Annotated in this window: 107 protein-coding genes (2 of these 107 only partly in view); 101 read left to right on the top strand and 6 right to left on the bottom strand. The window is 41.2% G+C overall.

Annotated features, from left to right (window positions below; genetic code table 11):
- The 86 genes from flgG to mutL all read left to right on the top strand — a co-directional run.
- Positions 1–749 carry the 3' portion of a flagellar basal body rod protein FlgG gene (flgG, locus tag V6Z54_RS18390; protein WP_075611392.1) on the top strand. It extends 43 nt beyond the left edge of the window, so only the last 749 of its 792 coding nucleotides appear in the window; the start codon falls outside the window, past its left edge; its stop codon occupies positions 747–749.
- A 37-nt stretch (positions 750–786) separates the two neighbouring features.
- Positions 787–1002: a flagellar FlbD family protein gene (locus V6Z54_RS18385; protein ID WP_008344794.1), complete on the top strand. Its 216-nt coding sequence runs from the start codon at positions 787–789 to the stop codon at positions 1000–1002.
- Positions 999–1427 carry a flagellar basal body-associated protein FliL gene (gene fliL, locus V6Z54_RS18380; RefSeq protein ID WP_041084856.1) on the top strand — a complete coding sequence of 143 codons (429 nt, stop codon included), beginning with the start codon at positions 999–1001 and terminating at the stop codon, positions 1425–1427. Before V6Z54_RS18385 ends, fliL begins: the two co-directional genes overlap by 4 nt.
- A 32-nt stretch (positions 1428–1459) precedes the next feature.
- Positions 1460–2458 (top strand): flagellar motor switch protein FliM, encoded by a 999-nt coding sequence (gene fliM / locus V6Z54_RS18375; protein ID WP_024424167.1) that lies wholly within the window; start codon positions 1460–1462, stop codon positions 2456–2458.
- A complete protein-coding gene (gene fliY / locus V6Z54_RS18370) occupies positions 2448–3572 on the top strand; it encodes a flagellar motor switch phosphatase FliY (RefSeq protein WP_041084855.1) in 1125 nt (374 codons plus the stop codon). Before fliM ends, fliY begins: the two co-directional genes overlap by 11 nt.
- Positions 3573–3599: 27 nt before the next feature.
- Positions 3600–3962: a response regulator gene (locus V6Z54_RS18365; protein WP_007499584.1), complete on the top strand. Its 363-nt coding sequence runs from the start codon at positions 3600–3602 to the stop codon at positions 3960–3962.
- Between the two features lie 18 nt (positions 3963–3980).
- Positions 3981–4640 (top strand): flagella biosynthesis regulatory protein FliZ, encoded by a 660-nt coding sequence (fliZ, locus tag V6Z54_RS18360; protein WP_041084854.1) that lies wholly within the window; start codon positions 3981–3983, stop codon positions 4638–4640.
- Positions 4633–5298, top strand: coding sequence for a flagellar type III secretion system pore protein FliP (gene fliP, locus V6Z54_RS18355; protein WP_008354479.1), 666 nt, complete (start codon positions 4633–4635; stop codon positions 5296–5298). Before fliZ ends, fliP begins: the two co-directional genes overlap by 8 nt.
- A 16-nt stretch (positions 5299–5314) precedes the next feature.
- Positions 5315–5584 (top strand): flagellar biosynthesis protein FliQ, encoded by a 270-nt coding sequence (gene fliQ, locus V6Z54_RS18350; RefSeq protein WP_003211206.1) that lies wholly within the window; start codon positions 5315–5317, stop codon positions 5582–5584.
- Between the two features lie 6 nt (positions 5585–5590).
- On the top strand, positions 5591–6370 hold the full coding sequence (gene fliR, locus V6Z54_RS18345) for a flagellar biosynthetic protein FliR (RefSeq protein WP_024426982.1): 780 nt from the start codon (positions 5591–5593) through the stop codon (positions 6368–6370).
- The gene (gene flhB, locus V6Z54_RS18340; RefSeq protein WP_073979491.1) at positions 6367–7455 is read left to right on the top strand and encodes a flagellar biosynthesis protein FlhB; all 1089 of its coding nucleotides are present in this window, start codon (positions 6367–6369) and stop codon (positions 7453–7455) included. The genes fliR and flhB overlap by 4 nt, the downstream gene beginning before the upstream one ends.
- 29 nt (positions 7456–7484) lie before the next feature.
- Entirely contained in the window at positions 7485–9518 is a 2034-nt protein-coding gene (gene flhA, locus V6Z54_RS18335) for a flagellar biosynthesis protein FlhA (protein WP_073979492.1), read from the top strand.
- Positions 9518–10636 carry a flagellar biosynthesis protein FlhF gene (flhF, locus tag V6Z54_RS18330; RefSeq protein ID WP_338527564.1) on the top strand — a complete coding sequence of 373 codons (1119 nt, stop codon included), beginning with the start codon at positions 9518–9520 and terminating at the stop codon, positions 10634–10636. Before flhA ends, flhF begins: the two co-directional genes overlap by 1 nt.
- A complete protein-coding gene (locus V6Z54_RS18325; RefSeq protein ID WP_305960448.1) occupies positions 10633–11535 on the top strand; it encodes a MinD/ParA family protein in 903 nt (300 codons plus the stop codon). Before flhF ends, V6Z54_RS18325 begins: the two co-directional genes overlap by 4 nt.
- Entirely contained in the window at positions 11532–12605 is a 1074-nt protein-coding gene (locus tag V6Z54_RS18320; RefSeq protein WP_041084850.1) for a chemotaxis response regulator protein-glutamate methylesterase, read from the top strand. The genes V6Z54_RS18325 and V6Z54_RS18320 overlap by 4 nt, the downstream gene beginning before the upstream one ends.
- Positions 12606–12610: 5 nt before the next feature.
- A complete protein-coding gene (locus V6Z54_RS18315; RefSeq protein ID WP_075611397.1) occupies positions 12611–14638 on the top strand; it encodes a chemotaxis protein CheA in 2028 nt (675 codons plus the stop codon).
- Between the two features lie 24 nt (positions 14639–14662).
- Entirely contained in the window at positions 14663–15124 is a 462-nt protein-coding gene (locus tag V6Z54_RS18310; RefSeq protein ID WP_041084847.1) for a chemotaxis protein CheW, read from the top strand.
- 12 nt (positions 15125–15136) lie between these two features.
- Positions 15137–15763 (top strand): chemotaxis protein CheC, encoded by a 627-nt coding sequence (locus V6Z54_RS18305; protein ID WP_041084846.1) that lies wholly within the window; start codon positions 15137–15139, stop codon positions 15761–15763.
- On the top strand, positions 15763–16263 hold the full coding sequence (locus V6Z54_RS18300; protein ID WP_024424155.1) for a chemotaxis protein CheD: 501 nt from the start codon (positions 15763–15765) through the stop codon (positions 16261–16263). The genes V6Z54_RS18305 and V6Z54_RS18300 overlap by 1 nt, the downstream gene beginning before the upstream one ends.
- 24 nt (positions 16264–16287) lie before the next feature.
- Entirely contained in the window at positions 16288–17055 is a 768-nt protein-coding gene (locus V6Z54_RS18295; protein ID WP_024424154.1) for a FliA/WhiG family RNA polymerase sigma factor, read from the top strand.
- Between the two features lie 21 nt (positions 17056–17076).
- Positions 17077–17616, top strand: a complete 540-nt coding sequence (locus tag V6Z54_RS18290) for a hypothetical protein (RefSeq protein WP_041084845.1) — start codon at positions 17077–17079, stop codon at positions 17614–17616.
- Positions 17617–17771: 155 nt separating this feature from the next.
- The gene (rpsB, locus tag V6Z54_RS18285; RefSeq protein ID WP_024426991.1) at positions 17772–18506 is read left to right on the top strand and encodes a 30S ribosomal protein S2; all 735 of its coding nucleotides are present in this window, start codon (positions 17772–17774) and stop codon (positions 18504–18506) included.
- A 91-nt stretch (positions 18507–18597) separates the two neighbouring features.
- The gene (gene tsf / locus V6Z54_RS18280; RefSeq protein WP_034281801.1) at positions 18598–19479 is read left to right on the top strand and encodes a translation elongation factor Ts; all 882 of its coding nucleotides are present in this window, start codon (positions 18598–18600) and stop codon (positions 19477–19479) included.
- A 134-nt stretch (positions 19480–19613) separates the two neighbouring features.
- Positions 19614–20336: a UMP kinase gene (gene pyrH, locus V6Z54_RS18275; protein ID WP_008344767.1), complete on the top strand. Its 723-nt coding sequence runs from the start codon at positions 19614–19616 to the stop codon at positions 20334–20336.
- Between the two features lies 1 nt (position 20337).
- The gene (gene frr / locus V6Z54_RS18270) at positions 20338–20895 is read left to right on the top strand and encodes a ribosome recycling factor (RefSeq protein ID WP_041084844.1); all 558 of its coding nucleotides are present in this window, start codon (positions 20338–20340) and stop codon (positions 20893–20895) included.
- Positions 20896–21024: 129 nt separating this feature from the next.
- Complete coding sequence (locus V6Z54_RS18265) at positions 21025–21807, top strand: isoprenyl transferase (RefSeq protein ID WP_039178577.1); 783 nt, start codon at positions 21025–21027, stop codon at positions 21805–21807.
- A gap of 12 nt (positions 21808–21819) precedes the next feature.
- The gene (locus V6Z54_RS18260) at positions 21820–22614 is read left to right on the top strand and encodes a phosphatidate cytidylyltransferase (protein WP_024424148.1); all 795 of its coding nucleotides are present in this window, start codon (positions 21820–21822) and stop codon (positions 22612–22614) included.
- Between the two features lie 39 nt (positions 22615–22653).
- A complete protein-coding gene (dxr, locus tag V6Z54_RS18255; protein ID WP_073979495.1) occupies positions 22654–23805 on the top strand; it encodes a 1-deoxy-D-xylulose-5-phosphate reductoisomerase in 1152 nt (383 codons plus the stop codon).
- 6 nt (positions 23806–23811) lie between these two features.
- Positions 23812–25077, top strand: coding sequence for an RIP metalloprotease RseP (gene rseP / locus V6Z54_RS18250; protein WP_155761591.1), 1266 nt, complete (start codon positions 23812–23814; stop codon positions 25075–25077).
- Between the two features lie 80 nt (positions 25078–25157).
- A complete protein-coding gene (locus V6Z54_RS18245; protein ID WP_041084842.1) occupies positions 25158–26855 on the top strand; it encodes a proline--tRNA ligase in 1698 nt (565 codons plus the stop codon).
- Positions 26856–26988: 133 nt separating this feature from the next.
- Positions 26989–31242 (top strand): PolC-type DNA polymerase III, encoded by a 4254-nt coding sequence (locus tag V6Z54_RS18240; RefSeq protein ID WP_235354813.1) that lies wholly within the window; start codon positions 26989–26991, stop codon positions 31240–31242.
- A gap of 418 nt (positions 31243–31660) precedes the next feature.
- Positions 31661–33511, top strand: a complete 1851-nt coding sequence (locus tag V6Z54_RS18235) for a glycoside hydrolase family 9 protein (protein ID WP_041084840.1) — start codon at positions 31661–31663, stop codon at positions 33509–33511.
- A 32-nt stretch (positions 33512–33543) separates the two neighbouring features.
- Positions 33544–35649, top strand: coding sequence for a glycoside hydrolase family 48 protein (locus V6Z54_RS18230; protein ID WP_047202176.1), 2106 nt, complete (start codon positions 33544–33546; stop codon positions 35647–35649).
- Between the two features lie 91 nt (positions 35650–35740).
- A complete protein-coding gene (locus V6Z54_RS18225) occupies positions 35741–36967 on the top strand; it encodes an endo-1,4-beta-xylanase (protein ID WP_075611402.1) in 1227 nt (408 codons plus the stop codon).
- A gap of 27 nt (positions 36968–36994) precedes the next feature.
- Complete coding sequence (locus V6Z54_RS18220; protein ID WP_338527563.1) at positions 36995–38128, top strand: cellulase family glycosylhydrolase; 1134 nt, start codon at positions 36995–36997, stop codon at positions 38126–38128.
- A 238-nt stretch (positions 38129–38366) separates the two neighbouring features.
- Entirely contained in the window at positions 38367–38840 is a 474-nt protein-coding gene (gene rimP, locus V6Z54_RS18215) for a ribosome maturation factor RimP (RefSeq protein ID WP_003211398.1), read from the top strand.
- A 32-nt stretch (positions 38841–38872) separates the two neighbouring features.
- Positions 38873–39988 (top strand): transcription termination factor NusA, encoded by a 1116-nt coding sequence (gene nusA / locus V6Z54_RS18210; protein ID WP_024424140.1) that lies wholly within the window; start codon positions 38873–38875, stop codon positions 39986–39988.
- Positions 39989–40003: 15 nt separating this feature from the next.
- Positions 40004–40288, top strand: coding sequence for a YlxR family protein (locus V6Z54_RS18205; protein WP_024424139.1), 285 nt, complete (start codon positions 40004–40006; stop codon positions 40286–40288).
- On the top strand, positions 40281–40583 hold the full coding sequence (locus V6Z54_RS18200; RefSeq protein WP_039178647.1) for a YlxQ family RNA-binding protein: 303 nt from the start codon (positions 40281–40283) through the stop codon (positions 40581–40583). The genes V6Z54_RS18205 and V6Z54_RS18200 overlap by 8 nt, the downstream gene beginning before the upstream one ends.
- Positions 40584–40602: 19 nt before the next feature.
- A complete protein-coding gene (infB, locus tag V6Z54_RS18195; protein ID WP_041084836.1) occupies positions 40603–42723 on the top strand; it encodes a translation initiation factor IF-2 in 2121 nt (706 codons plus the stop codon).
- The gene (locus tag V6Z54_RS18190; RefSeq protein WP_024424137.1) at positions 42720–42998 is read left to right on the top strand and encodes a DUF503 domain-containing protein; all 279 of its coding nucleotides are present in this window, start codon (positions 42720–42722) and stop codon (positions 42996–42998) included. The genes infB and V6Z54_RS18190 overlap by 4 nt, the downstream gene beginning before the upstream one ends.
- Before the next feature lie 17 nt (positions 42999–43015).
- Positions 43016–43366 carry a 30S ribosome-binding factor RbfA gene (rbfA, locus tag V6Z54_RS18185; protein ID WP_007499525.1) on the top strand — a complete coding sequence of 117 codons (351 nt, stop codon included), beginning with the start codon at positions 43016–43018 and terminating at the stop codon, positions 43364–43366.
- A 68-nt stretch (positions 43367–43434) separates the two neighbouring features.
- Positions 43435–44364, top strand: a complete 930-nt coding sequence (gene truB / locus V6Z54_RS18180; RefSeq protein ID WP_269103559.1) for a tRNA pseudouridine(55) synthase TruB — start codon at positions 43435–43437, stop codon at positions 44362–44364.
- Between the two features lie 17 nt (positions 44365–44381).
- Positions 44382–45347 (top strand): bifunctional riboflavin kinase/FAD synthetase, encoded by a 966-nt coding sequence (ribF, locus tag V6Z54_RS18175; RefSeq protein WP_269103558.1) that lies wholly within the window; start codon positions 44382–44384, stop codon positions 45345–45347.
- A gap of 140 nt (positions 45348–45487) precedes the next feature.
- Positions 45488–45757, top strand: coding sequence for a 30S ribosomal protein S15 (rpsO, locus tag V6Z54_RS18170; protein ID WP_008354438.1), 270 nt, complete (start codon positions 45488–45490; stop codon positions 45755–45757).
- A 181-nt stretch (positions 45758–45938) separates the two neighbouring features.
- Positions 45939–48056 carry a polyribonucleotide nucleotidyltransferase gene (gene pnp / locus V6Z54_RS18165; protein ID WP_041084833.1) on the top strand — a complete coding sequence of 706 codons (2118 nt, stop codon included), beginning with the start codon at positions 45939–45941 and terminating at the stop codon, positions 48054–48056.
- Between the two features lie 124 nt (positions 48057–48180).
- Positions 48181–49134, top strand: a complete 954-nt coding sequence (locus tag V6Z54_RS18160; RefSeq protein ID WP_039178663.1) for a polysaccharide deacetylase family protein — start codon at positions 48181–48183, stop codon at positions 49132–49134.
- A gap of 33 nt (positions 49135–49167) precedes the next feature.
- Complete coding sequence (locus V6Z54_RS18155) at positions 49168–50397, top strand: pitrilysin family protein (RefSeq protein ID WP_039178666.1); 1230 nt, start codon at positions 49168–49170, stop codon at positions 50395–50397.
- A 73-nt stretch (positions 50398–50470) separates the two neighbouring features.
- Positions 50471–51397 (top strand): aminoglycoside phosphotransferase family protein, encoded by a 927-nt coding sequence (locus tag V6Z54_RS18150; protein WP_269103542.1) that lies wholly within the window; start codon positions 50471–50473, stop codon positions 51395–51397.
- Positions 51398–51463: 66 nt separating this feature from the next.
- Positions 51464–51736 carry a YlmC/YmxH family sporulation protein gene (locus tag V6Z54_RS18145; protein ID WP_024424130.1) on the top strand — a complete coding sequence of 91 codons (273 nt, stop codon included), beginning with the start codon at positions 51464–51466 and terminating at the stop codon, positions 51734–51736.
- 286 nt (positions 51737–52022) lie between these two features.
- The gene (dpaA, locus tag V6Z54_RS18140; protein ID WP_047202196.1) at positions 52023–52925 is read left to right on the top strand and encodes a dipicolinic acid synthetase subunit A; all 903 of its coding nucleotides are present in this window, start codon (positions 52023–52025) and stop codon (positions 52923–52925) included.
- Positions 52922–53515: a dipicolinate synthase subunit B gene (gene dpaB, locus V6Z54_RS18135; protein ID WP_024427009.1), complete on the top strand. Its 594-nt coding sequence runs from the start codon at positions 52922–52924 to the stop codon at positions 53513–53515. Before dpaA ends, dpaB begins: the two co-directional genes overlap by 4 nt.
- Before the next feature lie 139 nt (positions 53516–53654).
- On the top strand, positions 53655–54674 hold the full coding sequence (asd, locus tag V6Z54_RS18130) for an aspartate-semialdehyde dehydrogenase (RefSeq protein ID WP_269103536.1): 1020 nt from the start codon (positions 53655–53657) through the stop codon (positions 54672–54674).
- A 92-nt stretch (positions 54675–54766) separates the two neighbouring features.
- Complete coding sequence (dapG, locus tag V6Z54_RS18125; RefSeq protein ID WP_073979502.1) at positions 54767–55981, top strand: aspartate kinase; 1215 nt, start codon at positions 54767–54769, stop codon at positions 55979–55981.
- Positions 55982–56011: 30 nt separating this feature from the next.
- On the top strand, positions 56012–56878 hold the full coding sequence (gene dapA, locus V6Z54_RS18120; protein ID WP_041084805.1) for a 4-hydroxy-tetrahydrodipicolinate synthase: 867 nt from the start codon (positions 56012–56014) through the stop codon (positions 56876–56878).
- A 171-nt stretch (positions 56879–57049) separates the two neighbouring features.
- The gene (gene rnjB / locus V6Z54_RS18115) at positions 57050–58717 is read left to right on the top strand and encodes a ribonuclease J2 (protein ID WP_012010007.1); all 1668 of its coding nucleotides are present in this window, start codon (positions 57050–57052) and stop codon (positions 58715–58717) included.
- A 118-nt stretch (positions 58718–58835) separates the two neighbouring features.
- A complete protein-coding gene (locus V6Z54_RS18110) occupies positions 58836–59564 on the top strand; it encodes a ClpP family protease (protein ID WP_024424124.1) in 729 nt (242 codons plus the stop codon).
- The gene (locus tag V6Z54_RS18105) at positions 59561–59797 is read left to right on the top strand and encodes a YlzJ-like family protein (protein WP_017359060.1); all 237 of its coding nucleotides are present in this window, start codon (positions 59561–59563) and stop codon (positions 59795–59797) included. Before V6Z54_RS18110 ends, V6Z54_RS18105 begins: the two co-directional genes overlap by 4 nt.
- A 110-nt stretch (positions 59798–59907) precedes the next feature.
- Complete coding sequence (locus V6Z54_RS18100; RefSeq protein WP_269103524.1) at positions 59908–62280, top strand: DNA translocase FtsK; 2373 nt, start codon at positions 59908–59910, stop codon at positions 62278–62280.
- A gap of 164 nt (positions 62281–62444) precedes the next feature.
- Positions 62445–63170: a GntR family transcriptional regulator gene (locus tag V6Z54_RS18095; RefSeq protein WP_039178693.1), complete on the top strand. Its 726-nt coding sequence runs from the start codon at positions 62445–62447 to the stop codon at positions 63168–63170.
- Between the two features lie 98 nt (positions 63171–63268).
- A complete protein-coding gene (locus tag V6Z54_RS18090; RefSeq protein ID WP_175297140.1) occupies positions 63269–64501 on the top strand; it encodes an MFS transporter in 1233 nt (410 codons plus the stop codon).
- A 306-nt stretch (positions 64502–64807) separates the two neighbouring features.
- On the top strand, positions 64808–67924 hold the full coding sequence (locus V6Z54_RS18085) for an MMPL family transporter (protein WP_269103522.1): 3117 nt from the start codon (positions 64808–64810) through the stop codon (positions 67922–67924).
- Between the two features lie 145 nt (positions 67925–68069).
- Positions 68070–69350: a pitrilysin family protein gene (locus V6Z54_RS18080; RefSeq protein ID WP_338527562.1), complete on the top strand. Its 1281-nt coding sequence runs from the start codon at positions 68070–68072 to the stop codon at positions 69348–69350.
- On the top strand, positions 69347–70639 hold the full coding sequence (locus V6Z54_RS18075; RefSeq protein WP_039178701.1) for a pitrilysin family protein: 1293 nt from the start codon (positions 69347–69349) through the stop codon (positions 70637–70639). The genes V6Z54_RS18080 and V6Z54_RS18075 overlap by 4 nt, the downstream gene beginning before the upstream one ends.
- Before the next feature lie 152 nt (positions 70640–70791).
- Positions 70792–71268 carry a MarR family transcriptional regulator gene (locus V6Z54_RS18070; protein WP_041084797.1) on the top strand — a complete coding sequence of 159 codons (477 nt, stop codon included), beginning with the start codon at positions 70792–70794 and terminating at the stop codon, positions 71266–71268.
- Complete coding sequence (locus V6Z54_RS18065; protein WP_338527561.1) at positions 71246–74365, top strand: MMPL family transporter; 3120 nt, start codon at positions 71246–71248, stop codon at positions 74363–74365. Before V6Z54_RS18070 ends, V6Z54_RS18065 begins: the two co-directional genes overlap by 23 nt.
- A gap of 31 nt (positions 74366–74396) precedes the next feature.
- The gene (locus V6Z54_RS18060) at positions 74397–75125 is read left to right on the top strand and encodes an SDR family oxidoreductase (protein ID WP_041084795.1); all 729 of its coding nucleotides are present in this window, start codon (positions 74397–74399) and stop codon (positions 75123–75125) included.
- A 73-nt stretch (positions 75126–75198) separates the two neighbouring features.
- Positions 75199–75456 (top strand): DUF3243 domain-containing protein, encoded by a 258-nt coding sequence (locus tag V6Z54_RS18055; protein ID WP_024424114.1) that lies wholly within the window; start codon positions 75199–75201, stop codon positions 75454–75456.
- 131 nt (positions 75457–75587) lie between these two features.
- Positions 75588–76379, top strand: coding sequence for a DUF3388 domain-containing protein (locus tag V6Z54_RS18050; RefSeq protein ID WP_003211480.1), 792 nt, complete (start codon positions 75588–75590; stop codon positions 76377–76379).
- Positions 76380–76402: 23 nt separating this feature from the next.
- Complete coding sequence (locus V6Z54_RS18045) at positions 76403–77302, top strand: helix-turn-helix domain-containing protein (protein ID WP_075611412.1); 900 nt, start codon at positions 76403–76405, stop codon at positions 77300–77302.
- Positions 77303–77375: 73 nt separating this feature from the next.
- Positions 77376–77957: a CDP-diacylglycerol--glycerol-3-phosphate 3-phosphatidyltransferase gene (pgsA, locus tag V6Z54_RS18040; RefSeq protein WP_008358030.1), complete on the top strand. Its 582-nt coding sequence runs from the start codon at positions 77376–77378 to the stop codon at positions 77955–77957.
- Positions 77958–77973: 16 nt separating this feature from the next.
- Positions 77974–79224: a competence/damage-inducible protein A gene (locus V6Z54_RS18035; protein WP_041084792.1), complete on the top strand. Its 1251-nt coding sequence runs from the start codon at positions 77974–77976 to the stop codon at positions 79222–79224.
- A 178-nt stretch (positions 79225–79402) separates the two neighbouring features.
- Positions 79403–80446 carry a recombinase RecA gene (gene recA / locus V6Z54_RS18030; protein WP_041084791.1) on the top strand — a complete coding sequence of 348 codons (1044 nt, stop codon included), beginning with the start codon at positions 79403–79405 and terminating at the stop codon, positions 80444–80446.
- Between the two features lie 144 nt (positions 80447–80590).
- On the top strand, positions 80591–81766 hold the full coding sequence (locus V6Z54_RS18025; RefSeq protein ID WP_041084790.1) for a serine hydrolase domain-containing protein: 1176 nt from the start codon (positions 80591–80593) through the stop codon (positions 81764–81766).
- A 233-nt stretch (positions 81767–81999) separates the two neighbouring features.
- Complete coding sequence (gene rny / locus V6Z54_RS18020; RefSeq protein WP_003211958.1) at positions 82000–83562, top strand: ribonuclease Y; 1563 nt, start codon at positions 82000–82002, stop codon at positions 83560–83562.
- 90 nt (positions 83563–83652) lie between these two features.
- Positions 83653–84447 carry a TIGR00282 family metallophosphoesterase gene (locus V6Z54_RS18015; RefSeq protein ID WP_041084789.1) on the top strand — a complete coding sequence of 265 codons (795 nt, stop codon included), beginning with the start codon at positions 83653–83655 and terminating at the stop codon, positions 84445–84447.
- A 202-nt stretch (positions 84448–84649) separates the two neighbouring features.
- Positions 84650–84910, top strand: coding sequence for a stage V sporulation protein SpoVS (spoVS, locus tag V6Z54_RS18010; protein ID WP_003211281.1), 261 nt, complete (start codon positions 84650–84652; stop codon positions 84908–84910).
- A 202-nt stretch (positions 84911–85112) separates the two neighbouring features.
- Positions 85113–88157 carry an efflux RND transporter permease subunit gene (locus tag V6Z54_RS18005; protein WP_338527560.1) on the top strand — a complete coding sequence of 1015 codons (3045 nt, stop codon included), beginning with the start codon at positions 85113–85115 and terminating at the stop codon, positions 88155–88157.
- Positions 88158–88331: 174 nt separating this feature from the next.
- On the top strand, positions 88332–89396 hold the full coding sequence (gene tdh / locus V6Z54_RS18000; protein ID WP_338527559.1) for an L-threonine 3-dehydrogenase: 1065 nt from the start codon (positions 88332–88334) through the stop codon (positions 89394–89396).
- Positions 89393–90574, top strand: a complete 1182-nt coding sequence (locus tag V6Z54_RS17995) for a glycine C-acetyltransferase (RefSeq protein ID WP_126681849.1) — start codon at positions 89393–89395, stop codon at positions 90572–90574. Before tdh ends, V6Z54_RS17995 begins: the two co-directional genes overlap by 4 nt.
- Positions 90575–90675: 101 nt before the next feature.
- Positions 90676–91791 carry a DUF3578 domain-containing protein gene (locus V6Z54_RS17990; RefSeq protein ID WP_231120129.1) on the top strand — a complete coding sequence of 372 codons (1116 nt, stop codon included), beginning with the start codon at positions 90676–90678 and terminating at the stop codon, positions 91789–91791.
- 89 nt (positions 91792–91880) lie between these two features.
- On the top strand, positions 91881–93407 hold the full coding sequence (gene miaB, locus V6Z54_RS17985; protein WP_034281907.1) for a tRNA (N6-isopentenyl adenosine(37)-C2)-methylthiotransferase MiaB: 1527 nt from the start codon (positions 91881–91883) through the stop codon (positions 93405–93407).
- A 1-nt stretch (position 93408) separates the two neighbouring features.
- Positions 93409–93843 carry a RicAFT regulatory complex protein RicA family protein gene (locus V6Z54_RS17980; RefSeq protein ID WP_008358013.1) on the top strand — a complete coding sequence of 145 codons (435 nt, stop codon included), beginning with the start codon at positions 93409–93411 and terminating at the stop codon, positions 93841–93843.
- Between the two features lie 467 nt (positions 93844–94310).
- Complete coding sequence (gene cotE / locus V6Z54_RS17975) at positions 94311–94856, top strand: outer spore coat protein CotE (RefSeq protein WP_041084785.1); 546 nt, start codon at positions 94311–94313, stop codon at positions 94854–94856.
- A 124-nt stretch (positions 94857–94980) separates the two neighbouring features.
- The gene (gene mutS, locus V6Z54_RS17970) at positions 94981–97557 is read left to right on the top strand and encodes a DNA mismatch repair protein MutS (protein ID WP_269103502.1); all 2577 of its coding nucleotides are present in this window, start codon (positions 94981–94983) and stop codon (positions 97555–97557) included.
- A 21-nt stretch (positions 97558–97578) separates the two neighbouring features.
- Positions 97579–99480, top strand: coding sequence for a DNA mismatch repair endonuclease MutL (gene mutL / locus V6Z54_RS17965; protein ID WP_305960459.1), 1902 nt, complete (start codon positions 97579–97581; stop codon positions 99478–99480).
- Positions 99481–99711: 231 nt separating this feature from the next.
- Here the strand turns inward: mutL and bslA are convergent, their stop codons facing one another.
- A complete protein-coding gene (gene bslA, locus V6Z54_RS17960; RefSeq protein WP_041084782.1) occupies positions 99712–100236 on the bottom strand; it encodes a biofilm surface layer hydrophobin BslA in 525 nt (174 codons plus the stop codon).
- A gap of 123 nt (positions 100237–100359) precedes the next feature.
- Positions 100360–100764, bottom strand: a complete 405-nt coding sequence (locus V6Z54_RS17955; RefSeq protein ID WP_073979729.1) for a hypothetical protein — start codon at positions 100762–100764, stop codon at positions 100360–100362.
- Positions 100765–100832: 68 nt separating this feature from the next.
- Between V6Z54_RS17955 and V6Z54_RS17950 the strand changes: the two genes are divergently transcribed.
- The 4 genes from V6Z54_RS17950 (at position 100833) to V6Z54_RS17935 (ending at position 104173) form a co-directional block, all read left to right on the top strand.
- Positions 100833–101084 (top strand): hypothetical protein, encoded by a 252-nt coding sequence (locus V6Z54_RS17950; RefSeq protein ID WP_155761592.1) that lies wholly within the window; start codon positions 100833–100835, stop codon positions 101082–101084.
- Between the two features lie 246 nt (positions 101085–101330).
- Positions 101331–101804 (top strand): CarD family transcriptional regulator, encoded by a 474-nt coding sequence (locus V6Z54_RS17945; RefSeq protein ID WP_039178750.1) that lies wholly within the window; start codon positions 101331–101333, stop codon positions 101802–101804.
- A gap of 308 nt (positions 101805–102112) precedes the next feature.
- Positions 102113–102862 (top strand): poly-gamma-glutamate hydrolase family protein, encoded by a 750-nt coding sequence (locus tag V6Z54_RS17940; protein ID WP_041084779.1) that lies wholly within the window; start codon positions 102113–102115, stop codon positions 102860–102862.
- 162 nt (positions 102863–103024) lie between these two features.
- Positions 103025–104173, top strand: a complete 1149-nt coding sequence (locus tag V6Z54_RS17935) for a Rap family tetratricopeptide repeat protein (RefSeq protein WP_041084778.1) — start codon at positions 103025–103027, stop codon at positions 104171–104173.
- A gap of 90 nt (positions 104174–104263) precedes the next feature.
- Here the strand turns inward: V6Z54_RS17935 and V6Z54_RS17930 are convergent, their stop codons facing one another.
- On the bottom strand, positions 104264–105589 hold the full coding sequence (locus V6Z54_RS17930) for a S8 family peptidase (protein WP_269103500.1): 1326 nt from the start codon (positions 105587–105589) through the stop codon (positions 104264–104266).
- Between the two features lie 584 nt (positions 105590–106173).
- Here V6Z54_RS17930 and V6Z54_RS17925 point away from each other — a divergent pair.
- Positions 106174–106908, top strand: coding sequence for a poly-gamma-glutamate hydrolase family protein (locus V6Z54_RS17925; RefSeq protein ID WP_025093280.1), 735 nt, complete (start codon positions 106174–106176; stop codon positions 106906–106908).
- A 76-nt stretch (positions 106909–106984) separates the two neighbouring features.
- Positions 106985–107434 carry an OsmC family protein gene (locus tag V6Z54_RS17920; RefSeq protein ID WP_073979726.1) on the top strand — a complete coding sequence of 150 codons (450 nt, stop codon included), beginning with the start codon at positions 106985–106987 and terminating at the stop codon, positions 107432–107434.
- A 46-nt stretch (positions 107435–107480) separates the two neighbouring features.
- Here the strand turns inward: V6Z54_RS17920 and V6Z54_RS17915 are convergent, their stop codons facing one another.
- The 3 genes from V6Z54_RS17915 to V6Z54_RS17905 all read right to left on the bottom strand — a co-directional run bounded on the left by V6Z54_RS17915 (position 107481) and on the right by V6Z54_RS17905 (position 108738).
- The gene (locus V6Z54_RS17915) at positions 107481–107849 is read right to left on the bottom strand and encodes a multidrug efflux SMR transporter (protein ID WP_073979732.1); all 369 of its coding nucleotides are present in this window, start codon (positions 107847–107849) and stop codon (positions 107481–107483) included.
- Positions 107850–107864: 15 nt separating this feature from the next.
- A complete protein-coding gene (locus V6Z54_RS17910) occupies positions 107865–108182 on the bottom strand; it encodes a multidrug efflux SMR transporter (RefSeq protein WP_039178769.1) in 318 nt (105 codons plus the stop codon).
- Positions 108183–108486: 304 nt separating this feature from the next.
- Positions 108487–108738 carry a hypothetical protein gene (locus V6Z54_RS17905; protein ID WP_041084775.1) on the bottom strand — a complete coding sequence of 84 codons (252 nt, stop codon included), beginning with the start codon at positions 108736–108738 and terminating at the stop codon, positions 108487–108489.
- A 104-nt stretch (positions 108739–108842) separates the two neighbouring features.
- Between V6Z54_RS17905 and V6Z54_RS17900 the strand changes: the two genes are divergently transcribed.
- From V6Z54_RS17900 to V6Z54_RS17860, 9 genes are all read left to right on the top strand, one after another.
- Entirely contained in the window at positions 108843–109244 is a 402-nt protein-coding gene (locus V6Z54_RS17900) for a YmaF family protein (RefSeq protein ID WP_041084774.1), read from the top strand.
- A gap of 70 nt (positions 109245–109314) precedes the next feature.
- Entirely contained in the window at positions 109315–110271 is a 957-nt protein-coding gene (miaA, locus tag V6Z54_RS17895) for a tRNA (adenosine(37)-N6)-dimethylallyltransferase MiaA (RefSeq protein ID WP_041084772.1), read from the top strand.
- Between the two features lie 25 nt (positions 110272–110296).
- Positions 110297–110518: an RNA chaperone Hfq gene (gene hfq / locus V6Z54_RS17890; RefSeq protein WP_024424088.1), complete on the top strand. Its 222-nt coding sequence runs from the start codon at positions 110297–110299 to the stop codon at positions 110516–110518.
- Positions 110519–110676: 158 nt separating this feature from the next.
- Positions 110677–110994 carry a YmzC family protein gene (locus V6Z54_RS17885; RefSeq protein WP_041084770.1) on the top strand — a complete coding sequence of 106 codons (318 nt, stop codon included), beginning with the start codon at positions 110677–110679 and terminating at the stop codon, positions 110992–110994.
- Positions 110995–111072: 78 nt separating this feature from the next.
- On the top strand, positions 111073–111285 hold the full coding sequence (locus V6Z54_RS17880; protein WP_003212415.1) for a hypothetical protein: 213 nt from the start codon (positions 111073–111075) through the stop codon (positions 111283–111285).
- A gap of 265 nt (positions 111286–111550) precedes the next feature.
- Entirely contained in the window at positions 111551–111943 is a 393-nt protein-coding gene (nrdI, locus tag V6Z54_RS17875; RefSeq protein ID WP_008360380.1) for a class Ib ribonucleoside-diphosphate reductase assembly flavoprotein NrdI, read from the top strand.
- Positions 111903–114005 (top strand): class 1b ribonucleoside-diphosphate reductase subunit alpha, encoded by a 2103-nt coding sequence (gene nrdE, locus V6Z54_RS17870; protein WP_034281935.1) that lies wholly within the window; start codon positions 111903–111905, stop codon positions 114003–114005. The genes nrdI and nrdE overlap by 41 nt, the downstream gene beginning before the upstream one ends.
- A 17-nt stretch (positions 114006–114022) precedes the next feature.
- On the top strand, positions 114023–115003 hold the full coding sequence (nrdF, locus tag V6Z54_RS17865; RefSeq protein ID WP_024424085.1) for a class 1b ribonucleoside-diphosphate reductase subunit beta: 981 nt from the start codon (positions 114023–114025) through the stop codon (positions 115001–115003).
- Between the two features lie 84 nt (positions 115004–115087).
- Positions 115088–115343, top strand: partial view of a hypothetical protein gene (locus V6Z54_RS17860; protein ID WP_269103494.1) — the start only. 362 nt of this gene lie beyond the right edge of the window; 256 of the gene's 618 nt are visible here — the first part of the coding sequence; the start codon lies at positions 115088–115090; its stop codon lies beyond the right edge, outside the window.

Here is a 115343-nt window from a genome sequence, read left to right as displayed (position 1 = left end):
TCCAAACAAAATTAGATGTGGTAGCCAATAACGTAGCCAACGTCAATACACACGGATACAAAAAAAGCCGTATCACGTTTAAAGATATGGTCAGTCAGACAATTGCAAGTTCTGGTGGACCAACGAACAACTCTGGTTCAATCAACTCAAAACAAGTTGGTTTAGGCTCAGCTTTATCTTCTATTGATAAAGTTATGTCAGCGGGATCTTCTCAAAATACAGATGAACCTTACGACTTCTATATCAATGGAGATGGATTTTTCCGTATTGAAAGTCAAGGAGAAATTCTTTATACAAGAACAGGGAACTTTAGACGTGATTCAGAGGGGAATTTAACCACTACTGACGGAAATTACCTCCTTGGAATGGATGGACAAAAGATAACGATTCCAGATGGCATTTCAAGTGTCAGTGTTGGTTCAGATGGAACGATTTCGGTTGTTGAAAACAACGTATCTAGAAATGTTGGGCAGGTTTCACTCGTATCTTTCAGTAACGCAGGAGGGTTAGACAAAGTTGGCGACAACCTTTACCGCCAAACGTTAAGCTCAGGTGCACCAAGTAACCCTATCGTACCTGGTGAACAAGGAACTGGTGTGATCCAACCAGGGAAACTTGAAATGTCAAACGTTGATTTAACAGACGAGTTTACCGAAATGATTATCGCGCAACGCGGATTCCAATCGAATGCAAAGACGATCACAACTTCTGATGAAATTCTGCAAGAGCTTGTGAATCTGAAACGATAGGAGGTAGGAGGAGCGGATGATCGCTTCTCTGCTCAATATGATTGAAGTGACAAGATTAAATGGCAAAGGATTTATGCTGAACGCTCTCCATATCGAGCAAATTGAAAGCTTTCCAGACACGACCATTACTTTGGCCAATGGAAAGAAATTCGTTGTGAAAGAAGATGAAGAGCAGCTTCAAGAGAAAATCATTTCTTTCTACAGAAAAATCCAAGTCATTTCATTGAATCAAGGAATAGAGGAGTTTGAATGAAGAAGAAATTAGTCGTAGTAATGCTAATCATGATTATTGCCATCGCCGGAATTGGAGCAGGCATCGTTTTTCTGCTGAATGGGTCAGACGAAGCAAAAGCTGAAAAAGAGCCAACAGCAGATGAAGTCGTAAAAGCTTCTGTTGAAATTCCTGAGATTATCACCAATTTAAAATCTGAAGGAAATGCTGTCAAACTTGTCCTGAATATTGAAACTGACTCTGAAAAAGCAAAAGAAGAGCTTGAGAAAAGAAGTTTCCAAGTAAAAGATGCTGTAATCGACATTTTATCAGACACGAATGCAGATGAACTTGATGGTAAGAAAGGCAGAGAACATTTTAAAACACAAGTCAAAAACAAAGTGAATAACTATTTGCAAGATGGCAAGGTGAAAGAAGTATATATAACCTCCTTTAATCTGCAATAGAGGCGATTAATTAACGCGATGGAGGTGAAGAAATGTCAGGAGAAGTGCTTTCCCAGAATGAGATCGACGCATTATTATCCGCCATCTCAACAGGCGAAATGGATGCAGAAGAGCTGAAAAAAGAAGAAACGACGAAAAAAGTGAAGGTGTATGACTTTAAACGTGCACTGCGCTTTTCAAAAGACCAGATTCGAAGTTTAACAAGGATTCATGATAACTTCGCTAGACTGCTCACCACGCATTTTTCAGCGCAGCTAAGATCATATATTCAAATTACTGTCAGCTCGGTTGACCAAGTACCATACGAAGAATTTATTCGTTCGATTCCTAATATGACATTATTAAACTTATTTTATGTCAGCCCGCTTGAAGGAAGAATCATGCTTGAAGTAAACCCAACAATCGGCTATGCGATGATGGACAGGCTGATGGGCGGGATTGGCATTAGTCATAATAAGACAGAATCACTTACAGAAATCGAAACAAAGATTATCTCAAACATGTTTGAGGGAGCTTTGGAAAATTACAGAGAAGCGTGGCAGTCCATAACCGACATCGAGCCTGAAATGGCAGATTTCGAGGTAAATCCCCAGTTTGTTCAAATGGTGTCACCAAACGAAACAGTTGTCGTCATTTCGCTTAATACACAAATTGGCGAGGTAAGCGGGGTTATTAACCTTTGTATCCCTCACGTTGTATTAGAGCCTATTATTCCGAAGCTGTCTGTACACTACTGGATGCAGTCTGAACGAAATGAACCAAAACAGCAAGAAACAAAGGCCATTGAAAAACGGATTATGAAGGCAAAAATACCGGTAGTCGCAGAGCTGGGACAATCGGAAATGACGGTGGAAGAGTTTTTGAATTTGGAAATTGGTGATTGTATTGCCTTGGACAAACCAGTAAATGCGCCTCTTACTGTTATGGTCGGAAATAAACCGAAATTCTTGGGACAGGCCGGCCGCGTGAATCGGAAACAGGCGATTCAAATTCTAGATCACGACATAAGAGGTGAAGAAGATGGAGAATAACGGAAGTAAATTATCACAAGATGAAATCGATGCGCTCCTTAAAGGAGGCAGCAATGACGATATAGAGCCTGATACAATCCTTTCTGCAATGGAGCAAGATGCCATTGGAGAAATCGGAAATATTTCATTTGGCAGCTCTGCAACAGCACTTTCAACCCTATTAAATCAAAAAGTGGAGATTACAACTCCAACTGTTACAGTAATTCAAAAAAGTAAGCTGAATGAGGAATTTCCTCATCCGTATGTCGCTATTGAAGTGAATTATACAGAAGGCTTCAGCGCAAGTAACCTGCTTGTTATCCAGCAAACAGATGCAGCAGTCATTGCGGACTTAATGATGGGCGGAGACGGGACAAATGCTGACCCTTCTTTAAGCGAAATTCATTTAAGTGCAGTGCAAGAAGCGATGAACCAAATGATGGGTTCTGCTGCGACGTCTATGTCGACTGTCTTTAATAAAAAGATTGATATTTCTCCGCCGCGCGTCGAATTACTTGATGTGAAAGAAGGAGAAGGGACAGACCGTATTCCAGCTGAAGAAATGCTTGTCAAAGTATCCTTCAGATTAACAATAGGTGAACTGATCGATTCAAATATTATGCAGCTTTATCCTATTACATTTGCGAAGGATTTAATCGCAGAATTAACAGTCCCTGCACAAGAAGAAGAGCCTGTTCAAGAAGCTCAAGTGAGCACACCTGAACCTCAGCAGTCAGCCCCGCAAACGCAGTCTGCTCCAGCGCAGCAAGCAGCACCGCCGAAAAGACAGGCGAAACCAAAGCCGGCAGCACCTGTAAATGTGGCGCCAGTTGAATTTGAAGCGTTCAGTGAGCCTCAGCATACAACAAGCCAGCTTGGAAACCTTGATATGCTGATGGACATTCCGCTTTCCATTACGGTGGAACTTGGAAGAACTCAGCGCAGTGTGAAAGAAGTTCTTGAGCTTTCAGCTGGAAGTATCATTGAACTGGACAAGCTTGCTGGTGAGCCAGTCGACATTCTAGTTAACAAACGTATCGTCGCCAAAGGGGAAGTCGTTGTCATTGATGAGAACTTTGGTGTTCGTGTGACTGACATTTTAAGTCAGTCAGAAAGACTTTCTAATTTAAAATAAACAAACATACAGGGAGAGAATAAGTAAATGGCTACTAAGGTATTAATCGTAGATGATGCAGCATTCATGAGAATGATGATCAAGGATATTCTTGTAAAAAACGGATTTGATGTAGTAGGAGAAGCAGAAAACGGCGCACAAGCAGTTGAAAAATACAAAGAAACATCTCCTGATCTTGTCACAATGGATATCACAATGCCAGAAATGGACGGAATTACTGCACTAAAAGAAATTAAACAAATCGATGCTTCTGCAAAAATCATCATGTGTTCTGCAATGGGACAGCAATCAATGGTTATTGATGCGATCCAAGCAGGTGCAAAAGACTTTATCGTGAAGCCATTCCAGGCAGACCGTGTACTTGAAGCAATTAATAAAACGTTAGGCTAAAAAAGGGTGTAAGATTTGTTGAAAAAACGTTTGATATGTATAGCAATGATCAGTTTTATGCTTTTCTTGACGATGCAGCCTGCCTCACTGTTTGCTGAAACGAAAGATCCTGAGAATGGTACAGTGAATGACTGGCTCAAAGATGGGAAAGAAAGCAAAAAGGATACAGAGAAGAAAACCACTGACAATCAAACGAATCCGGCAGAAGAAGTTCCCTCTTCTTCTGTCTCCATTATGGATTTTGTCAAAATGATTGGTGCCTTACTATTTGTCATCCTGCTTATTTATGGATTGGTAAGATTTGTTGGTAAGCAAAACCGCTTACTCAAACCATTTCGCTATGTTGAAAATATTGGCGGAACGACAGTCGGACAAAACCGTTCAGTCCAGCTGATCAAGGTGGGCAAACGAGTATTAGTTGTCGGCGTAGCAGATTCAATCCAGCTGCTAAAAGAAATTGATGATGAACAAGAATGTGAAGCAATCGTAAAACAATATGAAGAAGCGATGGAGAGTAAGACCGATTTACCAAAAATGGTTCAAAAATTCACATCGCAGGTAAAGAAACATGATCAGCCGACCACTTCTTCTTTTTCAGCCAATTTAAAGGCGCAGCTAGCCGAATTGAAAAAGACCCAATCAGAAGTCAGAAAGAAAGGCCCGAAACAAAATGAATGAGTTTATCGATTTATTTAATTCCAGCGGTGCAGGAAATATCAGCACATCTGTCCGTCTTCTATTACTTTTAACTGTATTTTCGGTTGCACCGGGCATTCTCATTTTAATGACGTGTTTTACACGGATTGTGATTGTTCTTTCATTTGTCAGAACATCACTTGCAACCAACTCAATGCCGCCAAACCAAGTGCTTGTTGGACTTGCTTTGTTTCTCACATTTTTTATCATGGCACCCACGTTCTCACAGATTAATAAAGAGGCGCTGACGCCGCTTTTAAATGATGACATCACGTTAAATCAGGCGTATGAAAAAGCCGAAGTGCCCATTAAAGAGTTTATGAGTAAACATACAAGACAGAAAGATTTGGCTTTATTTCTTAGCTACGCAAAAATGGATACACCTGAATCGATTAAAGATATTCCTTTAACGGCGATGGTTCCCGCTTTTGCCATTTCAGAATTAAAGACGGCATTTCAAATTGGTTTTATGATCTTTATTCCATTTTTAATTATTGACATGGTGGTCGCAAGTGTTCTGATGTCAATGGGGATGATGATGCTTCCGCCGGTTATGATATCACTCCCTTTCAAAATATTGTTATTTGTTTTAGTCGATGGATGGTATTTGATAGTTAAATCTTTGCTGCAAAGCTTTTAGAGTAGGTGCTTAAAACATGAGTTCAGAATTTGTCATTACGATGGCTGAAAGATCAGTGTATGTAGTATTGCTTGTGAGTGGGCCGCTTCTAGCGCTCGCACTCATTGTGGGACTGATTGTCAGTGTGTTTCAGGCGACAACCCAAATTCAAGAACAAACGCTTGCGTTTATTCCTAAGATTGTTGCTGTACTCATTGGGCTTGTTGTGTTTGGTCCATGGATGCTTTCAACAATCGTGTCCTTTACGACAGAGCTGTTCTCGAATTTAGATCGATTTGCAGGTTAACCAGCGATGTCAATCATAGAATTATTTCCTGCTTTTCTATTAGTTTTTATTCGGATCACCGCTTTTTTTGTGACAGTACCACTTTTAGCGCATAGAACGATCCCAGCTGTACACAGAGTTGGATTCTCACTGTTTTTAGCCGTCATTAGTTTTAGCACCATAAAAGAACCGCCAGCACTCGACATCGACGGTCTTTATATGATGCTTGCGGTGAAAGAAGCAATGGTCGGTCTGCTGCTTGGGCTGATTGCATACATCATGGTGTCCGCTGTTCAAATTGCCGGCTCATTCATTGATTTTCAAATGGGTTTTGCGATTGCCAATATTATTGATCCGCAAACAGGGGCGCAGACGCCGCTGATGGGACAGTTTTTTTATACGGTCACATTGCTGTTGATGCTGGCAACAAACGCGCATCACCTGCTGCTTGATGGAATCTATTACAGCTTTCAATACATTGCAGTTGATCAATACGCGCTGAATTTTGGCAGTGAATCCTTTGCTTACTTTATCGCAAAGAGCTTCAACCAAATGTTTATCATCGCCTTTCAAATCTCGGCACCTGTAGTGGCAAGTCTGTTTTTAGTCGATTTGGCACTGGGGATTGTGGCACGTACAGTTCCGCAAATGAACGTTTTTGTGGTTGGACTTCCTATTAAAATGGGTGTGAGTTTTATCATGATCATCATCTGTATGGGCGTCATTTTCGGTGTTGTCCAAAATACATTTGAAACGATCGTACTCACCATGAGGAATTTCTTAGCATTGGTCGGTGGTTCGTCATGATGACAAGGCTTAGACTAGACTTGCAATTTTTCGCAGGTGAAAAAACAGAAAAAGCAACGCCGAAAAAAAGGCGGGATTCACGTAAAAAAGGACAGGTTGCCAAAAGTACCGACGTCAATACAGCCATCTCATTTCTATTAATCTTTTTATCATTCTTTTTTATTGGGCCTTTTATGAAAGAGCGGATTATCGCGCTCATTGAACGTTTTTATTCAACAACCATGCTAATGAAGGTTAGCACATCTAATATTCATCAATTATTCTTGGAATTGCTTCAGGAAACAGGGCTCCTCCTCATGCCAATCCTTGGTGTTGGTATGCTGGCAGGCGTTATCAGTAACTATTTACAAGTCGGCTTTCTCTTTTCGACAGAAGTGATTCAACCGAAATTAGAAAAGCTTGACCCAATCAAAGGGTTTAAACGGATATACAGTATTCGAGCCCTCGTAGAGCTATTAAAATCGATTTTGAAAATAGGCTTTGTTGGCTTTGCGACATTTATTGCTCTTTGGATGCACTTTGACGAAATTCTGCGGCTTCCTTTATTAACTGCAGAGGAAACCCTTCATTTCGTCGCAAATATGACCTTGATTATGGGGCTGTATGCTGCTGGTGCTCTTCTCATCTTGGCAGGGCTTGATTATATGTATCAGAAATTTGATTATGAAAAAAACTTGCGGATGTCCAAACAAGACATCAAAGATGAGTATAAAAAATCAGAGGGTGACCCGCTCATCAAGTCAAAGATTAAACAGCGTCAGCGGGAAATGGCCATGAGACGGATGATGCAAGAAGTCCCAAAAGCGGACGTCATCATTACAAACCCAACCCACTATGCCATTGCTTTAAAGTATGACGAAGAAAAAATGGACGCGCCCTATGTTGTGGCAAAGGGAACGGATATTTTGGCTTTGAAAATTAGAACAATTGCGAAAGAACACGATGTCATGACTGTAGAAAACAGGCCGCTCGCCCGCGCGCTATATGATCAAGTCGACATCAACCAAGCGGTGCCAGAAGATTACTTTAAGGCCATCGCAGAAATTTTAGCTTACGTCTATAAAACGAAACAAAAGATTTTATGAATTTTTGGTTTTAAAAGGAGAGAACAGGCATGTCAGCAAGAGATTTATCTGTTTTATTCAGTGTTATTTTAATTGTGGCGATGCTGGTCATACCGTTTCCGCCCGTTTTATTAAGTATTTTAATTATTATTAATATTTCTCTTGCGCTTATCGTGCTTCTCACCACAATGAACATGCAAGAACCATTGCAATTTTCAATTTTTCCATCGTTGCTTTTGCTCTTAACGCTGTTTCGTTTAGGGCTTAACATCTCTACAACACGTTCTATTCTTTCAACAGGAGATGCTGGAAAGGTTGTCGAAACGTTCGGTTCATTTGTTGTTGGAGGAAATGTCCTCGTTGGTCTTGTTGTTTTCCTTATCCTGATCATCATTCAGTTTATTGTTATCACAAAAGGGGCAGAGCGTGTATCAGAGGTTGCGGCAAGATTTACACTCGATGCGATGCCAGGTAAACAAATGAGTATTGACGCAGATTTAAATGCAGGAATGCTGACAGAAAGTGAAGCAAGAAATCGCCGTGAAAAAGTAGCGAGAGAAGCAGACTTTTATGGAGCGATGGATGGTGCCAGTAAGTTCGTTAAAGGGGACGCCATCGCAGGTATTATCATCGTCATCATCAATATTATATTTGGAATCATTATCGGGATGCTTCAGCAAGGCATGTCGATTCAAGAATCAGCTTCCCACTTTACGCTATTAACGGTAGGGGACGGAATTGTTTCGCAAATTCCAGCACTCCTCATCTCAACGGCAACAGGGATTGTTGTTACTAGAGCCGCTTCTAACGGAAACCTAGGGTCAGACATTACAGGGCAGCTCTTTGCATTCCCAGCCATGCTTTATGTGACAGCGGGCACGATCTTCCTTCTTGGGCTGTTTACACCAATCGGCATACTTTTGACAGGACCGATCGCAGGTTTACTTGCACTTGGCGCATACATGATGTCGAAAAACAAACAAGACCAAGAAGAAATTGAAGAGGTGCTGGAGGAACAGGCAGAGGTAGAAGAGATGAAAAGTCCAGAAAGCGTCATTCATCTCCTGCAAATGGATGCCATTGAATTTGAATTTGGCTACGGTCTCATCCCGCTCGCTGATGCAAATCAGGGCGGTGATCTGTTAGACCGAATTGTGATGATACGAAGGCAGCTTGCCCTTGAACTAGGTCTTGTCATTCCAGTTGTCCGGATCCGTGACAATATTGCACTGAACCCAAATGAATACCGATTGAAAATTAAAGGGAACGAAGTAGCAAAAGGGGAGCTGCTGCTTGATCACTACTTAGCGATGTCCCCAACGCCTGATGATGATCCAATTGAGGGAATTGAAACAATCGAACCATCCTTTGGACTCCCGGCTAAATGGATATCCGAAGCAGAAAAAGATCAGGCTGAGATGCTAGGCTATACGGTTGTAGACCCAGCATCTGTCGTGTCTACTCATATCACAGAGAAGATTAGACAAAACACACACGAACTGCTCGGACGCCAAGAAACGAAGCAATTAATCGATCATTTGAAAGAAAGTTATCCTGTCTTAGTGGATGAGGTAACGCCAAATCCGCTGGCAGTCGGTGATATTCAAAAAGTACTGGCGAAGCTGCTGAAAGAAAAGGTCTCTATCCGAAACCTTGTCACCATTTTTGAGACGCTTGCAGACTACGGAAAATTAACGACTGATACAGATTTATTAACAGAGTATGTCAGACAGGCGCTGGCAAGACAGATTACCGCACAGTATGCAAGAGAAGATGAATCACTCAAAGTCGTGACATGCTCAGGCCGAGTAGAAAAGGTGATTGCAGACAGCGTTCAGCAGACAGAGCATGGCAACTACTTATCGTTAGATCCAGAATCCTCTGAAAGTGTGATTCAATCAGTGGCGAGAGAAATTGAACAGCTTTCGCTTCGTCAGGAAACGCCGGTTCTATTATGCTCACCTCCTATAAGAATGTACGTTAAGCAGTTGTTAGAAAGATATTTCCCAGATTTACCGGTACTATCTTATAACGAACTAGAAGCGAATGTGGAAGTACAGAGCATCGGAGTGGTGGATATCTAATGAAAATGAAAAAAATCACAGCAAATTCTATGCAGGAGGCAACGATTCAAATCAGGCAGCAGCTTGGGAAAGATGCCGTCATTTTAAATTCCAAAACCGTTGTCAAACGCAAACTGTTCGGTTTAAAGAAACAGCAAATGGTCGAAGTGATTGCAGTGCTGGATCAAGATTTCGAGGAAAGAGCTGGCAAAGGGTTAAACCCTGCGCCGCCTCTTCCAGTGTTACCAAAAAAGGAACAAGTTCAAAAGCAGCCCGAAGAGCCATCCTTTGCTCCCAAGGCGGCTAAACCAGCGCCTTCTCATACTCATCCTTTAGAATATGTGAGGAATGAACGGCATGCTGGTATTCTGCCTGAACCTCTCATAGCAATCGATCAAAAGCTAAAGGATCAAGGTCTTGATGATGCCATTCGAGACGAATGCCTGAAAGGTCTTTTAACAAAGGGCGCGGTTAAAGAAGATCACATAGAAAAAGAACTTGAACAACTGCTGACAGATATGCTGCCAGCTAAAACCTCTGATGAGCCGATGATTTCTTCAAAATATATTGTACTGTTCGGTTCAACCGGAGCTGGTAAAACGACAACGATTGCAAAGCTGGCCGCTAAAACGGCCATCCAGCAGCAAAAGAAGATTGCTTTTATTACAACCGATACGTACCGGATTGCAGCGATCGAACAGCTGAAAACATATGCTGAACTGCTGAATGCACCGCTTGAGGTTTGTTATTCGAGAGAGGATTTTGTAAAAGCACAAGAAACTTTTAAAGAATATGATCATATTTTTATCGATACAGCAGGTCGTAACTTTAAAGAAGAAGCGTATATCAAAGAGCTGACCGACATTATTCCATTTGATGAGAGCATTCAAAGTTTCCTTGTGATGAGTGCTACATCGAAGTATCAAGACATGAAAGCCATGGTCAAACGCTTTGAACACGTTCCAATCGATCAATTCATTTTTACAAAAGTAGATGAAACGGATACGATGGGAACCATTTTTCAAATCATTGCAGACTCTCAAATCAAACTTGGTTTTTTAACAAATGGCCAAAATGTGCCTGAGGATATTCTTGAAGGTTCTCCTCTTGAACTTACAAGGATGGTTTTACAATCATGAAGCCCGACCAAGCAGAAGGGTTAAGAAAACTAGTTCAGCAGAGTCAAATGATCACATCGGCTCCTCTTAACGTCAGCGGACAGGCAAAAACCATTGCCGTCATGAGCGGTAAAGGCGGGGTAGGTAAATCGAATTTGACATTGAATATGGCACTGTCAATCGCAAGCACAGGTAAAAGAGTGTTAGTGATCGATCTTGATTTTGGGATGGGGAATATTGATATTTTACTAGGGAAAACATCGACTAGCTCTATATTAGATGTTCTCGTTAGAAAAAAATCCTTCCAAGCAGCTATGACAAAAGGAACGGATAACCTATATTACATTTCTGGCGGAAGTGGACTTGAACAGCTCTTTTCTTTAGATAAAGATCAATGGTCGTTCTTTTTGGAAGAGATGGAAAAAATGATGCAGGGCTTCGATTGTATTTTCTTTGATATGGGTGCCGGCCTGTCAAAAGATCAGCTGCCATTTGTCTTATCAGCGGGAGAAGTGGTCGTTGTGACTACGCCAGAGCCAACATCCATCATGGATGCCTACAGCGCGATTAAGCACTTAGCCATTCATCAGTTTGAACGGTCTGTGCAAATCATTGTCAACCGGTGCAAAACACCATCTGAAGGATCTGAAACCTACCGGAAATTAGCAGGAGTGGTTACATCTTTTCTTCACAGAAAACTTGTGTTTGCTGGCGCTGTGCCTGATGATCCTGCGGTTCCTAAAGCAGTATCAGAACAAATTCCATTTTATATGAAGCAGCCTCATTCAAGGCTGAGTAAAACCATTAAGATGCTGGCAGAAACACTATATCATCAGCAGATAAGAGAGGCACAGAGAGAACAGCATACGTTTATAGATAAGTTGTCCTCTTTTTTTAAAAGGAGGAAGGTGGACTCATGATTAGAGTGCTAGTAGTAGATGACTCGGCCTTTATGAGAAAGCTCATTAGTGATTTTCTAAGTGCTGAGCAAGAAATTGAAGTCGTCGGAACGGCGCGAAATGGGGAAGATGCTTTAAAACGGATCAAGGAACTGAATCCAGATGTTGTCACATTAGATGTGGAAATGCCTGTTTTAAATGGAACAGAAGCATTAAAACAAATTCTGGCTGAACACGACCTTGCCGTGATTATGGTGTCAAGCCAGACAAAGCAAGGGAAAGATTTAACCATCCATTGCTTAGAACTCGGTGCTTTCGACTTTGTGACAAAACCTTCGGGAAGTATTTCGCTCGATTTGCACAAAGTGAGGGGGCAAATTGTAGAGCGGGTACTTGCTGCAGGGCTGTCAAGGAAACGCACTGAAGAGAAGGTTTCTCCTAAGCCAGTGATAAAGCCGCCAAGTCCAGTCGCTGCACCCCGTCTGCAAACAGTAAAAGGAGCTTCACTCCGAAAGATTATTTCTATCGGAACATCTACTGGAGGGCCAAGGGCACTTCAACGAGTCGTAACGAAGCTGCCTAAGGACATAGAGGCACCTATATTGATTGTGCAGCATATGCCGGCAGGATTCACGGCATCACTTGCTGCTAGGTTAGACCATTTATCACAAATTACGATTAAAGAAGCACAAGATGGAGACATCGCGAAAAATGGAGTGGCTTACATAGCTCCTGGTGGAATGAATATGTCACTTCATGACCAAGGGGGGTCACTCGTTATCAGGCTGTCCCCTGAAGATACTGAAAGCCGGCACAAACCATCTGTTAACTATTTATTTGAATCCATCAGCAACATAAAGGGTTACGAGAAAATCGCTGTCATTATGACAGGTATGGGCAGTGACGGTACTGAAGGTGTCAAAAAAATGGTCGCAAGCGGTCATACGAAAGTCATTGCAGAAAAAGAAGAATCATGTGTTGTTTTCGGAATGCCTAAATCAGTCATTAAAGCAGGCCTTGTACATGAAACAAGGCATGTGGATGACATCGCACATGCAATTATAAGCTCCATGAAAAAAGAGAGGGCGTGAACACGTTGGATGTAAACCAATACTTAGATATCTTTTTAGATGAAAGCAGAGAACACTTACAAACTTGTAATGAAAAACTTCTTGATTTAGAAAAGAACCCAACCGACTTGCAGCTAGTGAATGATATATTCAGAGCAGCTCATACATTGAAAGGCATGAGTGCAACGATGGGCTTTGATGATATGGCTCACTTAACGCATCATTTAGAAAACATGTTTGATGCTATCCGCAATGAACAAATGATTGTCACTCCTGAGTCAATGGATACGATGTTCGAAGCACTCGATCATCTTGAAGCAATGGTTCAATCGATTGCAGAAGGAGGAGACGGGAAACGTGATGTCACAGAGATTAGTAAAAAGCTAGATGTGACAGGAAGCCATGCTGAGGCAGCTTCTAGCGTTGAAACAGTGGATGCATCAGCTGTTGCTAATGACTTAGATTATAATGAATTTGAACGAACGGTTCTTGATGAAGCGAGAGAGCAAGGCTTCAAATGCTATGAACTCAACGTGACATTAAGCGAAGCGTGCCTACTAAAAGCCGTTCGTGTCTATATGATTTTTGAAAGACTAAATGAAGCAGGCGAGGTTGTCAAAACCGTTCCAAATGCAGAGCTGTTAGAATCAGAAGATTTCGAATCAGAATTCAGCATTTCTTATCTTTCTAAACTGCCGATGGACGAAGTGCAGAAAATCGTCACGGCGATCTCAGAGGTTGAGAAGGTTGAGATATCTGAAGTCTCTGCATTTGAAGATGCAGCTCCTGCTGAAAAACAAGAGGCGCAGATTGAACAGAAAAAAGAAGAAGTATCCGTTCCTGCTGCGAAAGCGCCAGCAAACGATGCGCCAAAAGCAAATGGTAATAACGGTGCAGCTGCCGGCGGCACAAAAACAATTCGTGTCAACATCGACCGTCTTGATTCCCTTATGAATCTATTTGAAGAACTTGTGATTGATAGAGGCCGATTAGAACAGATTGCCAAAGAACTAGAAAATAACGAACTCACAGATACAGTGGAAAGAATGACACGTATTTCTGGAGACCTGCAATCAATCATTCTGAACATGAGAATGGTACCTGTGGAAACTGTCTTTAACAGATTCCCGCGTATGATTCGTCAGTTGACGAAAGAGCTTAATAAGAAAATCGAACTTATTATTGAGGGTGCTGAGACAGAGCTTGATCGAACAGTGATCGACGAGATTGGGGATCCACTTTTGCACTTACTTAGAAACAGTCTAGATCACGGGATTGAATCACCAGAAGAACGTGTGAAAAAAGGCAAGCCGGAAAAAGGTACGGTTCTATTAAAAGCGTATCATAGCGGAAACCATGTCTTCATTGAAGTAGAAGATGATGGCGGCGGGATTAACCGTAAAAAGGTGCTTGAAAAAGCATTAGAGCGCGGGGTTATTACAGAAAGAGAAGCAGAAACGCTTGAAGATCATCAAATTGATTCATTGATCTTTGCAGCAGGATTCTCTACAGCTGATACGATTTCTGACATCTCAGGCCGCGGTGTAGGTCTTGACGTTGTGAAAAACAAGCTGGAATCACTTGGCGGATCTGTGAGCATTAACTCAACAGAGGGACAGGGCTCACTATTCTCGATCCAGCTTCCGCTGACACTATCGATTATTTCCGTTCTTCTTGTAAAACTGGAAGAGGAAACATTTGCGATTCCGATTTCTTCTATTATTGAAACGGCTGTCATTAAGAAAAGTGACATCTTGCAAACGCATGATCGTGAAGTGATTGATTTCCGCGGATTTATCGTACCGGTCGTGTACTTGAAGAAACAATTCCACGTACCAAATGCGAATGAATTAGAGGAAGAACTGCACATCATTGTTGTTCGTAAAGGAGACAAGTTGACAGCGTTTGTGGTCGATTCATTTATTGGTCAGCAAGAGGTTGTATTGAAATCACTAGGAGATTATCTGCCAAACGTATTTGCGATATCCGGCGCAACGATCCTAGGTGACGGTCAAGTTGCACTCATCGTTGACTGTAATGCACTGATCAAGTAAAAAACAATAGAGGAGCGGTCTGAAATGAGTACAGATATCAAAACTGGCGAAAAGATGATTGTGTTTATCGTAAACAAAAAAGAATACGCCATTTCAGTATCAGAAGTAAAGTCCATTGAAAAATGGCAGCAGCCGACAAGAGTTCCTGGCGTTGCCCCTTATATATGCGGTGTTATTAATTTACGCGGTGTCGTAACTCCTGTCATTGACCTGAGAGTCAGACTTGGTTCTACTGACAACGAGATTACAGATGAAACAAGAATGATCATTGTACAAGTTGGTGACATTGAAGTCGGCTGGATTGTTGATGAAGCAAATGATGTCATAACCGTCCATCAGGAAGAAGTAGAATCTTCTCCTGAATCAGCTGAAAAAGAAGGACAGTCATGGGTGACAGGGATCATTAAGCATGATCAGCGTCTTTTCAACATCATTCATGCCGGTGCTGTCCTCGACAAGAGCGTTCAAGATGCACCTGTTCATTAAGGGGGATGTGAAATGAGCATTTTCAACCAAATTAAAGATGAACAGCTAGATATTTTAGGAGAGGTTGGGAATATCGGGGCAGGCCACGCAGCGTCTGCTCTTGCCAACCTATTGGATCGCAAAATCGATATGGCTGTTCCTTTTGTCAAGGTTCTCTCGTTTGAAGATCTAATGGATTTCTTTGGCGGTGCGGACCTTCCTGTTGCAAGCATTTTCCTGCGAATGGAAGGGGATTTAACCGGCTCAATCTTTTTCATTATGCCATTTGAGCAAGCGGAGCAATTTGTAAGAGAGCTTGTCCAGGACCCGGCATTTGATATAGATACGATTCATGAACATGAGATGGGGACGTCAGCACTACATGAACTAGGAAATATTTTAGCGGGCTCTTATTTATCAGCCCTTGCCGATTTAACAAAATTGCAGCTTTACCCAAGTGTTCCAGATGTCACGCTCGATATGTTCGGGGCTGTCATTAGTGAAGGGTTAATGCAATTCAGTCCTCTTGGTGATCAGGCGATTGTGATTGATACATCTATTTTTGATGATCAAAACAAGCAAGAGCTGAAAGGAAATATGTTTCTATTACCAGACTTTGAATCGTTTGAAAAACTATTCAAAGCATTAGGTAACCTATAATGAACGTGCAAATTCCGGCAGTTGTAAAGGTTGGTATTGCGGATGTTCAGCTAGTCAAATCACCGGATCGCATTCGGACATCCGGTCTTGGTTCTTGCGTAGGGCTTGTCTTGTTTGATCAAGACAAAAAGCTGGCAGGCCTTGTCCATGTTATGCTTCCAGATTCCTCTCTTTCAAAAGGGGCGGTGGAGAACTTGGCTAAATATGCAGATACAGGTGTCAAGCATACAATTGATCTGCTCCTGAAAGCAGGCGCACGCAAACATGCGCTAAAGGCAAAACTTGCTGGCGGGGCGGAAATGTTTAAGTTTAAGTCAACCAATGATCTTATGAGAATTGGACCTAGAAACGTTTCAGCTGTGAAAGAACATCTGTCTCTTCATCATATCCCGATTATTAGTGAGGATACAGGCGGAAATAGTGGCCGTACGATTGAATTCGATCCGCTTACGGCAGAGCTGGAGATCCGTACTGTGAAGCAAGGCATTATGAAGATATAACTAAGGAAGTATAGGGGGATAAAGATGCAATCCTTAAATTACGAAGATCAGGCGCTATGGGCTAGATGGAAAGAGTGGAAAGACCCAGCTGCTGGAGATGATCTTATGCGCCGCTATATGCCGCTCGTCACATATCATGTTGGAAGAATTTCCATCGGTCTCCCGAAGTCAGTGCATAAAGAAGACTTGATCAGTCTAGGGATGCTCGGTTTATATGATGCCCTTGAAAAATTTGATCCCGGAAGAGATCTGAAGTTTGATACATATGCATCCTTCAGAATCCGCGGGGCCATCATCGACGGTCTTCGTAAAGAGGACTGGCTGCCTCGTACATCAAGAGAAAAAACAAAAAAAGTAGAAGCGGCTATAGAAAAGCTTGAACAGCGTTATTTGCGTAATGTGACGCCGACAGAGGTGGCTGAGGAACTCGGCATGAGTGAACAGGATGTCGTCACAACGATGAATGAAGGATTCTTTGCAAATCTGCTCTCAATCGATGAGAAGCTGCATGATCAAGAAGACGGAGAAAACGTCCAAGTCATGATTCGCGACGAGAAGTCTGTGACTCCAGAAGAGAAAATGCTGAAAGATGAATTAATTGAACAGCTTTCTGAAAAAATCACTGAGCTTTCTGAAAAAGAAAAGCTCGTGATCAGTCTTTTCTATAAAGAAGAATTGACATTAACGGAAATCGGTCAAGTGCTCAATTTATCTACCTCGCGCATTTCGCAAATTCATTCAAAGGCCTTATTCAAGCTTAAGCATCTGCTTGATAAAGCCATTCAATCTTAAAGAGTTAGTGAGTGAAAAAATATGTTATGGCTGATTAGCTTCATGCTTCATGCTGCACTTATTTATTTTGTGATTATTTTATATACGAGAATGAATTCGCTGAAGGCAACAGAACAAAAGCAGCGAGAACTTCTAGAAGAAACGGAAAATACCCTGGCTGCATTTTTGATGGAAGTCAAAGAAGAGAATGACAAACTGTCAAAAGTGGCAGCCGCTTCCCCTGATTTTTCTGCTGAAGAGCTGAAATCGGATCTTCAGACACCAAAGCAGCCACAACCACCAATTGAATCCCAGCAATCGGTCGAAAGTGAAGATCCCGTACCAGAGCACCTGTCGGCTCTCCTTAGCGAAGTTGAGGTGCAGGAAGAGAAGGTAAACGAACCCGTTCCACAACTTGAAACAGAGACTTCTCTGCCTTCTGAAAGTGAAATAGAAGAAACATTCGAGAACCAAGTGAAGACCCTATATGATGAAGGGCGATCACTAGAAGAAATAGCGAAAGAAATGAAAACTGGTAAGACAGAAATCGAGCTTTTATTAAAATTTAGCGGAAAGCTGTAAAGGATTCTTGATTGTCAGTCCATCATGTGTTATATTATTTCTTGGTGTTAAATACACACGCTTAATGATTCGTATGAAGGTGCTGCCGTGGCGCAGTTTTATGTGAACATGATTTAAGCGGAGGAAAAAAAACCATTATATTAGGAGGCAACAAAATGTCAGTTATTTCTATGAAACAATTGCTAGAAGCTGGTGTTCACTTCGGTCACCAAACTCGCCGTTGGAACCCAAAAATGAAGCGTTACATCTTTACAGAGCGTAACGGTATCTACATCATCGACCTTCAAAAAACGGTGAAAAAAGTAGAGGAAGCTTACAACTTCACGAAAAACCTTGCTGCTGACGGAGGAAAAATCCTTTTCGTTGGTACGAAAAAGCAAGCACAAGATTCAGTGAAAGAAGAAGCAATCCGTTCTGGTATGTTCTATGTGAACCAACGCTGGCTTGGTGGAACTTTAACAAACTTTGAAACAATCCAAAAACGTATCAAACGTTTAAAAGATATTGAAAAAATGCAAGAAAACGGTACATTCGAAGTTCTTCCTAAGAAAGAAGTCGTTCAACTGAAAAAAGAATTAGAGCGTCTTGAAAAATTCCTAGGCGGAATCAAAGATATGAAGAGTCTTCCGGATGCACTTTTCATTATCGACCCTCGTAAAGAGCGTATTGCAGTTGCAGAAGCTCGTAAATTGAATATCCCAATCATCGGTATCGTTGACACAAACTGTGATCCAGACGAAATTGATGTTGTGATCCCTGCAAACGATGATGCAATCCGTGCTGTAAAACTTCTAACTGCTAAAATGGCAGATGCGATTCTTGAGTCTAAACAAGGCGAAGAAGAAGCTGTTGTAGAAGAAACGACAGAAACTGAAACAACAACTGCGTAACCTATTCAAAAGGTGATAAGAGGGAAATGCCTTTTATCACCTTTTTTTCACCTAGTAATCCGTGTTTTAACATAGAAGGAGGAAATGTAAAATGGCAATTACTGCTCAATTAGTTAAAGAACTGCGTCAAAAAACTGGTGCAGGTATGATGGACTGTAAAAAAGCGTTAACAGAAACTGATGGTGACATCGAGAAAGCAATCGACCTTCTAAGAGAAAAAGGAATCGCAAAAGCTGCGAAAAAAGCAGATCGTATTGCAGCAGAAGGATTAACTCTTATCAAAACTGACGGCAACACAGGCGTCATCCTAGAAGTGAATTCTGAGACTGATTTCGTTGCAAAAAACGAAGGATTCCAAGCACTTCTTAACGAACTTGCTGATCATTTGCTTGCTGCTAAACCTGCAACAATTGAAGAAGCTCATGCTTCTAAAATGGAAAACGGTTCAACAGTTGAAGAGCATATCACATCTGCAATTGCGAAAATCGGAGAAAAAATCACTCTACGCCGTTTCTCAGTCATCACAAAAGAAGATAATGCTGCATTCGGTTCTTACCTGCACATGGGCGGACGTATCGGTGTGTTAGCTGTTCTTAACGGAACAACTGACGAAGAGCTTGCAAGAGACATCGCAATGCACGTTGCAGCTGTAAACCCTAAATACATTTCTCGTGACCAAGTGTCAGAAGAAGAAGCAAACCGTGAGCGTGAAGTATTGACTCAGCAAGCGCTTCAAGAAGGAAAGCCTGAAAACATCGTAGCTAAAATGGTAGAAGGCCGTCTAAACAAATTCTTCGAAGAAATTTGCTTGCTTGACCAAGCGTTCGTTAAAAACCCAGATGAAAAAGTGAAACAAGTTGTAGCTGCGAAAAACGCAACTGTTCAAACTTATGTTCGCTATGAAGTGGGCGAAGGTATCGAAAAACGTCAAGACAACTTTGCTGAAGAAGTTATGAGCCAAGTGAAAAAATAATGTTTGAAAAGCTCTCTGGGGCTTTTTTAGGGAGCACAAGCACTGTGTTCCCTATTTTTTAGAGGATATTGATTTACAAAAGGCAGTTTCTTACGCATAATAAGAGACGGTATAGTATACACTTGGAGGTTATCATGAGCAAACCGAAATATAATCGCATTGTACTGAAGCTAAGTGGCGAAGCACTAGCGGGTGATGCTGGAAATGGAATTAACCCAACTGTCATTCAATCAATTGCAAAGCAAGTAAAGGAAATTGCAGAGCTTGATGTTGAAGTTGCAGTCGTTGTAGGCGGAGGAAACCTTTGGCGCGGAAAGACAGGCAGTGATCTAGGAATGGACCGTGCAACAGCAGACTACATGGGGATGCTGGCAACAGTGATGAACTCACTGGCGTTACAGGACAGCCTAGAAACGCTTGGCATTCAGTCTAGAGTGCAAACCTCTATCGAAATGAGACAGGTTGCAGAACCATACATAAGAAGAAAAGCGATCCGTCATCTTGAGAAGAAACGTGTTGTCATTTTTGCTGCTGGAACAGGTAACCCTTATTTCTCTACAGATACTACGGCAGCACTTCGTGCAGCAGAAATTGAAGCAGATGTCATTTTAATGGCGAAAAATAATGTAGATGGTGTCTACAGTGCTGATCCTCGTACAGATGCGGATGCAGTAAAATATGATAAGCTTTCATATCTTGATGTACTTAAAGAAGGGCTTGCTGTAATGGATTCTACTGCGTCCTCATTATGTATGGACAATGACATTCCATTAATTGTCTTCTCGATTATGGAAGAAGGAAATATTAAACGTGCCGTAAATGGCGAATCAATCGGAACGATCGTGAGGGGGAAATAACGTGTCAAAAGAAGTGTTGAACCAAACGAAAGAAAAAATGGAAAAAGCCGTACAAGCATACGGACGTGAGCTTGCAACTGTTCGTGCAGGCCGTGCAAATGCTTCACTGCTTGATAAAGTGACAGTTGATTATTACGGTGCACAAACACCTCTTAACCAAATTGCGTCAATCACAGTGCCAGAAGCACGTATGCTGATTATCACACCTTACGATAAAACAGCAATCGGTGATATCGAAAAAGCGATCCAAAAGTCTGATCTTGGCATCACGCCAACAAGTGACGGAAATGTGATCCGCATTGCGATTCCTGCGCTGACAGAAGAAAGACGTAAAGAGCTTGTGAAAGTAGTGAAAAAATACTCAGAAGAAGCAAAAGTAGCTGTTCGTAACGTTCGTCGTGATGCAAACGATGATTTGAAAAAGCTTGAGAAAAATGGGGAGATCACTGAAGATGAATTAAGATCATCGACAGAGGATGTTCAAAAATTGACAGATGAATATGTCGCTAAAATTGATGAAGTGACGAAAGATAAAGAAAAAGAAATCATGGAAGTTTAAGAAAAAACTATGTACAATAGATAATAGTGAAAAGACCCTCTTCATGTTTACAGGGGGTTTTTTTGTTAATACTGTTGATGACTATATTATTAGCGGGAACGCAACCTTTTTGGGTGATGGAGGAATCTCATGCTCAATATACTCAAAAATTGGAAGAATCAGCAAACAGCAGCTTCCAACTTAGAAAGCCTGACAAAAGAAGACATATTAAATGGAGAAATTCCTGAACATATCGCCATTATCATGGATGGGAACGGAAGATGGGCGAAAAAACGTGCTCTTCCACGGGTAGCAGGTCATCATGAAGGAATGAAAGTCGTCAAGCGCATGACAAAGCTTGCAAATGAGCTGAATGTCAAAGTGCTGACTTTGTATGCTTTCTCTACGGAAAATTGGAAACGTCCAAAACTAGAAGTAGACTTTTTAATGAAACTTCCTGAAGAATTTTTAAACATCTACCTGCCTGAACTCATCGAGGAAAATGTCCGTGTGCGTTTAACAGGTGATCCAGACGGCCTCCCGCAGCATACGAAAAAAGCGGTAGAGAATGCAGTAAAGAGTACGGCAAATAACGACGGACTCGTTTTGAACTTTGCGCTCAACTATGGGGGGCGCACAGAAATCGTCTCCGCATGCAGACAAATTTCTGAAATGGTCAAAGAAGGTAAGCTTCAAGCAGAAGACATCACAGAAGAGATGTTTTCAGCTTATTTAATGACAGAATCTCTTCAAGATCCGGATTTGCTCATTCGCACGAGTGGAGAAATTAGATTAAGCAACTTTATGCTTTGGCAAATTGCTTACAGCGAGTTTGTCTTTACGGATGTGCTTTGGCCTGACTTTTCTGATGAGCACCTTATAGGCGCTATTGGAGAGTACCAGCGCCGCGGCCGGAGGTTCGGTGGAATTTAGAGGGTGGTGCAGATGAAACAAAGAATTTTGACGGGTGTTTTGGCAGCTGCAGTCTTTTTACTTGCTGTTATATATGGACAGATGCCATTTACCCTGCTGATTTATTTAATGGGAAGTGTCGCTCTCTTTGAGCTTTTAAGAATGAAAAAGATCTCGATTTTCAGCTTTCCTGGTATTGTCAGCTTAATATTGCTTTGGCTTTTAATGGGCGGAGACAACAGCTTCTTCCCAAACGTGGACGCATCAAAAATGCAGATTGCTTTATTCGCAGTCTTAATACTTTTAACTTATACAGTTTTGAGCAAAAACTCTTTCACATTCGATGAGGTTGCTTTTGTTGTATTAGCCACATTATATATTGGCGTTAGTTTCTATTATTTTATCCAAATTAGAGGCTTATATGGCATGAGTGCGATCTTCTTCGCAGCAGTGATAATTTGGTCTACTGACTCAGGAGCCTACTTTATTGGGAAATCTATGGGGAAACGAAAGCTTTGGCCAGAAATCAGCCCAAACAAAACAGTAGAAGGATTTATCGGCGGAATCGTCACAGCGGTCGTGTTGTCACTTGTGTTTCAGGCGGTTACAGGATTTTTGCCATCATATCTGCTTGTGATGTTTATTACTCTTTTACTCAGTATCTTTGGACAGCTTGGCGACCTAGTGGAATCTGCTTTAAAGCGTCATTATCACGTGAAGGATTCAGGGACAATTCTCCCTGGCCATGGCGGGATTTTGGACAGGTTTGACAGCTTTTTATTCGTTCTGCCGTTTTTATACTTACTGCTCGCAACGTTTGCCAGCTAACCTCATAGAAACTTATTGAACGAGAGAAGGAGTGGCAATTTGAAATATATTTCGCTATTAGGCGCAACAGGATCAATTGGAGAACAAACGTTAGATGTGATCAGGCAGCACCCGGACAATTTTAAGCTGAAAGCCATGACCTTTGGCAGAAATATAGCAAAGGCGATTCCGATCATTGAGCGCTTTCAGCCTGAATTCGTCGGCTGTGTAGACGAGGAAACCTATCACATGCTAAAAAATCATTCATTTGCATACGGTGTGAAGCTGGCTGCTGGTCATGAAGCCAACATCGAGGCAGCGACCTATGATGCAGTGGACGTAGTGGTCAATGCACTTGTAGGAAGTGTTGGACTTGTTCCAACATTAAAGGCCATTGAACAAAAAAAGACAATTGCACTCGCAAATAAGGAAACACTTGTAACAGCTGGTCATATAGTAAAAGAGTACGCTAAAACATATGATGTACCTTTACTTCCTGTCGATAGTGAGCATTCCGCTATTTTTCAATGCCTGCAAGGTGAACAAGCTAAAAACATTGAACGCTTAATCGTGACAGCTTCAGGTGGTAGTTTCCGAGATAAAAAACGAACTGAACTTGAAGGTGTTACGGTTGAAGAAGCGCTGAACCACCCGAACTGGTCGATGGGAGCGAAAATCACCATTGATTCAGCGACGATGATGAATAAAGGGCTCGAGGTGATCGAGGCACATTGGCTGTTTGATATCCCTTATGAACAAATTGATGTGCTGCTACATAAAGAGAGCATTATCCATTCGATGGTGGAATTTCACGACAAAAGCGTCATGGCTCAGTTAGGGACACCTGACATGAGAGTGCCTATTCAATATGCACTCACATACCCTGACAGGGCGCCGTTACAAGAAGCGAAATCATTGAACCTTTGGGAGATTGGACAATTGAATTTCCAAAAAGCGGATTTTGACAGGTATCGCTGCTTACATTTTGCTTATGAATCAGGTAAAATAGGAGGGACAATGCCTGCTGTACTGAATGCAGCTAATGAAATGGCAGTCGATGCATTTCTAAAAGGCAAAGTAACGTTCCTGCAAATTGAAGAATTGATTGAAAAGGCACTAATTAGACATCATGTGATTTCAACGCCTAGTTTGCAAGATATCCATGAAGTGGACAAAGATACACGAGACTTTGTTCAATCAATCCTCACATAAGGTGGTATGTTCGTGAATACAGTGATTGCGTTTATTATTATTTTTGGAACGCTCGTTTTTTTCCACGAGCTTGGCCATTTAATTATGGCGCAGCGCGCGGGGATTTTATGCCGCGAGTTCGCAATTGGTTTTGGGCCGAAGATTTTCTCCTTTAAACGAAAAGAAACCGTTTATACCATTAGACTCCTCCCTATTGGCGGATTTGTGAAAATGGCTGGAGAAGACCCTGAAGTCATCGAAATTAAACCAGGTCATACAGTGGGGCTCTTATTCAATGAGCAAAATGAAGTAGAAAAGATCATTTTAAATGATAAAGAAAAATATCCTGATGCACTTGTCATCGAAGTTGAGCAGATCGATTTAGATCATGCCATGAGAATTTCGGGATACGAAGCTGGAAATGAAGATATTCTGACTGGCTACAATGTCAGTCAAACAAGCTTCTATATTGCAGATGGTGAAGAAATTCAAATCGCACCATACAATCGTCAATTTGGTTCAAAAACAGTTTGGCAGCGAATTAAAGCCATCGCAGCTGGGCCGATTATGAACTTTATTCTGGCGTATGTGATTTTGGTTGCTTTAGGTTTTATTCAAGGGGTAACCGTTGATGATCCTGTACTCGGTAAGCTGACGAAAGACGGCCGAGCGGCTGAAGCTGGACTGATGCAGGGAGATCACATCGTGTCCATTAACGGCGAGAAAATGAATTCTTGGACAGACGTCGTTCAAACAGTTCAAAAGAACCCTGAGAAAAAAATGAATGTCGTCATTGACCGAGACGGCAAAGAAAGCACTGTGCAGGTTGTACCAGAAGCTGTGAAAGCAGATGGAAAAAGCATTGGCCGTTTCGGATCATATCCGCCAACGGAAAATGGGTTTTTGAAAGTCATTTCATCTTCAGGAGCAACTGTCATTTCAACGGCAGGACTGATTTTAACGAACTTGCAAAAAATTGTCACAGGACAATTTTCACTAGATATGTTAGCAGGTCCTGTTGGAATTTATGACATGACAGGAGAAGTAGCCAAACAAGGTGTGTTAACATTAATGCAGTTTGCGGCGTTCCTCAGTATCAACCTAGGCATCGTGAATTTATTACCGATTCCTGCATTAGACGGAGGACGTTTACTATTCTTATTTGTTGAAGCCATTCGCGGTAAACCAATTAATCGTGAGAAAGAAGCACTTGTTGTCTTTATTGGTGTTGCTTTCCTCATGCTGTTAATGTTAGTGGTAACGTGGAATGACATCCAGCGGTTATTTTTATAAAAACCATTCTCTCTTGTTTCTCATTCCGGGAAACAAGAGTTTTTGTGAGAAGTCCTATTTCATAAATGAGGTGTAACGACATGAGACAATCCCTGACTTTCATTCCAACTCTTCGAGAGGTGCCGGCAGATGCTGAGGCAAAAAGCCATCAACTCTTAGTAAGAGCTGGGTTTATTAGACAAAATACAAGTGGAATCTATCATTATCTGCCGCTTGCACATAAAGTCATTCAGCATATTCAATCCATCGTCCGCAAGGAAATGGAAAAAGCAGGCGCAGCTGAGCTGTTAATGCCAGTGCTTCAGCAGGCAGAAATGTGGCAGGAGTCAGGCAGATGGTATACATACGGTCCAGAACTGATGCGTATGAAGGACCGCCATGGCCGCGAATTTGCGCTTGGTCCAACCCACGAAGAAGTGATTACATCACTCGTACGCAGTGAAGTAAAATCGTATAAGAAGCTTCCATTAACTCTTTATCAAATTCAATCAAAATTCCGTGATGAACAGAGACCACGTTTTGGGCTGCTGCGCGGACGTGAATTTATTATGAAGGATGCATACTCATTCCATTCTTCATCAGAAAGCCTTGACGAGACATATAACAAAATGTTTACAGCTTACTCTAATGTGTTCACAAAAGTAGGTCTCAATTTTAGACCAGTCATTGCAGATTCTGGGGCAATGGGCGGAAAAGATACACATGAATTCATGGCACTCTCAGAGGTCGGAGAGGATACCATCGCTTATTCTGATACTTCCTCATATGCTGCGAACATTGAAATGGCTGAGGCTGTATATCACGGAGAAGAAGCAAATCCTGCGGACTTCAAAGAGCTTGAAAAAGTCCACACACCGCAAGCGAAAACAATCCAAGATGTGGCTGGATTTTTAGAAGTTGATCCTTCTGCATGCATGAAATCTGTTTTGTTTAAAGCAGATGATGCGTATGTTCTCATCCTTACTAGAGGCGATCATGAAGTAAATGATGTGAAAGTGAAAAACTTAGTAGGAGCACAGCTTGTCGAACTAGCATCACGCGAAGAAGTGCTAGAAGTCATTGGAACTGAGCCTGGATTTGTTGGACCTGTTAAACTGGAAGCAGAAGTCGATATTTATGCGGACCTTGCTGTGAAGGGAATGACAAATGCAGTCGCTGGTGCAAACGAAGCGGATTATCACTATGTCAATGTCAACCCTGCACGTGATGTGTCAGTGAAAGAATTCACAGATCTTCGCTTGATTCAAGAAGGAGATGTTTCTCCAGACGGGGAAGGCACCATCCAGTTTGCAAAAGGGATTGAAGTAGGACAAGTCTTTAAACTCGGCACTCGTTATTCTGAGTCAATGGATGCAACGTACCTTGATGAGAATGGACGGGCGCAGCCAATGATTATGGGCTGCTATGGCATCGGCATCTCTAGAACTCTTTCAGCGATTGTTGAACAGCATCATGATGAGAAAGGAATCATTTGGCCGGAAACAGTGGCACCATATGACCTTCACCTCCTTGCATTAAATATGAAAAACGATGCGCAAAAAGAACTGGCTGAAACGTTGTACGAGCGCTTAGAAGATGAAGGCTTTGACGTACTTTTCGATGACCGCCAGGAGCGTGCAGGAGTGAAATTTGCAGACAGTGATTTAATTGGACTGCCAATTCGCATTAGCTGCGGTAAACGTTCAGAAGAAGGTATTGTTGAAGTGAAGTTTAGAAAATCAGGTGAATCACATGAAGTATCTGTTGATGATCTGATTTCATTTATACGCCAAGCATAAAACGAACAAAAAAATGAAGGTACCTCCTGTAGAAAAGAGGTACCTTTCTGATTGACAAAAGGAGGGTCCTGTCTTGGATGAACAATTACCGATCACACGGCGGCAATTTCATATATTACTCAATCAGATTCAAATGACAGATGATGACCTCAGTCGTTACTTTGAAGAAGGGGAAATCGTCAAATTGACGGTGCACAAAGCGACGAAAACATGGCATTTCCTTTTTAAATTTAAGGCTCTTTTGCCTTACAAAGTATACGCCATGTTTCTCAGCAGATTGACTAATGCATTTTCTCATATTGCACAAATTACTTGTACGATTGAAGTAAGTGATCCGCACATCTCTGAAGAACTCGTGCAATCGTACTGGTCACATTGTGTGGAAGAACTTCAAGGAATTTCTCCCCCAATCATCAGTTTGCTTCAGCAGCAAAAGCCATCGCTGTCTGGTCATAAAATCATCATTAAAACGAAAAGCGAAACAGAGGCACTCGCTATTAAGAAGAAGTACAGCCCGATGCTCCAGGCCGCATTTAAACAAGTAGGTTTTCCAGAGCTGCAATTCGATACAGAAATTTTTGTATCAGATCAAGAGATTCAGAAGTTCAGAGAACAAAAGCTTGCTGAAGATCAAGAAAGAGCCATGCAAGCCCTCACTGAGATGGAGAAGAAAGAAAGTGAGGAGCAGGATGAAGCTCCATCAGGCCCTCTGATGATTGGCTATCAAATCAAAGACAATGAAGAAATTCGTACGCTTGACAGTATCATGGACGAGGAAAGAAGAATCACCGTTCAAGGCTACGTATTCGATGCAGAAACGCGTGAGCTGAAAAGCGGGAGAACGCTTTGTATCTTTAAGATCACTGATTATACAAATAGTATATTGATCAAAATGTTTGCAAGAGAAAAAGAAGATGCTCAGCTGATGAAATCATTGAAAAAAGGCATGTGGGTGAAAGCAAGAGGAAGCATTCAAAATGATACGTTTGTCAGAGATCTTGTCATGATCGCTAATGATGTCAATGAAATGAAACCGCAGCTGAAAGAAGATACAGCACCTGAGGGTGAAAAGCGTGTGGAGCTTCATTTACATTCACCTATGAGCCAAATGGATGCTGTCACTGGCATCGGCAGGCTTGTTGAACAAGCAAAAAAATGGGGACATGAAGCCATTGCTCTGACAGATCATGCCGTTGTACAATCCTTCCCGGATGCGTATGCAGCAAGTAAAAAGCATGGCATCAAAATGATGTACGGTGTGGAAATCAATTTAGTGGACGACGGGGTACCGATTGCGTATAACCCAGAGCACCGCTTGTTAGAGGATGCGACATATGTCGTATTTGACGTAGAGACAACTGGACTTTCAGCCGTTTATGACACGATCATTGAGCTGGCAGCAGTGAAAATCAAAGGCGGGGAAATCATTGACCGCTTTGAGGCGTTTGCAAATCCCCATCACCCGTTATCAGCGACAACCATCGAATTAACAGGTATCACCGATGATATGGTGAGAGATGCACCAGATGTCGTCGACGTCGTACGGGATTTCAAAGAATGGATTGGACAAGATATTCTTGTTGCGCACAATGCGAGTTTTGATATGGGCTTTTTAAATGCAGCGTATAAACGCCTCTTAAAAACAGATAAAGCGTCAAACCCTGTCATTGATACACTTGAACTTGGCCGTTTCCTTTACCCAGAATTTAAAAATCACCGGCTGAACACCCTCTGTAAAAAGTTTGATATTGAACTAACGCAGCATCACCGAGCGATTTATGATGCAGAGGCGACAGGCTATCTCATGCTGAAGATGCTAAAAGATGCGGCTGAAAAAGAGATTGCCTATCACGATCAATTGAATGAAAACATGGGGCAGTCGAATGCTTACCAGCGCTCACGTCCTTACCATGCAACTTTGATTGCTCAAAATGAGACAGGTCTTAAGAATTTATTTAAGCTTGTTTCACTTTCTCATATTCATTATTTCTACCGGGTTCCGCGTATTCCGCGCTCACAGCTTGAGAAATATCGAGAAGGTTTAATTGTTGGGTCTGCTTGTGATAAGGGTGAGGTATTTGAAGGAATGATGCAAAAGTCACCTGATGAGGTGGAAGACATTGCAGCATTTTATGACTATTTAGAGGTACATCCGCCAGAAGTGTATCAGCACCTGCTACAGCTTGAGCTAGTTCGAGATGAACGTGCGTTAAAAGAAATCATCACAAACATTGTCAAACTTGGCGAAAAGCTGAATAAACCAGTTGTGGCGACTGGGAATGTACATTACCTGCATCCAGAAGACAAAATTTATCGTAAAATCTTAATTTCATCACAGGGTGGAGCGAATCCGCTGAACCGACATGAACTGCCAAAAGTTCATTTTAGAACGACAGATGAAATGCTCGAAGCGTTCTCCTTCCTAGGAGACGAAAAAGCGAAAGAGATCGTCGTAACAAATACGCAAAAAGTATCTGAGATGGTCGAAAGCATTAAACCTATCAAAGATGATCTTTACACACCAAAAATTGAAGGTGCAGATGAAGAAATACGGGAAATGAGCTATCAAATGGCGCGCAGTATCTACGGAGATGACCTGCCGAAAATCGTAGAAGACCGCATTGAGAAAGAATTAAAAAGTATTATCGGTCATGGTTTCGCCGTTATATACTTAATCTCTCATAAGCTCGTAAAAAAATCACTTGATGATGGATATCTTGTTGGTTCAAGGGGATCTGTCGGCTCATCTCTTGTTGCGACATTAACAGAGATTACTGAAGTAAATCCACTTGCACCTCATTATGTATGCCCAAGCTGTAAGCACTCTGAGTTCTTTAATGACGGATCTGTTGGTTCAGGCTTTGACCTTCCAGATAAAGACTGTCCTGAATGTGGTACGCCGTATAAAAAAGACGGACATGATATTCCGTTTGAAACGTTCTTAGGTTTTAAAGGAGACAAAGTACCTGATATTGACTTGAACTTCTCAGGTGAATATCAGCCGATAGCGCATAACTATACGAAAGAATTGTTCGGTGAAGAGTATGTATACCGAGCAGGTACGATTGGAACCGTTGCAGAAAAAACAGCATATGGTTACGTAAAAGGCTATGCAGGAGATCATAACCTTCATATGAGAGGCGCTGAAATCGACCGACTTGTACAAGGTTGTACAGGGGTAAAACGGACAACAGGCCAGCATCCAGGCGGGATTATCGTTGTGCCGGATTATATGGATATTTACGATTTCTCACCTATTCAATACCCAGCAGATGCGACAGGTTCTGATTGGAAGACGACACATTTTGATTTCCATTCGATTCACGATAACTTGCTCAAGCTGGATATTCTTGGGCACGATGATCCAACGGTCATTCGTATGCTTCAAGATTTGAGCGGAATCGATCCAAAAACGATTCCAACAGATGACCCTGAAGTCATGAAGATTTTCCAAGGAACAGAGCCTCTAGGTGTAACAGAAGAGCAAATTGGCTGTAAAACAGGTACACTCGGTATCCCGGAATTTGGGACAAGATTTGTTCGGCAAATGCTAGAGGATACAAAACCAACGACCTTCTCAGAGCTTGTTCAGATTTCTGGACTATCACATGGTACGGATGTATGGCTCGGAAACGCGCAAGAGCTCATTCACAATAAAACGTGTGAACTAAGTGAAGTCATTGGGTGTCGTGATGATATTATGGTCTATCTCATCTATCAAGGCTTAGAGCCGTCACTTGCCTTTAAAATCATGGAATCTGTTCGTAAAGGAAAGGGACTTCCTCCTGAATGGGAAGAAGAAATGAAGAATAATAATGTACCAAACTGGTATATTGATTCTTGTAAAAAAATCAAATACATGTTCCCTAAAGCCCACGCGGCTGCTTATGTATTGATGGCTGTTCGTATTGCTTATTTCAAGGTGCATCATGCACTCCTGTACTATGCGGCTTACTTTACCGTTCGTGCGGATGACTTTGATATTGAAACGATGACAAAAGGATCGAATGCGATTCGAGCCGTTATGGACGATATTAATTCAAAAGGTTTAGATGCATCACCGAAAGAAAAGAACCTATTAACTGTACTAGAGCTTGCCCTTGAAATGTGCGAAAGAGGCTACCATTTCAAAAAAGTTGACCTCTATCGCTCAAGTGCAACAGAGTTTATCATTGATGGAGACGGACTAATTCCACCATTCAACTCGATCCCTGGACTCGGAACAAACGTTGCGTTAAATATTGTTCGCGCGCGGCAAGATGGGGAATTCCTCTCAAAAGAAGATTTACAAAAACGCGGAAAAGTGTCGAAAACCATCCTTGAGTATTTAGATCGTCAAGGCTGTTTAGAAGCACTTCCTGATCAAAACCAGCTTTCTTTATTTTAATTTGAAGAGCGCCCTAAAAGGGCGTTCTTTTTTATATCTACAATAATTTTATTATGTTAACTAATAAAGATTTCTCATCAACTGGAATTATTTTCTTATTCGTTCATATATCTTGATTTAGCGTGATGTTTTAAGAGAAGAGATTGTATGTCATTCTTTCTACCCAAATAGAGCTCAAAAGAGAATTTCGCCGTCTGAAATGTTCTCAAGCGACATATGATCATTCTGGGTACAGTCAGAAGGAGAATCAAGAGAAAACCTTCGATGAGCGTAAGGCTGATTGCTGTTTACTATGCTTATTTTTGAAACATATTTGATTCTTTTCAAAACTGTACAGATCACGAAACGAAGTATCAAAAGGAGGCGGTGCGTCTATTGATCAATGTTTCACTAAAAAGAAGGGGTGAGCAATAAAGAAATGGCATCTTACAACTATGTAGAGGTTTTACAAAAATCCATGCTTTTTTATGAAGCGCAGCGGTCAGGCCGGCTTCCGGAAAACAATCGTCTTAACTGGCGGGGAGATTCTGGACTAGAGGACGGGAAGGATGTTGGGCATGACTTAACTGGCGGCTGGTATGATGCAGGAGATCATGTGAAATTTGGACTTCCGATGGCTTATTCAGCAGCCGTGCTTGCATGGACAGTATATGAATACCGAGAAGCTTATGAAGAGGCGGAACTGCTTGATGAGATACTAGATCAAATCAAGTGGGCAACGGATTATTTCTTGAAAGCACATACAGGGCCGAATGAATTTTGGGCGCAAGTAGGTGATGGAAACGCCGATCATGCTTGGTGGGGGCCAGCAGAAGTGATGCCGATGAACCGGCCAGCTTTTAAAATTGATGAACATTGTCCTGGAACAGAAGTAGCTGCACAAACTGCGGCGGCTTTAGCAGCAGGTTCTATCATTTTTAAAGAAACAGATGCGCCTTATGCGGCAAAGCTTTTGACGCACGCCAAACAGCTATATGCATTTGCTGACAGGTATCGCGGCAAATATACAGATTGTGTTACCAATGCGCAGCCATTTTACAACTCCTGGAGCGGCTATGTTGACGAACTTATTTGGGGCGGAATCTGGCTGTACTTGGCGACAAATGAAGAAACTTATTTAAACCAAGCATTAAAAGCGGTAGAGGAATGGCCGAAGGATTGGGATTATACGTTTACCATGTCATGGGACAATACTTTTTTTGCTTCACAAATCTTACTTGCAAGAATCACGAAAGAGAACAGATTTATAGAATCGACTGAGCGGAATCTTGATTACTGGACCACAGGTCTTGTTGAAAATGGAAAAGTAGAAAGAATCACCTATACGCCTGGCGGTTTGGCATGGCTTGATCAATGGGGTTCACTTCGTTATGCCGCAAATGCAGCATTTTTAGCCTTTGTTTATGCTGATTGGGTATCTGATCAAGAAAAGAAGAATCGATACCAATCGTTTGCGATCAAGCAAACTCACTATATGTTAGGTGATAATCCGCTGAATAGAAGCTACGTTGTTGGGTTTGGCCAGAATCCGCCGAAGCACCCGCATCATCGTACTGCACATGGCTCATGGTCTAACCAACTGACAAACCCTCCAAATCACCGGCACACACTTTATGGAGCGCTTGTTGGAGGTCCTAATGCACAGGATCAATATGACGATGACATCTCTGATTATATATCAAACGAAGTGGCGACTGATTATAATGCCGCCTTTACTGGAAATATCGCAAAAATGGTGCAGCTCTTTGGTCAAGGCCAATCAAAGCTGCCAAATTTCCCGCCTAAAGAACAGGTGGAGGATGAGTTTTTTGTAGAGGCAGCTGTGATGCATAACGATACAACATCTACTCAAGTGAAAGCAGTGCTGTACAACAGGTCCGGCTGGCCGGCAAGAACCAGTCAAACACTCTCCTTCAGATATTACGTTAATCTGAGCGAGGTCTTTGCAAATGGATTGACTGAAAAGGATATTCAAGTGACAGCAGCCTACAATGAAGGCGCTTCCTTATCGCCTTTAAAGGTATATGACGCATCAGCTCGCGTCTATTTTGCAGAAATCGATTTTACCGGCGTAGCTATTTCTCCTAGAGGTGAATCTGAGCATAAGAAGGAAATACAATTTCGATTATCTGCTCCAAATGGATCGAATATATGGGATGCCTCAAATGATTATTCCTATCAAGGATTAACATCCACTATGCAAAAAACAACGAAGATTCCTGTCTTTGACGATGGTGCTTTAGTATTTGGCACACTTCCAGACAAATAAAAATCAACGATTTTATTGAAAGGGTGAAGGACTTGTCAAATAAAGAACGGTTTTTAACGCTTTATCATCAAATCAAAAGCGATGCGAATGGATATTTTTCACCAGAAGGAATTCCGTATCATTCAATCGAGACGCTCATTTGTGAAGCGCCTGATTACGGACATATGACAACTTCGGAAGCGTATAGCTATTGGCTATGGCTTGAGGTGCTGTACGGACATTACACAGGGGATTGGAGCAAATTAGAGGCAGCTTGGGACAATATGGAGAAGTACATCATCCCAGTCAATGAAGATGGGCATGATGAGCAGCCGCATATGAATGCTTATAATCCGTCCAGTCCAGCCACATATGCAGCAGAGAAACCATTTCCGGATCAATACCCAAGCCAATTAACCGGTGCCCGTCCTGCTGGTCAAGATCCAATTGATGGTGAATTAAAATCAACCTATGGATCGAATGAAACGTATTTAATGCACTGGCTCCTTGACGTAGATAACTGGTATGGCTATGGGAACTTGCTCAACCCATCACATACAGCCGCATATGTGAACACATTCCAGCGTGGTCCACAGGAATCTGTATGGGAGTCCATCCCTCATCCATCACAAGACGATAAATCTTTTGGTAAGCCGAATGAAGGCTTTATGAGCTTGTTCACAAAAGAAAATCAAGCTCCAGCTGCTCAGTGGCGTTATACGAATGCAACAGATGCTGATGCACGTGCGATACAAGCGATGTATTGGGCGAAGGAGCTCGGCTATAATCAGTCAGCTTATCTTGATAAAGCGAAAAAAATGGGGGATTTCCTTCGTTACGGCATGTACGATAAATATTTTCAAACGATTGGAAGCGGGAAGCAGGGGAATCCGTATCCTGGAAACGGAAAGGGTGCCTGTCATTACTTAATGGCTTGGTATACCTCTTGGGGCGGAGGACTTGGGGAGTATGCAAACTGGTCATGGCGTATTGGAGCGAGCCATTGTCATCAGGGATATCAAAATCCTGTCGCTGCTTATGCTTTATCCTCAGATAAAGGAGGCTTAAAGCCATCTTCTGCTACCGGGGCAAGCGATTGGGAAAAAACTTTAAAGAGACAGCTTGAATTTTACGTATGGCTTCAATCGAAAGAAGGAGCCATAGCAGGAGGCGCAACCAATAGCTGGAATGGAGACTATAGCGCTTATCCGGCGGGAAGAAGTACTTTTTACGATATGGCATATGAAGATGCGCCTGTTTACCTTGATCCACCATCAAATAACTGGTTTGGAATGCAGGCGTGGCCAATGGAGCGCGTAGCAGAGCTTTATTATATTTTTGTCAAAGATGGCGACAAAACATCTGAAAATGTCCAAATGGCCAAATCTGCCATAACAAAATGGGTCAACTATGCATTAGATTACATTTTTATCGGCAGCCGTCCTGTGTCGGATGAAGAGGGTTATTTCTTAGATGAGCAAGGACAGAGAATTCTAGGAGGAACAAATGTTTCGGTTGCTACAACAAGTGCGCCTGGAGAGTTTTGGCTACCTGGAAATATTGCTTGGAGCGGACAGCCTGATACTTGGAATGGATTCCAGTCTGCAACAGGAAATCCAAATTTAACAGCTGTCACAAAAGATCCAACTCAGGATACAGGCGTATTAGGGAGTCTTGCCAAAGCTTTGATTTTCTTTGCTGCAGCCACAAAGCTGGAAACAGGTGATTATACAGCGCTTGGTGCAAGAGCGAAAGATGCAGCCGCGCAGCTTCTAGAGGTTGCATGGAATTACAATGATGGCGTCGGCATAGTGACCGAGGAAGATAGAGAAGACTATGACCGTTTCTTTAGAAAAGAAGTGTATTTTCCAAATGGATGGAACGGGACATTTGGTCAAGGAAATCAGATTCCTGGAGCCAGCACCGTTCCTTCTGATCCGCAGCGAGGAGGGAATGGGGTCTATACGAGTTTTGCTGACCTTCGTCCGAAGATTAAACAAGATCCAGCGTGGTCTTCACTCGAAAGTAAATATCAGTCTTCATTTAATGAAGCTACAGGCAAATGGGAGAATGGCGCACCAGTTTTCACTTATCACCGCTTCTGGTCTCAAGTGGATATGGCCACTGCCTATGCTGAATATCATCGTCTGATCAACTAAGAGGTTAAAGGTCAAATTCAAGCTGTCGGCATCTAGCCGGCAGTTTGAATAGAAAATATCAAGAATCCAATGAAAATAAGGGTGATTTTACATGGTCAAAGAAAGAAGTTTTCTTCATCATTCATTCAATAGGGGCGAAAATGGACAGGATAATCTGTTGTGGAAAAAAGAGGCGGATGATCGAATCTCAGAGCATAGACAAAGAGATCTTGTGATCAACGTAACAAACGGCGATAAAAAGCCAATAGCAGGCATAGAGGTTGAAATTAAGCAAATCAGGCATGAATTCGCTTTTGGTTCAGCAATGAATGACCAAGTGTTATTTAATCAACAATATGCTGATTTTTTCGTGAAGTATTTTAATTGGGCTGTTTTTGAAAATGAGGCAAAATGGTATGCGAATGAGCCACAAAGGGGGAGAATCACCTACGAAAAAGCAGATGCGATGCTGAATTTTGCAGATCGACATCAGCTTCCAGTGAGGGGGCACGCTTTGTTTTGGGAGGTAGAGGATGCGAATCCAAGCTGGCTGAGGTCACTGCCGAATCACGAAGTATATGAAGCCATGAAAAATCGGCTTGAGCATGCGGGCAATCACTTTAAGGGGAAATTCCGTCATTGGGATGTAAACAATGAAATGATGCATGGTTCATTTTTTAAAGATCGCTTTGGGAAAAATATTTGGAAGTGGATGTATGAAGAAACGAAAAAAATTGACCCTCAAGCACTATTGTTTGTAAATGATTATAATGTGATCTCATATGGTGAACATCATGCCTATAAAGCGCATATCAATGAACTGCGTCAGTTAGGCGCACCTATTGAGGCGATTGGAGTTCAAGGCCATTTTGAAGAACGGGTCGATCCAGTCATTGTCAAAGAGAGACTCGATGTGCTTGCTGAGCTTGGTCTTCCAATATGGGTTACAGAGTACGACTCTGTTCACCCTGATCCTAATAGAAGAGCGGATAACCTGGAAGCTTTATATCGCGTCGCATTTAGTCATCCAGCCGTAAAAGGAGTACTGATGTGGGGATTTTGGGCAGGTGCCCATTGGAGAGGTGAAAATGCAGCCATCGTGAATTATGATTGGTCTTTAAATGAAGCAGGAAGACGTTATGAAAAGCTTCTAAATGAATGGACGACCCAAAGAGTTGAAAAAACAGATGCTAATGGCCATGTGAGATGTTCAGCATTTCACGGAACATATGAGATTCGAATCGGTAAAGAAAGTAAAATGTTGAAACAGCAAACGATTGAACTTGATTCAAATGAACAAGCACCGCTTCAACTAGATGTGATCCTACCTCAAGAATGATAGAGATAGATTGTGAGGAGAATATAAATGAAAAAGTGGGCTCAAAGAGTGTCTTGCTTCATACTTGTGGCCGCTATATGGTCCGGCTGGTTTTCACTTACGATTAAAGCCGCCGCTTATGTGCAGACGTCTGGTACACAATTTACGCTGAACAATCAACCATTTTACTTCGCCGGCACAAATAATTACTATTTCCATTACAAATCTAAAAAGATGGTAGATGCTGTGTTCGATGATATGAAGGCAATGAATTTTAAGGTCATACGGATTTGGGGCTTTCACGACGGGGCCCCTCAAGAAAACTCAGTCTTACAATCTAGTCCAGGGGTCTATGAAGAATCGGGTTTTCAAAAACTAGATTATGCCATTTATAAAGCTGGACAGGAAGGAATAAAGCTTGTCATCCCACTAGTGAATAATTGGGATGACTTTGGCGGTATGAATCAATATGTGAAGTGGTTCGGGGCAGGATCGCATGATGCCTTTTATACAGATCCTCGTATTCAAAAAGCTTACAAAAATTATGTCCGCTATGTATTAGAAAGGACCAATACGTATACAGGTGTTCAATATAAAGACGATCCAGCTATTATGACGTGGGAATTAGCCAACGAGCCGCGGATGCAGTCAGATCCAACCGGAAATGTACTAGTCAAATGGGCAGATGAAATGAGTACATGGATCAAATCGCTTGATCGTCACCATCTTGTTGCAGTAGGAGATGAAGGATTCTTTCGTATACCAGGACATGAAGATTGGTTTTACGGAGGAGGGGAAGGTGTCGATTGGGACCGTTTAACATCTCTTCCTAGTATCGATTATGGAACCTATCATCTGTACCCAGATCACTGGAACAAGTCTGCTGTCTGGGGAGTGAAATGGATCGAAGACCATATCACCCGCGGAAATTCAATTGGAAAACCAGTTGTGCTAGAAGAGTTTGGCTACCAAAATCAATCAGCTCGTCCCGACGTATATCAAAGCTGGCTGTCAGCGGTAGAGCGGCTTGGAGGTGCTGGCAGTCAATTTTGGATTTTAACAAGCATTCAGGACGATGACTCGCTCTATCCCGATTATGACGGATTCCGCATCATAAAAGGGAGCAGGGAGGCAGCACTTATCAGTGAACATGCGAAAAGAATGAATGAAAAAAACCGATGATGAATGCCTGCTGAATAAGGAACTTCATTTGCATAAAAAAATTGGATATGGTATAGTTTTTATGGAAATGCTAACGATTACCGAGACAAGAGTGGGGAAACCCGCTCTTTTGTATTGAACAGGCAATTTTTGTCTCGACATTATTCATCCGTTTTCTGCTCCCCCTGCTCACATAAAGCAGGGTTTTTATGCAGAATGATTGATAAGAGCGTTTATCGAAAGCACAAGGAGGAAGAGAATGAGCAAAAAAGTAGTGGATGTCGTAAGCGAAATGGTGCAGCCAATTTTAGATGGCTTACAGCTTGAACTCGTTGATGTTGAATTTGTCAAAGAGGGTCAAAACTGGTTCCTTCGCGTGTTTATTGACTCTGATAAAGGTGTCGATATCGAAGAGTGTGCCAAAGTGAGCGAAGCCTTGAGCGAAAAGCTTGATGAGGCAGATCCGATTAGCCAAAACTACTTTCTTGAAGTATCCTCTCCTGGAGCGGAGCGCCCATTAAAGAAAAAAGCTGATTTTGAAAAAGCACTTGGAAAAAATGTTTTCATGAAAACATATGAACCAATTGATGGTGAAAAAGCATTTGAAGGTGAGCTTACAAGCTTTGATGGTGAGATTGCAACAGTGACAGTGAAGATCAAGACAAGAAAGAAAGAGATCAATATTCCATACGAAAAAATAGCTAACGCAAGATTAGCAGTTTCGTTCAATTAACCTTTTCATTGATATAAGGGGGAACCATAAAAATGAGTAGTGAGTTGTTAGATGCCCTGACTGTTCTTGAGAAAGAGAAGGGTATTAGTAAAGAAATTATAATTGAAGCGATAGAAGCTGCACTCATTTCTGCATATAAGCGTAATTTTAATCAAGCACAAAATGTTCGTGTTGATTTAAACCGCGAAACGGGAACGATTCGTGTGTTCGCAAGAAAAGATGTTGTAGATGAAGTGTATGATTCTCGCCTTGAAATCTCTGTAGATGATGCAGCCAATATTAACCCGAATTACATGGTGGGCGACGTCGTTGAGATTGAAGTCACACCAAAAGACTTCGGACGCATTGCAGCTCAGACAGCGAAACAAGTTGTGACGCAGCGTGTGAGAGAAGCAGAGCGTGGTGTGATCTACACTGAGTTCATCGACCGCGAGGAAGACATTATGACGGGAATCGTTCAGCGAATTGACAGTAAATTCATTTACGTGTCACTTGGCAAAATCGAAGCCCTTCTTCCTGTCAATGAACAAATGCCAAATGAAGAATATAAACCACATGACCGCATTAAAGTGTTCATTACAAAAGTAGAAAAAACAACAAAAGGACCACAAATTTATGTGTCTAGAACACATCCAGGTCTTTTAAAGCGTTTATTTGAAATTGAAGTACCAGAAATTTATGATGGTACTGTAGAGCTTAAATCGGTTGCTAGAGAAGCTGGGGACCGTTCTAAAATATCTGTTCGTACAGATGATCCTGATGTTGATCCAGTTGGCTCCTGTGTTGGACCAAAAGGCCAGCGTGTACAAGCAATTGTCAATGAGCTAAAAGGCGAAAAAATTGATATTGTCCATTGGTCTAATGACCCGGTTGAATTTGTTGCCAATGCGCTGAGTCCATCAAAAGTACTTGATGTCATTGTGAATGAAGAAGACAAGGCGACAACAGTCATTGTCCCTGATTATCAGTTGTCATTAGCGATTGGTAAAAGAGGTCAAAATGCTCGTCTTGCAGCAAAGCTGACCAGCTGGAAAATCGACATTAAAAGCGAAACAGATGCAAGGGAACTCGGTATTTTCCCAAGAACTGAAGACTCTGAATCTCTTTTCTTAGAGGCTGAACCAGTAGCTGAGGAATCTGACGAATAAGAGGTGATATAAAAGGTGAAAAGCCGAAAAAAAATCCCGCTTAGAAAATGCGTCGTGACGGGAGAAATGAAACCAAAGAAAGAACTGATCCGGGTTGTTCGTTCGAAAGAAGGAGAAGTGTCTGTTGACGCTACCGGAAAAATGAACGGACGCGGAGCTTACCTTTCTCTCGATAAAGAAACCATTCTTGCGGCAAAGAACAAACGCAGTTTACAGCAGCAATTTCAGACACAGATTGACGAACACATATTTGAAGAATTACTAGAACTAGCTGAAAAGGTGAAAAAACCTAATGAATGAATCTGAATGGTATCCTTTGCTTGGTCTAGCAAATCGAGCTCGTAAAGTCGTGTCAGGAGAAGATCTGGTGATCAAAGAAATTAGACATGCGCGTGCTAAGCTGGTTCTTCTTGCAGCAGATGCCTCACCAAACACAGAAAAAAAGGTATCTGACAAATGCAAATTTTATAATGTTCCGGTTAGAAAAGTTGAAGACCGTTCCGTTCTCGGACGTTCTATTGGGAAAGAAGCTCGCGTAGTTGTCGCTGTCACTGACCAAGGCTTCGCTAAGAAGCTCATAAGCTTGCTCGATTAATTTATTTGGGGGTGAACGAATGGCTAAAGTGAGAGTATATGAATACGCAAAAGCCATAGATGTTTCAAGTAAAGATATTATAGCAGCGCTTAAGGATATGAACGTGGAAGTGAACAACCACATGGCGACGCTTGAAGACGACACTGTGAAAAAGCTAGACGCTATCTATAAAAAAGCCAAAGCAAAAGAGACAACTAACGAGAAACCCGCAGAACAAAAAAAACAATCATCTAACAAAAACAATGATAGAAAGAAGAATGACGTGCAGAATAATCAATTTAATAAAAACAAAAAAAACAACAACCAAAATAAAAACAAAAATAAACGCGGTGGAAATAACAAACCGCAGCATCAGCAAGCTAGACCTGTGAAGCCTAAAAAAGAGCTTCCTGAAAAAATTGAATTTACAAATTCAATGACCGTCGGCCAGCTGGCTGATGAGCTTGGAAAAGAAACAGCTGAAATCATCAAAAAGCTGATGATGCTTGGTGTCATGGCAACGATCAACCAAGAACTTGATAAAGATACAGTTGAATTAATCGCTTCTGAATATGGTGTTCCAGTAGAGGAAGTCATTATTTTAGAAGAAACTGAACTTGAAAAGTATGAAGTTGAAGATAAAGAAGAAGATATGCAAGTACGCCCTCCAGTTGTAACGATCATGGGACACGTTGACCACGGGAAAACAACACTTCTTGACAGCATTCGTAAGACAAAAGTCGTCGAAGGCGAAGCAGGTGGAATCACGCAGCATATCGGTGCATACCAAATCGAAGAAAACGGCAAAAAAATTACGTTCCTTGATACACCTGGACACGCAGCATTTACAACGATGCGTGCACGTGGTGCCGAAGTAACGGATACGACAATTCTGGTTGTTGCAGCAGATGATGGTGTCATGCCTCAAACAATTGAAGCGATTAACCATGCGAAAGCGGCAGAAGTGCCAATCATTGTCGCTGTCAATAAAATTGACAAACCAACAGCAAACCCTGACCGCGTGATGCAGGAATTAACTGAGCATGGTCTTGTACCAGAAGCTTGGGGCGGCGAAACGATCTTTGTTCCGCTATCTGCGAAAACAGGTGAAGGCATTGATGAATTGATCGAAATGATCCTTCTTGTCAGCGAAGTAGCAGAATTGAAAGCCAACCCAAATCGTGCGGCAAAAGGGACTGTTATCGAGGCTGAGCTTGATAAAGGAAGAGGTTCTGTTGCAACCCTTCTTGTTCAAACAGGTACACTTCATGTAGGTGACCCAATCGTCGTCGGAAATACATTTGGCCGTGTACGTGCAATGGTCAATGATATCGGCCGCCGCGTGAAAACAGCAGGACCATCTACACCTGTTGAAATCACTGGTTTAAACGATGTACCAAATGCAGGGGATCAGTTCCTCGTATTCAAAGATGAAAAAACAGCTCGTCAAGTCGGTGAGGCGCGTGCTTCTAAGCAGCTGGACGAACAGCGTTCAGACAAAGCAAAATTATCTCTAGACGACCTATTTGAGCAAATCAAACAAGGTGACGTAAAAGATATCAACTTGATCGTGAAAGCAGACGTACAAGGCTCTGCTGAAGCATTAACAGCAGCTCTTCAAAAAATTGAAGTCGAAGGCGTAAAAGTGAAAATCATCCATACGGGTGTTGGAGCGATTACAGAATCAGATATCATTTTAGCAAGTGCTTCTAATGCCATCGTGATTGGCTTTAACGTACGTCCTGATGGAAATGCGAAGAGCACAGCTGAGACTGAAAACGTTGATATCCGCTTGCACCGCATTATCTATAAAGTCATCGATGAAATTGAAGCTGCGATGAAAGGGATGCTTGACCCTGAATATGAAGAAAAAGTCATCGGTCAAGTTGAAGTTCGTCAAACGTTCAAAGTATCTAAAATCGGTACAATTGCGGGTGGCTATGTGACTGAAGGAACGATTACAAGAGATAGCGGAATCCGCTTAATCCGTGACGGCGTCGTTATTTTCGAAGGCGAAGTTGACGTGTTAAAACGATTTAAAGATGATGTGAAAGAAGTTTCACAAGGCTATGAATGTGGTATTACCATTAAGAAATACAATGATATCCGTGAAGGTGATGTCATGGAATCATTCGTTATGCAAGAAATCGAAAGAAAATGATCGGTTATACCGAATGTGAGTGCATGATCTATGATGCATCCTCACTGAAGGAAAAGCGTGCGGTTCTTCAGCGTATATTGACAAGAACGCGTCATAAATTCAATGTAACCATTGCTGAAATGGATTACCAGGATACATGGCAGCGTACATCAATTGGAATCGCCGTGATTTCCTCATCTCGGGTTCAAGTGGAAAAGGAGCTTCAGCGTGTATTAAGCTTTATCGATTCTTTTCCTGAAATTGAACGAACGATCACGAAAACTGAGTGGTTTTAATTAGAGGTGATAAGATCATGAGTATGAGAGCAACCCGTGTGGGTGAGCAAATGAAAAAAGAATTGGGCGACATCCTAGGCAGAAAGTTAAAAGATCCAAGAATTGGCTTTTTGACTGTAACCGATGTCGAAGTATCCGGTGATTTGCAAATTGCCAAAGTCTACATTTCTGTTCTTGGCGACGAGAAGAAAAGAGAGGAAACCTTAAAAGGTCTTGCAAAGGCTAAAGGGTACATCCGCTCTGAAATTGGCAATCGAATCAGACTTCGCAAAACACCAGAACTGCATTTTGAATTCGACGAATCCGTAGATTACGGAAACCGAATTGAAAGCCTGATTGCAGAATTAAACACAAAAGATCACGAATAAGACGTTGAAATAAGGATAGGCGATGATCGTCTGTCCTTTTTCATCGTTTATGAAAGGAGAGAACGCAGATGATAAATGGTGTTCTTTTATTACATAAAGAAAGAGGTATGACCTCTCACGACTGTGTGTTTAAGGTAAGAAAAATATTGCACACAAAAAAAGTCGGACATACAGGCACCCTCGACCCAGAGGTTTCAGGTGTTCTGCCTATTTGTATCGGAAGAGCAACGAAGATTGTAGAATACTTAACAGATAAATCGAAAACGTATGATGCAGAAATCACGATTGGTTTTTCTACAACAACAGAAGACCAAACAGGTGAGATCGTAGAAGAAAAAAAAGTGGAAAACCCGATCTTAGAAAAAGACATTGATGCGGCGCTGAAGCAGTTTGAAGGAACCATTGAACAAATTCCTCCCATGTTTTCTGCTGTGAAAATTGGCGGGAAAAAGCTCTATGAATATGCTAGAGAAGGCATTGAAATTGAGCGGCCGGCCCGTGAAATTACCATTCACCGTATCGAGCGGACTACACCTGTCACATATGAGGATGGCAGCGTGTCATTTAGATTCACCGTACTATGCTCAAAGGGAACATATGTGAGAACTTTAGCGGTTGATATCGGGAAGAAACTAGGGTTTCCAGCCCACATGTCACATCTCATTCGTACAGGATCTGGTGATTTTACACTTGATGAATGTATCACGCTGGATCAGTTGCGAGAGATAAGCGAGGAAGGAACTTTAGATGAGCACCTTGTCCCGATCGAGCGTGCGCTCAATCATTTGCCGAAATGGGAGATAAATGATACATTAGCAAGTAAAGTGGAAAACGGTGCAGTCCTGCCAATGCCTGATGAATTTGCTCATTTCGCAGAGGAGGATCGTGTCGCTGTTTTTGCTCCTTCAGGTCGTTGTCTGGCGATATATATGAAGCACCCGACCAAACCGAACCTGATGAAGCCGGCGAAGATCTTATCTCAGGACAAGCAATCTTAAAGAAAAGGTGACATCTCGTGAAGACTATACATATTTCACACCCACATACATTGAATCAAAAGGATCAAGTCCCGTCTGTCATGGCTTTAGGGTACTTTGACGGTGTTCACCTCGGGCATCAAAAAGTCATTGACGAAGCGAAAAGTATTGCAAAAAAAGAAAGATTGGCCTTAGCGGTCATGACATTCCATCCACATCCATCACATGTTTTGCAAAAGGCACGGGAACCAAAAGACTTAATTACACCGCTTGAGGATAAAATTGATTTCATCGAACAGCTGGGCGCTGACTATTTATACATCGTACAATTCAGCGAGAGCTTTGCAGCTCTATCTCCTCAAGAGTTTGTGGATCAATATTTGGATGAATTGAATGTGAAGCACGCAGTAGCGGGGTTTGATTTTACGTTTGGCCGTTTTGGTGCAGGCACAATGGAAACGTTCGATGAATACGGAAAAGGCCGTATCAAGGCAACCATCGTCCCTAAGCTGTCAAATCAAGACCGAAAAGTCAGCTCCACTCTTATCCGTTCTGCATTAAAGAATGGGGATGTTGAATATGTGAGCGAGCTTTTAGGAAAACCTTATCAGCTTCGCGGCATTGTCATCCATGGAGACAAACGCGGACGGACGATCGGATTTCCGACAGCTAATGTCGGCTTATCTGCTGAATACATTATTCCGCCAACAGGGGTTTATGCAGTAAGAGCAGAAGTGAAAGGCAAAGTATATGACGGCGTTTGTAATGTTGGGTATAAACCAACATTTTATGAAAAGCGACCTGATCAGCCTGCCATTGAAGTAAACCTCTTTGATTTCAACGAAGAAATATATGGCCAGCCGATTAAATTACAATGGTTCAAGCGCATTCGCAGTGAACGGAAATTTAACGGAATTCAGGAGCTGACGGCTCAAATTAGTCAAGATAAAGAAGAAGCGATTCAGTTTTTTCAAGATCAGTACAAGCAAACAAAAAAATCATAGAAAAACTGCTCTACCATTTGCAAATTCAGCATATTTTTAGTATGATAATTCCTGTAGCTTTAAAACCACTTACTTGGCAGGCCGACTTCACCGACGGTTGCGAGGTAGATGGGGCTAACATGATTTGGAGGTGAAACAGGATGGCAATTACTCAAGAGCGTAAAACGCAATTAATTAATGAGTTCAAAACACACGAATCTGATACTGGATCTCCAGAAGTTCAGATCGCTGTCCTAACAGAATCAATTAACAACTTGAACGAGCATTTACGTACTCATAAGAAAGATCACCACTCACGTCGCGGTCTTTTGAAAATGGTAGGTAGACGTCGTAATCTTCTTACGTATCTACGTAATAAAGACGTAACTCGTTACCGTGAGTTAATTAACAAACTAGGCTTACGTCGATAATCGTAAAAAGCGGGAGGATTCCCGCTTTTTTATCGTATAATCACTAATATTTTATGGTTAAAATGTTGAAAGAATGGCAAAAACCCTTCTACATACAGCTTTCACATTGATATGTGAAAATCATTTTGTTCATAATAAGAACTAACTAAAACTTTACGATAAGAGAGGAGTTTATCTCAGAATGGGACAAGAGAAACATGTCTTCACCATAGACTGGGCTGGACGTCAACTGACAGTTGAAACTGGCCAGCTTGCAAAGCAAGCAAACGGAGCGGTTCTCGTACGCTACGGAGATACGGCTGTGCTTAGCTCAGCAACAGCTTCTAAAGAACCAAAACCACTTGATTTCTTCCCGCTCACTGTGAACTACGAAGAAAGACTATACGCAGTAGGTAAAATTCCTGGCGGCTTCATTAAAAGAGAAGGCCGTCCAAGTGAAAAGGCTATCCTAGCGAGCCGCTTAATTGACAGACCAATTCGTCCGCTGTTTGCAGATGGATTTAGAAATGAAGTACAAGTCATTAGTATCGTCATGAGTGTGGATCAAGATTGCTCATCTGAAATGGCTGCAATGTTTGGCTCATCTTTAGCTTTATGTGTGTCTGACATTCCATTTGAGGGACCAATCGCCGGCGTTACAGTAGGACGAGTGGATGGAAAGCTCATCATTAACCCAAATGTGGAGCAGCTTGAACAAAGTGACATCAATCTAGTGGTCGCTGGAACAAAAGATGCGATTAACATGGTAGAAGCTGGTGCTGATGAAGTACCGGAAGAAACAATGCTTGAAGCGATCATGTACGGTCACCAAGAAATCAAACGCTTAATTGAATTCCAAGAAGAAATTGTAAAGGCAGTCGGTAAAGAAAAAATCGATATTCCTTTATATGAAGTAGATCAAACGTTAGCAGACGAAGTAAAAGCCCTTGCTGAAGCTGACCTGCTGAAAGCGATTCAAGTACATGAGAAGCATGCACGTGAGGATGCAATCAGTGCTGTGAAAAAAGCTGTAGTTGAGAAGTTTGAAGCAGAAGAACGTGACGAAGCAACGATTAAACAAGCGAAAGATGTATTAAACAAGCTTGTCAAAAATGAAGTTCGTCGTCTGATCACTGAAGAGAAAGTACGTCCAGATGGACGCGGTGTAGATCAAATCCGTCCACTTTCTTCAGAAGTAGGACTTCTGCCAAGAACGCACGGTTCAGGCCTATTTACAAGAGGACAAACACAGGCGCTCAGTATTTGTACATTAGGTGCGCTTGGTGATGTGCAAATTCTTGATGGTCTAGGTGTTGAAGAATCAAAACGCTTCATGCACCATTACAACTTCCCGCAATTCAGTGTTGGTGAGACAGGTCCAATGCGCGGTCCAGGCCGCCGTGAGATCGGACATGGCGCACTAGGTGAACGTGCACTAGAACCAGTCATTCCATCCGAAAAAGATTTCCCTTATACGGTTCGCCTTGTTTCAGAGGTATTAGAATCAAATGGGTCTACTTCACAAGCAAGTATTTGCGCAAGCACACTTGCGATGATGGATGCGGGTGTTCCAATTAAAGCACCAGTTGCAGGGATTGCAATGGGACTTGTGAAATCAGGGGAATACTATACAGTGCTGACAGACATTCAAGGAATGGAAGATGCACTTGGAGATATGGACTTTAAAGTTGCAGGGACATCAAAAGGTGTCACAGCACTTCAAATGGACATCAAAATCGATGGTCTATCAAAAGACATCTTAGAAGAGGCTCTTCAACAAGCGAAAAAAGGAAGAATGGAAATCTTAGACAGCATGCTGTCAACGATTCCTGCTTCTAGAGGAGAATTGTCTCGTTATGCACCAAAAATCTTAACGATGACAATTAATCCGGATAAAATTCGCGATGTCATTGGACCAAGCGGTAAACAAATCAATAAAATCATTGAAGATACTGGTGTAAAAATCGATATTGAACAAGATGGTACAATCTTTATTTCTTCTACAGAAGAAGATATGAACCAAAAAGCGAAGAAAATCATTGAAGATCTTGTGAGAGAAGTTGAAGTAGGACAGCTTTACCTAGGTAAAGTCAAACGCATTGAAAAATTCGGTGCCTTCCTTGAAATCTTCAGCGGAAAAGATGGACTTGTTCATATTTCTGAGCTTGCGCTTGAGCGTGTGGGCAAAGTAGAAGATGTCGTGAAACTTGGCGATGAATTGCTTGTCAAAGTCACTGAAATCGATAAACAAGGCCGTGTGAACCTTTCTCGGAAAGCTGTTTTACGTGAAGAAAAGGAAAAAGAAGAAAACCAGTCTTAATGAGATCAAATAAAATGTGTTAGAAGCCAGGTATCCGTGCCAGGCTTCTTTCTTTTCTTACGCTAACGATAGTTCTAGCTTGTTTCTCCCCATCATAATTTGTGGTAAAGGGGAGGGACAACCATTGAAAAAAACGTTACCATTCATTGTGTTTGTATTTTTACTGCTCGTGTCATATCAAACGATGAAGCAGCCGGCTGCTGTTACATATATTGAATCAATGAAAGAGCATGCCGAGGTAGCATCTGTTTCAAAAGATATTTTATATCAGGAGATTGAATCGAAGTCTTCTGACTATGAAGTAAAGGCGCAAAATGCTAAGATTGATAAAGTGTGGAAAAAGATACCTGGCTTAAATGGACAGACAGTTGATATCGATGCTTCTTATGAAAAAATGAAGAAACAGGGGTCATTCGATGAAAAGCTGCTTGTTTTGAATGAAACAAAACCATCTATTCATTTACATGAACTTGGTGCTGAGCCCATTTATAAAGGACATCCAGATAAAAAAATGAATGCATTTCTCATCAACGTAGCTTGGGGTGACGAGCATTTAATCAACATGTTAAAAACGCTGGAAAAGCATCAAGTCAAGGCGACCTTTTTCTTAGAAGGCAAATGGGTGAAAAAAAGCACAGAGCTTGCTAAAAAAATCGTGGCAGATGGTCATGAAATTGGAAATCATTCATACAATCACCCAGATATGCGCACACTGACAAGAGAACGAGCATTAGAGCAGATAACGAAAACAAATCGCCAAATTGAAGAATCCCTTGGGAAGAAACCAAAATGGTTTGCGCCTCCAAGCGGCAGCTTTAAAGAAGAAACAGTCAAGCTTGCCAAACAAGAAGGCATGGAAACCATTATGTGGACAGTAGACACCATCGACTGGCAAAAGCCATCACCGGCTATTTTACAAAAGCGGGTGCTTGGGAAAATTCACAATGGGGCGATGATATTAATGCATCCAACAGATGCAACGGCGAAAAGTCTTGACGCACTTATCACTCAAATCAAGGAAAGAGGATATGAATTAGGGACGGTTTCTGACCTCCTAAGTGAAAAAAGACATCCGTGATGCGATCTGTTTGTTGAATAGGAGGAGCAAAACTTGGTCAAAACGTATACTTGCCAAAACGGAGTAAGAATTGTACTCGAAAACAATCCCACTGTAAGGTCTGTCGCAATTGGCGTCTGGATTGGAACAGGCTCTAGACATGAGACACCTGAAATTAATGGGATCTCACACTTTTTAGAGCATATGTTCTTTAAAGGGACAAAGACAAGATCTGCACGTGATATCGCAGAATCCTTTGACCGCATTGGTGGTCAAGTGAATGCCTTTACATCAAAAGAATACACTTGCTACTATGCAAAGGTGCTTGATTCACATGCTGGCTACGCCCTCGATGTATTAAGCGACATGTTCTTTCACTCTGCTTTTGATGAAGAAGAGCTGAAAAAAGAAAAAAATGTGGTGTATGAAGAAATTAAAATGTATGAGGATACACCTGATGACATCGTTCATGATTTATTAAGCAAAGCCATTTATGGTGAACATTCATTAGGATATCCGATTTTAGGAACAGAGGAAACACTTTCTACCTTTAACGGAGACTCACTTAGAAAATATATGGATGAATTCTACACGCCGGACCGCGTTGTGATCTCTGTTGCAGGGAACGTAGATGAGACCTTTATTCGTGAGGTTGAAAAGCTATTCGGCTCTTATGAAGGAAAAGGGAAAAAGCAGCCTGTAGAAGCCCCAGCATTTCATTATGACAAGCTCACACGCAAAAAGGAAACGGAACAAGCGCACCTATGCCTGGGCTTTAATGGCCTTCCAGCGGGAGATAAAGGCATCTATGACTTAATCGTCTTAAATAATGTTCTTGGCGGAAGCATGAGCAGCCGATTATTCCAAGATGTAAGAGAGGACAAAGGACTTGCTTATTCCGTCTTCAGCTATCATAGTTCATTTGCAGATAATGGAATGCTGACGATTTATGGCGGAACTGGGGCGAAGCAGCTAAACCTGCTCTCTGAGACCATCTTACAAACATTAGACGTCTTAAAGCGTGAGGGAATCACGCAGAAAGAACTAGAGAACTCTAAAGAGCAAATGAAAGGCAACCTTATGCTGAGCCTTGAAAGTACAAACAGCAAAATGAGCCGAAACGGTAAAAACGAACTGCTCCTTGGCAAACATCGGACACTCGATGAAATTATTGACGAAATCAACAGCGTCACATTAGACGGCGTGAATAACTTATCTAAACGCATCTTTACAGAAGATTATGCGCTCTCGCTTATTAGTCCGACGGGTGATCAGCCATCATAATGTAAACAACACGGCAGACTCAAAAAAGTCTGCCGTTTTTATTGTAGGTAAAGAAGAAAGGGGTTCTGCTTTCATGGAACTTGAAAAACTGAAACAGCTTTCTCCACTTCTGACACAAGCTATTTCCTTCCAACGAATGACATCTGGTTTTTCGGGAGATCGCACCTTTTTGGTTACAATATTATCTAGTGAAAAGATGGTGCTTAAGTTATCGGACATTCAAACGTATTCCCGCTTTAAAAGAAAAGCATCAGTTCAGCGGAAGTTAAAAGATCGAGGGATTCTTTGTTCTGAAGTGATTGAGATTGGAATGAGTGCTGAACTAAACTGTACCTATCGTATTTTCTCCTTTATTGAAGGCGAGATTGGTAGAAAATCAATCCATCTACTCACGAATGAAGAGCAGTATGAGATCGGGAGGCGGGCAGGCAGAGAGCTAAGTTTGATGCATACATGTCATGCACCTTCTCATGTTCGTCCATGGGATGAGAAGGTCATGGCAAAACATGAACGGTATGTACATGCCTATCAATCATGTGGCGTGACGTTTCCAAATGATCAGTTTGTATTAGATTTTATCATGTCGCATGCTGATGCGGTAAAAGAGAGACCTAACCAGTTCCAGCATGATGATTTTCATTTAGGGAATATCATTATACAAGGTAATCAGTATGCCGGTGTGATTGATTTCGATCAATCCGACTGGGGCGACCCGGTTCATGACTTTTATAAATTGTCCTTATTTAGTCGAGAAAGCAGCATTCCGTTTTCAGCTGGACAATTGGATCAATATGTGAGTATGCAGTCCACAAACAATTTTTGGCTTCTTTTTTCCATCTATACAGCAATGAGCTGCTTTTCCTCTATTCTCTGGACACTTTCCTATGATCCGGGGCATGTAAAAGACATGGTGAACCGAGTGGAGAGAATGCTGACAGATCATAATTGCTTTCATCAACTTAAGCCTGTTTGGTATACCAACTCGCATCACATAACTTGAAAAGAGCAGGACGGTCTATTTCTCCCTTTTGATGCATATATGATACGGAAGGGAAGTGATGCGATTTTGAGGCTGAGTGAACTGTCAGGAAAAGAGATCGTCGATATTAAAAGAGCGGAGCGGCTTGGTGTGCTTGGACAAACCGACCTTGAAATCAATGAACAGGACGGTCAAATTACAGCACTCATTATACCTTCCGTGAAGTGGTTTGGCTTTCGAAAACAAGGAAATGACATCCGCGTCCCGTGGAATCACATTCAAAAAATAGGATCAGATATGATCATTCTCGATGTGCCTGAAGAACTTCAGCCGCACGGAGAAAAAGAGCACCCACAATAATGGGTGCTCTCAGCGTGTAGACAAACCCTCGCATTCTTTGTCAGGTCTGCGCTCCGGTGCTCGGCCTTCCTAGACTTCAAAGGTTTTCTATCACGCTGAATAGAAGACAAAGGGCTAAAAGAAACCCCTTTTAGCCCTTTGTCAACAATCTAAGAGCACCCACATGGGTGCTCTTTTTCTTTTCTCTCTCTGATTCGTTCACAGGCTGAATCCTCTCCTCATATGCTGAAAGGGAGATTCAGAAAATATTACAGACTTTTTTAAATAAAGAAGGTGAACGGTCAGTATGTTGAGCGGTTTAACGGTTGCGGTGATCGGGGGAGATGCAAGGCAGCTTGAAATAATTCGCAAGTTGTCACAGCAGCATGCCAAAGTTTTTTTGGTTGGATTTGACCAGCTGGATCATGGATTTATCGGTGCTGAAAAGCTGAAAATGTCTGAACTTCCATTCGAACAAGTAGACAGTATGATCCTGCCAGTATCTGGGGCAACGGATGAAGGCGCTGTTGCTACAGTTTTTTCAAACGAGCAGGTCTTGCTGGAAGCCAAATATTTAGAAAGAACCCCTGCCCATTGTACCTTGTACTCAGGTATTTCAAATACGTACTTAGACAATCTGGCAAAGCAGGTGAACCGGAAGCTTGTGAAGCTGTTTGAGCGAGATGATATTGCCATATATAACTCTATTCCAACAGTTGAAGGAATTATCATGATGGCCATTCAGCAAACGGACTATACGATTCACGGGTCTCATGTCGCTGTTCTCGGACTTGGAAGAACAGGACTCACCATTGCCCGCACATTTCGTGCACTAGGTGCAGACGTAAAAGTAGGGGCGGCAGACACAGCACATTTAGCGAGGGCATTTGAGATGGGGCTTGATCCATTTTCAATGGACCAGTTAAAAGAGGAAGTAACGGATGTTGATATTATCATCAATACCATTCCAAGTCTTGTATTAGATTCATCTGTCATCGTCAGCATGACACCTAAGACACTCATTTTGGATATCGCCTCCCGCCCAGGCGGAACAGACTTTGACTTTGCACAAAAGCACGGAGTGAAGGCACTTCTTGCACCAGGACTCCCGGGGATTGTTGCACCAAAGACAGCAGGACAAATCATTGCAAAAGTGCTTTCCGGGCTTTTATGTGAACTTGCGGAGGAAAAAAGGGGGATGGAATCATGACAACATTAAAAGGGAAAAGAATCGGCTTTGGTTTAACAGGTTCCCACTGTACGTATGAAGCTGTTTTTCCGCAAATCGAAGCGCTCGTAAAAGAAGGGGCAGAAGTGCGTCCAGTGGTGTCGTACACGGTGCAGAGCACGAATACGAGATTTGGAGATGGAGCCGAGTGGATCGAGCGGATTGAGAAGCTGACTGGATTTCAAGCGATTGACTCAATCGTTAAAGCAGAGCCGCTCGGGCCTAAGCTGCCGCTTGATTGTATGGTCATTGCTCCTTTAACTGGAAACTCAATGGCGAAATTTGCAAATGCCATGACAGACAGTCCTGTTTTAATGGCTGCTAAAGCGACCATTCGAAATCATCGACCTGTCGTTTTAGGTATCTCAACAAATGATGCGTTAGGCTTAAATGGTACAAATCTGATGAGGCTGATGTCGACAAAGAATATTTTCTTTATTCCGTTTGGCCAGGATGATCCATTCAAAAAACCGACCTCGATGGTCGCAAACATGGATCTGCTATCTCAAACGGTAGAAGAGGCACTCCAGCATAGACAAATTCAGCCGATTTTAATTGGACCAAACGAATAATAGATTCACTAGAAAATCATGAAAGATTCAAAAAAGATGCTTCAAGCCTTGCTTTTCTATGGTAAAATAAAATGTAAAAAGTCATAGGATGGCCATCCGAAAGAAAAGAATCATGGATGGGTCGGAAGGAGTTTTACTGATGGGAAGAGGATTGCATGTAGCTGTAGTTGGAGCGACTGGAGCTGTCGGTCAACAAATGTTAAAAACACTAGCTGACAGAGATTTTGAAATGGATACACTTACTCTACTATCCTCAAAACGTTCTGCTGGAACAAAAGTGACATTCAGAGGTCAAGAGTACACTGTTCAGGAAGCAACACCTGAAAGCTTTGAAGGAGTGAACATTGCATTATTTAGTGCTGGAGGAAATGTTTCCAAAGCGCTAGCTCCTGAAGCAGTCAAACGAGGCGCGATCGTTGTAGACAACACAAGTGCTTTTCGTATGGACGAAAACATCCCTCTTGTCGTACCAGAGGTAAACGAAAAAGATTTGCATGACCATCAAGGGATCATTGCAAACCCTAACTGTTCAACGATTCAAATGGTAGCGGCATTAGAACCGCTTCGTCAGGCGTATGGCATGAAAAAAGTCATTGTCTCTACGTATCAAGCAGTATCAGGTGCGGGACATGAAGCCATTGACGAACTATACAGCCAATCACAAGCCATTTTAAATAAAGAAGATGTAACACCAGAAGTCATGCCTTATCAAATTGCATTTAATGCGATCCCGCAAATTGATAAGTTCCAAGACAATGGCTATACATTCGAAGAAATGAAAATGATCAACGAAACGAAAAAAATCATGCATATGCCAGAGCTGGAAGTAGCGGCAACATGCGTGAGACTTCCAATTGAAACAGGTCATTCAGAATCTGTCTACGTCGAACTAGAATCAAATGATGCAACAGTTGAAGACCTCAAATCAATTCTAAAAGATGCACCAGGAATTACGCTGCAAGATGATCCGTCTCAACAAATTTATCCAATGCCTGCAGATGCTGTTGGGAAAAACGAAGTATTTGTCGGCCGCATTCGGAAAGATTTGGACCGTCCAAACGGGTTCCATATGTGGATTGTATCTGATAACCTGCTTAAAGGCGCTGCATGGAACTCAGTTCAAATTGCAGAAAGCTTAAAAGCATTAAAATTAGTTTAACATTCAATGGATGATGAGGACGAACAGAAGAGAGTTAGGCATCTTTCGCCTGCTCTCTTCTGTTACGTCAGAATGAACTTGGAGTGAAAACAGTGAAAATAATTGTCCAAAAATTTGGCGGTACATCAGTCAAAGATGATCAAGGTAGAAAAAGGGCACTTGCACATATCTTATCTGCAAAAGAAAAAGGCTATAAGTCGGTTGTCGTCGTTTCTGCAATGGGAAGAAAAGGCGATCCCTATGCGACAGATACGCTGCTTGGTCTGCTTTACGGCAGCGCGCAGCATATGACAAATCGAGAAAAAGACTTGCTTGTTTCCTGCGGAGAGAATATCTCAGCTGTTGTGTTTTCAAGTATGTTGAACGAGAACGGTCTAAAGGCTGTAGCGATGACTGGAGCTCAGGCGGGCTTTGTGACAGATAAGGAGCATACAAGTGCGAAAATTATTGACATGAAGTGCGAACGTCTGGAGGCAGCACTGTCTGAACATGATGTTGTCGTTGTTGCTGGATTCCAGGGAGCTGCGAAAAATGGAGACGTGACAACAATCGGACGAGGTGGCAGTGATACGTCCGCCGCTGCTTTAGGCGCAGCATTGCAGGCAGACTTTATTGATATTTTTACAGATGTAGAAGGTGTTATGACAGCAGATCCCCGCATTGTTGAAAATGCAAAACCGCTGAGAGTCGTGACATATACGGAAATTTGCAACCTCGCATATCAAGGGGCAAAAGTCATTCACCCGAGAGCTGTCGAAATTGCGATGCAAGCAAAAGTACCAATGAGGGTGCGTTCAACATACTCTGATGATGAGGGCACACTCGTTACATCACACTACTCAGATAAAATGAGCCATGATGTGTACGACCGCCTCATTACGGGTATTGCACATGTCAATGATGTGACGCAAATCAAAGTTCCTGCAAAAGAAGGTCAGTACAGCGTACAAACAGAGGTCTTCAAAGCAATGGCAAACGCACAAATCAGTGTCGACTTCTTCAACATCACACCGAGTGAAATTGTGTATACAGTGACAGGTGCAATGACTGATAAGGCAACATCGATCCTAAAAGATCTTGGCTATACGCCAATTGTGACAACAAATTGTGCGAAAGTATCAGCTGTTGGCGCAGGCATTATGGGTGTACCAGGTGTCACATCTAAAATTGTATCGGCACTATCCGAGCAAAACATTCCGATTTTACAATCAGCTGACAGTCATACGACCATTTGGGTGTTAGTGAACGAAGAAAACATGAGAGCGGCCGTCAATGCCCTGCATGAAGTGTTTGAACTTTCAAGATAAATGTGATTGAATCATGATGAGGTGAAAAAAATGAATTTCGGAAATATCGCAACAGCTATGATTACACCTTTTGATAAAAAGGGCAACATCGATTTCCAAAAGCTATCAATTCTCATTGATTATTTATTAAAAAACGGCAGTGACTCCTTAGTCGTTGCAGGGACAACAGGCGAATCGCCAACTTTATCGAATGAAGAAAAAGTCGCTCTTTTTCAGCAATCGGTAAAATTAGCAAATGGTCGTTGTAAAATCATTGCAGGAACAGGCAGTAATAATACAAATGCGTCTATCAAACTAACGAAAAAAGCAGAAGAAGCGGGCGTTGATGCAGTGATGCTTGTCGTACCTTATTACAACAAGCCATCACAGGAAGGCATGTATGCACACTTTAAAGCAATTGCCGAGTCTACATCTCTTCCTGTCATGCTTTACAATGTACCAGGAAGAACAGTCGCTTCATTAGCACCAGAAACAACGATTAAGCTTGCGCAAATACCAAACATTGTTGCCATCAAAGAAGCAAGCGGCGATCTTGATGCCATGACAAAAATCATTGCAGAGACGCCAGAAGATTTCGACGTATATTCAGGAGACGATAGTTTAACACTTCCGGCTGTATCTGTTGGTGCAAAAGGAGTTGTCTCTGTTGCATCTCATATCGTAGGGCTGGATATGCAGCAAATGCTGAAAAGCTATGCTTCAGGCCAAACAGCGAATGCAGCATTGATCCATCAAAAGCTGCTTCCAATCATGAAACAGCTTTTCTCAGCGCCAAATCCAACGCCTGTCAAAACAGCTCTTCAGCTGAAAGGACTAGACGTCGGATCTGTTCGTCTTCCGCTTTTGCCTTTGTCAGAAGAAGAGAGATTGAATTTAAGCAGCGTTTTAAACAGCTGATCAAAACAAAAGATTTCGTAAGCGGTCATTCTCAGATGTCCCTGAGTATGACCGTTTTTTATACATAAACACTTTCTTAAAATGTGACTTCATCTTGTTTTCTAAAATTAGATTCAGTTATAATAGCATTAAGCGATGATGGACGGGCTTGAGACTAGGAGGATAAGAATTTTGAAAAAGAAAAATACAGAGAACGTAAGAATTATTGCACTCGGAGGCGTTGGAGAAATCGGAAAAAACCTATATGTCATTGAGATTGACTCTGACATATATGTAGTAGATGCAGGTTTAATGCATCCAGAAAATGAAATGCTGGGCATTGACGTCGTCATTCCTGATATCTCTTACTTAACAGAACGTGCTGATCGGGTGAAAGCAATTTTTCTTACCCACGGACATGACGAAGCAATCGGAGGCGTATTCCATTGCTTGAGCAAATTGTCTGTACCAGTCTACGGAACGAAGCTGACCCTTGCGTTACTTCGAGAAAAATTAAAGCAGTATGGCTTCAATCAAAAAGCTGATTTGCGTGAGGTACATGCAAAATCAGTCATTACTTTTGAAACAACAAAAGTATCATTCTTTAGAACGAATCACAGCATCCCTGATTCAGTTGGGATCAGCTTCAAAACCTCTCTTGGTTCAATCGTATGCACAGGTGATTTTAAATTTGATCAAACCCCAGCGCTTAACCAAGCCTGTGACATCGGAGAGATTGCGAAAATTGGAAACAATGGCGTTTTAGCACTACTTTCAGACAGTGCAAATGCTGAAAAACCAGGCTATACACCTTCTGAGGCGCTCGTCCAAGACGAAATCTCAAATGCGATGTACAATGCTGAAAATCGTGTGATTGTTGCTGTGTCTTCATCTAATATTAACCGCGTGCAGCAGATCATTAATGCAACCAATCAAAATGGCCGTAAGCTTGCCGTTGCAGGGAAGAATATGATGACAACCCTTCAGCTGGCGATCAAGCTTGGTTATGTGACAGCAGACGAAGAATTATTTGTACCCGTTCAAGAAGTGAAGAAAATGGCGAAAAACGATGTGGTCATCCTGACTGCTGGAAGCCACGGAGAGCCGCTTGCTGCTTTAACAAAAATGGCAAAGCAAAATCACAAACAGCTTCATATTGAAAAAGATGACACTGTTGTGATTGCATCTACACCACTTCCTGGACAAGAACTCACATACTCTAAAACAGTGGATTTCCTCACAAGAAGCGGAGCACAAGTCATTTTTGCGCAAAAACGTGTGCATGTATCTGGACATGGCTGCCAAGAAGAGTTAAAGCTGATGCTGAACTTACTAAAACCGAAGTATTTAATTCCGGTGAATGGCGAATATCGTATGCAAAAAGCACATTCTCGTATTGCCGAAGAAGTAGGTATGAAACGCAGCGACATTTTCTTGATTGATAAAGGAGATGTGGTTGAGTTTAGAGGACAGAACGTCAAAATCGGTGAAAAAGTTCACCAAGGGAACATTTTAATCGATGGTCTTGGCGTAGGTGATATCGGAAACATCGTGCTACGCGATAGACGCCTGTTGTCTCAAGACGGCATCTTGATCGTTGTCATTACGCTCGATAAACAAAAGAAACAATTAATTTCTGGACCTGAAATCATCACAAGAGGATTTGTCTATGTAAGAGAATCCGAAGAGCTGATTGTGAAAGCAACAGAAATGGTCAAAGGGATTGTCAAAGAGCAAACGGAAAACTCGATTGTTGAATGGTCAACATTGAAACAATCCATGCGCGATGTACTCAATCAATTCCTATATGAAAAAACAAAACGTAAGCCGATGATCATTCCAATTATTATGGAAGTGTGATGATAAAGCCCAAGGAGCATAAGCTCTTTGGGTTTTTTGATGTAGCGTGAGGAATGCGGATGGAATATGCCCTATTTGTTCATAATAAGAGAAGAGTTTGAGGAAAGGATGGAGACAAATGGACGAAAAGAATGAACAGCAGCCTGAGCGAAAGCCAGAAGAAAAAGATAGCATTATGAGCAAAATACAGCAGCTCGGTGAAACAGCCGTCCCGCAGCTGCCGCAAGATACAAATATCCATTGCCTCACCATTATTGGACAAATAGAAGGCCACATGCAGCTTCCACCGCAAAATAAAACAACCAAATACGAACATGTCATTCCACAAATCGTAGCCGTTGAACAAAACCCGAAAATAGAGGGCCTTTTGATCATCTTAAATACAGTAGGCGGCGATGTTGAAGCGGGACTTGCGATTGCAGAAATGCTTGCTTCTTTATCGAAACCAACTGTTTCGATTGTGCTTGGCGGCGGCCACTCTATAGGTGTCCCTATTGCTGTATCGTGTGACTATTCGTATATTGCCGAAACAGCCACAATGACCATTCATCCTGTGCGATTAACAGGTCTTGTCATTGGTGTTCCGCAAACCTTCGAATACTTAGATAAAATGCAGGAAAGGGTCATTAACTTTGTCACAAGCCACTCCAACATTACAGAAGAGAAGTTTAAAGAGCTCATGTTCTCAAAAGGCAATTTGACAAGAGACATCGGAACAAATGTCGTTGGTCATGAGGCAGCGGAATACGGACTCATGAATGAAGTGGGCGGTGTAGGACAAGCGATTAAAAAGTTAAATGAACTTATCGGAGACAGAGCATCTCAAAACGAGGGGCTGATCCAATGATTTTATATACGCCTATGCCATATGAAGCCATTTATGCTGAGGAACAGGGAGAACGTAAACTCCAGCAGGTAAACATTCAAGGTGTGCCAGTGATGGTTGAAATGAAAGAAGATGAAGCAGAAATCGTTCAAGTCATGAGCACCAATCCAATGGATTTTCTCAATCAAGAGCTTGCACCAGGCAAGCGATTGAAGTTACAGTTAGGTACCAATCAAACCGACTCATATGAATGATTCTATGCTATAATAAAGGGAAAACTTACAACAAGATGCAGCCAAAACCAGGCTGCTTTCTTTCTGATCTTTCGGTAGGTTATATTTTCTTTCGTAGTAAGGTGATGAGTATGGCTAAAAAGAGAAAACGGAAAACGAGAAAAAAACAAAATAAACAGCTAAAACTGAAATATGAATTAAATGGGTTAGTCTGTATTGCCATAGCGATCATTGCCATTTTACAGCTGGGCGTTGTTGGACAAACCTTTGTACATCTATTCCGATTCTTTGCAGGTGAATGGTTCATTCTCTGCCTTATCGGATTATTTCTTTTTGGTGTGACGATTTTCTGGAAAAAACAAATCCCAGATATTCTGACAAGAAGAAAAGCAGGTCTCTACTGCATTATTGCGAGTATCTTGCTTTTGTCACATGTGAAGCTCTTTCAGCATCTATCGTCTGCTGGCGTCATTGGCTCTCAAAGTGTGATTAGAAATACATTTGAGCTTTTCTTGATGGATATGAAAGGTGAAACAGGGTCACCTGATTTAGGGGGCGGCATGATCGGAGCTGTATTGTTTGCTGCTTCTTATTTCTTATTTGCGCAAGCAGGCTCGCAAATCATGGCCATTGTTCTGATGTTGATTGGAATTGTCCTGATTACAAACCGATCCCTTCAGGAAATGGTGAAAAAAGTGACGATTCCTGTATCACAATTTATGGTGAAGCAGTGGAAGGCGTTTGTTGAAGATATGAAAGGAATCAGGCAGGCGAAAAAGAGCGCATCCTCTCAGAAAACAGGTGAAAAGAAAAAACGTTCACGCATTCAAGAAGAAGACGAGGATGATTTCATCTTGATCGAAGAGGAAACACCGGCTTCTGATAATAGCCAGCCGATTATTTCAAGCTTTGCAGACAGAGATGACATTCTCACCCCGCCGGTTCAAAAAAAGCAGGCGGCAAAAGAGACAGATCCTCTTCAGGAGTCTGTGCAAAGCGCACCAGTTCAATCAGATACAGCTGATGAACCAAAAGAGGCGCCGCCTATGACATTTACAGAACTTGAAAACAAAGATTACGAATTGCCGTCACTTGATATTTTGGCAGAGCCCCAGCATTCAGGTCAGCAAACAGATAAGAAAAATATATATGAAAATGCAAGAAAGCTTGAAAAAACATTTCAAAGCTTTGGTGTGAAAGCAAAAGTCACACAGGTTCATTTAGGTCCAGCTGTGACCAAATATGAAGTCTATCCAGATGTCGGCGTGAAGGTCAGCAAAATCGTCAATCTAAGTGATGATTTAGCCCTCGCCCTTGCAGCAAAGGACATTCGAATTGAGGCACCGATTCCTGGTAAATCAGCGATCGGGATTGAAGTTCCGAATGCAGAAATTGCTATGGTTTCATTAAAAGAGGTATTAGAATCGAAGCAAAATGACCGTCCAAATGCTAAGCTTCTCATTGGACTAGGCCGCAATATTTCGGGTGAAGCCGTGCTTGCTGAAATGAACAAAATGCCGCATTTGCTTGTAGCAGGTTCGACTGGAAGCGGAAAAAGCGTGTGTATCAATGGTATTATCACAAGCATTCTCATGAGAGCGAAGCCTCATGAAGTGAAAATGATGATGATCGATCCGAAAATGGTTGAATTAAATGTGTATAACGGCATTCCGCACCTTTTGGCTCCTGTCGTAACAGACCCTAAGAAAGCCTCGCAGGCACTTAAAAAAGTTGTCAGCGAAATGGAACGCCGCTATGAATTGTTTTCTCATACGGGAACAAGAAATATTGAAGGATACAATGATTACATTAAACGAATGAATCAAACAGAAGATGCCAATCAGCCAGAGCTTCCTTATATTGTTGTCATTGTAGACGAGCTTGCTGATTTAATGATGGTCGCTTCCTCTGATGTGGAAGATTCCATTACAAGACTTTCTCAAATGGCTCGTGCTGCGGGGATTCATTTGATTATCGCCACACAAAGACCCTCTGTCGATGTCATTACAGGTGTCATTAAAGCCAACATCCCGTCCCGCATTGCCTTTAGCGTATCCTCACAAACAGATTCAAGGACGATCCTTGATATGGGGGGCGCAGAAAAGCTGCTGGGAAGAGGGGACATGCTGTTTTTACCTGTAGGGGCAAACAAGCCGGTTCGTGTGCAAGGCGCCTTTTTATCAGATGAAGAAGTGGAACATGTTGTTGACCACGTGATCACGCAGCAAAAAGCACAATACCAAGAGGAAATGATTCCAAGCGAAGAAACGCAGGATCAGCTTGCGGCTGTGGAAGATGATCTATATGATGAAGCAGTTGAACTGATTATCGGTATGCAGACGGCTTCTGTCTCTATGCTGCAAAGAAGGTTCCGCATCGGTTATACCCGGGCGGCACGTCTCATTGATGCAATGGAAGAGCGAGGCGTGGTAGGCCCATATGAAGGAAGTAAACCGAGAGAAGTTCTTCTCTCAAAAGAACAATATGACGAGCTCTCTTCATAAATTGAAGAGAGCTTTCCTGAAAAATAGTGAACGATAGTATGATTATGTTAACTGGATGTCAGACTATTTATTTATTTGCAAAAACATGATATAGTTATGTTCAACTTATCTCGGAATAGAGATTTCTCATCTTATCATTTGCATTGATTAGACGGAGGGAAAACATGTCGACCAAAACAGACAATCGCCATTTATATTTGAAAGTGATTGACCGTATTAAAGAAGATATTCAAACAGGTGTATATGCCGAAAAAGAAAAGCTGCCTTCTGAGTTTGAGCTCTCAAAGCTTTTAGGTGTGAGCAGAGCGACACTGCGTGAAGCCCTTCGTATATTAGAAGAAGAAAAGTATTTAATTAGAAGGCATGGTGTGGGGACTTTTGTCAATTCAAGACCACTTTTTTCGACAGGTATAGAACAGCTGACAAGTGTCACGAAAATGATTGAGCAGGTCAATATGACGCCTGGCACCATCTTTTTATCCTCGCAAGAAGGGGAGCCAACAGAGAATGATGTCATTCGTTTTCAGTGTGATGAATCTGATGGGATTTTTTCAATGGAACGCGTTCGAACGGCAGATGGACAGCCAGTTGTTTATTGTTTAGATAAAATTCCGGTCAAACACCTTCCCGCTTCTTTTACACATGAAGAAGAGTCTCTTTTTGAACTGTTTGGAAGAGAACCGCACAGCGGGATTAAATATGCAGTTGCGGACATTGAACCAATTGGCTACCACGATCAGGTCTCACCGATTCTAGATTGTGACCCTGAAACGGCGTTATTATTACTGAAACAAATGCATTATGATCAGGATGATCAGCCGGTCTTATACTCCCTCAATTATTTTCGAGCGGATAAATTTAGCTTTCATGTCATACGCAAACGATTTTAAAAAGCAGTCGCTTCCATATGCGGCTGCTTTTTGTTTGCCATACATAATACTCGTCAAACTTGCCACACTAATACGTAACAGTATATAGAATTGGGTGAATGATGTTGGGCGAGAAAACAGTCAGTAAAAAGAATATCATTGCATTATCATCAGTGCCTTTAATCATGACACTTGGGAACTCGATGTTAATACCAGTATTGCCAGAGATAGAAAAGAAACTCTCGATCACTTCCTTTCAAGTCTCTCTCATTATTACGGTATATTCGGTTGTAGCAATCCTATGTATTCCAATTGCCGGTTACTTATCAGACCGGATTGGGCGGAAAAAGGTACTGCTGCCGTGTCTTTTAATCGCCGGACTTGGAGGCGCTGTGGCAGCAGTCGCCTCAACAATCATGAAAGAACCGTATATGTGGATTCTTCTTGGCAGGGTCCTTCAAGGTGTCGGTTCAGCTGGAGCGGCACCTGTTGTTATGCCGTTTATAGGAGATTTGTTTCATGATGATGAAGAGGTAAGTGCAGGACTTGGCGCCATTGAAACCTCTAACACAGCGGGAAAGGTCCTAAGCCCGATTATTGGGGCACTTCTTGCTTCATGGTTTTGGTTTGTGCCGTTTTGGTTTATTCCGTTCTTTTCGATCATCAGCTTTCTTATGGTACTGTTCATGGTAGAGTCGGCGAAAAAAGAGGAGGACCCGCCTACATTTAAAGAATTTTTAAAATCAACAAAGAGCATTTTTAAGCATGAGGGACGCTGGCTTTATGCCATTTTTGCTATTGGCGGTTTTATTATGTTTCTTCTTTTTGGTGTGCTCTTTTACTTATCTGATAACCTAGAGGCGGCTTATCAAATAAAGGGTGTCAAAAAAGGGCTCCTGCTGAGTATCCCGCTCCTTTTTCTATCTATCAGTTCCTACATTGCTGGAAAAACGATTGGAAAAGAAAAAGGGAAAATGAGAATCTTTTTAATCGCAGGTATGGCTTTGTTATCACTTTCTTATATTTTTTTATGGTGGAATCACAGTTTTTACGTCTTGTTTATTTGTTTAAGCATTGGCGGTGTTGGCATCGGGATTGTGCTGCCTGCACTTGATGCGCTGATTACAGAAGGAATTGAAAAAGAACAGTGTGGTACCATTACGTCATTTTATAGCAGTATGCGTTTTATCGGTGTTGCTTTAGGACCTCCGATTTTTGCCTATCTTATGGATAAAGGGGACTCCATTGTTTTTATTCTCTCGACCATTTGCAGTCTCATTTCACTATTTTTGGTCCTCTTTTTCATCCAGCCAGATGAAGAGGATGAGAGCGAACAATTGAAAACAGTTTAAAAAAAAAGACGGCATTTTGCCATCTTTTTTCTTTTTTATAAATTGACATGTAAAATTTTGATAGTTAAACTAATGTATAGTAATATCTTTTAAATTATCCCAAATTGGAGGTGTTCAAAAACATTCATTTTCTGTCTTTCTTTAGGCAGAAATTGAGCTCGCGTGCTGATGATGGAGATGTGGTTCTTCAACACGAAAGGACAATTGAATAGGTCATCCTGCCATTTGAAGGAGACGCAGTCAGCACTTCAGACACGCTCAAATACAGCAAATTGATTGAAGAACTAGAAGGAGCTTGAAGCAGCTATGTTGCAAATAATTAAAGCAAGATGGATTGTATTAGTGGTGTGGATGATAACAGCTGTGATTCTGTTTATTACTGCGCCCGATTTAGAGGAATTAACAAGAGAAAAAGGGCAATTAAAGGTTCCGGAGGGGACACCAACAGCTGAGGCACTTCACCTATTGGATAAGCTGTCAGATAAGAACGGGAAAAAAGATACAGGTGTGCTTGTATTCTCCGAACAACATCTGTTCCCTGCGAAAGAGCAGGAATTAAAAAAGGCTTTAGCTGCACTCATGACACATGCCCCAGAACTCCACATTGACGGAATTACTTCATATTTTCATGTAGATCCGGACATTCAAAAACAACTTTTATCAAAGGATAAAAGTACACTTCTTGTTCCATTCAAATTCGACCACTACGAAACAAAAGCTGTGAAGATTAAAGAACAAATTGAGGAAGTTTTAAAGCCCTATCATGTCTCATATGAAATAACGGGTCAAAAATTTGTGGATTCAGATGTCATTAAAAGCTCTCAACAAGGTCTGAAGAAAACTGAACTTATCACGATGATTTTTATTTTCTTTATTTTAATAATTGTTTTCAGATCGATATTGGCACCTGTTGTTCCGCTCATTACGATCGGCATTTCTTACGCTGTTAGCCGGTGCATTGTGGCTTTTCTCGTAGAATATACACAATTTCCTCTATCTAATTTTACTCAGATTTTTATGGTAGCCATTATGTTCGGTATCGGAACGGATTATTGCATCCTGCTGTTAAGCCGTTTTAAAGAGGAGATCGGTCAAGGCCGTGATGTCAAAGAGTCGATTATCATCACGTATCAATGTGCAGGGAAGACGGTATTTTTCAGCGGCTTAGCCGTGTTAGTCGGCTTCTCAAGTATTGGATTTGCTAAATTCCAATTGTATCAATCAGCCGTTAGTGTTGCCGTTGGAGTGGGCGTTCTGCTGATTGCCCTTGTCACCATCGTTCCCTTTTTTATGTCTGTTTTCGGAAAATCTCTATTCTGGCCATCTAAAAGAGAAAACATCCGGCACCCGCAAAGTAAAATGTGGGAATGGGCTGGGCGCTTTTCATTTAAAAGGCCGCTGATCAGCTTAGGTTTAGTCGCTCTTATTACGGTGCCTCCTATTCTGATGTACGACGGCACTCTATCTTATAACAGTTTAAATGAAATTGGGAATAAGTATGAGTCGGTGTCTGCATTTAATACGATATCAGAGCAATTTGGCTTTGGTGAAGCGCTGCCGCTGAATGTGCTAGTCGAAAGTGACAATAAGCTAGATAATCAAGAAAAGATTGTGATCATTGAAAAACTGACCCGTAAATTAAATGACATTGACGAAGTCAAAACAGTCCGTAGTGTCACGCGCCCTGTTGGAGACGGGCTGAGCCAGCTTTATGTCACCTCTCAAGCGAAAGAGCTGGGAGGAGAACTTGGCAAAGGACATGAAGGAATCGGGAAAATTTCTGATGGCTTGACCGAAACAAATCTGGCCCTTCTCAAACAAAAACCAAAAATTGAAGAATCCGCTCAAGGCATTGACAAGCTGATTGATGGAACGAAAGCAATCAAAAGCGGTATCGGAGAAGTCAGGGAATCCCTTATCTCTTTAGAAGATGGGGTGAGGCGCAGTAAAGAAGGCGTCGGCACGATTCGAAGTAAAATCAAAGAAGCGAAAAAAGAATTAGAGCAAGAATATCGCAGCAGCGAAACGATGATTCAAGAGCTAGAGCAAGTGGTGAAAACACTAGAACGCCATGCGAAATCGAATCAGCAGCTGATGACAACCATTAAGAAAGTAAAGAAATCTTATGAAAATCTATCATTTGAAGCACTAGAAAATCGTCTTCCAGAAGTAAAAGACATGGAAGAATATAAAGAAATCAAGAAAGTATTCAAAGAAACAAAAGGAATGCTTGATCAAGCAGGGGATCAAATGAGTGTATATGAAGAGGAAGCCTCTCACTTTAAGCAAAAGATCGAGCAGGCAGATCAAGTGATTCAAACCTTATCAAGCAAGCAAAAAGAAGTAAAACGACAAGTGCAAGCACTCATGGATGGGCTTGATCAAATTTATGACGGTCTTGACCAAACAAATGAGGGCCAAAAACAATTGATTAAAGAAATGCCTAAAATTGAAGATGGTGCAGATCAGCTGACAGACGGCCAAAAAGCCATCAAAAAAGGATTTAGCCAGCTTTCATCAAAACTTACATTATTAACAGATGGATTAGATGAAAGCATTGAAGGGCTTGAGCAGGTCAAAAGCGGCTTCACCGAGGCTGACGGCTACTTAAAGCAGCTTCAGCAAGCGCCAGATGAAGAAATAACGGGCTGGTTTATTCCAGAAGAAGTGCTGAAACGCCAAGAATTTAAGCAAATCTTCCATACGTATATGTCTCCAGATCGTAAATTAACGACTTTTGAAGTCATCCTAAATGTGAATCCATACAGCAATGAAGCGATGAAAGGTGTCGCAAAAATTGAGGAAACCCTTGATCAATATTTACCTGTAAGTGGACTCAAAAATGCCAAATACGGTGTATCTGGTATCTCAAGTTTAAATGTGGACCTAAAAGAAACGTCTGACGGTGACTTTATTCGAACTGTCATCTTCATGTTAATTGGTATTTTTATTATTTTAATTATTTTATTACGGTCAATCGTCATGCCGGTATACTTAACACTTTCACTGATTTTAACGTATTTTACATCGATCGGGTTAACAGAATGGATCTTTAAAACATTTTTTGGCTACGATGGTGTCAGCTGGGCTGTCCCATTTTTCAGCTTTGTTATTCTTGTGACGCTCGGGATTGATTATTCCATCTTCCTCATGGATCGTTTTAATGAATGGAAGGGAGAGCATGTGCAAGCATCGATGATATCAGCGATGAGAAATATGGGTTCTGTCATTATTTCTGCAGTGGCCATTTTAGCAGGTACGTTCGCCGCTATGCTGCCATCAGGAGTATTATCACTTGTTGAAATTGCAACGGTCGTACTCATTGGACTTTTATTATATGCTTTTGTTGTATTGCCGCTCTTTATTCCGGTGATGGTTCGTATTTTTGGTAAATGGAATTGGTGGCCGTTTAGAACGAAATAACGACTGGCGTCTCTGCTTTGAGCAGAGGCGTTTTTATTTCCTATCCTTTCCTCTGATTGATATAATGTCTATTAAATGGCTGTTTCACGTATATATCAGCTATGTTCTAATACATAATAAATAGGATGAACAAAGGAGGTTTCTCATGACGTACTTACAAGAGAAGATACTGGACACACCGGGTCTTCATACTCATATTGTCAAAACAGAAAAATTTAAAACCGTGACAATCCTTTTTAAAATGCTTGCACCTTTATCCAAAGATGACGTCACCATGCGTTCTCTTTTCCCGCATGTGCTTTTAAGAGGAACAGAAAAAATGCCGAAAACAGGCGCATTGCGTGCTTATTTTGATGAGCTCTATGGAGCAACCGTTTCGGCAGACATGGCGAAAAAAGGTGAGAATCACATCATTACCTTCCGCTTGGAAATGGCGAATGAAAAATATCTAAAGGATCAAACCCCTTTACTAGAAAAAGGGATTGCCTTACTATCTGACCTATTATTCCACCCGTATGTTGAAGATGGGGTGTTTAGTCAATTATATGTAGATCAAGAAAAACGTACGTTAAAACAGCGAATTCAGGCAGTCTATGATGACAAAATGCGTTATTCGAATTTACGACTCGTGCAGGAAATGTGTAAAGGTGAACCATATGCACTGCACGTCAATGGTGAAATGGAAGACATCGAAGCAATCACCGCTCACTCGCTGTTTGAAGCTTATGAGCATGCGCTTCAATCAAACCAGCTTGATCTTTATGTTGTGGGAGATGTTGACGAGCAAGACATTAGCCGAATGGTCTCCCAATACTTTAAAACAAGTGAAAGAGAACCGGTCAAACAACAGACTGAATCAGCAAGACCTCAAAATGAACCAAAAGAAGTCATTGATGAAGAGGACGTGAAACAAGGCAAGCTGAATATTGGCTTTCGCACACATACAACGATTGCAGATAAAGATTATCCGGCGCTGCATTTGTTTAATGGCATATTCGGCGGTTTCTCGCATTCAAAGCTATTCATCAATGTTCGTGAAAAAGCAAGTCTTGCGTACTACGCTGTGTCTAGACTTGAGAGCTTTAAAGGCTTGATGATGGTCATGTCAGGAATTGAAGTTGGCAACTACCAGCAGGCAGTAGACATCATCAAAGATCAATTTGAGGCGATGCAAAAAGGTGATTTTTCAGATGAAGCAATTGATCAAACAAAAGCAGTCGTCAAAAACCAGCTGCTTGAAACGATCGATACGTCTTATGGGACAGCAGAATATTTGTATCAGCATGCCGTTGTGCCAACAGGGGAAACCCTTGATTCCTTTTTAGAAGCATTAGACCAAGTGACAAAAGAGGACATCATCAAAGTGGGTCAGAAAATCGAGTGGGATACGACCTATTTTCTTAAAGGAACGGAGGGTGCTTCATGACAGTGAAAACAATTCAATTCGATCAGCTGCAAGAAACGGTCTATCACGAAAAAATGGAAAGCGGACTTGACGTTTATGTGCTGCCAAAGCAAGGATTTAACAAAACCTATGCGACCTTTACAACTAAATATGGCTCAGTTGATAATGAATTTGTACCGCTTGGCAAAGAAGACATGATTCGAGTGCCTGACGGAATTGCCCATTTCTTAGAGCATAAGCTGTTTGAAAAAGAAGATGGAGATGTGTTTCATACTTTTAGTAAACAAGGAGCATCCGCAAACGCTTTTACTACGTTTACGAGAACGGCTTATTTATTCTCAAGCACCTCAAATGTCGAACAAAACCTTGAGACACTTATTGATTTTGTTCAGGAGCCTTATTTTACTGAAAAAACAGTCGAAAAAGAAAAGGGTATTATTGGTCAAGAGATTAACATGTATGATGACAATCCGGACTGGCGTTTATTCTTTGGTCTGATTGAAAATTTATATCAAGAACATCCTGTGAGAATAGATATTGCTGGAACAGTAGAGAGCATTGCCCCTATTACAAAAGATCATTTGTATGAATGCTATGAAACGTTCTATCACCCGAGCAATATGCTTCTATTCGTCGTTGGTCCGGTTGATCCGAAGCAAATTTTAGATCAAGTCAGAGCGAATCAGGCGAAAAAGCCATTTACAGACCAGCCGGAAATCAAACGAAAAGACATCAATGAGCCTGAAGGAGTGTACCGGAAAGAATACGAACTTCCAATGAACGTACAAGGCTCTAAATGTATGTTCGGTTTGAAAACAAAAAATCCGCATAAAAAAGGAAATCAGCTGCTAAAGCATGAGCTTGGGATGAACCTCATTTTAGAGACGCTGTTTGGCAAAAGCTCTTTACAATATGAACAGATGTATGAAAAAGGCTTAATTGATGAAACATTCAGTTACGATTATACAGAAGAAGGCGGCTTTGGATTCACTTCAGTTGGCGGGGATACAAATGATCCTGATCAACTCGCAAAAGTATTAAAAGAAACCCTTCTTCAAGCAAAAAGCCTTATGACGGAAGAGAAAATTGAGCTTGCCCGAAAGAAAAAAATTGGCAGCTTTTTAAAAGCCATGAATTCTCCAGAATACATTGCGAACCAATTTACTCGATATGCATTCTTAGACATGAGCTTATTTGATGTCGTCACAGTGCTGGAACAAATTCAATTAGCTGATATTCAGCAAATTTTAGATGAAGAAATTGATGAAGAACGGATGTCCGTTTTCAAAGTCGTCCCAAAAACAAAATAAATGTAAAAAGACAAACTCATATCGGCAGAGTTTGTCTTTTTTTATGTTCATTGAAAAATCCGCTTTATTTGCGAGGATATTCATTGACAATTGTTTTGTTCGTTAGTTAAACTCTTTAATAGTTAAACACTTAAACTAAAAAGGAGCAGCGTATGGAACAAAATAAAATTGCCCAGCTCATCCAGAGGTATGCAGATGTCTATCTCATGATGGAGAAAAAAGTATCGAGTATGATCACAGAAAAGCTTGATAAAGAGCTGACGCTTGATCAATATTACTCCCTTCGATACATCAATTTACATCCGGGGTGTACATCAACGGACCTGGCTTATGTATGTAATGTAAACAAAAGTGCTGTAACATCCATGACCAATCGTCTTTTTACGAAAAACTATATTTTTCGTGAACATGATCAAGCAGACAGAAGAAATGTTCACCTGTACGTCACGCCAGAGGGCAAAGATGTAGTCAGCCGAATGGAAAAGCAGCTTCAAGACCTAGTTCGGTCTTATTTTGAAAAGCTTGAAGAAAAAGAAATGGAATCATTTATTCAAACATATGAAAAGATCTATCAAGTGATCATCGAAGAGGAGGCACAAAGTACTAATGAGAGCAATCATAAAGGGTAGATGGCTGATCACGATCCTGTGGGTCGTATTAGCGGCAGTGTTACTCATCACCGCTCCTAATATGGCGCAATTAACAAAAGAAAAGGGGCAAATTTCTGTACCAGACGGCTATCCGTCCTCATATGCCAATCAGTTATTAAAGAAAATGTCTGAAAACGGGGATACAGAAAAATCAATCGTCATTGTCTTTCAAGAAAAGAACATTGTGAAAGAAAGAGAAACCTCTTTAAAAAAGGCAATGGACATTTTAGAAAAGGATCAAGATCTCCACATAGAGGACATCACTTCTTACTTTGAAGCCAATAAAGATATTAAAAAACAAATGCTCTCCAAAGATCAAACGACACTTCTTGTTCCAGTTACATATGACTCAAACAAAATCAAAGCATCCGATTTTAAAGAAAGAGTCAATGAAAAGCTGAAAAGCTTAAACCTGAAATTTGAAATGACAGGGCAGCCGTTAATTGATGATGATGTTATCACAAGTTCGCAGGAAGGCTTGAAGAAAACAGAATTCATTACGATTGGGTTTATTCTCGTCGTTCTTGTTCTTGTTTTTAGATCAGCTGTGGCGCCTTTCGTTCCGTTAGTCGCAGTGGCACTGTCTTACTTGGTGAGTCAATCGATCGTGGCTTATTTGGTAAAATATGTAGACTTTCCGCTCTCGACCTTTACTCAGATCTTTATGGTCGCGATCATGTTTGGAATTGGAACGGACTACTGCATACTGCTTCTCAGCCGCTTTAAGGAAGAGATCGCACACGGTAAAGATAAAATTGAAGCGATTCTCATTACGTATAAAACAGCAGGAAAGACCGTCTTATTCAGCGGAATTGCGGTTCTGATCGGTTTTACATGTATTGGTCTGGCACAATTTCAGCTTTATAAATCAGCTGTTGCAGTAGCAGTCGGGGTTGCTGTGCTCATTGTGGCCCTTCTCACGATTGTACCGTTCTTTATGGCGGTTTTAGGAAAGGTGTTATTTTGGCCGATTAAAGGCGATATTGCTCACCCGCAGTCAAAAATGTGGGAAACAGCAGGCCGCTTTTCATTTAAGAAACCGCTTTTCAGCTTAATAATCGTAGGAATCATTACACTTCCGCCAATTCTGATGTATAAAGGAACCCTTTCTTATAACAGCTTAGATGAAATTGGTAACAAATACGAATCGGTCAACGCATTCAATACCATTTCTGACAAGTTTGGACCGGGTGAAGCACTTCCGGCAACAGTGGTCGTGAAATCAGCTGATGTTTTAGACAACAATGAAGGGCTGATTGCCATCGAAAAACTCAGCCGTGCAATTGAACAAACAGATGGCGTCAGCAAAGTCAGAAGTGCCACCCGTCCTGTCGGTAAAGGGCTTAGTGATTTGTACGTGAAATCACAAGCCAAGGAACTGAACACAGGGCTTGATAAAAGCAATGAAGGATTGAAAAAAATTCAGGATGCTCTCACAACAATGAGTCAATCCATTGAGGATCAAACGCCGCAAATCAAATCATCAGGAAAAGGGATTAACCAGCTGATTTCTGGTACAGAATCAGTGCAAACAGGCATTCAAAATGTTGAAAAACATTTAAGGGATTTGCAAGACGGAATTGATCAAAACAAAAAAGGTGTAGCAGCCATTAAAAATGAAATCAAAGGTGCGAAAAAGGAATTAACGGCTCAAGTCGCACAAGTGAATCAGCAAGTTTCGCTGTATAAAAGCATTTCCAAAGAATTAAAGGCGGCTTTAGCGCAAGTGGATACATCATCATCTGCTGCAGCAGATGTAAAAGCGTTAATCAAACAAGCAAATACACAATTTAGTACACTTGAAAAGCAAATCCCGCAGGTCAAAGAAAATCAATCGTATCAAGCAATTAAAGCTTCATACAATGAACTTTCTGCGACCTTGCAAGAAGGAGCGAAACAGGCAGACAGCTATGCCAAACAAGCGAAAGAAGCTAGAAAGCAGCTTGAAGCAGCTGATGCCTTTATCGCAAAAGCTTCAGAACAGCAAAAAGTCTTGACGAGTCAAATCGATGAACTCATTGCTGGCTTAGATGCAGTTGAAACTGGACTGGATCAAACGTCTAAAGGCCAAGGACAATTAGCTGATAATATGCCAAAGCTTGCAAATGGAGCAGGCGACATCATTAATGGTCAAAAGCAAATGAAAGAAAAGATTGGCGGCTTTGGGGATGATCTGACCAAGCTGACAGATGGTCTGAACAAAAGTGTAACTGGACTTGAGAAAATTTCTAGCGGCTTAATGGGTGCAGGTGACTACTTAGATGAACTGAAAAATGCACCAGATCAAGACATGGCCGGCTGGTTTATTCCAAAAGACGTCTTAAAAAATAAAGCATTCAAGCAAGTATTTGATTCATACATGTCAGATGATCGCAAGATGACAAAAATTGATGTCATTTTAGAAAAAAACCCATATGGAAATGAAGCTCTGTCGACAATAAAACAAGTGGAAGCTTCTGTTGAAAGGGCACTTCCTGAAACAAACCTAAAAGATGCGTCATTTGGCGTTTCAGGTGTATCAAGTATGAACGCTGATCTGAAACAGCTGTCAGACCAAGATTTCAATAAGACGGTGCTTTACATGATGATTGGTATTTTCCTTATTTTGGTGATCTTGTTCCGTTCGCTTGTTATGCCGCTGTACTTAGTAGGTTCACTCATATTGACTTACTTTACAGCAATCGGTATAACAGAATTTATTTTCACCCATTTCTTCGGATATCCAGGCATTAACTGGGCTGTACCATTCTTTGGATTTGTCATATTAATGGCGCTCGGAGTCGATTATTCGATTTTCTTAATGGAGCGATTCAATGAATACAAAACAAAAGACATCCAGTTTGCCATGACCGAATCAATGAAAAATATGGGGTCTGTCATTATGTCAGCTGCTGTTATTCTGGCAGGAACATTTGCCGCAATGCTTCCATCAGGTGTGCTGTCTCTCTTGCAGATTGCAACACTTGTCCTCACAGGACTTTTATTGTACGCACTCGTTGTGCTACCATTGTTCGTACCTGTAATGGTGAAATTGTTCGGATCAGCCAACTGGTTCCCATTTAAACGAAAAGAATAGGTATCCCATATAGAAAGAAGGAATCAATGTGATGAGTCGTTGGGCGCTGATAACAGGTGCCAGTGGCGGAATTGGGCAGGCAGCAGCCAAAAAGCTTGCTCAAGAAGGCTGCAACCTAATGCTTCATTATCATAAAAATGAACAGGCAGCTGTGCGCCTCGCCGATCATTTGGATGAGGCATATCACATTCAGACGCATGTCGTTCAAGCAGATTTAGCTAAAACGGGCGGAGCAGATGAGCTTGTCAGCCGCCTGCCCCTCCGTCCAGATATCCTTGTTTTAAATAGCGGCAGGAGCCATGTTGGATTGGTGACAGACACAGAAAAAGATGTCTTAGCCAGTATGGTGCAGCTTCATGTCACAAGTCCATATGAGCTTACCCAATCCCTTTTACCTGCCATGATCCAAAAGAAAGCAGGTCATATCATTGCGGTCAGCTCGATATGGGGAGAAACGGGAGCATCATGTGAAGTGCTGTACAGCATGGTCAAAGGTGCGCAAAATGCGTTTATAAAAGGATTAGCAAAAGAGCTTGCCCCAAGTGGAATAAGAGCAAATGCTGTCTCCCCTGGTGCTGTCAAAACAGACATGATGAATAGTTTTACGCAGGAAGACATCGCGATGCTGGAAGAAGAAATCCCGCTTGGCCGGCTTGCATCGCCTGAGGAAGTTGCAGATGTCATTTGGTTTCTCGCCTCAAAACAGTCAAGTTATATCACAGGTCAAATTTTATCTGTTAATGGCGGCTGGTACTGTTAAAAAACGTGTATAATTCGTCTCTTCATGACAAAAGCTATGGCTGTAATTCATCTTTTCGAATGGAGGAATCGACATGTCTGTACTTGAGAACTGGGACCATTGGAAAAACTTTTTAGGTGATCGCTTAAATCATGCGCAGGATAAAGGTTTAGAAGATGAGACCATCAATAACCTTGCATATGAAATTGGCGGATATCTAGCTAACGAAGTTGAGGCAAAGAACGAGCAGGAAAGAGTACTTGCTGACCTTTGGAGCGTTGCATCAGAAGATGAGCAGCGTGCCATTGCAAATATGATGGTCAAGTTAGTTGAAAATAATAGCTCGCACTAAACAAAAAGAGAGGTCGTTTGTGCCTCTCTTTTTATTTTAACCGTTTCACAACATTGTGCTTTCTAAAAATGTGAAAATGCTTTATGATAAAGGAAGGTAAAAATTTGCCACAATGAAGGGGGTAATATCATTTGGCAAAGCTCGAATGGTATTTTGAATATGAGATACAGGTAAACCGTCCCGGACTTTTAGGAGACATTTCTTCTCTAATGGGGATGCTTTCAATTAATATTGTGACAATCAATGGTGTTGATGTATCAAGACGCGGAATGCTTTTACGCTGTGACCACACAGATCAAATTAAGCGACTTGAATCAATTTTAAATACAATGGAAACGATAAAAGTAACGAAATTAAGACAGCCAAAGCTTCGTGACCGCTTAGCTGTTCGTCATGGAAGATACATACAGCGTGATGCGGATGACAAAAAGACGTTCCGTTTTGAAAGAGACGAGCTCGGTCTTCTTGTTGATTTTATGGCTGAACTCTTTAAAAAAGAAGGACATAAATTGATTGGGATTCGCGGTATGCCGCGTGTCGGAAAAACAGAATCAATTGTGGCTTCAAGTGTATGTGCAAGTAAGAGATGGCTGTTTGTTTCGTCTACTCTTTTGAAACAGACGATCCGAAGTCAGCTTATCGCAGATGAATACAGCCCAGATAACGTCTTTATTATTGATGGGATTGTATCGACAAGAAGAGGTTCTGAGAAGCACTTACAGCTTTTAAGGGAAATTATGAGACTGCCGGCAACGAAGGTGGTTGAGCATCCAGACATCTTTATTCAAAATTCAGAATATACAATGGATGATTTCGACTATATCATTGAATTGCGTAATAGTGCAGACGAAGAGATTACATATGAACACGCTGAAGAACCACAAGTGTTTGATCATTCTGGTTTTTCTGGCTTCGATTTTTAATATGGTAATGGTAGGTGTTTGTTTTGACTGAATTGGGAAAACGGCTCGTTGAGGCCAGAGAGGAAAAAGGGATGTCGCTGGAGGATCTCCAGACGGTTACCAAGATCCAAAAGCGCTATTTGCTAGCAATCGAACAAGGAAACTATGATATTATTCCAGGTAAATTTTACGTCAGAGCGTTTATTAAACAATATGCCGAAGCCGTTGGACTGAATCCTGAACAATTGTTCGAAGAATTTCGTAAAGATGTTCCAAGCACGTATAACGATGAAGTATCTGATAAATTATCAAATATTAAGCCGCAAAGAGAGCTGCCAAAGCCTGCCTCGAAAGTGCTAGAATTATTGCCGACAATTTTAATTATTGGAGGCATCATTGTGGTCATCGCCATCATTTATGTGATCGTGCAGGCGGTCAATCATGATAGCGGACAGAAGAATAATCAGGCGGCTCCTCAGCAATCAGAATCTAAATATGAAGTATCTAAGGATTCATCTCTTGCAAAAGATCAAAAGAAAAAAGAAAAAACTTCATCAGATGATAAAGAAAAATCATCTAAAAAAGATGATTCATCAAAAGACGATGAAACTGTTTCGTTAAAGGCGACGAATACAGAAGGCTCGACGACAACTTATGAAGTATCAGGTGCTGACGAAATGGAGTTAACCATTTCTGCCTCGCAAGCTTCATGGCTGCGCGTAAGAGACGAATCTGGAAAAGTGCTGAAGATGGGTGAACTAAAAGATGGCGAATCGTTTAAAACAGATATGTCTGATCTTTCTCAGGTCGATATCCGTCTAGGCAATGCGTCTGGAATTGATATCAAGGTAAATGACGAGACACTTAAGTACGAATTAGACCCTAAGAACACCATGACACAAAACATTGTGATTGTGAATAAAGGAAAGGAAAAGTCATCTTAAGCAAGTAGATGACTTTTCTTTTGTTCCTACTATTATATACATAAAAAATTGCATTATTGGAGGATTGGATTTCATGTTTAACTTACCGAATAAAATAACCCTTTCTAGGATCGCCTTGATCCCTGTTTTTATGATTATTATGCTTGCACCGTTGGATTGGGGTGTTGCACGCTTTGGCGACGTCAGCATCGAAGTGACGCACCTTGTTGGAGCGATCCTGTTTATTGTCGCTTCAACAACTGACTGGATTGATGGATACTACGCACGCAAGCTTAATTTGGTGACAAACTTTGGTAAATTTTTAGATCCGCTTGCAGATAAATTGCTTGTTTCAGCTGCTTTAATTATACTTGTTCAATACAACCTCACACCGGCATGGATGGCGATTGTGATCATCAGCCGTGAATTTGCTGTAACTGGTCTAAGGCTTGTATTAGCCGGAGGCGGTGAAGTAGTGGCAGCGAATATGCTTGGAAAAGTGAAGACGTGGGCGCAAATCATTGCGATTTCAGCACTTTTACTGCATAACCTGCCGTTTGAACTTGTATCATTCCCGTTTGGTGATCTAGCGATGTGGGTAGCGGTGTTCTTCACTGTTGTCTCAGGCTGGGATTACTTTGCAAAAAACTGGGAAGCTTTAAAGAATTCTAACTAAAAAGGACGTGTACGCTTTGAAGTCAGAGAGAAAAGCAGAAATTATTGCAGTCGGTTCCGAACTCTTGCTAGGGCAAATTACGAATACGAATGCACAATTCATCAGCAAACAACTAGCTGAAATTGGTGTGAATGTTTATTACCACACAGCAGTTGGTGACAATCCAGAGCGTTTAAAACAGGCCATTCAGGTGGCGCAGGAAAGATCTAATTTTATTATCTTCTCAGGTGGTCTTGGACCAACCAAAGATGACTTAACAAAAGAAACAATTGCGAGCACGCTCGGTAAAGAGCTTGTACTAAATGAAGAAGCATTTGAATCGATTCAAGACTACTTTCGAAAGACCGGCCGCGATATGTCACCGAACAACCGTAAGCAGGCACTCGTTCTAGAAGGATCAGATGTGCTTGTGAACCGTTTCGGGATGGCTCCAGGTATGTTTGTTCAAGAAGATAATACGTTTTATATGCTTCTTCCTGGACCGCCAAGTGAATTGCACCCGATGTTTGAAAACGAGGCAAAGCCGCTTATTTCTGAGAAGCTTGGCTTAAAGGAAAAAATTGTGTCTGTTGTTCTGCGCTTCTTCGGAATCGGTGAATCGCAGCTTGAAACAGACCTAGAAGATTTAATTGATGCTCAAACCAACCCGACGATTGCACCACTCGCATCTGACGGTGAAGTGACGCTAAGGCTGACTGCTAAGCATGAGGATGAAAAAGAAACAGAGCGTCTGTTAAAAGAAACAGAAGCACAAATTTTAGCGCGGGTAGGAGAGTACTTCTACGGATATGGGGATACATCACTTGTCCGCGAAGCGTCCAAAGCCTTGCACGAGCACGGGAAAACAGTAGCAGCAGCAGAAAGCCTGACTGGCGGAATGTTCTCCGAATGGCTGACAGATCTCGAAGGAGCATCATCCATTTTGAACGGAAGTGTGGTTTGTTATACAAACCAAGTCAAACAGCAGGTACTTGGCTGCCGGGAAGAAACACTGTCTTCTCATGGGGCTGTCAGTAAAGAGTGCGCTTTAGAGCTTGCTGAAGGGGTTAGGAAGCTGACCGGAAGTGATATTGGCATTAGCTTTACGGGTGTAGCAGGACCTGATACCCAAGAGGGTCAGCCTGTTGGAAAAGTATTCATTGGACTATCGACGAAAGACCAGACGGACGTGTTTGAATGGATGTTTACAGGCAGCCGGTCGGGCATTCGAAAGCGCGCTGTGAAATATGGTCTGCATCACTTACTCAACTTATTAAAAGAGAGTTAATTTTGTTTTTTGTTAGGTTTACTCCTTTATAAAAGAGCGTTTTTTTTAATAGAAAACACTCTTTTCTTAAAAAATCGGCCGAGAAAAAAATCGAATATGTGTTCGTTTTTTTCTTGGCAAATGACGTAAAACAAGGTATAGTATAGATAGTGGAATTGATAAAGGAGGAAACAATAGAATGAGTGATCGTCAAGCAGCCTTAGATATGGCTCTTAAACAAATAGAAAAACAGTTTGGTAAAGGCTCTATTATGAAACTAGGAGAGCAAACAGATACACGTATTTCAACAGTACCTAGTGGTTCGTTAGCACTTGATACTGCGCTTGGAATAGGCGGATATCCCCGAGGCCGTATTATCGAAGTATATGGTCCAGAGAGTTCTGGTAAAACGACAGTAGCCCTTCATGCCATTGCTGAAGTTCAGCAGCAGGGAGGACAAGCTGCATTTATTGATGCAGAGCATGCACTCGATCCAGTTTACGCTAAAAAACTAGGTGTCAACATTGATGAACTGTTACTTTCTCAGCCGGATACAGGAGAGCAAGCACTTGAAATTGCAGAAGCTCTTGTCCGCAGCGGGGCAGTTGATATTGTTGTTATTGACTCTGTAGCTGCTCTTGTACCAAAAGCAGAGATTGAAGGAGACATGGGTGATTCACACGTTGGTCTTCAAGCGCGTTTGATGTCTCAAGCTCTTCGTAAGCTATCAGGTGCTATCAACAAATCAAAAACAATTGCCATCTTTATTAACCAAATTCGTGAAAAAGTTGGTGTCATGTTCGGTAACCCTGAAACAACGCCTGGTGGACGTGCGCTGAAGTTCTATTCATCTGTTCGTTTAGAAGTGCGCCGTGCTGAACAGCTGAAACAAGGCAATGACATTATGGGGAATAAAACGAGAATTAAAGTGGTGAAAAACAAAGTGGCACCGCCATTCCGTATTGCGGAAGTAGACATTATGTACGGTGAAGGGATCTCAAAAGAGGGAGAAATCATCGACCTTGGAAGCGAACTAGATATCGTACAAAAGAGCGGTGCTTGGTATTCTTACCAAGAGGAACGTCTTGGACAAGGCCGTGAAAATGCGAAACAGTTCCTAAAAGAAAATAAAGATATCATGCTGATGATCCAGGAGCAAATTCGCGAACATTACGGTTTGGATAATAACGGAGTAGCGCAGCAGGAATCTGAAGAGGCGCTAGAACAATTAGAATTAGAATAAAAATAAAATTAGTATGAAATGATAAAAAAGGCTGGGTGAAAAAATCCAGCCTTTTTTATTTTACAAAAAACTTTTCGACAACTTTTTCAGTACTTCATCCGTCTAAAGTGTACAAAATGGAATTTATTTTGGGAGGAAAAAATAATGACAAGCCCGACCCGCAGAGGAACTGCAAAACGCAGACAGAGAAAACCAAGTCAGAGGGGAAAACTTGTGCTTGTTTTTTTAGCAGCGATGATTTGCTTTACGATGTGGAATGTGCTTCATCGAAATAGTGAAGAGAACAACCCGTTTCAAAAAACAGCAGTAGCTTTAGAAAACAGCCAGAAAAAAGAAGTCAAAAGGAAAACTGCCAAAAAATCAGAGGAACAAATCAAAACAGTGGACCGCAATCAGAAAATCAGCAGCTATTTAAATGAGATCGGTTTCAGCGGGACAGCTATGATTGTTAGAAATGGAGAAATTGTAACAAATAAAGGTTTTGGTTATGCAGACCGTAAACGAAAAATTCAAAATAATCCATTTACATCTTTTTATGTCGGTTCGTCACAAAAAGCGCTGATTGCAACCGCTATTTTGCAGCTTGAGGAAAAGGGGAAACTTCAGACAAGTGATCCGGTAAGCACGTATTTACCTCATTTTCCTAACGGACAAACGATTACTTTGAAAAATCTGCTGACACATACATCGGGAATAAACGGACATATTGAAGGAAATGGCGCAATTACTCCGGACGAATTAATAAAAGACATAGAACGTCAGGGTATTCATCGTCAGCCGGGCGTATGGGGCTACAAGGATTCCAACTATTCTGTTCTTGCTTATATTGTTGCTGAAGTAAGCGGTGAGTCCTATGAAGAATATATAACGAATCATATTTTTAAACCGGCGGGAATGACGCATGCAGGGTTTTACAAAACATATGAAAAAGAACCTTATCCTGCTGTCGGGTATAAGCTGAAAGGCAGCAGAATGGTTACACCGCATATGCCCGATCTATCTCAGCTGTATGGTGCTGGAGATATTTATATGAGAGCTATAGATATGTACAAATTTGACCAAGCCCTGATAGACGGCAAACTGTATTCGCAGAAGAGCTATAAAAAGATGTTTACGCCAGGAAGCAGCTCCACATACGGAATGGGATTTTATGTTGCTCCCGGTAGCTATTCAAACCATGGTGTCATGCCGGGTTTCAACATTTTGAACAGCTTTAGCAAATCTGGGCAAACCATTGTTGTATTGTTCTCAAACATTCAAAACAACAATAAACTGGGCCAAGTGAACAATAAAGTATATCAGCTGCTGAATCAAGAATAATTCTGATCTGCTTTTGCAAACGCTAAGATGGCAAGCTTGACAAGTATTTCCGACACAATTACAATGGGAATGTATCACTTGTTTTTCTTAACATGATTGATAACTAATTTAAACTTGACAAGGGCAGTGAGGATCTCATTCCCTGTGAAGGCCCTGTATGTTGAGACACAAAACAATGTACATGCCGACACTTTATTTGTAAAACCAAGTTCATAGCAAGAGGAGGTGAAAATATGTCGCCTACGATGTTTACGATCATCTCCATTTTGCTGAGCCTAATCTGTTTAGTTGTTGGCTACTTTGTTCGTAAAACCATTGCAGAAGCAAAAATATCCGGCGCAAGAAACATGGCCGAACAAATTGTTGAGGATGCAAAGCGTGATGCGGAAGCATTGAAGAAAGAAGCGCTCTTGGAAGCGAAAGATGAAATTCATTCGTTTCGTGTAGAGGCGGAGCAAGAAGTTCGTGAAAGACGAAATGAGCTTCAAAGACAAGAAAACCGTTTACTTCAAAAAGAGGAAAATCTTGATCGCAAAGACGAATCTTTAGATAAACGGGAGTCCCTGTTGGAGAAGAGAGATCATTCTCTGAATGAACGACAACAACATATTGAAGAGATGGAAAGCAAAGTGGATGATATGATTCGTTTGCAGAAAGCCGAGTTGGAACGTATTTCAAGTCTAACTCGAGATGAAGCGAAACAAATCATTCTGGATCAAGTTGAAAATGAGCTTTCCCACGACATTGCAGTCATGACGAAAGAATCTGAAAACCGAGCGAAAGAAGAGGCTGACAAAAAGGCGAAAAACATTCTTTCACTTGCGTTACAGCGTTGTGCAGCTGATCATGTAGCTGAAACAACGGTATCTGTAGTCAATCTTCCAAATGATGAGATGAAAGGTCGTATTATCGGACGTGAAGGACGAAATATCCGTACGTTAGAAACGTTAACAGGTATTGACTTGATCATAGATGATACACCTGAAGCTGTTATCCTATCGGGCTTTGATCCGATTAGACGTGAAACAGCGAGGATAGCTCTGGACAAGCTAGTCCAGGATGGCCGCATTCATCCTGCACGAATTGAAGAGATGGTGGAAAAATCACGCCGTGAAGTCGATGATTATATCCGCGAGATGGGTGAGCAAACGACATTCGAAGTCGGAGTTCACGGTCTGCATCCGGATCTTATCAAAATTCTCGGCCGCTTGAAATTCCGTACAAGTTATGGACAAAATGTCCTGAAGCATTCAATTGAGGTTGCACATCTTGCAGGTCTCATGGCTTCAGAGCTTGGAGAAGATGCAAAGCTTGCAAAACGAGCAGGTCTTCTGCATGACATTGGAAAAGCCATTGATCATGAAGTAGAAGGAAGCCACGTAGAAATTGGCGTTGAGCTTGCGACGAAATATAAAGAGCATCCTGTTGTCATCAACAGTATTGCCTCTCACCACGGTGACCAAGAACCGACATCTATTATCGCTGTTCTTGTGGCGGCAGCTGATGCATTATCTGCAGCACGCCCTGGTGCAAGAAGTGAGACGCTTGAAAATTACATTCGGAGACTTGAGAAATTAGAAGATATCTCTGAATCTTATGAAGGTGTTGAAAAATCGTTTGCGATACAGGCTGGACGTGAAGTACGTATAATGGTGAAGCCAGATTCAATTAATGATCTTGAAGCTCACCGTCTAGCAAGGGATATTCGTAAGCGAATTGAGGACGAGCTCGATTACCCTGGTCACATTAAAGTGACAGTCATTCGAGAAACTCGCGCAGTAGAGTATGCAAAATAGAGCGGTGCGCTTAGCGCCGCTTTATTTTTTTGTGTAAATATGCAACACTGATAAGAAGATCAATTTATAAGAGAAAGGGTTCAAAAGCGCATGAAAATATTATTTGTTGGAGATATCGTTGGTTCACCTGGCAGAGACACACTGAAAGAATACTTGCCAAAGCTGAAGAAAAAATATCAGCCGCACTTTACCATTGTCAACGGAGAAAATGCTGCTCACGGGAAAGGTCTGACTGAAAAAATCTATCATGAGCTCCTGCAAGCAGGAGCTGATGTGCTCACAATGGGCAACCATACATGGGATAAAAGAGATATTTTTGATTTCATCGATGACGCAGCCAATATAGTGCGTCCTGCTAACTTCCCAGAAGGCACACCTGGAAAAGGTCTCACGTTTATTAAAAAACAAGGAAAAGAACTGGCTGTCATCAACCTGCAAGGACGTACGTTTTTACCGCCAATCGACTGCCCATTTCAAAAAGTAGATGAATTAATTGCGGAAGCATCCAAACGGACCCCGTTTATTTTCATTGATTTTCATGGTGAAGCCACAAGTGAAAAGCAAGCAATGGGCTGGTATACAGACGGCCGTGCATCATGTGTCGTTGGAACACATACACATGTTCAAACAGCAGATAACCGCGTATTGCCAAAAGGAACTGCGTATATTTCAGATGTCGGGATGACAGGACCTTATGATGGCATTTTAGGTGTTGACCGAGAAACGATTATTAAACGATTCAAAACAAGTCTCCCAGTCCGGTTTGAAATTGCAGAAGGCCGCACAACGTTAAGTGCAGTCATCGTAGAAATTGACGAACAGTCGAAAAAAGCTGTCAAAATTGATCGAATTTTGATAAATGATGACCATATTTTCTTTGAATAAATGTTCACATATTTATTTCAGAAAAATATTAATCAGAAAGAAGGAATATGCGCCCTCTATCGTGAATATAGTAAAAATGGTAGGTAGCCTGCTATTTTTGAAAAACATTTTGGGGATGGATTTTCAAAAAAATAGCATCATCTAACAAAGATTGTTCTAATGAACACTCACTTATCCATTGTAAATTTAAGGGGGAGCAGAAATGGAAATTTTAAAAGTTTCAGCAAAGTCAAATCCGAATTCAGTAGCAGGAGCATTAGCGGGCGTTTTACGTGAACGCGGTGCAGCAGAAATACAAGCAATCGGCGCTGGAGCACTGAATCAGGCGGTTAAGGCTGTCGCCATTGCAAGGGGATTTGTTGCGCCAAGCGGAGTGGATTTGATATGCATTCCAGCCTTTACTGACATTCTGATCGATGGAGAAGAAAGAACAGCCATCAAATTGATTGTTGAGCCACGATAATTCTAATTTTATTATTTTCAACCTGCTTACATCATGTAAGCAGGTTGTTTTTGTTTACCGCTATACATTTCTTATATAACATATTCAGTTCGTGAAATAGATAAAAATGACATATTAGAGCTTGCATTTTTTCACCATGATGATAAATTAAGATTAAGTTGAATTTACTTCATCAAAAATAAATATTTAAGTAGGTGAAATAATGTTCGAAGCTTTTTTGAAAAGAGGAAAGCTTGTTTTTATTTTATTTTTTATCGTTCTCATTGCTGGCGGCTATTTATTTGCGCAGCTTCCTAAACGAGAGCTGCCAGAATTCGAGGCGAATCTCGTCACGATTTCAACCGTTTTTCCTGGTGCGGATGCAAAACAGGTGGAAAGAGATGTCACCAATAAGCTGGAATCAGCTCTATCTGATATCAATGGTGTAGAGAAAACGAGCTCGGTTTCTGCCATTGGTTTCTCAAATATTGTGCTTGAAATTGAGGACCAAGCCGACTTTCAAAAGGTGACAAGTCAAATTAAGAATGAAACGACAAGTGCTGCGTCATCTTTTCCTGACGAAGTGATGGAGCCGGATATAAAGGATGAGTTCGGCAGCGTGCCGGTTGGTTCTTATATGATTGTGTCGAGTCAATCATCGGACTTAGCAAAGAGTCAGAAATTGCTGCGTGCATTGAAGGAAAAAGTAGAGGACATCAAAGGAGTAGACAATGTCGTTATTAAAGGCTTTAATGACAAACAAGCGATATTAAACTTAGATTCAAACAAGCTGGAGGGTGAAGGGTTAAATGTAACTGATGTCACAAATGCCATCAATCAGGAATTTGACACATCTCCACTAGGCGATATTCGGGCAGGTAAAGAGAAGGTCAAGCTGTCCATCGATACATATGACCGCTTAGATCAAGTCAAAAAAATTGAGCTTTTCTCAAAAACAAAACGAGAGCCGGTCACAATTAATCAGCTTGGCAGCTTAAAAGAAGTAGAAAAAGAGAAAAGTGATATTGTGTCCTATAACGGAAAGCCCGCTTATTCATTTACAGTGAATATTAAACCAGGGCTTGATATTCCTAAAATGTATGACAAAGTCATTGATGTCATTGAGAAAGAAAAGCAATTGCCAAATGGGGTGGAGTGGGTAGACTACTATTCACAAAAAAGTGAAGTGGATGCCATTTTCAATGATTTAATAAAGGAAGCCATTGTTGCAGTCATCGCTGTCATTATCGTTACTACACTTGGACTCACGATTGGCGGGGCGTTTATCGTTTCACTCGCCATTCCGCTATCCATTACAATTGGAACCATTCCGCTGCCATTTTTACAAGTGGATCTCAATCAAATTTCAATCATCGGCTTTATCATTGCCTTAGGGATACTTGTCGATGATGCGATTGTCGTCAATGATAATATTTTAAGACAAATGAAAAAATACGAAAGTCCGCTTAAAGGAACAATTGCTGGCGTAAAAGAAGTCGCAGGGTCTATTTTGACATCAACACTTGCTGTTGTGTTTGCCTTCCTGCCGCTTGTTTTCCTATCAGGTGCCAACGGTTCATTTATTCGGGCATTACCGTCTGTTCTAGTAACGACTGTGCTTGCGTCCATGGTGATTTCGCTGACACTTGTGCCGGTCTATCAATATACTGTGAACAGGAAAAGAAAGAACAAGAAGAGTGAAAAAGAGCCTGGATTCCTAGGAAAACCATTAAAAAGGCTGGCGGATTTCTATGCAGACCGTGTGCTGAAAAACATTGTGAAGCGGCCGCTCGTTATTGGACTAAGTGGCTTGCTTGTTGCAACGCTTGCTTTTTTACTTATTTTCGTCACACCATTTGAATTTTTCCCTGCGGCGAATAAGAAAGAAGTGGTCGTCACTGTCACGCTTCCAAGTGAAACAACATTAGACAAAACAAATGAAACACTAAAAAGAATAGAACAAGAAATTAAGCAGCAAAAAGGCATTGAAGAAACGGCGATTTTTGCAGGCGGCGGGGTGCCGAATCTGTTTAATGAAAGTATTTCAAATGCAAGTGACCACACAGGTCAGATTGTTGTAAGAGTAGACAATGATCAGATGACAAGTAAGGCATTGATAGATCGTATGACCGAGCCTTTACGAGAGAAATTCAAAGAGGCTGATCTCTTTATGAAAACCATTGTTCAAGGACCGCCAACTGGAGCGCCAGTGACAGTAACAGTTGCAGGTGACTCTTTTACAAAGCTCATTGATGTCAAAGAAACGCTAACAAATGAAATGAAAGACAAAGGAGCAAGCTTGATTACGGATGATGTCAATAAGCCGGTGAAAACGATCTCCTTTGAATTAAACCGTGAGCGAATGGCAGAGGATGGGCTCAGTGCTCAATTTGTCAGCAGACAGCTTGGGCTTGTGACAGAAGGGATTCCATTAGGTACCTTTAAACAAGGAACAAATGATATCGATTTAGTGGTGAAACAGGATATAGGCACACATCAAAATGGTTTAAAGCTAAAAGAATTGAAAGTGCCTGTGAAGACAAACGAGGGTGGTATGCCTCAACTTGAGCCGCTTAGCCGATATGTAACAGAAAAAGAAACAGAGCAGTATGAAAGCATTCCACATGAAAATGGAGTTCCAACTATTACGCTAAAGGCGTATCCCGGCGCATCAGATTCGTTTAAAGACGATATGAAAGAAGTCGTCAATCAAGTGGGGAAAAGCGCGGCAGCGAAGGATTTGGACATTTCACAAGGTGGAGAAAATGAAAATCAGACCCGGTTCTTTATTGAAATTAGTCTCTTATTTGTGGTTGTCTTGCTGCTCATTTACGTGACCATCGCATTCCAATTCAATTCATTGATGCTTCCGCTGTTAGTTCTAGGAACGGTTTACTTAGCCGTATCAGGAGCCATTATCGGACTGTTTGTCACACAAACGCCATTCAGCTTTATGGCAACAATGGGAATTGTCTCATTGGCTGGTATTGTTGTTCGAAATGCGGTCGTCTTATTTGAATTTATTGAACAGCGTTGCAAGCAAGGGTTTGATCAACAGACAGCTGTCATTGAAGCGGGAAGAGCAAGGATTAGACCGATACTTTTAACAGCATTTACGGCATTAGTTGCATTAATGCCTGTTGCATTCAGTCATGATCCACTCTTTAAGCCGCTGGCCATCTGCATTGTATCGGGTGTCTTTTTCTCAACAATTCTGACATTATTCATTGTGCCAGCCCTATATGTTGCCGTTTCAAAGAAACGCTGACGATGAAAGCAGATCTCCTTTCAACCGGAGATTTGCTTTTTTTTATGAAAAATATCTAAAAAAATATGTGGGGTGTTCATTTGTCTTTATCTAGTAGACAGTGGTATTTACGACTAAAATAAGTCGTGTTAAAATCTGATTGGGAGAAGTTTTTTAACAAAGGGGTTGTACGTCATGTGTGGAACGATGAAAGCGATTGTTAAAAAAGAAAGCGCTTACGGAGCGGTGTTGATGGAGATGCCGATTCCAGAAATCAAAGATCATGAAGTTTTGATCCAAGTGAAAGCCACTTCGATATGCGGAACAGACGTGCATATTTATAATTGGGATGACTGGGCTAAGGGACGAGTCAAAGCGCCCTACATTTTTGGACATGAATTTACAGGGGAAGTTGTCAAAGTGGGGAAGCAGGTCTCACGAGCAAAGGTAGGGGACTTTGTATCGGCTGAGACGCATGTTGTATGTAATCAATGTTATATGTGCTTAACAGGGCAGCAGCATTTGTGCAGTGAAACGAAAATTTTAGGGGTAGACATTGATGGCTGTTTTGCTGAATATGTCAAAGTACCTGAACAAAATGTGTGGCATAATCCAGCTCAAATGCCAGTTGAGCTTGCCTCTATACAAGAGCCGCTAGGAAATGCTGTCCATACAGTACTGCACACACCTGTTTCAGGTAAATCTGTGGCGATTTTTGGCTGCGGACCAATCGGTTTAATGGCAATCGCTGTCGCAAAAGCTTCTGGAGCTGTTCAAGTGTTCGCCGTTGATAAAAATGAATACAGGCTCGATCTTGCTCGAAAAATGGGTGCAGATCATATAGTGGATATTGGAAATGATGATCCAGTTGCGATGATTAAGCAGCTCACGCGGATGGAAGGGGCAGACGTAATGTGTGAGATGTCAGGTCATCCAGCTGCCATTAATCAAGCACTCGAAGCTTGTGCAAATGGAGGAAAAGTCAATATATTAAGCTTGCCAGAACGGCCAGTGACAATTGATATTACGAATCAAATTGTTTTTAGGGGATTAACCGTGCAAGGGATCACGGGGAGAAAAATGTTTGAGACGTGGCGTCAAGTATCTGAGCTGTTAAGAACGAATACTATTGATGTAAAGCCAGTTGTCACTCACACATTGCCATTTGAAGATTTTGAAAAGGGCTTTGAACTCATGCAAAGCGGTACGTGCGGTAAAGTCGTACTGATGATGCCATCATATCAAAGGGGGAAGAAATGATGAAGGAATTCACGTATTTACAAGATGAATTGGAAACAATGAAGCAGCAAGGCACCCACCAAACCTTGAAAGAGATCGACTCAAAACAATCATCCACTGTTACATTAAATGAACAATCTGTTATACAACTCTCCTCAAATAACTACTTAGGCCTCACCTCGCACCCAAGGCTGATGAAAGCAGCAAAAGAGGCGATTGATGAATTCGGAGCGGGTACAGGATCCGTTCGAACCATCGCCGGCACAATGACAATGCATGAACGTCTTGAAAAAAAGCTTGCTGCATTTAAAAAGACAGAGGCAGCCCTTGTGTTCCAATCAGGCTTTACGACCAACCAAGGAGTTTTATCGAGTATCCTGACAAAAGATGATATTGTCATTTCGGATGAACTGAATCATGCCTCAATTATTGATGGAATCCGATTAACCAAAGCTGATAAAAAGGTATACAGTCATTCCAATATGGAAGAGCTGGAGAAGATTTTGAAAAAATCAATGAATTATCGCGTCCGTCTCATCGTAACAGACGGTGTTTTCTCAATGGATGGTGATATCGCGCCACTTCCTGAAATCGTCAGGCTAGCAGAAGCATATGATGCATTTGTCATGGTAGACGATGCGCATGCCTCGGGCGTGCTTGGCGAGAATGGCCGCGGGACGGTCAACCATTTTAAACTCGACGGCAGAGTGCACATACAGGTCGGGACCCTTAGTAAGGCTGTCGGAGTGCTCGGCGGTTACGTGGCTGGTTCAGCGGTTTTAATTGATTATTTAAAACATAAAGCAAGACCGTTTTTATTCAGCACCTCACATCCGCCGGCTGTGACTAGAGCGTGTGAAGAAGCGATTGAAGTGCTGTTAGATGAACCGGAGCGAATCGATACACTTTGGGAGAACGCCGCTTATTTTAAAGAAAAGGTCATCAGCCTTGGATTTCAAGTCGCCCCAACAGAGACACCGATTATCCCAATCATGATTGGAGACGAAGCACTTACTTTTCGTTTCTCAAAAGCTTTAATAGAACGAGGCGTGTTTGCTCAAGGCATCGCTTTCCCAACAGTAGCAAAAGGCAAGGCAAGAATTAGAGCCATCATCACAGCCGAGCACACAAAAGAAGAACTAGACCGTGCACTGACAATCATTGAAGAAGAAGCAAAAAAACTAAACATACTTGATTGAGAGAGCGCAGGCTCTCTTTTTTTGCGATATTCTTTCCAATTTTCATCAAATCTACCGTTTGTTATGTATAATGTATGTAAAAAGATCTATTGGGGTAAGTGATGAGACAAATGCTATTTAATAAAGAAGATTTTTATAAGCAATATTTAGATTATAAGAGCAATGTAATAACAGATAAGAATCACCCATTTCACAAAATGTTTAATAAAGAGATACCAAACAAAATTCAAAATGAATTAGAAAAAAGCCATATGAAAAATTTGGATAGAATCGATATTAAAGCATCTACAGGAAATGGGAAAATTTCAGAGTCTATTTGGATAGCGTTTCTAGACCAACTCTTAACAAAGGATCCAAAAACAAATAAAACAACAACACAAAAAGGATTATATATAGTCATTTTATTCGCTAATAATGGCAAAGACTTTTATTTATCGATAGGATTAGGTACTGAAAATCTTTCTCTCAAAAAGATCAAATATGAAGCGAATGTTTGGCGAGAACGACTAAAACCTCAATTGGTGCATAGTCCTAATTTAAAAGGATTTGAAATAGGTGATTTTTACTTAGGAGAATCTGATAGACCTAAAAAATATGCAGCAGGTTCTTTGGTATTTAAAAGGTATAATATCGATACATTTAATCAATACGAATTTTTAAAAGATATATATAACTTAAATGAATTCTTTTATGATTTTATTTTCGAAATATATTCGAATCCGGATCTTCAAATGGACACGAAGATTAGTAAGAGTATAAAACGAAAAAGAATCATCCATAGAGACGTTTATAAGCAATTAAGAGAAGAAAGAGCCAAGCGAAATGAAGAGACAGGTAGGATAGCTGAAAAATTTGTTTATGATATGGAAGTAGAGCAATTAAAAGCAGCGGGTCAGGAGCAATTGGCGAAAAAAGTCAATTGGTTAGCCGAAACGGAAGATGGTCATGGATTTGATATCCAATCGTATTACCCTGATGGAAAAGAAAAACTAATAGAGGTGAAGGGCTCTAAACTTGCTCATCAAGACTTCCCTTTCTTCTTATCGGAACAAGAAAGAATGGTAGCAGAAGAGGAAAAAGAAGCGTATGTGATTACTTTAGTTGAGAGTGTCGGTACACAGCAAATGAAGATTGTAAAAGAAATACAAAACCCTTTGGAGAAAGATAACCTACTGTTAAAACCTACTCAATATTCATGCAGAATCCGGGTGGATTGAAAAGTGATGACACATATGATTTATTTTCAATTCATCACAAAATAGTCTATACTGTAGGGTGGAACTTGGTTTGAAAGGAGTACAAATTCATGAATGAAGAGCAGAGAAAAGCGAGCGGACAAGTAAGTTCATCGGACAAAAAATCCGAGAAGGACTACAGCAAATATTTTGAAGCTGTGTACATTCCGCCTTCCTTAAAAGATGCAAAAAAACGGGGTAAAGAAGAAGTCGAATACAATCAATTTCAAATTGACGAGCAGTTTCAAGGGTTAGGGAACGGCCGCAAGTTTTATATTCGCACATATGGCTGTCAAATGAATGAGCATGACACAGAAGTGATGGCTGGTATTTTTATGGCGCTTGGCTATGAACCAACAAACTCAACGGAAGATGCAAATGTCATCTTATTAAACACTTGTGCTATTCGTGAAAATGCAGAAAACAAAGTGTTTGGAGAGCTTGGTCATTTAAAAGCATTAAAACGTGAAAAGCCAGATTTAATTTTAGGCGTCTGCGGATGTATGTCACAAGAAGAATCTGTCGTGAGCCGTATTTTGAAGAAACACCCATTTGTTGACTTGATTTTCGGCACGCACAACATTCACCGCCTGCCAGAGCTGTTATCTGAATGTTACCTTTCAAAAGAAATGGTGATTGAGGTTTGGTCAAAAGAAGGCGACGTGATTGAGAACCTTCCGAGAGCCCGTCAAGGTAAAATCAAGGGCTGGGTGAATATTATGTACGGCTGTGATAAATTCTGTACATACTGTATCGTGCCTTATACGCGCGGCAAGGAAAGAAGCCGCCGCCCAGATGAAATTATTCAAGAGGTCAGACGTTTAGCAGCAGAAGGATATAAGGAAATTACCCTTCTTGGTCAAAACGTGAATGCATATGGAAAAGATTTTGAAGATATGGAATATGGTCTTGGCCACCTGATGGATGAGCTGCGAAAAATTGATATTCCGCGTATCCGTTTTACAACAAGTCACCCGCGTGATTTTGATGATCACTTAATTGAAGTGCTAGCCAAGGGCGGAAACCTTCTCGATCATATTCATCTGCCAGTTCAATCCGGAAGTTCTTCTGTGCTGAAACTTATGGCGAGAAAATATGACCGTGAGCGTTACCTTGATCTTGTGCGCAAAATCAAAGAAGCTATGCCGAATGCTTCATTAACAACGGACATTATTGTTGGATTCCCAAATGAAACAGATGAGCAGTTTGAAGAAACACTTTCCCTCTATCGCGAGGTTGAGTTTGATGCTGCTTATACATTCATTTATTCTCCAAGAGAAGGAACGCCTGCAGCGAAAATGAAAGACAACGTGCCAATGCGTGTGAAAAAAGAACGTCTGCAGCGCCTAAATGCACTTGTGAATGAAATTTCTGCGAAAAAAATGAAGGAATATGAAGGGCAGATTGTCGAAGTATTAGTAGAGGGTGAAAGTAAAAATAACCCTGAGATCCTAGCCGGATATACAAGTAAAAGCAAGCTTGTGAATTTTAAAGCACCAAAAGAAGCGATTGGCAACATCGTCAAAGTGAAAATCACACAAGCCAAAACTTGGTCTCTTGACGGAGAAATGGTTGGAGAAGCTATCGAGGTGAATTAAAATGACACTTTATTCAAAGAAAGAGATTGTCGAGCGTGCAAGAGAGCTCGCTAAAATGATTTCTGAAACGGAAGAAGTTGATTTCTTCAAAAAAGCAGAAGCGCAAATCAATGAAAATACAAAAATTTCAACGATCATTAATCAAATTAAGGCGCTTCAAAAACAAGCTGTGAACTTAAAGCATTACGGCAAACATGAAGCCTTAAAGCAAGTCGAAGAAAAAATCGATGCCCTGCAAGAAGAACTGGATGATATCCCAGTCATTCAAGAATTCAAAGAATCACAAATGGAAGTCAATTCCCTGCTTCAGCTTGTAGCGCACACAATTTCGAACCAAGTAACAGATGAAATCATTCTTTCAACCGGCGGTGACCTTTTATTAGGAGAAACCGGTTCAAAAGTGAAAAACTCATCACCAAGTTGCTCCATTAAATGAGAAAACCCCGCAGATGCGGGGTTTTTTATTATATAGAATATATGTTATTTGTATTTTGCTACTGCATCAACAACAAAATGTTGATGCAGTAGCCCTTGTATTTCGTAAAAAATAAATATTATATTGAAGTGTTATCAACTAAAAATGAATTGATTCTACAGATTAAAAGATTTGAATTGAAACTTAATACTTAATCCAAAAATATTTATTACAATATGAAACTCTCTCATAAAATCCCCTCCCTATATAAAGAAGGGCTACTATCTTTATTACATCAAATGACACCATTTCAGTCAACCCCAATCTCTCACTCTCCAACTTTTCCAATTTTCAAGGCAAGTTTATGGGCGACCATGCATACACTGAAACAGAAATGAATTTAATTGAACATGAAGTTCAAAATCGTGACACACTAGACGAATGCCCAGCATAAGATAAAACGATCAAGAACAAGGAGGCATGCCGGAATGTCTGAATACAGAGAAATTATTACAAAAGCGGTGGTTGCAAAAGGGAGGAAATTCACCCAAAGCACACACACCATTTCTCCATCGCAAAAACCAACCAGCATCCTAGGTGGTTGGATCATTAATCATAAGTATGATGCTGAAAAGGTCGGTAAAACGGTTGAAATCGAAGGAACATTTGATATTAACGTATGGTACTCTTACGCTGACAACACGAAAACAGAAGTCGTCACAGAGCGTGTGAAGTATGTAGACATCATTAAACTGAGATATAAAGATAAAAATTTTCTTGATGATGAGCACGAAGTGATTGCGAAAGTATTGCAGCAGCCCAATTGCTTAGAAGTAACCATTTCTCCAAATGGCAATAAAATTATCGTTCAGGCAGAACGCGAATTCATTGCTGAGGTAGTCGGTGAAACAAAAATTGTCGTAGAGGTCGATTCAAGCTGGAAAGAAAAAGATGATCACGAGTGGGAAGAAGAAGTGGATGAGGAGTTAGAGGATATTCATCCAGAATTCCTAGCAGGTGATCCAGAAGAGTAAGGAATGACTAGGGCGCATATCTCCCTAGTTTTTTTGTGCCTGTTCTAGGAGAAAAAAGGTGATTTTTTATGCTATAATTGAAGATGGTATGAATTCGAAAGTAATATAGTGAGGGATTAGAAATATGGCAAGTTATACGCCCATGATACAGCAATATTTAAAGATCAAGGCAGATTATCAAGATGCCTTTTTATTTTTTCGCTTAGGCGATTTTTATGAGATGTTTTTTGATGATGCAAAAGAAGCGGCGCAAGAACTAGAAATTACGTTAACAAGCAGAGACGGCGGCACAATTCCAATGTGCGGCGTTCCTTATCATTCTGCTTCTGCATACATAGAACAATTGATTTCAAAAGGCTACAAGGTCGCCATTTGTGAGCAGGTGGAAGACCCTAAAACGGCAAAAGGTGTGGTCAAAAGGGAAGTCGTTCAACTGATTACACCAGGTACCGTCATGGATGGTAAAGGTTTAAGTGAAAACGAGAACAACTTCATTGCATCTGTTACCAGCTTTCAAAATGGGTACGGTCTTGCACTGTCTGATTTATCAACAGGTGAAAACATGGCGGCTTTCATCGATCGCTTAGATGAAGTCGTATCAGAAATTTATTCTGTCGGTGCAAAAGAAATTGTGGTGTCAAAGCAGCTGGATGAGGAAACAGTCAAAACCCTTAAAGAACGCTGCCAAGCGACCATTTCATACGAAGATAGTGATGAATTATTAGAGGAAGCTGAACAGCTCGTTTCCCATCTTGACGACAAGTTAAAAACGGCATTTTTAACACTATATGCCTACTTAAGAAGAACGCAAAAAAGAAGCTTGGATCACCTTCAAAAAGTTCAAGTGTTTGAGCTTGAACAAACGATGAAAATCGATCTTTACTCAAAACGAAACCTTGAATTAACAGAAACGATTCGTTCAAAAAGCAAAAAAGGCTCTTTATTATGGCTGTTAGATGAAACAAAAACAGCGATGGGCGGCAGACTGCTCAAGCAATGGATCGACCGGCCGCTCATTCGTCTTTCGCAAATCAACGAGCGTCAGGAAATGGTGCAAATTTTGATGGATCATTTCTTTGAGCGAGAGGATCTGCGCGAACGATTAAAGCAAGTATATGATCTTGAGCGTCTAGCGGGCCGCGTGGCATTTGGTAACGTGAATGCTCGTGACCTCATTCAGCTCAAGGAATCTTTAAAACAAGTACCGGATATTAAACAACTCGTTCAATCATTACCAGAGGAAATGGCAAAATCAAGAGCGAATGAGATTGATCCTTGCGGTGACTTGCTTGATTTATTAGAAGATGCACTTTATGAAAATCCGCCGATGACGATAAAAGAAGGCAATTTGATTAAAGATGGCTACAATGCAAAATTAGATGAATACCGTGATGCCAGCCGAAACGGAAAGGACTGGATTGCACGTCTCGAACAGCAGGAAAGAGAATATACCGGCATTCGCTCATTAAAAGTCGGGTTTAATAAAGTGTTTGGTTATTATATCGAAGTGACACGTGCGAATACACATCTGCTTGAGGAAGGGCGTTATGAAAGAAAACAAACGCTTGCCAATGCAGAGCGGTATATCACACCAGAATTAAAAGAAAAAGAAGCACTGATTCTTGAAGCAGAATCAAATATTAACGAATTGGAATATGAACTATTTACAGCTCTCAGGGAGCAAGTAAAAGGCTATATTCCAAGATTACAGCTGCTCGCAAAACAAATGAGTGAGCTGGATGCGCTTCAATGCTTTGCGACTGTTAGTGAAAAGCGCCGTTATATCCGGCCGGAATTCTCAGAGGATAACGTGGATGTCAAAGATGGCCGTCACCCTGTCGTTGAAAAAGTGCTGGATCACCAGGAATATGTACCGAATGACTGCCATATGGGAAAAGGCAGACAAACCTTACTCATCACTGGACCGAATATGTCAGGGAAAAGTACGTACATGAGACAAATGGCACTCATCTCGATTCTTGCGCAGATTGGCTGCTTCGTTCCTGCGTCAAAGGCGACGCTTCCAATCTTCGATCAAATCTTTACACGTATTGGTGCAGCAGATGATTTGATTTCTGGTCAAAGTACTTTTATGGTAGAGATGCTCGAAGCAAAAAATGCGATGGTGCACGCAACGAAAAACAGCTTGATTTTATTTGATGAAATTGGACGCGGGACAAGCACCTATGATGGAATGGCGCTTGCGCAGGCGATCATTGAATTTGTTCATGATCATATTGGAGCCAAAACCCTATTTTCTACACATTACCATGAGCTTACGGTTCTTGAATCTCAATTAAGCGAGCTCAAAAATGTTCATGTGCGAGCTGAAGAGCATGAAGGCACAGTCGTTTTCTTACATCAAATCAAAGAAGGTGCAGCTGATAAAAGCTATGGTATTCATGTAGCGCAGCTTGCTGAATTGCCTGATGCCATCATCAATAGAGCCCAGACCATTTTAACGGAGCTTGAGAGCGGATCACATGACGTGACCCCGAACGTATCTGCAGCACCAAAAGTAGAAAAGACTGAAGAAAAACAGCAGCTATCTTTCTTTGAAGTAGAAGAAAAACCGCAGCCAAAAGCTGCTCTAAAACAGAAAGATCAAGCGGTCATCGATGAATTAAAATCATACAACCTAATGGATATGACGCCGCTTGAAGCTATGACAAAGCTGTATGAATTGCAAAAGAAATTATAATGTAAGGTGAGGTGAGCAGAAATGGCAAAGATTATTCAGTTATCCGATGACCTATCCAATAAAATTGCTGCAGGTGAAGTGGTCGAGCGCCCAGCTTCTGTTGTAAAGGAGCTTGTGGAAAATGCGATCGATGCAAAAAGTACAGTGATTGAAATCGATGTAGAAGAAGCAGGTCTTTCTTCTATAAGGATTATTGATAATGGTGTTGGAATCGATGCTGAAGATTGTAAGCTCGCCTTCCAGCGCCATGCAACGAGTAAAATCAAAGACGAAAATGATCTGTTCCGTGTCAGAACCCTTGGGTTCAGGGGAGAGGCACTGCCAAGTATTGCATCTGTCTCTCATTTAGAAATGAAAACGAGTACTGGCGAAGGAGCTGGTACACACCTAGCTTTGCAAGGCGGGAAAATCATTTCAGAGAAAAAAACCTCTGGCCGCCGCGGCACTGAGATTGTGGTCACCAACTTATTTTACAATACGCCAGCTCGCCTGAAATATATGAAAACCGTTCATACGGAGCTTGGTAATATATCGGATGTGGTCAATCGAATTGCGCTAGCTCATCCCGAAGTATCGATCCGTTTGCGTCATCAAGGAAAAGTCCTGCTCCAGACGAATGGAAATGGAGATGTGCGTCATGTACTTGCGGCCATTTACGGGACAGCTGTGGCTAAAAAAATGCTGCCGCTTCACGTACAATCACTTGATTTTGAAGTGAAAGGATATATTTCGTTACCTGAAGTGACAAGGGCATCACGGAATTATATGTCTTCTGTTGTAAACGGCCGATATGTCAAACATTTTCCGCTCGTGAAAGCGATCCATGAAGGATATCACACGCTGCTTCCGATTGGCCGTCATCCAATTACATTTATTGAGATGAAGATGGATCCAATTTTAGTAGATGTGAACGTTCATCCTTCGAAGCTTGAAGTGAGACTAAGTAAAGAACAGGAACTTCATGAGCTGATTAAACAAGGAATTAAGGAAGTATTTCAAAAGCAGCAGCTCATTCCAAGTGCTTCAGTACCAAAAAAAGCACAAATGCCAGCTGTGAAAAATGAGCAGCAATCCTTAACCTTTGATGCGAAACAAGGTAACTCAAGCCCAGCGGAAATACCGCTAACCTATCAGCCGGAGCCGCACGAGTCGGTCGTATACGAGACAAGTCATACCGATGGATACGGGATGCCTAAACAAGAGAAGACAGAGGCATCATCACCAGTATCTTATGAAGAAGTATCATCTGAGCGTATTCATTTAGAGGAATCCGCCGCTTCATTTGAAGATGAAGAGACGGTACTGTATGAAGATGTGACAGAGACGATTCCTGAAAACGAACGCGTTCCTGTGATGTATCCAATTGGGCAAATGCACGGCACATATATTTTGGCTCAAAATGAACGAGGGCTTTATATCATTGACCAGCATGCGGCTCAAGAGCGAATCAAGTATGAGTATTATCGCGAGAAAGTGGGAGAGATCGAACAGGAAGTGCAAGAAATGCTCGTCCCCTTAACATTTCACTACTCGAAAAACGATATGCTGATCATTGAAGAGCATAAGGATATTCTAGCGAAAGTGGGGGTCTTCTTAGAGCCCTTTGGTTCAGGAAGCTACATCGTTCGTTCGCATCCGCAGTGGTTTCCGAAAGGTGAAGAGGCTGAACTGATCGAAGAGATTATAGAGCAAGTGCTTGATGAAAAGCGTGTTGATATCAAGAAACTGAGAGAAGAAGCGGCGATTATGATGAGCTGCAAAGGCTCAATCAAAGCAAATCGTCATTTGCGTCATGATGAAATCAAAGCCTTATTAGATGAACTCCGGACAACGAAGGATCCATTCACCTGTCCACACGGCCGGCCAATCATTATTCATCACTCCACTTATGAAATGGAGAAGATGTTTAAGCGGGTGATGTGATATAAAAAAGCGCTCTTAACAGAGCGCTCAGCGTGTAGACAAACCCTCGCATTCGCCCGCAGTCCTGCGCTTCGGTGCTCACGAATGTCAAATTCGCTCCGCTCCGATGCTCGTCCTTCCTAGACTGCAAAGGTTTTCTATCACGCTGAAAAAAAGACAAAGGGCTAAAATTAAGATCATTTTAGCCCTTTGTCAACAATCTGAAGCGCTCTTAACAGAGCGCTTTTTTATTTAGCATCCGCAAGGATCTGGCGGTGTGACCACAACTGGCCGTGTATTAATATCAATCGTATCTTCTGCATAAAATGTGGAACCGATGCTGATGGCTCGATTTTCTGCACGGAACGTGTATGTACCTGCAGCAGGGAGTACTTTATGTGATAGCTTTAATGTATATTTGGAAATTCCAAGCAAATCCAATCTGAGCGGAATACGAACGGTCTGTCCGTTGTTCAAAATGTAGCTGTCTTTTAATGCTTTACCGTTCATAATGTCTTTCGTTGTTGCTTGGAAACCCTTTGGCAGAGTGAACTCAACCGCACCAAGACTTAGAACAGAATTTGGGCTGTATGTCAGCTCAATGTCAGAAAAAGACCATTCCTGCTTACTTGCTCCTGTAATTTTTGCGTAAAGTGCAGCTGGTTTTGCATTTGTTGTTGCTTTACCTGCTCCTTCAGCAGATGCAGACAGCGGTACTGACAGCGTCATAACCAATGTGAGCATCCCCATCATAAGAATCGTCCATGTTTTTTTCATTTTTTTCTTCCCCCTTGTTGAATATAGGTAAATAATAGATGATTACACCCATTATTTACCTATAATGTTACCATATTACCATATGGTATTAAATGGTATAATGTACCCTTATTTTGTCATTCTTTAGTAATAGCGGGGAAATAGCGCATTCGGTTGATTCATTCCGTAAAAATGGCTTTGCATTTGCTGGTTTGTTGGCATCATCATATGCATATCTTGGTAACCGTATGGATGGTGTGGCATCATCCCATATCCACCATAATGGCCTAAATGATGGTGATCCTTCATTGGAACATGCTTTGGAAAGTAATCATGCTGATTTGGAAACGTTGAATAAGGTGAATGATGATGCGGATGGTGCGCATTATACACATCTTTTTTACCGCTATGATAATGGTTTGGCATATTCATATGATCATGCATGTTTGGCGCGATCATATGCTCATGATTGGCTGTATACACATTTTCAAATGTGTGATAGGGATTTTCTTGATGATAATGATTCATTTGGCTGTTCATATCGTTCATGTATATCTCATCCTTTATGTCAGGTTGCCATATTCTATGAGACAGATATGCTTCATGAGCCTATCCATATGAAAGAAAAAAACCGGCTTTTCAGCCGGGAAAAGGAAAAGCAGGTAAAGCGTCAAGCCTTAATAGCTATGTCTTCTTCTACGACGCTTTTTACATCTGCTGCAGACACTTTTAGGAAAATAACAGGGATCGTAGCTTCGAGAAGTATCCCAAAAATCGCTCTCAAACCATTTATCTTTTTTATGACAAAACTTTTTTTCTTTACATGGATCCTCATGGCAATGATCGTCATGCTTTTTATAGCAGTTTGAGTGGGAATGTTTGCACTTGCATTTGCACATTGTCATCCCTCCTAAATGTGACTCAATGCTAGTATATGCAAGAAAGAGTCATGAGGACTGGATGCTCTCGCTTCTTTTATAAAAAAAGGCTTTTTTCTAAAAAAACTCAAACAAAAAGAATTGACTAGTGCTAAATTAACATGATAAAATATAAATTTTTATCCTCTGATGAAATGTGTTATAATGAGATTGTGAATACTTTCGGAGGTGGCGGATTTGTTTCAAATAGGTGATAAAATTGTTTATCCAATGCATGGAGCCGGTGTGATTGAAGGAATGGAAGAAAAAGAGATCTTAGGTAAGACGCAGGAATATTTTCTGATTCAAATGCCGAATATGCAGATGATGGTCCCAAAAGGCAGAATCAATCAACTAGGTATACGTCCGGTAGCAGATCAAGCAACGCTGAAAGTTGTGATGAACAATTTTGCAGAAGAAACAAACGACGACACGCTTACTTGGAAGCAAAGATATGATGAAAATCTGAAAAAGCTAAAAACAGGTGCGATCGAAGATGGTGCAGATGTTGTCAAAGATCTAATGAGACGAAATCAGAAGAAAGCATTAAATTCAAGTGAAAAGAAGATGCTTGAAGATGCAAGAGGCATGTTAGTGAGTGAGATTTCACTTGCACAGGGACTGTCGCAAGATGAAGTGATGACTGCTTTAGAGAATGAATTAAGAATGTAATAATGATATACAGAGACTGGCTGTTAACAGAAGGGGGAACTCCTTTTGTTTACAGCTTTTTTGTTTGGAAAAAGAATAATATTGCCATTTTTGTAGGTTATTTTAACTAAAGTTGAAATGAGGTCATACGGTTTAGTTTTTAAGTGCACAACAAAAATTCAAAGACCTCAGAAATACCTAGATGACATTAAAAACAGGTAAGTTCTCCTGATTCATTCAAATGAGCCGGACAACCTTTGAATTTTTTAAGTCATTGATAGTAAAATATTGCGGTAAGATGGCACCTAAGAGAAAAAAGGAGCGGTGAAATGAAAAGGTTACTAATATGTGGATTTATCTTTCTTATTTTGTGTACTCTTTTAATGGTGAAATGCAGCCATTCTGTTCAAGAAAAAAAAGAGCAAAAGCAGCATTATCAAGAGGTAGAAAAGTATCAAAAAGAGCGAAAAAAAGGTGATCAATATGAAAGTTTTAAACAGCTCATACGATATGAAAGAGAAGGGTATGAGATAGAATTTCACGAAAAGGGCGGAAGTGATTTACTCGTATTTTCTCCTCATGGAGGTGAAATTGAACCAGGAACAAGTGAAATTGTAGAAGCCTTTCAAGAAAGGTACTCTACGTATTTGTTTGAAGGTACAAAGCAAGACAATAACCGGGACCTGCATATCACGAGTACCAATTTTGATGAACCCATTTTGGTTCAAATGATTAAAACGTATCCTTTTTCAATTTCCATCCACGGCTATAAAAGTGATAAAAGACACACGCTCGTTGGCGGCACAAATGAAAAAATGCAAAGAGCAGTTGTACGAGAACTAAAAGATCGGGGATTTTCCGCAGAAATGGTACAAAAAGGCGAACGGCTTTCTGGTACAGATCCTAAAAATATAAATAATCGAAATGCGAGTGGTGAAAGCGTTCAGCTCGAAATTAGTACAGCGCAAAGAGAAGCTTTTTTTGACAATTTTGAGACGAGAAAAGGAAAGAAAAAAGCATTCAGACGCTATATTAATGCGTTAAAAGAAGTACTAAGAGAATTCGACCCGTCTTCGTAAAAAAGTTTTGATGGGCAAAAGTACTCTATTTAAACTTGGTAAAAAAGATAGGAATATGCGATTTGAACATAAAATATGTAATAACTTACAATTTGCCTTAAAAACATAAATTATGTAAAATAATAGTTATCAGTTTGATATGATAGAATGGGGCTGAAGTGGATGGCACACAAAATACCATCTTCCGAAGTAGGTGTAAAGATCAATCAATGGTACACTCATATTTGTAAATTTGAAGTTGAACAGGCAAACGGCATGAAGCGCCTTGTTGAAGAAGAAATTCATGATATGGAAGAGGATCAAGATTTACTCCTATATTATTCTCTAATGGATTTTCGCCATCAAATGATGCTTCAGCACTTAGCGCCAGTCCATGCGGGGAGTGAAACGCTTCAAGCAGTGTCCTTTCCTAAAGAAATTGACGATGCAGAAGATGAGATGACAGGCTTACTTGGCTATTATTTTCATTTTTTTCATGGAATGTACGCGTTTATCCAGCGCCGATATATCGAGGCCATTTCATATTACAAGCATGCCGAACATCAACTGATTTTAGTGACAGATGAGATCGAAAAAGCAGAATTCTACTATAAAATCGCAGAAGTATACTATCATATGAAACAAACCTATTTCTCCATGCACTATGCTAAAAAGGCGAGAGACATCTATAAGAAACATCAGCTTTATGGAAAAAGAAGCATTCAATGTGATTTTGTCATGGCAGGTAATTGGATTGATGTCAATCAGTATCAAAAAGCGCTTCCTTATTTAGAAAAAGCTTTAAAAGTCTGTGAAGCGATGGAACAAAAAGAATGCACATCTTACTTTAAAGCTATGGCTCTTAATAACTTAGGCACTTGTCATTATAGTATGGGAACGTACCATACAGCGACTGTCTTTTTTGAACAAGCTATTTCACTTTATCAGAAAGATCAAGCATCCACGATGATCAAATCGTTGTTTTCACTTGCCCTTACTTGTTTTAAACTCGGAGATATTCAGCGGGCGGGCGAGGCCATATCTAAAGGAATGAAAGAGGCTTGTGTATTGGAAGATGAAATTTATCAATTGAAATTCCAATTTTTGCAGGCGCTCTATATAGAAAAAGACGGCTGTGAGCAATTGAGGTCGGCCCTTTTTGGTCTGAGAAATAAAAAAATGTTTGCTGATTTAGAGGAATTAGCACTTGATGCGGCTAATTATTATAAGGAACGCGACATGTACAAGGAATCCTCCACTTTTTTTGAGATTGTGATCGAAGCGCGTACGCACATTCAAAAAGGAGATGAGATGTATGAGAACGAAGCATAACATGTCAGCTGCTCAAGTAGATGAAAGACTTCACACTTAAAAATGAGACAAACAACACCCTTTACGCATAAACGTAAAGGGCTTTTTTCTTTATTCTTTGATTGCTTTTTCTGCGTCAATTGCACCTGCTCCATAAATCATCGGATCATCCCCAGACCACTTGCTTGTATTTTCTTTTAACAGGGCTTTGACTTCATCTGGCGTTAAATCTGGTGAATGCTCTAATAGTAGAGCGCAAATACCAGCACAAATCGGTGTTGCCATCGATGTGCCAGATAACGTTGTATAGTCATCATCGACTCTGCTTGATTTATCGAGTTTATCCAGAAAGGATCTTGGTGATCTGAGAGAAACGATGTTTACTCCTGGTGCGAGGATATCAGGCTTTGCTTCCCCGTAAACAGTAGGTCCTCTGCTTGAAAACGGTGCCACGACATCGTCACTTGATTCTGGTGTATTCCTGTCATCATAGGCTCCGACCGTAATAACTTTTTGACTGACAGCAGGGCTTGCAATTGTCTGGCTGTTAGGACCAGAGTTTCCGGCAGCGACGCATACAACAATCCCTTGATCCCAAGCCGCATTGACAGCACGCACCATTGGATCGTCCTGTTCGTCATCATAACGCTGCGCAGCTCCGCCTAGCGACATACTGATAATATGAATCGGATCATCAGGGTTGTCTTCGTTGAACTGCATGCACCATTCAACACCTTCTATAATAGTAGAAAGTGATCCAGCGCCTTGTTTATTTAACACTTTCACGCCAATCAGATTTGTTTTTGGGGCAGGCCCTTTGTATAAGCCGTCTGAGGCGGCTCCATCTCCCGCGACATCTCCCGCGCAGTGAGTACCGTGGCCATTATCATCATAAGGCTTTGTTTTTTGTTTGACTAAATCCACAAAATCTCGAATTCTTCCATCTAAATCTTCATGCGGATAAATTCCCGTGTCAATGACAGCGACCGTTATGCCTTCCCCGGTTAAAGTTGTCCCGTTTCGGATGACTTCATCAGCATGGCTTGCTTGTGTGGCTACATCCAGCAGCGCATGAACTTTCCGATCTAAATAAATTTTACGAATATGCTCACCGTTTGCTAATAGCTCCTCTAAAGCAGCAGGCGTTAAATCAGCAGCGCAGCAGTCGATATGTGAAAAATGCCGTTTTATATTTGTTTTTCTGCTTTTTTTCATTAACTGTTTTGTGCTTTGAATCCCTGCCTCGGCTGCACCTTCCTTAAATTCAATGATTACACGAAGCTTCTTTTTCTTCTTCAGCCTGCCTTCGAAAAAACGATGAAGAAAGCATGGCGTCCATTTAAAAGGTTTATAAAGTTGAAGAACGGTCTCTCTTAAAGGCTGATCTAGTTTACTAGCATGTGTTCTGACCATTTGCACCATAGAAAATCCAAACATGTGATGCCCTCCATTCCAGCTATCCATTCTTGTACACTCTTACGTTATGTGATTGAGAACAGCTTGGTTCGGATTCTTGTCCCTCCTTTTCTTTATATTGGCGGCTTGCCTATGCCTTTTAAAAAAGAAAAGCGCTTACATTTTGTAAAATAATAGAAAAAGGTGGAAATCATGTAGAATCTGCCGATGATAGGTGGGAGAGTTCTTCTGAGAGAACCAGTGAAACAAAGGATTTTGCAGAAAAAGGAGGGTTGTGGACAGGGTCAATGCTCATATAAATGTGATGCGTGACAGATGGAAAAAATCAAATCCTTATCAAAAAAAGCCGAATTAAAGAAAACAGACTGGATAGGACTAGGTCATATTAAACATAACGTCATTTGTTTGTCATACTATTCTAACTCTGTTTTCAAAGAGGAGAGGCGTTTCTGTGTATATAAATGCAATTATCTTATTTTTGAGGAATCTCATGATCTAGAGTGTTATGATCAAACGTGAAGAGAAAATGTGGAAAAAATGATAAGAAATGATGATTCAATATAAATCATAGAAACGGCTTAGAAATCTGTTAAAGGAGAACGGGAATGAAGAAGTTTTTTGCTTTGCTTCTCCTGCTTGCGATCGGATGGGGCGTTTATTATACCATGCAAGCACAGGAACATGATGAGCCAGTGTCATCAGGTGGGGAAGACGAAAGCGGTTCAAATGATATTTATCGAAATTTTAAAGAACTGGAAGAAAACGAATCAACAAGCAGCTACAACATTACAGCCAACCCAGTGCCCGGCAGCCGCCTTCTTGTGATGTCACCTCATGGCGGGAGGATTGAAGGCGGCGTGAGCGAGATCGTCCATTTTTTTGACAACGATTTTTCGACGTATTTATTTGAAGGTCTAAGAGAGAATGCATCAGAACTTCATATTACAAGTACAAACTTTGATGAGCCAATCGGCGTCGCGCAGGCAAAAGCACATGATTACATCTTAGCAGTGCATGGATACAAAGGCGAGGAAGGAATTGACCATACTCTCGTTGGCGGAACAGATTACGACCGTGCAGAGAAAATTGTGAGCTCATTAGAGCGGAACGGGTTTTCTGCTGAACTAGCTGTCGCACACGCAACCCTGAGCGGGACAAGCAATCATAATATTAATAATCTTACAAAAACAGGGCAAAGTGTGCAGCTTGAGATTAGTAGAAGTCAGCGTGAAGCTTTATTTGACAGTTTCGATTTTCGGAGGCGGTCAAGTACAAAAAACGAGACATTCTATCGTTATGTCAGGGCGATTCGGACAGTGCTGGATGAAGAATATACATAAGGGCTGTGCACATGTTAAGACAAGCACGGGAATTCTTGTTACACTATGAACAGTGATAACAAAAGGAGAGACGGATATGGCGCGTCATCATTTTCATCTTCAGGCAAGCTGGCCCGGTCTGCGTAACGATGTGGGTACAATCGCATGTGAACAATTAAAAACAAAGATTTCGATTCCAAAGGAAATGGACGGTCCAGGTATTGGAACCAATCCAGATGAGATGCTCTTAGGTGCAGCGGCTACCTGTTATATCATTACACTTGCAGCCATGATGGAGCGGAGTCAATTAGAGAAAGAGGAGCTATCGATGAGCTCTGAAGCCGTCGTAGATGTGACAAATGGTGTGTTTACTTATGAGGAAATCATTCATCGACCTGTCATCATCCTCAAAGAGACCGCTTCCGCACATGATATTGAGCTGGCCCGAAAGCTTGCGCATAAAGCCGAAAGCTCATGTATGATTTCAAGAGCTGTTCAGGGCAATGTGAACATTTCCTTAGAAGAAACCATTCAAGCCGGCCGTTAAAACAAAAAAGTCATTTTCTCTTGAAATATGGAGAAAATGACTTTTTTTATGACGTCCATTCGGTTTGATCGAGTTGTGCTCTGGTTTCGTTCTTTTGCTTCTTGGACTGATTTAAGACAATCACGCCGCAGATGACAAGTGCAAGGCCGATGAAGCCTTTCGTGCTGATCGTTTCGTTAAACAGTACAAGTCCTACAAGAGCAGTAAGAGCTGTTCCAACGCCAGACCAGGTTGCATAGGCAGACGAGAGCTCGATGGTTTTAAGTGCCAAGCTCAGGAAAGTAAAGGCGCATCCAAATCCGATCAGTACCCCGATACTCGGCAGCAGCTGCGAAAAGCCTTGAGAAAGCTTCAGCATTGTACTGCCAAAAACCTCCGTCAAAATGGCTCCTGTTAAGTAGAGTATTCCTTTCATCATCTCCCACATCCTTTATGACATATTTAATAGTACGACTCCTGAGACAAGCATCGCCATGCCAATGACTGCTTTTTGGTTCAAGGTTTCTTTGAAAAACAGCACGCCAAAAATAGCCGTGAGGACCGTACCAACCCCAGACCATGTTGCATAAGACATGCTAAGCGGAATAATGTTCAGTGTCAATGACAGCATATAAAAAGCAAGTGAATAGCCAGCCACAACGACAGCGCTTGGCTTCCAGCGTGTAAAACCATTAGATAATTTTAACATCGCGGCGCCAATGGCTTCAGAAAAAATGGCCACTGCCAAAAAAAGATATCCGAGGATCATCATCATCCCTCCTCTAATAGGTATCAAATCCGATGAAGTAAAAGGGTTTTTATCCTCTCTTTTCAGCGGTTCAAGCTGAAATATTTCTGAAAACCAGCATGCTCTGCCATGAAGGGTGAGCTAGCTTAATCCTTCTTTTAAAATCGTGCTGGCAGCTGCATCAAAAATTTGCTCTTTTTTGGTTTTAGACATAAAAAAAACACCTACTTTACTGAACAGTCGGTAAAGTAAATGTTAACCCATGAAAAAAGAGTGTGTCAATCGATTCATTTTATGAACGGATGTTTTCACTTAAACGTCATATTTAATACCAAGGGTATGGTCCGTACGGCGGGTATGGAGGCGGGTAAGGGTATCCATAACCATATCCTGGCGCAAGCAGAGATCCAGCAAGCAAGCCTCCAGCAAAACCACCTAAAAATGGAGGTCCAAAGAATCCAGGTCTCCCAAACCCAAATCCGGGTCTCCCAAATCCAAAACCAGGACGTCCAAATCCGAAACCAAAAGGTCTTCTCATGTCTTCTTGAATAAACGGAGGTGCGTCAAAATAATTCATAATAAAAGGCTCCTTTCTCATAAAATCACTGTAACTGACATCAGTGTATTCCGGTTGCCTACATATGTTTGGGTGAACGCCTAATATAAGGAGGAATGTTAGAAATGGGCCTGTATCCATCTGATTGGGCAAAGTGTCCGCCGCATGCTCATGCATATAAAGCACGTACGGATGTAACAGAGGGGCATTATCATTTAATAGAAGGTATTTCTCAGCCTGTGAATGGAAGCAGTACCGACCGGCATACTCATTTTTACCGCGGGATCACCTCCTTTGAAAGAGGGCATTTCCACAGATATTACGGTATCACAGGGCCTGCGATTCCTAGAGTGGATGGAACACATTATCACGAGATAGAGGAAGTCACCTATTCTGCCTACCTCGATTCTGTTCCCATCCCATATGGAGGTGTCGTCTATAGTCCAGATGAGAATCGGCCAACACATAAGCATCGTTTAAAAGGAAAAACGTATGAAGTGGTTGGAAATGAACCGCTTGGCTGGTGATGGCCAGAATATAGGAGAGTAAGAAAAGTTATGCTATACTGTAGGCAGTTTTGTAAAAGAGAGTGATGTTATGAATAAAGTGAAGCAGCCAGTAATCGTATTAGTAGGGCCGACGGCTGTCGGCAAAACCAAATTGAGCATTGATATAGCCAAAGCATTTGATGGAGAGATTATCAGCGGGGATTCTATGCAGATTTATAAAGGGATGGACATCGGAACAGCTAAAATTACCCCCGAAGAAATGAGTGGCATCCCGCACCATTTAATTGATATTAAACAGCCGGACGAATCCTTCTCGACAGCTGAATTTCAGCAGCTGGTCCGTTCGAAGATCAAAGAGATTGCCGCTAGAGGGAAAACGCCAATGATTGTCGGCGGAACAGGCCTCTATATCCAATCTGTTTTATATGATTACACATTTACGGATGAGAAAAGTGATCCTGCTTTTAGAGAAGAAATGGCGCTGTTTGAACAGCAGCACGGCGCGATTTTGCTGCACGAAAAGCTAAAGGCAGTAGATCCTGATGCGGCAAACGCTATTCATCCGAATAACGTCCGCCGCGTGATCCGGGCGCTGGAAGTGATCCATACAACAGGTCAGAAAATGTCGGAAATGCAAAACGGGCATCAAGAAGTTCCTCTTTATGATACAGCCTTCATTGGTCTGAAAATGGATCGAGAGCTTTTGTACGAGCGCATTCATCAAAGAATTGATATGATGATAGATGAGGGCTTAATTGAAGAAGTGAGAGCACTTTATCAATCTGGCTTGAAGGATTGTCAGTCTGTTCAAGCCATTGGTTATAAAGAGCTGTATGCCTATTTTCAAGGTGACTGCTCACTTGATGAAGCCATCCAGCAATTAAAGCAAAATTCCCGTAGATATGCGAAGCGTCAGTTCACGTGGTTCCGTAATAAAATGGCGGTCACTTGGTTTGATATGACACCGCCTTGCCACTTTTCAGACAAAAAAGAGGAAATTTTCGCATATATAGCAGGAAAGCTTGGACTTAAAGCGAAACTGTAGTTATCAGAATCAAGGAGGACGAAACATGAAACCGATTAATATTCAGGAGCAGTTTTTGAATCAGATCCGCAAAGACAATACATTTGTCACAGTATTCTTACTGAATGGCTTTCAGCTTCGCGGTCAAGTGAAAGGATTTGACAATTTCACGGTGCTGCTTGAAACAGAAGGAAAGCAGCAGCTTATTTATAAACACGCCATTTCTACATTTGCACCTCAAAAGAATGTAAATCTGGAATTAGAATAGGATAGGTTGTATTAATAGCCCCATGCCTCTGCGAATAAACCGGCCGAACCCGCTACGTTTTTTGTCAGTGCAGAGGGGCTATTTTGTATGCAATGAAACTTTTCTGCCAATTTTCCGTATAATTCCTTATTGGATATTAGAAGGGTGAGGGGATTCATATGGAAAATGCAGAGCTTGAATTAAGAAGGATTAGAGTGATCCTCCTATTGATTGGAATTGTAGTCTTGTTTGGATCGTGCGCTATCTCAAACATTGAAACGAGACAAGAAAGTTGGAATAACCATTCTCATGAAAATGCAGATGGAGTTTTACCATCATCTGCTGCACTAAAAAATAATCACTTTGCTGTTGTGAAAGATGATCAAGTACATGTGTACCGGTTTGATGAAAAAAAGGGAGAACTGACTCTCGTTACAACGAAATACATAGATGAATGGGATGACGAAGAATATGATGATGGCCTTGATGAAGAGTAAGCACGTAAATTTACAAATGAATGTGAAGCCGCTACACTATAATCATGCATCAGACATCTAGCAGAAAAGGATGAGTTCATGACACATAAAATTAAAATTAATCATTGGGAACAAACTTGTGAAGACGATTCCTGTTTCGAATATGGAACAAGCGTTTCTGTAAATGGGAAAGAATTAGTGAGAGAAGCTTCAATCGTCTCTGCGCTTGAAGCGGTGCTAAAAGAATTAGGTGTTGAAGTGGAAATTACAGAAGTGTCAGAAGATTTACAGTGCGATGCCTACAAAAAATAAAACAAAAAGTCTAGTCTACTAAGCGATTTTTTTTCGTGTTATGATAGATTTCGGTTTCAGTTGAATAGGGAGTAGAGCAGTCTATTTTTAGATCCTGTTCTGCTCTATTTATTTGAACGTACGAGTTCGGCTATGAAGGTTCGGCCGGGTTGGTTGATTTTTTTCGTTTCGAACATCTATATGTTGTGTTTTGAAAAAACATAGTATACTATATATAGTGAATAGCGAAATGATCAACAATACTAAAAACTAGGTCGTGATGGAATTGATTCAGATCGTATTTGATTCAAAAACAGGAAATGTTCAACGCTTTTTGGACAAGACCCCTTTTACAGACAAACGAAAATTGACTGGAGAAGAGTTTTTGGATACGCCGTTTATTCTCGTCACCTTTACGACAGGATTTGGACAAGTCCCTAGTACCACTCAGTCCTTTTTAGAAAAAAATGCTCACCTTTTACTAGGTGTTGCGGTGAGTGGCAACAAAGTGTGGGGAGATAATTTTGCAAAAAGCGCCGATACGATTTCTAAACAATATCAAGTTCCTATTTTGCACACCTTTGAACTAAGCGGAACAAAAAGGGATGTTGAATTGTTTACACAGGAGGTAGAAAGAATTGTCACAAAATCAGGTTCCAAAGTGGATACAATTAAATAACGAAATTATGATTCAAAAAGAAGGAAAGTTTCAGTTCGATAAGGACAAAGAAGCTGTACATAGTTATTTCGTAGATTACATTAATCAAAACACGGTCTTTTTTCACAATCTAGAAGAGAAGATTGATTACTTAATAGAAAACGACTACTATGAGGAAGAATTTTTAAGACAATACAGCATGGCAGATATTAAAGAAGTCTTTGAAGCTGCATATGCCAAAAAATTTAGATTCCCATCATTTATGAGTGCATTTAAGTTTTACAATGACTATGCACTGAAAACAAATGATAAAAAGAAAATCCTTGAACGCTATGAAGACCGCATTTCAGTTGTAGCACTTTTCTTTGCGGGTGGGGATAAAGAAAAAGCGCTTGAGTTTGTAGAACTGATGATCAATCAAGAGTACCAGCCAAGTACACCAACTTTCTTGAACGCTGGACGTAAAAGACGCGGTGAGCTTGTGAGCTGCTTCTTGCTTGAAGTGAATGACTCACTAAACGATATTTCAAGAGCGATTGATATTTCAATGCAGCTGTCAAAACTAGGTGGCGGCGTCAGTTTGAACCTGTCAAAACTTCGTGCAAAAGGTGAAGCAATCAAAGATGTAGAAAACGCGACAAAAGGTGTCGTCGGCGTGATGAAGCTTCTTGATAATGCATTCAGATATGCAGATCAAATGGGGCAAAGACAAGGATCAGGCAGTGCCTACCTGAATATTTTCCACAGAGATATCAATGATTTCTTAGATACGAAAAAAATCTCTGCCGATGAAGATGTTCGCGTGAAAACTCTGTCCATTGGAGTCGTCATCCCGGATAAATTTATCGAGCTTGCTAGAGAAGATAAAACAGCTTACACTTTCTATCCGCACACAGTCTATAAAGAATATGGACAGCATCTTGATGAGATGGACATGGAAGAAATGTATGACGAGCTTGTAGAAAACCCGAAAGTTAAAAAAGAAAAAGTCAATCCGAGAAAGCTTCTTGAAAAATTGGCTGTTCTACGCTCAGAATCAGGCTATCCATATATCATGTTCCAAGATAATGTAAACAGAGAGCATGCTTTGAACCATATTTCACGAGTGAAATTCTCAAACCTTTGCTCAGAAGTGCTTCAGGCGTCAGAGGTTTCTTCTTACACGGACTATGATCAAGAAGATGAAATCGGTCTTGATATTTCTTGTAACCTTGGTTCATTAAATATCATGAATGTCATGAAAAACAAATCGATCGAAAAAACGGTTAAGCTTGCAACAGACTCACTAACGCTTGTGTCTGAAACAACAGACATTCGCAATGCACCGGCTGTTCGAAAAGCGAACAAAGCGATGAAGTCAATCGGACTTGGTGCGATGAACCTTCATGGGTATTTAGCTCAAAACCAAATCGCCTATGAAAGTGAAGAAGCAAGAGATTTCGCAAATACGTTCTTTATGATGGTGAACTATTATTCAATTAAACGCTCAAGTGAACTTGCGAAAGAAAAAGGAGAAACATTCCATCGTTATGAAGGCTCTGGCTATGCAACTGGTGAGTACTTTAATAAATACGTGGAAAATGATTTCACACCAAAAACAGAAAAAGCAGCAGCACTATTTGAAGGCATGCACATTCCAACAAAAGAAGACTGGGCAGCACTCAAAGAATTTGTAGCGGAAAATGGCATGTATCACAGCTATCGTTTATGTATTGCACCAACAGGTTCCATTTCTTATGTTCAATCGGCAACAGCTTCTGTGATGCCAATTATGGAACGTATCGAAGAAAGAACATACGGCAACAGCAAAACCTATTACCCAATGCCAGGTCTTTCAGCGCAAAACTGGTTCTTCTATAAAGAAGCGTACGATATGGATATGTTTAAAGTGGTCGATATGATCGCAACGATTCAGCAGCACGTCGATCAAGGAATCAGCTTTACACTATTCCTGAAAGATACGATGACAACGCGTGATTTAAACCGCATCGATCTTTATGCACACCATAAAGGCATTAAGACACTTTATTATGCAAGAACGAAGGATACAGGGCAGGAAGGCTGTCTTTCTTGTGTTGTTTGATTAAAGGAGAGTTTAACGTGACAAAAATTTATGATGCAGCCAACTGGTCAAAACACGAAGACGATTTTACACAAATGTTTTACAACCAAAATGTGAAGCAGTTTTGGCTTCCAGAAGAGATTTCCTTAAACGGAGATCTCTTGACATGGAAATATTTAGGTGAAAAAGAGCGAGATACGTACATGAAGGTACTTGCTGGATTGACTTTACTTGATACAGAACAAGGAAATACAGGGATGCCGATTGTTGCTGAACATGTGGACGGCCATCAGCGTAAAGCTGTACTCAACTTTATGGCAATGATGGAAAATGCGGTACATGCGAAATCATACTCTAATATCTTCATGACACTCGCACCAACTGAAACGATCAGTGAAGTGTTTGAATGGGTCAAGAAGAATAAATTCCTGCAAAAGAAAGCAGATATGATTGTCAGTTTATACCGTTCGATTCAAAAGGACGATCCTATTTCTCTCTTTAAAGCAATGGTTGCTTCTGTTTATTTAGAAAGCTTCCTATTTTATAGTGGTTTTTACTACCCGCTTTATTTCTATGGACAAGGAAAGCTCATGCAAAGCGGTGAAATCATCAACTTAATTTTGCGTGATGAAGCGATTCATGGTGTGTACGTTGGATTATTAGCACAAGAAATTTACAACAAACAAACACCTGACGTGCAAAAAGAGCTGTATGATTTCTCTATTGACCTCTTGAACGAGCTTTATGAAAATGAACTTCATTACACTGAAGATATTTATGACCAAGTCAATTTATCGCATGATGTGAAAAAGTTCATTCGTTACAATGCCAATAAAGCGTTAATGAACCTTGGATTTGCCCCTTATTTTGAAGAAGAAGAGATTAACCCTATTGTATTGAACGGACTCAATACAAAAACAAAGTCGCATGACTTCTTCTCAATGAAAGGGAACGGCTACAAAAAAGCAACAGTTGAGCCGTTAAAAGATGACGACTTCTTCTTTGGAGATGAATCATAAGGAAAGCGTAAAAGTCAAAACGCATCACTCGTTTTGGCTTTTTGCCATTTCTAACAATGTGTTACATACTGGAGGTTACCGAACATGGGAAAAATGGACGAAATCATTTTAGTTGCACCGCGTACGCGCGTGTTCCAAAATGAAACACTTGCGTTTAATGGTGTGAACAGTGAAGAGAAAACAATCAGCACCATTATGAAAGAAATCGAAGAGCACTTCGAGCAGATGCGAAGAGGCGATGCAGAAGAAAATCCTGACTTCAAGCAGCCGATTCCTTATGTCGTGATTAAGCGTGAGGACGAAGTATATGTATACGAAAGACTTCAAGGCGGAGGAGAGA

Origin of the sequence: Bacillus sp. MAG717A (assembly GCF_036884855.1) — a bacterium.
In the GTDB taxonomy this organism is placed as follows: Bacteria; Bacillota; Bacilli; order Bacillales; family Bacillaceae; genus Bacillus; species Bacillus safensis.
Note: the sequence above shows the minus strand (reverse complement) of the source record. Positions and strands in the feature narration are given on the sequence as shown.

What these genes read in the sequence shown, in the direction of transcription:
- dpaA (WP_047202196.1), top strand. Translation starts at nt 52,023, where the DNA reads ATGTTGAGCGGTTTAACGGTTGCGGTGATCGGGGGAGATGCAAGGCAG.
- dapA (WP_041084805.1), top strand. Translation starts at nt 56,012, where the DNA reads ATGAATTTCGGAAATATCGCAACAGCTATGATTACACCTTTTGATAAA.
- V6Z54_RS18150 (WP_269103542.1), top strand. Translation starts at nt 50,471, where the DNA reads ATGGAACTTGAAAAACTGAAACAGCTTTCTCCACTTCTGACACAAGCT.
- fliP (WP_008354479.1), top strand. Translation starts at nt 4,633, where the DNA reads ATGAATGAGTTTATCGATTTATTTAATTCCAGCGGTGCAGGAAATATC.
- dpaB (WP_024427009.1), top strand. Translation starts at nt 52,922, where the DNA reads ATGACAACATTAAAAGGGAAAAGAATCGGCTTTGGTTTAACAGGTTCC.
- V6Z54_RS17930 (WP_269103500.1), bottom strand. Translation starts at nt 105,589, where the DNA reads ATGTTTGGATTTTCTATGGTGCAAATGGTCAGAACACATGCTAGTAAA.
- miaB (WP_034281907.1), top strand. Translation starts at nt 91,881, where the DNA reads ATGAATGAAGAGCAGAGAAAAGCGAGCGGACAAGTAAGTTCATCGGAC.
- V6Z54_RS18235 (WP_041084840.1), top strand. Translation starts at nt 31,661, where the DNA reads ATGGCATCTTACAACTATGTAGAGGTTTTACAAAAATCCATGCTTTTT.
- rbfA (WP_007499525.1), top strand. Translation starts at nt 43,016, where the DNA reads ATGAGTATGAGAGCAACCCGTGTGGGTGAGCAAATGAAAAAAGAATTG.
- rpsB (WP_024426991.1), top strand. Translation starts at nt 17,772, where the DNA reads ATGTCAGTTATTTCTATGAAACAATTGCTAGAAGCTGGTGTTCACTTC.
- V6Z54_RS17900 (WP_041084774.1), top strand. Translation starts at nt 108,843, where the DNA reads ATGGGCCTGTATCCATCTGATTGGGCAAAGTGTCCGCCGCATGCTCAT.
- bslA (WP_041084782.1), bottom strand. Translation starts at nt 100,236, where the DNA reads ATGAAAAAAACATGGACGATTCTTATGATGGGGATGCTCACATTGGTT.
- V6Z54_RS18015 (WP_041084789.1), top strand. Translation starts at nt 83,653, where the DNA reads ATGAAAATATTATTTGTTGGAGATATCGTTGGTTCACCTGGCAGAGAC.
- fliR (WP_024426982.1), top strand. Translation starts at nt 5,591, where the DNA reads ATGTCAATCATAGAATTATTTCCTGCTTTTCTATTAGTTTTTATTCGG.
- V6Z54_RS18245 (WP_041084842.1), top strand. Translation starts at nt 25,158, where the DNA reads ATGAGACAATCCCTGACTTTCATTCCAACTCTTCGAGAGGTGCCGGCA.
- V6Z54_RS18200 (WP_039178647.1), top strand. Translation starts at nt 40,281, where the DNA reads ATGAATGAATCTGAATGGTATCCTTTGCTTGGTCTAGCAAATCGAGCT.
- V6Z54_RS17980 (WP_008358013.1), top strand. Translation starts at nt 93,409, where the DNA reads ATGACACTTTATTCAAAGAAAGAGATTGTCGAGCGTGCAAGAGAGCTC.
- V6Z54_RS18290 (WP_041084845.1), top strand. Translation starts at nt 17,077, where the DNA reads ATGTTATGGCTGATTAGCTTCATGCTTCATGCTGCACTTATTTATTTT.
- mutS (WP_269103502.1), top strand. Translation starts at nt 94,981, where the DNA reads ATGGCAAGTTATACGCCCATGATACAGCAATATTTAAAGATCAAGGCA.
- V6Z54_RS17950 (WP_155761592.1), top strand. Translation starts at nt 100,833, where the DNA reads ATGAAAGAAAAAAACCGGCTTTTCAGCCGGGAAAAGGAAAAGCAGGTA.
- flhA (WP_073979492.1), top strand. Translation starts at nt 7,485, where the DNA reads ATGTCAGCAAGAGATTTATCTGTTTTATTCAGTGTTATTTTAATTGTG.
- V6Z54_RS18085 (WP_269103522.1), top strand. Translation starts at nt 64,808, where the DNA reads ATGTTGCAAATAATTAAAGCAAGATGGATTGTATTAGTGGTGTGGATG.
- V6Z54_RS18110 (WP_024424124.1), top strand. Translation starts at nt 58,836, where the DNA reads ATGGACGAAAAGAATGAACAGCAGCCTGAGCGAAAGCCAGAAGAAAAA.
- truB (WP_269103559.1), top strand. Translation starts at nt 43,435, where the DNA reads ATGATAAATGGTGTTCTTTTATTACATAAAGAAAGAGGTATGACCTCT.
- V6Z54_RS18295 (WP_024424154.1), top strand. Translation starts at nt 16,288, where the DNA reads ATGCAATCCTTAAATTACGAAGATCAGGCGCTATGGGCTAGATGGAAA.
- V6Z54_RS17995 (WP_126681849.1), top strand. Translation starts at nt 89,393, where the DNA reads ATGATGAAGGAATTCACGTATTTACAAGATGAATTGGAAACAATGAAG.
- V6Z54_RS18095 (WP_039178693.1), top strand. Translation starts at nt 62,445, where the DNA reads ATGTCGACCAAAACAGACAATCGCCATTTATATTTGAAAGTGATTGAC.
- V6Z54_RS17905 (WP_041084775.1), bottom strand. Translation starts at nt 108,738, where the DNA reads ATGAATTATTTTGACGCACCTCCGTTTATTCAAGAAGACATGAGAAGA.
- V6Z54_RS17935 (WP_041084778.1), top strand. Translation starts at nt 103,025, where the DNA reads ATGGCACACAAAATACCATCTTCCGAAGTAGGTGTAAAGATCAATCAA.
- flhB (WP_073979491.1), top strand. Translation starts at nt 6,367, where the DNA reads ATGATGACAAGGCTTAGACTAGACTTGCAATTTTTCGCAGGTGAAAAA.
- rpsO (WP_008354438.1), top strand. Translation starts at nt 45,488, where the DNA reads ATGGCAATTACTCAAGAGCGTAAAACGCAATTAATTAATGAGTTCAAA.
- V6Z54_RS17940 (WP_041084779.1), top strand. Translation starts at nt 102,113, where the DNA reads ATGAAAAGGTTACTAATATGTGGATTTATCTTTCTTATTTTGTGTACT.
- pnp (WP_041084833.1), top strand. Translation starts at nt 45,939, where the DNA reads ATGGGACAAGAGAAACATGTCTTCACCATAGACTGGGCTGGACGTCAA.
- V6Z54_RS18080 (WP_338527562.1), top strand. Translation starts at nt 68,070, where the DNA reads ATGACGTACTTACAAGAGAAGATACTGGACACACCGGGTCTTCATACT.
- V6Z54_RS18060 (WP_041084795.1), top strand. Translation starts at nt 74,397, where the DNA reads ATGAGTCGTTGGGCGCTGATAACAGGTGCCAGTGGCGGAATTGGGCAG.
- V6Z54_RS18325 (WP_305960448.1), top strand. Translation starts at nt 10,633, where the DNA reads ATGAAGCCCGACCAAGCAGAAGGGTTAAGAAAACTAGTTCAGCAGAGT.
- V6Z54_RS18385 (WP_008344794.1), top strand. Translation starts at nt 787, where the DNA reads ATGATTGAAGTGACAAGATTAAATGGCAAAGGATTTATGCTGAACGCT.
- V6Z54_RS17990 (WP_231120129.1), top strand. Translation starts at nt 90,676, where the DNA reads ATGAGACAAATGCTATTTAATAAAGAAGATTTTTATAAGCAATATTTA.
- recA (WP_041084791.1), top strand. Translation starts at nt 79,403, where the DNA reads ATGAGTGATCGTCAAGCAGCCTTAGATATGGCTCTTAAACAAATAGAA.
- fliQ (WP_003211206.1), top strand. Translation starts at nt 5,315, where the DNA reads ATGAGTTCAGAATTTGTCATTACGATGGCTGAAAGATCAGTGTATGTA.
- V6Z54_RS18055 (WP_024424114.1), top strand. Translation starts at nt 75,199, where the DNA reads ATGTCTGTACTTGAGAACTGGGACCATTGGAAAAACTTTTTAGGTGAT.
- V6Z54_RS18265 (WP_039178577.1), top strand. Translation starts at nt 21,025, where the DNA reads ATGCTCAATATACTCAAAAATTGGAAGAATCAGCAAACAGCAGCTTCC.
- V6Z54_RS18065 (WP_338527561.1), top strand. Translation starts at nt 71,246, where the DNA reads ATGAGAGCAATCATAAAGGGTAGATGGCTGATCACGATCCTGTGGGTC.
- asd (WP_269103536.1), top strand. Translation starts at nt 53,655, where the DNA reads ATGGGAAGAGGATTGCATGTAGCTGTAGTTGGAGCGACTGGAGCTGTC.
- V6Z54_RS18100 (WP_269103524.1), top strand. Translation starts at nt 59,908, where the DNA reads ATGGCTAAAAAGAGAAAACGGAAAACGAGAAAAAAACAAAATAAACAG.
- fliY (WP_041084855.1), top strand. Translation starts at nt 2,448, where the DNA reads ATGGAGAATAACGGAAGTAAATTATCACAAGATGAAATCGATGCGCTC.
- V6Z54_RS18190 (WP_024424137.1), top strand. Translation starts at nt 42,720, where the DNA reads ATGATCGGTTATACCGAATGTGAGTGCATGATCTATGATGCATCCTCA.
- V6Z54_RS18240 (WP_235354813.1), top strand. Translation starts at nt 26,989, where the DNA reads ATGACAGATGATGACCTCAGTCGTTACTTTGAAGAAGGGGAAATCGTC.
- fliM (WP_024424167.1), top strand. Translation starts at nt 1,460, where the DNA reads ATGTCAGGAGAAGTGCTTTCCCAGAATGAGATCGACGCATTATTATCC.
- V6Z54_RS18025 (WP_041084790.1), top strand. Translation starts at nt 80,591, where the DNA reads ATGACAAGCCCGACCCGCAGAGGAACTGCAAAACGCAGACAGAGAAAA.
- V6Z54_RS18005 (WP_338527560.1), top strand. Translation starts at nt 85,113, where the DNA reads ATGTTCGAAGCTTTTTTGAAAAGAGGAAAGCTTGTTTTTATTTTATTT.
- V6Z54_RS18105 (WP_017359060.1), top strand. Translation starts at nt 59,561, where the DNA reads ATGATTTTATATACGCCTATGCCATATGAAGCCATTTATGCTGAGGAA.
- cotE (WP_041084785.1), top strand. Translation starts at nt 94,311, where the DNA reads ATGTCTGAATACAGAGAAATTATTACAAAAGCGGTGGTTGCAAAAGGG.
- V6Z54_RS18300 (WP_024424155.1), top strand. Translation starts at nt 15,763, where the DNA reads ATGAACGTGCAAATTCCGGCAGTTGTAAAGGTTGGTATTGCGGATGTT.
- nusA (WP_024424140.1), top strand. Translation starts at nt 38,873, where the DNA reads ATGAGTAGTGAGTTGTTAGATGCCCTGACTGTTCTTGAGAAAGAGAAG.
- tsf (WP_034281801.1), top strand. Translation starts at nt 18,598, where the DNA reads ATGGCAATTACTGCTCAATTAGTTAAAGAACTGCGTCAAAAAACTGGT.
- infB (WP_041084836.1), top strand. Translation starts at nt 40,603, where the DNA reads ATGGCTAAAGTGAGAGTATATGAATACGCAAAAGCCATAGATGTTTCA.
- V6Z54_RS18310 (WP_041084847.1), top strand. Translation starts at nt 14,663, where the DNA reads ATGAGTACAGATATCAAAACTGGCGAAAAGATGATTGTGTTTATCGTA.
- mutL (WP_305960459.1), top strand. Translation starts at nt 97,579, where the DNA reads ATGGCAAAGATTATTCAGTTATCCGATGACCTATCCAATAAAATTGCT.
- V6Z54_RS17910 (WP_039178769.1), bottom strand. Translation starts at nt 108,182, where the DNA reads ATGATCCTCGGATATCTTTTTTTGGCAGTGGCCATTTTTTCTGAAGCC.
- spoVS (WP_003211281.1), top strand. Translation starts at nt 84,650, where the DNA reads ATGGAAATTTTAAAAGTTTCAGCAAAGTCAAATCCGAATTCAGTAGCA.
- V6Z54_RS17915 (WP_073979732.1), bottom strand. Translation starts at nt 107,849, where the DNA reads ATGAAAGGAATACTCTACTTAACAGGAGCCATTTTGACGGAGGTTTTT.
- V6Z54_RS18320 (WP_041084850.1), top strand. Translation starts at nt 11,532, where the DNA reads ATGATTAGAGTGCTAGTAGTAGATGACTCGGCCTTTATGAGAAAGCTC.
- V6Z54_RS18090 (WP_175297140.1), top strand. Translation starts at nt 63,269, where the DNA reads ATGATGTTGGGCGAGAAAACAGTCAGTAAAAAGAATATCATTGCATTA.
- hfq (WP_024424088.1), top strand. Translation starts at nt 110,297, where the DNA reads ATGAAACCGATTAATATTCAGGAGCAGTTTTTGAATCAGATCCGCAAA.
- V6Z54_RS17925 (WP_025093280.1), top strand. Translation starts at nt 106,174, where the DNA reads ATGAAGAAGTTTTTTGCTTTGCTTCTCCTGCTTGCGATCGGATGGGGC.
- V6Z54_RS18220 (WP_338527563.1), top strand. Translation starts at nt 36,995, where the DNA reads ATGAAAAAGTGGGCTCAAAGAGTGTCTTGCTTCATACTTGTGGCCGCT.
- rny (WP_003211958.1), top strand. Translation starts at nt 82,000, where the DNA reads ATGTCGCCTACGATGTTTACGATCATCTCCATTTTGCTGAGCCTAATC.
- V6Z54_RS17955 (WP_073979729.1), bottom strand. Translation starts at nt 100,764, where the DNA reads ATGAACGATATGAACAGCCAAATGAATCATTATCATCAAGAAAATCCC.
- pgsA (WP_008358030.1), top strand. Translation starts at nt 77,376, where the DNA reads ATGTTTAACTTACCGAATAAAATAACCCTTTCTAGGATCGCCTTGATC.
- fliL (WP_041084856.1), top strand. Translation starts at nt 999, where the DNA reads ATGAAGAAGAAATTAGTCGTAGTAATGCTAATCATGATTATTGCCATC.
- V6Z54_RS17885 (WP_041084770.1), top strand. Translation starts at nt 110,677, where the DNA reads ATGGAAAATGCAGAGCTTGAATTAAGAAGGATTAGAGTGATCCTCCTA.
- rimP (WP_003211398.1), top strand. Translation starts at nt 38,367, where the DNA reads ATGAGCAAAAAAGTAGTGGATGTCGTAAGCGAAATGGTGCAGCCAATT.
- rseP (WP_155761591.1), top strand. Translation starts at nt 23,812, where the DNA reads ATGTTCGTGAATACAGTGATTGCGTTTATTATTATTTTTGGAACGCTC.
- V6Z54_RS17920 (WP_073979726.1), top strand. Translation starts at nt 106,985, where the DNA reads ATGGCGCGTCATCATTTTCATCTTCAGGCAAGCTGGCCCGGTCTGCGT.
- miaA (WP_041084772.1), top strand. Translation starts at nt 109,315, where the DNA reads ATGAATAAAGTGAAGCAGCCAGTAATCGTATTAGTAGGGCCGACGGCT.
- V6Z54_RS18225 (WP_075611402.1), top strand. Translation starts at nt 35,741, where the DNA reads ATGGTCAAAGAAAGAAGTTTTCTTCATCATTCATTCAATAGGGGCGAA.
- V6Z54_RS17880 (WP_003212415.1), top strand. Translation starts at nt 111,073, where the DNA reads ATGACACATAAAATTAAAATTAATCATTGGGAACAAACTTGTGAAGAC.
- V6Z54_RS18070 (WP_041084797.1), top strand. Translation starts at nt 70,792, where the DNA reads ATGGAACAAAATAAAATTGCCCAGCTCATCCAGAGGTATGCAGATGTC.
- pyrH (WP_008344767.1), top strand. Translation starts at nt 19,614, where the DNA reads ATGAGCAAACCGAAATATAATCGCATTGTACTGAAGCTAAGTGGCGAA.
- flhF (WP_338527564.1), top strand. Translation starts at nt 9,518, where the DNA reads ATGAAAATGAAAAAAATCACAGCAAATTCTATGCAGGAGGCAACGATT.
- V6Z54_RS18305 (WP_041084846.1), top strand. Translation starts at nt 15,137, where the DNA reads ATGAGCATTTTCAACCAAATTAAAGATGAACAGCTAGATATTTTAGGA.
- V6Z54_RS18260 (WP_024424148.1), top strand. Translation starts at nt 21,820, where the DNA reads ATGAAACAAAGAATTTTGACGGGTGTTTTGGCAGCTGCAGTCTTTTTA.
- V6Z54_RS18075 (WP_039178701.1), top strand. Translation starts at nt 69,347, where the DNA reads ATGACAGTGAAAACAATTCAATTCGATCAGCTGCAAGAAACGGTCTAT.
- V6Z54_RS18365 (WP_007499584.1), top strand. Translation starts at nt 3,600, where the DNA reads ATGGCTACTAAGGTATTAATCGTAGATGATGCAGCATTCATGAGAATG.
- tdh (WP_338527559.1), top strand. Translation starts at nt 88,332, where the DNA reads ATGTGTGGAACGATGAAAGCGATTGTTAAAAAAGAAAGCGCTTACGGA.